Annotated in this window: 88 protein-coding genes and 1 tRNA gene; 34 read left to right on the forward strand and 55 right to left on the reverse strand. The window is 66.4% G+C overall.

The window, feature by feature from the left end; genetic code table 11:
- From B2R83_RS06915 to B2R83_RS06945, 7 genes are all read right to left on the reverse strand, one after another.
- Positions 1–816, reverse strand: an 816-nt coding sequence (locus B2R83_RS06915) for a sugar kinase (protein WP_292039538.1), incomplete at its 3' end; no start/stop codon positions are given.
- A 113-nt stretch (positions 817–929) separates the two neighbouring features.
- Positions 930–1,685 carry an SDR family NAD(P)-dependent oxidoreductase gene (locus B2R83_RS06920; protein WP_292039540.1) on the reverse strand — a complete coding sequence of 252 codons (756 nt, stop codon included), beginning with the start codon at positions 1,683–1,685 and terminating at the stop codon, positions 930–932.
- A 24-nt stretch (positions 1,686–1,709) separates the two neighbouring features.
- Positions 1,710–2,744, reverse strand: a complete 1,035-nt coding sequence (locus B2R83_RS06925) for a LacI family DNA-binding transcriptional regulator (RefSeq protein WP_292039541.1) — start codon at positions 2,742–2,744, stop codon at positions 1,710–1,712.
- 239 nt (positions 2,745–2,983) lie between these two features.
- On the reverse strand, positions 2,984–5,716 hold the full coding sequence (locus B2R83_RS06930; RefSeq protein WP_292039544.1) for a TonB-dependent receptor: 2,733 nt from the start codon (positions 5,714–5,716) through the stop codon (positions 2,984–2,986).
- Between the two features lie 79 nt (positions 5,717–5,795).
- The gene (locus B2R83_RS06935; RefSeq protein WP_292039546.1) at positions 5,796–6,590 is read right to left on the reverse strand and encodes a polysaccharide lyase family 7 protein; all 795 of its coding nucleotides are present in this window, start codon (positions 6,588–6,590) and stop codon (positions 5,796–5,798) included.
- A gap of 608 nt (positions 6,591–7,198) precedes the next feature.
- Complete coding sequence (locus B2R83_RS06940) at positions 7,199–8,200, reverse strand: gamma-glutamyl-gamma-aminobutyrate hydrolase family protein (RefSeq protein WP_027867888.1); 1,002 nt, start codon at positions 8,198–8,200, stop codon at positions 7,199–7,201.
- A gap of 145 nt (positions 8,201–8,345) precedes the next feature.
- Complete coding sequence (locus tag B2R83_RS06945) at positions 8,346–9,260, reverse strand: response regulator (RefSeq protein WP_292039552.1); 915 nt, start codon at positions 9,258–9,260, stop codon at positions 8,346–8,348.
- 154 nt (positions 9,261–9,414) lie between these two features.
- Between B2R83_RS06945 and B2R83_RS06950 the strand changes: the two genes are divergently transcribed.
- Together B2R83_RS06950 and parC are read left to right on the forward strand one after the other, a co-directional pair.
- Positions 9,415–11,412, forward strand: coding sequence for a DNA topoisomerase IV subunit B (locus tag B2R83_RS06950; protein ID WP_292039554.1), 1,998 nt, complete (start codon positions 9,415–9,417; stop codon positions 11,410–11,412).
- Positions 11,413–11,589: 177 nt separating this feature from the next.
- Positions 11,590–13,917, forward strand: coding sequence for a DNA topoisomerase IV subunit A (gene parC / locus B2R83_RS06955; RefSeq protein ID WP_292039556.1), 2,328 nt, complete (start codon positions 11,590–11,592; stop codon positions 13,915–13,917).
- A 260-nt stretch (positions 13,918–14,177) separates the two neighbouring features.
- Here the strand turns inward: parC and B2R83_RS06960 are convergent, their stop codons facing one another.
- Both B2R83_RS06960 and B2R83_RS06965 read right to left on the reverse strand, forming a co-directional pair.
- Entirely contained in the window at positions 14,178–14,666 is a 489-nt protein-coding gene (locus tag B2R83_RS06960) for a hypothetical protein (protein ID WP_292039558.1), read from the reverse strand.
- Positions 14,667–14,806: 140 nt separating this feature from the next.
- A complete protein-coding gene (locus tag B2R83_RS06965) occupies positions 14,807–16,225 on the reverse strand; it encodes an IgA Peptidase M64 (RefSeq protein ID WP_292039560.1) in 1,419 nt (472 codons plus the stop codon).
- A gap of 116 nt (positions 16,226–16,341) precedes the next feature.
- Here B2R83_RS06965 and B2R83_RS06970 point away from each other — a divergent pair, with 116 nt between their 5' ends.
- Positions 16,342–17,385, forward strand: a complete 1,044-nt coding sequence (locus tag B2R83_RS06970; RefSeq protein ID WP_292039562.1) for an alpha/beta fold hydrolase — start codon at positions 16,342–16,344, stop codon at positions 17,383–17,385.
- Positions 17,386–17,392: 7 nt separating this feature from the next.
- Here B2R83_RS06970 and B2R83_RS06975 read toward each other — a convergent pair whose 3' ends face one another.
- The 3 genes from B2R83_RS06975 to B2R83_RS06985 all read right to left on the reverse strand — a co-directional run bounded on the left by B2R83_RS06975 (position 17,393) and on the right by B2R83_RS06985 (position 19,873).
- Positions 17,393–18,685, reverse strand: a complete 1,293-nt coding sequence (locus B2R83_RS06975) for a cyanophycinase (protein ID WP_292039564.1) — start codon at positions 18,683–18,685, stop codon at positions 17,393–17,395.
- A 67-nt stretch (positions 18,686–18,752) separates the two neighbouring features.
- Entirely contained in the window at positions 18,753–19,190 is a 438-nt protein-coding gene (locus B2R83_RS06980; protein ID WP_209587377.1) for a GNAT family N-acetyltransferase, read from the reverse strand.
- An 86-nt stretch (positions 19,191–19,276) separates the two neighbouring features.
- Positions 19,277–19,873, reverse strand: a complete 597-nt coding sequence (locus B2R83_RS06985) for a hypothetical protein (protein ID WP_292039566.1) — start codon at positions 19,871–19,873, stop codon at positions 19,277–19,279.
- A gap of 120 nt (positions 19,874–19,993) precedes the next feature.
- Between B2R83_RS06985 and argH the strand changes: the two genes are divergently transcribed.
- Entirely contained in the window at positions 19,994–21,391 is a 1,398-nt protein-coding gene (gene argH, locus B2R83_RS06990; protein WP_292039568.1) for an argininosuccinate lyase, read from the forward strand.
- A 39-nt stretch (positions 21,392–21,430) separates the two neighbouring features.
- Here the strand turns inward: argH and rsgA are convergent, their stop codons facing one another.
- Positions 21,431–22,453 carry a ribosome small subunit-dependent GTPase A gene (gene rsgA / locus B2R83_RS06995; protein ID WP_292039570.1) on the reverse strand — a complete coding sequence of 341 codons (1,023 nt, stop codon included), beginning with the start codon at positions 22,451–22,453 and terminating at the stop codon, positions 21,431–21,433.
- 296 nt (positions 22,454–22,749) lie between these two features.
- Here rsgA and B2R83_RS07000 point away from each other — a divergent pair, with 296 nt between their 5' ends.
- Both B2R83_RS07000 and B2R83_RS07005 read left to right on the forward strand, forming a co-directional pair.
- A complete protein-coding gene (locus B2R83_RS07000) occupies positions 22,750–23,433 on the forward strand; it encodes an HAD-IA family hydrolase (protein WP_292039572.1) in 684 nt (227 codons plus the stop codon).
- A gap of 70 nt (positions 23,434–23,503) precedes the next feature.
- Positions 23,504–23,731 (forward strand): hypothetical protein, encoded by a 228-nt coding sequence (locus B2R83_RS07005; RefSeq protein ID WP_027865570.1) that lies wholly within the window; start codon positions 23,504–23,506, stop codon positions 23,729–23,731.
- 3 nt (positions 23,732–23,734) lie between these two features.
- On the opposite strand, the gene B2R83_RS07010 is transcribed toward B2R83_RS07005, so the two are convergent.
- From B2R83_RS07010 to paaA, 13 genes are all read right to left on the reverse strand, one after another.
- Positions 23,735–24,199 (reverse strand): cupin domain-containing protein, encoded by a 465-nt coding sequence (locus tag B2R83_RS07010; RefSeq protein ID WP_209587366.1) that lies wholly within the window; start codon positions 24,197–24,199, stop codon positions 23,735–23,737.
- Positions 24,200–24,242: 43 nt separating this feature from the next.
- On the reverse strand, positions 24,243–26,294 hold the full coding sequence (paaZ, locus tag B2R83_RS07015) for a phenylacetic acid degradation bifunctional protein PaaZ (protein ID WP_292039575.1): 2,052 nt from the start codon (positions 26,292–26,294) through the stop codon (positions 24,243–24,245).
- Positions 26,295–26,483: 189 nt separating this feature from the next.
- Entirely contained in the window at positions 26,484–27,083 is a 600-nt protein-coding gene (gene paaY / locus B2R83_RS07020) for a phenylacetic acid degradation protein PaaY (protein WP_292039578.1), read from the reverse strand.
- Between the two features lie 2 nt (positions 27,084–27,085).
- Complete coding sequence (gene pcaF / locus B2R83_RS07025) at positions 27,086–28,288, reverse strand: 3-oxoadipyl-CoA thiolase (protein ID WP_292039580.1); 1,203 nt, start codon at positions 28,286–28,288, stop codon at positions 27,086–27,088.
- 16 nt (positions 28,289–28,304) lie between these two features.
- Positions 28,305–29,618: a phenylacetate--CoA ligase PaaK gene (gene paaK / locus B2R83_RS07030; protein WP_292039581.1), complete on the reverse strand. Its 1,314-nt coding sequence runs from the start codon at positions 29,616–29,618 to the stop codon at positions 28,305–28,307.
- A 31-nt stretch (positions 29,619–29,649) separates the two neighbouring features.
- Positions 29,650–30,099, reverse strand: coding sequence for a hydroxyphenylacetyl-CoA thioesterase PaaI (paaI, locus tag B2R83_RS07035; RefSeq protein ID WP_292039584.1), 450 nt, complete (start codon positions 30,097–30,099; stop codon positions 29,650–29,652).
- Positions 30,092–31,630, reverse strand: coding sequence for a 3-hydroxyacyl-CoA dehydrogenase PaaH (gene paaH, locus B2R83_RS07040; protein WP_292039587.1), 1,539 nt, complete (start codon positions 31,628–31,630; stop codon positions 30,092–30,094). Before paaH ends, paaI begins: the two co-directional genes overlap by 8 nt.
- 1 nt (position 31,631) lies before the next feature.
- Complete coding sequence (gene paaG / locus B2R83_RS07045; RefSeq protein WP_209587359.1) at positions 31,632–32,423, reverse strand: 2-(1,2-epoxy-1,2-dihydrophenyl)acetyl-CoA isomerase PaaG; 792 nt, start codon at positions 32,421–32,423, stop codon at positions 31,632–31,634.
- A 133-nt stretch (positions 32,424–32,556) separates the two neighbouring features.
- Positions 32,557–33,633 (reverse strand): 1,2-phenylacetyl-CoA epoxidase subunit PaaE, encoded by a 1,077-nt coding sequence (paaE, locus tag B2R83_RS07050; protein WP_292039589.1) that lies wholly within the window; start codon positions 33,631–33,633, stop codon positions 32,557–32,559.
- A gap of 1 nt (position 33,634) precedes the next feature.
- The gene (gene paaD, locus B2R83_RS07055) at positions 33,635–34,147 is read right to left on the reverse strand and encodes a 1,2-phenylacetyl-CoA epoxidase subunit PaaD (protein ID WP_292039592.1); all 513 of its coding nucleotides are present in this window, start codon (positions 34,145–34,147) and stop codon (positions 33,635–33,637) included.
- Positions 34,147–34,899: a 1,2-phenylacetyl-CoA epoxidase subunit PaaC gene (gene paaC, locus B2R83_RS07060; protein WP_292039595.1), complete on the reverse strand. Its 753-nt coding sequence runs from the start codon at positions 34,897–34,899 to the stop codon at positions 34,147–34,149. The genes paaD and paaC overlap by 1 nt, the downstream gene beginning before the upstream one ends.
- A gap of 8 nt (positions 34,900–34,907) precedes the next feature.
- Positions 34,908–35,192 (reverse strand): 1,2-phenylacetyl-CoA epoxidase subunit PaaB, encoded by a 285-nt coding sequence (gene paaB, locus B2R83_RS07065; protein ID WP_027865558.1) that lies wholly within the window; start codon positions 35,190–35,192, stop codon positions 34,908–34,910.
- Between the two features lie 55 nt (positions 35,193–35,247).
- The gene (paaA, locus tag B2R83_RS07070) at positions 35,248–36,237 is read right to left on the reverse strand and encodes a 1,2-phenylacetyl-CoA epoxidase subunit PaaA (protein ID WP_292039597.1); all 990 of its coding nucleotides are present in this window, start codon (positions 36,235–36,237) and stop codon (positions 35,248–35,250) included.
- A gap of 91 nt (positions 36,238–36,328) precedes the next feature.
- Here paaA and B2R83_RS07075 point away from each other — a divergent pair, with 91 nt between their 5' ends.
- Genes B2R83_RS07075 through B2R83_RS07085 form a run of 3 tightly spaced genes read left to right on the forward strand, consistent with a single transcriptional unit; the run spans position 36,329 to position 38,685 of the window.
- A complete protein-coding gene (locus B2R83_RS07075; RefSeq protein WP_292039599.1) occupies positions 36,329–37,246 on the forward strand; it encodes a PaaX family transcriptional regulator C-terminal domain-containing protein in 918 nt (305 codons plus the stop codon).
- A 52-nt stretch (positions 37,247–37,298) separates the two neighbouring features.
- Complete coding sequence (locus B2R83_RS07080) at positions 37,299–38,438, forward strand: M14 family metallopeptidase (RefSeq protein ID WP_292039601.1); 1,140 nt, start codon at positions 37,299–37,301, stop codon at positions 38,436–38,438.
- A 10-nt stretch (positions 38,439–38,448) separates the two neighbouring features.
- On the forward strand, positions 38,449–38,685 hold the full coding sequence (locus tag B2R83_RS07085; protein WP_285374927.1) for a hypothetical protein: 237 nt from the start codon (positions 38,449–38,451) through the stop codon (positions 38,683–38,685).
- 54 nt (positions 38,686–38,739) lie between these two features.
- Here B2R83_RS07085 and B2R83_RS07090 read toward each other — a convergent pair whose 3' ends face one another.
- From B2R83_RS07090 to pmbA, 4 genes are read right to left on the reverse strand one after another with little or no spacing between them, the layout of a single operon-like run.
- Positions 38,740–39,156, reverse strand: coding sequence for a DUF1801 domain-containing protein (locus B2R83_RS07090; protein WP_292039606.1), 417 nt, complete (start codon positions 39,154–39,156; stop codon positions 38,740–38,742).
- On the reverse strand, positions 39,149–40,105 hold the full coding sequence (locus tag B2R83_RS07095) for a DUF4214 domain-containing protein (protein WP_292039608.1): 957 nt from the start codon (positions 40,103–40,105) through the stop codon (positions 39,149–39,151). Before B2R83_RS07095 ends, B2R83_RS07090 begins: the two co-directional genes overlap by 8 nt.
- 16 nt (positions 40,106–40,121) lie before the next feature.
- Positions 40,122–40,361, reverse strand: coding sequence for a hypothetical protein (locus tag B2R83_RS07100; protein ID WP_209587349.1), 240 nt, complete (start codon positions 40,359–40,361; stop codon positions 40,122–40,124).
- 16 nt (positions 40,362–40,377) lie between these two features.
- The gene (pmbA, locus tag B2R83_RS07105; RefSeq protein WP_292039612.1) at positions 40,378–41,742 is read right to left on the reverse strand and encodes a metalloprotease PmbA; all 1,365 of its coding nucleotides are present in this window, start codon (positions 41,740–41,742) and stop codon (positions 40,378–40,380) included.
- Between the two features lie 107 nt (positions 41,743–41,849).
- Between pmbA and yjgA the strand changes: the two genes are divergently transcribed.
- Genes yjgA through B2R83_RS07120 form a run of 3 tightly spaced genes read left to right on the forward strand, consistent with a single transcriptional unit; the run spans position 41,850 to position 43,750 of the window.
- Positions 41,850–42,455: a ribosome biogenesis factor YjgA gene (yjgA, locus tag B2R83_RS07110; RefSeq protein WP_292039614.1), complete on the forward strand. Its 606-nt coding sequence runs from the start codon at positions 41,850–41,852 to the stop codon at positions 42,453–42,455.
- On the forward strand, positions 42,433–43,068 hold the full coding sequence (gene mog / locus B2R83_RS07115; RefSeq protein WP_051306405.1) for a molybdopterin adenylyltransferase: 636 nt from the start codon (positions 42,433–42,435) through the stop codon (positions 43,066–43,068). Before yjgA ends, mog begins: the two co-directional genes overlap by 23 nt.
- 16 nt (positions 43,069–43,084) lie before the next feature.
- Positions 43,085–43,750, forward strand: coding sequence for an alpha/beta hydrolase (locus B2R83_RS07120; RefSeq protein ID WP_036214114.1), 666 nt, complete (start codon positions 43,085–43,087; stop codon positions 43,748–43,750).
- Positions 43,751–43,900: 150 nt separating this feature from the next.
- On the opposite strand, the gene B2R83_RS07125 is transcribed toward B2R83_RS07120, so the two are convergent.
- Positions 43,901–45,226 (reverse strand): aspartate aminotransferase family protein, encoded by a 1,326-nt coding sequence (locus B2R83_RS07125; protein ID WP_292039618.1) that lies wholly within the window; start codon positions 45,224–45,226, stop codon positions 43,901–43,903.
- A gap of 115 nt (positions 45,227–45,341) precedes the next feature.
- On the opposite strand from B2R83_RS07125, the gene B2R83_RS07130 reads away from it, so the two are divergent.
- Positions 45,342–45,896, forward strand: coding sequence for a carboxymuconolactone decarboxylase family protein (locus tag B2R83_RS07130; RefSeq protein ID WP_292039620.1), 555 nt, complete (start codon positions 45,342–45,344; stop codon positions 45,894–45,896).
- A 164-nt stretch (positions 45,897–46,060) separates the two neighbouring features.
- On the opposite strand, the gene B2R83_RS07135 is transcribed toward B2R83_RS07130, so the two are convergent.
- From B2R83_RS07135 to B2R83_RS07145, 3 genes are all read right to left on the reverse strand, one after another.
- Positions 46,061–46,909, reverse strand: coding sequence for a fumarylacetoacetate hydrolase family protein (locus B2R83_RS07135; RefSeq protein WP_036212949.1), 849 nt, complete (start codon positions 46,907–46,909; stop codon positions 46,061–46,063).
- An 81-nt stretch (positions 46,910–46,990) separates the two neighbouring features.
- Positions 46,991–47,350, reverse strand: a complete 360-nt coding sequence (locus tag B2R83_RS07140; protein ID WP_292039623.1) for a c-type cytochrome — start codon at positions 47,348–47,350, stop codon at positions 46,991–46,993.
- Positions 47,347–47,913 carry a c-type cytochrome gene (locus tag B2R83_RS07145; protein WP_292039625.1) on the reverse strand — a complete coding sequence of 189 codons (567 nt, stop codon included), beginning with the start codon at positions 47,911–47,913 and terminating at the stop codon, positions 47,347–47,349. Before B2R83_RS07145 ends, B2R83_RS07140 begins: the two co-directional genes overlap by 4 nt.
- Positions 47,914–48,073: 160 nt before the next feature.
- Here B2R83_RS07145 and B2R83_RS07150 point away from each other — a divergent pair, with 160 nt between their 5' ends.
- Genes B2R83_RS07150 through B2R83_RS07165 form a run of 4 tightly spaced genes read left to right on the forward strand, consistent with a single transcriptional unit; the run spans position 48,074 to position 52,196 of the window.
- Positions 48,074–48,406 (forward strand): c-type cytochrome, encoded by a 333-nt coding sequence (locus B2R83_RS07150; RefSeq protein ID WP_292039627.1) that lies wholly within the window; start codon positions 48,074–48,076, stop codon positions 48,404–48,406.
- 5 nt (positions 48,407–48,411) lie between these two features.
- The gene (coxB, locus tag B2R83_RS07155; protein WP_292039629.1) at positions 48,412–49,341 is read left to right on the forward strand and encodes a cytochrome c oxidase subunit II; all 930 of its coding nucleotides are present in this window, start codon (positions 48,412–48,414) and stop codon (positions 49,339–49,341) included.
- Positions 49,338–51,863: a cytochrome c oxidase subunit I gene (ctaD, locus tag B2R83_RS07160; protein ID WP_292039631.1), complete on the forward strand. Its 2,526-nt coding sequence runs from the start codon at positions 49,338–49,340 to the stop codon at positions 51,861–51,863. The genes coxB and ctaD overlap by 4 nt, the downstream gene beginning before the upstream one ends.
- 3 nt (positions 51,864–51,866) lie before the next feature.
- Complete coding sequence (locus B2R83_RS07165; protein WP_292039634.1) at positions 51,867–52,196, forward strand: hypothetical protein; 330 nt, start codon at positions 51,867–51,869, stop codon at positions 52,194–52,196.
- Here the strand turns inward: B2R83_RS07165 and B2R83_RS07170 are convergent, their stop codons facing one another.
- The 4 genes from B2R83_RS07170 to B2R83_RS07185 all read right to left on the reverse strand — a co-directional run bounded on the left by B2R83_RS07170 (position 52,197) and on the right by B2R83_RS07185 (position 58,494).
- Positions 52,197–53,513 (reverse strand): PQQ-dependent sugar dehydrogenase, encoded by a 1,317-nt coding sequence (locus B2R83_RS07170; RefSeq protein WP_292039636.1) that lies wholly within the window; start codon positions 53,511–53,513, stop codon positions 52,197–52,199.
- 82 nt (positions 53,514–53,595) lie between these two features.
- Complete coding sequence (locus B2R83_RS07175; protein ID WP_292039638.1) at positions 53,596–54,879, reverse strand: MFS transporter; 1,284 nt, start codon at positions 54,877–54,879, stop codon at positions 53,596–53,598.
- Between the two features lie 42 nt (positions 54,880–54,921).
- A complete protein-coding gene (locus B2R83_RS07180) occupies positions 54,922–56,319 on the reverse strand; it encodes a KamA family radical SAM protein (RefSeq protein ID WP_292039639.1) in 1,398 nt (465 codons plus the stop codon).
- A gap of 210 nt (positions 56,320–56,529) precedes the next feature.
- Entirely contained in the window at positions 56,530–58,494 is a 1,965-nt protein-coding gene (locus B2R83_RS07185; RefSeq protein WP_292039641.1) for an acyltransferase family protein, read from the reverse strand.
- A 265-nt stretch (positions 58,495–58,759) separates the two neighbouring features.
- Between B2R83_RS07185 and B2R83_RS07190 the strand changes: the two genes are divergently transcribed.
- Entirely contained in the window at positions 58,760–59,215 is a 456-nt protein-coding gene (locus tag B2R83_RS07190) for a cache domain-containing protein (RefSeq protein ID WP_027865534.1), read from the forward strand.
- 36 nt (positions 59,216–59,251) lie between these two features.
- On the forward strand, positions 59,252–60,982 hold the full coding sequence (locus tag B2R83_RS07195; RefSeq protein WP_292039645.1) for a methyl-accepting chemotaxis protein: 1,731 nt from the start codon (positions 59,252–59,254) through the stop codon (positions 60,980–60,982).
- 4 nt (positions 60,983–60,986) lie between these two features.
- On the opposite strand, the gene B2R83_RS07200 is transcribed toward B2R83_RS07195, so the two are convergent.
- Positions 60,987–61,556 (reverse strand): DNA-3-methyladenine glycosylase, encoded by a 570-nt coding sequence (locus tag B2R83_RS07200; RefSeq protein WP_292039646.1) that lies wholly within the window; start codon positions 61,554–61,556, stop codon positions 60,987–60,989.
- A 165-nt stretch (positions 61,557–61,721) separates the two neighbouring features.
- On the opposite strand from B2R83_RS07200, the gene B2R83_RS07205 reads away from it, so the two are divergent.
- Entirely contained in the window at positions 61,722–62,579 is an 858-nt protein-coding gene (locus tag B2R83_RS07205) for an HDOD domain-containing protein (RefSeq protein ID WP_036212969.1), read from the forward strand.
- A 65-nt stretch (positions 62,580–62,644) separates the two neighbouring features.
- Positions 62,645–63,820: a tetratricopeptide repeat protein gene (locus B2R83_RS07210; protein WP_292039650.1), complete on the forward strand. Its 1,176-nt coding sequence runs from the start codon at positions 62,645–62,647 to the stop codon at positions 63,818–63,820.
- 16 nt (positions 63,821–63,836) lie between these two features.
- Here the strand turns inward: B2R83_RS07210 and B2R83_RS07215 are convergent, their stop codons facing one another.
- The 6 genes from B2R83_RS07215 to B2R83_RS07240 form a co-directional block, all read right to left on the reverse strand.
- Positions 63,837–64,370 carry a DNA-deoxyinosine glycosylase gene (locus B2R83_RS07215; RefSeq protein ID WP_292039651.1) on the reverse strand — a complete coding sequence of 178 codons (534 nt, stop codon included), beginning with the start codon at positions 64,368–64,370 and terminating at the stop codon, positions 63,837–63,839.
- A gap of 90 nt (positions 64,371–64,460) precedes the next feature.
- Positions 64,461–65,951, reverse strand: coding sequence for an efflux transporter outer membrane subunit (locus B2R83_RS07220; protein WP_292039654.1), 1,491 nt, complete (start codon positions 65,949–65,951; stop codon positions 64,461–64,463).
- A 1-nt stretch (position 65,952) separates the two neighbouring features.
- On the reverse strand, positions 65,953–69,144 hold the full coding sequence (locus tag B2R83_RS07225) for an efflux RND transporter permease subunit (protein WP_292039656.1): 3,192 nt from the start codon (positions 69,142–69,144) through the stop codon (positions 65,953–65,955).
- Between the two features lie 4 nt (positions 69,145–69,148).
- A complete protein-coding gene (locus tag B2R83_RS07230; protein ID WP_292039657.1) occupies positions 69,149–70,342 on the reverse strand; it encodes an efflux RND transporter periplasmic adaptor subunit in 1,194 nt (397 codons plus the stop codon).
- Positions 70,343–70,671: 329 nt separating this feature from the next.
- Positions 70,672–71,514 (reverse strand): alpha/beta hydrolase, encoded by an 843-nt coding sequence (locus B2R83_RS07235; RefSeq protein WP_292039659.1) that lies wholly within the window; start codon positions 71,512–71,514, stop codon positions 70,672–70,674.
- The gene (locus B2R83_RS07240) at positions 71,511–71,726 is read right to left on the reverse strand and encodes a hypothetical protein (RefSeq protein ID WP_292039660.1); all 216 of its coding nucleotides are present in this window, start codon (positions 71,724–71,726) and stop codon (positions 71,511–71,513) included. The genes B2R83_RS07235 and B2R83_RS07240 overlap by 4 nt, the downstream gene beginning before the upstream one ends.
- A gap of 137 nt (positions 71,727–71,863) precedes the next feature.
- On the opposite strand from B2R83_RS07240, the gene B2R83_RS07245 reads away from it, so the two are divergent.
- Genes B2R83_RS07245 through B2R83_RS07260 form a run of 4 tightly spaced genes read left to right on the forward strand, consistent with a single transcriptional unit; the run spans position 71,864 to position 74,774 of the window.
- Positions 71,864–72,814, forward strand: a complete 951-nt coding sequence (locus tag B2R83_RS07245; RefSeq protein ID WP_292039661.1) for a LysR family transcriptional regulator — start codon at positions 71,864–71,866, stop codon at positions 72,812–72,814.
- Between the two features lie 35 nt (positions 72,815–72,849).
- Positions 72,850–73,296, forward strand: a complete 447-nt coding sequence (locus B2R83_RS07250) for a DUF962 domain-containing protein (protein ID WP_209587326.1) — start codon at positions 72,850–72,852, stop codon at positions 73,294–73,296.
- A 51-nt stretch (positions 73,297–73,347) separates the two neighbouring features.
- Entirely contained in the window at positions 73,348–74,286 is a 939-nt protein-coding gene (locus B2R83_RS07255) for a DMT family transporter (RefSeq protein ID WP_292039662.1), read from the forward strand.
- Complete coding sequence (locus tag B2R83_RS07260; RefSeq protein ID WP_292039664.1) at positions 74,283–74,774, forward strand: GNAT family N-acetyltransferase; 492 nt, start codon at positions 74,283–74,285, stop codon at positions 74,772–74,774. Before B2R83_RS07255 ends, B2R83_RS07260 begins: the two co-directional genes overlap by 4 nt.
- Positions 74,775–75,054: 280 nt before the next feature.
- Here the strand turns inward: B2R83_RS07260 and hutI are convergent, their stop codons facing one another.
- The 9 genes from hutI to ada form a co-directional block, all read right to left on the reverse strand.
- Positions 75,055–76,287 (reverse strand): imidazolonepropionase, encoded by a 1,233-nt coding sequence (hutI, locus tag B2R83_RS07265; protein ID WP_292039665.1) that lies wholly within the window; start codon positions 76,285–76,287, stop codon positions 75,055–75,057.
- Positions 76,280–76,885 (reverse strand): HutD family protein, encoded by a 606-nt coding sequence (locus B2R83_RS07270; RefSeq protein ID WP_292039667.1) that lies wholly within the window; start codon positions 76,883–76,885, stop codon positions 76,280–76,282. The genes hutI and B2R83_RS07270 overlap by 8 nt, the downstream gene beginning before the upstream one ends.
- Positions 76,882–78,249, reverse strand: coding sequence for a formimidoylglutamate deiminase (locus tag B2R83_RS07275; protein WP_292039669.1), 1,368 nt, complete (start codon positions 78,247–78,249; stop codon positions 76,882–76,884). Before B2R83_RS07275 ends, B2R83_RS07270 begins: the two co-directional genes overlap by 4 nt.
- Positions 78,246–79,034 carry an N-formylglutamate deformylase gene (gene hutG / locus B2R83_RS07280; RefSeq protein ID WP_292039670.1) on the reverse strand — a complete coding sequence of 263 codons (789 nt, stop codon included), beginning with the start codon at positions 79,032–79,034 and terminating at the stop codon, positions 78,246–78,248. Before hutG ends, B2R83_RS07275 begins: the two co-directional genes overlap by 4 nt.
- A gap of 21 nt (positions 79,035–79,055) precedes the next feature.
- Positions 79,056–80,603, reverse strand: coding sequence for a histidine ammonia-lyase (hutH, locus tag B2R83_RS07285; protein WP_292039672.1), 1,548 nt, complete (start codon positions 80,601–80,603; stop codon positions 79,056–79,058).
- An 11-nt stretch (positions 80,604–80,614) separates the two neighbouring features.
- The gene (gene hutU, locus B2R83_RS07290; RefSeq protein WP_292039674.1) at positions 80,615–82,318 is read right to left on the reverse strand and encodes a urocanate hydratase; all 1,704 of its coding nucleotides are present in this window, start codon (positions 82,316–82,318) and stop codon (positions 80,615–80,617) included.
- Positions 82,319–82,558: 240 nt separating this feature from the next.
- Complete coding sequence (locus B2R83_RS07295; protein ID WP_292039677.1) at positions 82,559–84,229, reverse strand: amidohydrolase; 1,671 nt, start codon at positions 84,227–84,229, stop codon at positions 82,559–82,561.
- 93 nt (positions 84,230–84,322) lie between these two features.
- The gene (locus B2R83_RS07300; protein WP_292039679.1) at positions 84,323–85,012 is read right to left on the reverse strand and encodes a 2OG-Fe(II) oxygenase; all 690 of its coding nucleotides are present in this window, start codon (positions 85,010–85,012) and stop codon (positions 84,323–84,325) included.
- A complete protein-coding gene (gene ada / locus B2R83_RS07305; protein ID WP_292039681.1) occupies positions 85,009–86,073 on the reverse strand; it encodes a bifunctional DNA-binding transcriptional regulator/O6-methylguanine-DNA methyltransferase Ada in 1,065 nt (354 codons plus the stop codon). Before ada ends, B2R83_RS07300 begins: the two co-directional genes overlap by 4 nt.
- Positions 86,074–86,184: 111 nt before the next feature.
- Here ada and hutC point away from each other — a divergent pair, with 111 nt between their 5' ends.
- From hutC to B2R83_RS07345, 8 genes are all read left to right on the forward strand, one after another.
- Positions 86,185–86,931: a histidine utilization repressor gene (hutC, locus tag B2R83_RS07310; protein ID WP_209587315.1), complete on the forward strand. Its 747-nt coding sequence runs from the start codon at positions 86,185–86,187 to the stop codon at positions 86,929–86,931.
- Between the two features lie 82 nt (positions 86,932–87,013).
- On the forward strand, positions 87,014–87,433 hold the full coding sequence (locus B2R83_RS07315) for a response regulator (RefSeq protein WP_292039683.1): 420 nt from the start codon (positions 87,014–87,016) through the stop codon (positions 87,431–87,433).
- A gap of 238 nt (positions 87,434–87,671) precedes the next feature.
- Positions 87,672–87,998 (forward strand): thioredoxin TrxA, encoded by a 327-nt coding sequence (gene trxA / locus B2R83_RS07320; RefSeq protein ID WP_027865507.1) that lies wholly within the window; start codon positions 87,672–87,674, stop codon positions 87,996–87,998.
- A gap of 142 nt (positions 87,999–88,140) precedes the next feature.
- Positions 88,141–89,403 (forward strand): transcription termination factor Rho, encoded by a 1,263-nt coding sequence (gene rho / locus B2R83_RS07325; protein WP_005665081.1) that lies wholly within the window; start codon positions 88,141–88,143, stop codon positions 89,401–89,403.
- Positions 89,404–89,586: 183 nt separating this feature from the next.
- On the forward strand, positions 89,587–89,856 hold the full coding sequence (locus tag B2R83_RS07330) for a type B 50S ribosomal protein L31 (RefSeq protein ID WP_036213036.1): 270 nt from the start codon (positions 89,587–89,589) through the stop codon (positions 89,854–89,856).
- A 127-nt stretch (positions 89,857–89,983) separates the two neighbouring features.
- Positions 89,984–91,705, forward strand: a complete 1,722-nt coding sequence (locus B2R83_RS07335) for an ArnT family glycosyltransferase (RefSeq protein WP_209587313.1) — start codon at positions 89,984–89,986, stop codon at positions 91,703–91,705.
- 247 nt (positions 91,706–91,952) lie between these two features.
- Positions 91,953–92,420 (forward strand): hypothetical protein, encoded by a 468-nt coding sequence (locus B2R83_RS07340; protein ID WP_292039688.1) that lies wholly within the window; start codon positions 91,953–91,955, stop codon positions 92,418–92,420.
- Between the two features lie 123 nt (positions 92,421–92,543).
- Positions 92,544–92,628 (forward strand) — tRNA-Leu (locus tag B2R83_RS07345).
- A 111-nt stretch (positions 92,629–92,739) separates the two neighbouring features.
- Here the strand turns inward: B2R83_RS07345 and B2R83_RS07350 are convergent.
- Positions 92,740–93,513 (reverse strand): substrate-binding periplasmic protein, encoded by a 774-nt coding sequence (locus B2R83_RS07350; RefSeq protein WP_292039690.1) that lies wholly within the window; start codon positions 93,511–93,513, stop codon positions 92,740–92,742.
- A gap of 263 nt (positions 93,514–93,776) precedes the next feature.
- Between B2R83_RS07350 and B2R83_RS07355 the strand changes: the two genes are divergently transcribed.
- The coding region (locus B2R83_RS07355) for an MHYT domain-containing protein (protein ID WP_292039692.1) at positions 93,777–96,793 on the forward strand (3,017 nt) is incomplete at its 3' end.

Below are 96,793 nucleotides of genomic sequence, written 5' to 3' on the forward strand. Positions count from 1 at the left end.
GTCGCCGGCGCCGACGGTGTCGACCACGCGCGCCACGCGCTGGCCGGGCGCAATGCCGCGCCCCTCGGCGCTGGCGTAGAAGGCGCCTTCCGGCCCCAGCTTGACGACCACCTGGCGCGCGCCGCGCGCCAGGTAGAAGTCGGCGATGCCTTCGGCATGCGCGCAGCCGGTCAGCAGGCGGCCCTCGGCCAGGCCGGGCAGCACCAGGTCGGCCTGCGCGGCCAGTTCATTGAGCGTCGTTACCATCGCGGCCTGGCTGCTCCACAGGCGCGGACGCAGGTTGGGGTCGAAGCTCACGAGGCGGCCGGCCCGGCGCGCCTGCGCCGCCAGGGCGAACACCAGGTCCCGGCAGCTGCCCGACAGCGCGGGCGAGATGCCTGTCAGGTGCAGCAGTCGGGCCTGCACCGCCAGGCCGGCCGGGATGTCGGCGCTCGACATGTGGCTGGCGGCGGAACCACGCCGGAAGTATTCGATCTCAGGGTCGCTGCCATCGACGGCCATCGACTTGAGCATGAAGCCGGTCGGATAGCGCCCGTCCACCCGCACATGGCGCAGGTCGATGTGCTCGGCCGCCATGAAGTCGAGCAGATGGCGTCCCAGGCTGTCGGCGCCCAGGCGGGACAGATAGCCGACCCGGAAACCCAACCTGGCCAGGCCGACCGCCACGTTGAGCTCGGCCCCGGCGCTGGCGCGCTCGAACTGGCTGACCTGGGCCAGCGGGAGCGCTTCGCGCGCCATCAGCAAGGCCATGGCTTCGCCGACGGTGAGCGCGTCCAGGCCGGCGCGCTCGGGTTCAGGGTGGACTGCTTGGTTCATGGCATACGCTTTTCTTCTCGTGCCGGCAAGGGACATGGCGACGACGCGGGCAATACGGGGCCGGCGGCGCCCAGCAGGGCGCCGTCCGCATTGCCGTCATGCTGGCGTGAAGCTCAGTAGAGCCCGAGGCCGCCGTTCACCTGGATGATTTCGCCGGCCAGGAAGGCGGCGCGCTCGGAGGCGAGGAACACCACGACGTTGGCCACATCGTCGGGCTGACCTTCGCGGCGGGCCGGGGTGCGCTCGGCGATGGCGAGGCGGTTGGCCGGGGTGTTGAAGGTGTCGTGGAAACGGGTCGCGATCAGGCCCGGCGCGACGCCGTTGACGCGCACCCCGCTGGGCCCGACCTCCTTGGCCAGCGCGCGGGTGAAGGTGGCCACGGCCGCCTTGGACGAGGCGTAGTGCGCCGAGCCGGGGCCGCCGCCGTCGAAGGCCGCCAGCGAAGACATGGTGACGATCACGCCCCCCTTGCGTGGCTCCATGCGCTTGAGCGCGGCCTGGCAGATCAGGAAGGTCGAGGTCAGGTTCAGGTTCATCGACTCGTTCCACAGCGACAGCGGCATCTCGGCCACGCGGCAGCGCTGGATCAGGCCGCCGATGTTGGCGAACAGGACGTCAATGTCGCCGATCGAGCCTTCGGCCTCGGCATAGACGCGCTCGGCGACCTCGGCGTCGGTCAGGTCGGCCTTGATCGCCTGGGCCCGACGCCCCATGGCGCGGATCTGCGCCACCACTTCGTTGGCTTCGTCGCTGCTGCTCCAGTAGGTCAGCACCACGTCGGCGCCGGCTTGCGCCAGCGCCAGCGAGGTGGCCTTGCCGATGCCCGATGCGCCGCCCATGACGAGTGCGCGTTTGCCGCTGAGTTCCATATCGTTCTTTCTAAAAAGTGTGTGTCAATGCTTGGGCGCCGCCGTCGATTGCCGGACGATCAGCTCCGGCGCGAACAGTTGCTCGGACGAGGCGGCGTGCGGCGCCAGGATGCGCTGGACCGCCGCATCGGCCATGGCCTGGATCGGCTGGCGCAGGGTGGTCAGCGGCGGATCGTGCGCCGCCGAGAAGAAGATGTCGTCGATGCCGATCAGCGAGAAATCTTCCGGTATGCGCTTGCCCAGCTGCTTCAGGCCGACCCCGATGCCGATCGCCATCATGTCGTTGATGGCGATCGCCGCCGTCGGTGCGCCGGGCGCGGCCAGGATGCGGGCCGCCGCCGCCCGGCCCATCTCGAACAGCTGGGTGTCGCCGTGCGGGTCGCTGGGCGCATCGGAAGGATCGGCCAGCACCACTTCGCCGTGGATGCCCGCGCGCGCGATCGCCTGCTGGAAGCCGCGCACCCGCTCCTGGCGGTTGAGCGTGAACGGCGGCGGCGTCACCAGGGCGATGCCGCGGTGCCCCAGCCCCGCCAGGTGCTCCACCGCCATCGCCGTGGCGGCGGCGTTGTCGACCGAGATCGTGCCGATGCCGGTATGCTGCTCGTCGGTCGGCTTGATGTCGAAGGCCACTACCCGGCAGCGCTCGGTGACCGAGGCGAGATGGCCGGTGTCGTTCAGGGCCGAGCCGGTGATGATGCCTTGCACGCCGTAGGACAGCAGGTCGGCCATCACCGCGCGCTCGCGCTGCGGGTCGCGAAAAGTACTGAAGGTCATGACATGGCATTGGTAGCGCGCCGCCGCTGCCTCCACCGCGCAGGCCAGCGAGCCGAAGAACTGGTTCGCCAGGGAGGGCACCAGCAGGCCGACCATGGCGGCGACGCCGGTCTTGAGCTGGCGCGCCGCGTTGTTGGGCCGGTAGCCCAGCTGCTTGATGGCTTGCGCGATCTTCTGCCGGGTGTCCGGCCGCATCTGTTCCATCCGGTTGTTCAGGAAATTCGAGATGCTGGAGGCCGATACTCCCGCCAGCCTTGCCACATCCTGAATCTTGGGTTCGCCCATGAAGTCCTCGTATCTTGCTATTGATATCGCTGCCGATATCGCCGTAGAAATGTGCTGAAAATCCGCACCCGCACGGACGATAAATGCTTTGCAGTTTCTTGTACATCGCGGACTGGCGGCAATGTCGTGACCAGCCAGGCCGGGATGAACTGCAACGATTTACTGAATCGATTTAGTCAGCTTACCTCATTTCACATCGAAGTCAACAGCAATTTACCTGGGTCATGAAAAGCGCCGGCTCAGAAGTTGTAGGTCACGCGGCCAGTCAAAGTGCGTCCCACCGGGCTGGCCATGCCGCTGGCGTAGCCTTCGTTGCGGTAGTTGGCCACCGGTGGATCGCGGTCGAACAGATTGTTGATGCCTGCTACGACCTTCAGGTTGCGAATGCCGGAATAGCTGAGCGACCAGTTATAGACCCGGTAGGAGTCGATGCGGTGATAGAACAGCGAGTTGGCATTGCGGTCCTCGAAACTCTGCTTGTACTGTTCGTTCAGGGTGGAGCTCCAGTCGCCCTTCGGGCTGGTCCATTTCACCGAGGCCCCGTACTTCCAGCGGAAATTCATCACGTTCGAGTCCAGCGGGCCGAACTTGTTGATGCTGGAGAGCCACGGGCTGCCGTCCTCGAGCTGGGTATCGAAGCGGTGCAGGTAGGTGCCGTCGAGCTGGACACCGAAGCGGCCCCAGGCGGTGCGCGGGAAGGTATAGGTGGCGGTGACGTCGACGCCGTCGGTGCGCAGCCCGCCCAGGTTGGTGCGGCGGTCATCCACCCACAGCAGGTTGTTGTTGGCGTCACGGATGAACAGGTCGGTGTAGGCCGGATTGGTGAACAGCGAAGCCTGGGACAGCTGGCCGATCGCGTCGCGCAGCTTGACACTGAAATAGTCGAGCGAGACCAGCAGGCTGCGGGTCGGGGTGAACACCACGCCGAGATTGACGGTGGTGGAACGCTCCGGGCCGACGTTCGGGTTGGCGCCGGTATTGATCGGCTGCTTCGAGGCGCACACCCGGCTCGGGTTGTAGCCGGGCAGCGCGGTGCCGCCGGTACTGCCGCCGGCCGGACCGCCAGGGCACAGCAGCGGATCGTTGTAGTTGTCGCTGGTCAGGCCGGTCGGACCGTTCGTCGCGCCGAAATAGCGCTCACTCAAGGTCGGGGCACGGAAGCCGGTCCCGATGGCGCCGCGCAGCATCACCATCTCGTTGGCCTTGTAGCGGAAGCTGAGCTTGGGGTTGGTGGTGGAGCCGAAATCGCTGTAGTGGTCGGTACGCACCGCCATGTTGACGTTCAGTGCCTTGCTGAACGGCAAGTCCAGTTCCGCATAGGCCGCGACCACGTTGCGCGACGCCCTTTCGTTGGCTGCCGCGGTGGTGCCGGTCTGGCCGCCCGATTGCACGACGGTATCGGGGATCGAATGGTAGGCCGCGTCGTGGTAGGCATTGGCGCCCAGCGCCAGCATCATCTTGCCGCCAGCCATGTCCATCAACTCGCGGCTGCCGCCGAGATCGATGCCGTGCAGGCGGTTCAAACTGGAATCGGCGGTCTGGCCATTGGTCGAGATGCTGTCCAAGTAGGCGCGGCCCTCCTCGTTCTGCAGGCCGAAGGGGTTCAGCTTGCCGTTGGCGACGCCGGCCAGCAAGCCATAGCTGTTGACGAAGCCGGAATGGAAGGTGGTATGGGTCCGGTACATGACGCTGTACAGGCCGGCACGGTAATCCCAGGCGCCCACGCGGCCGTCGGCTTCCAAGTTGATGCGCGCGGTGCGGGTGTCGTAGTTCAGCACCGTCGGGCCGAGATCGCCCATCAGCGACCAGGCCAGCGTCAGGGTCTGGTTGGTGATGCCCGGCATGGCCGGCGTGATGCCCTTGCCCGGATAGTAGGGGCTGGTCGGGCCGATGGTCAGGGCCGGGAAATTCGGGATCGAGGCGGCGATGCCGTAAGTGGGATTCTTCACCGGCCGGTTATAGATCGACGAATACAGCACCGATGCCGAGACCCGGTGGTCGGGGTTGACCTGGATGCTGCCCTTGCTGAACAAGGATGCCTGCCGGCCCTCCTTGGTCAGGGTCAGGTTGTTGGCGTTGTTCAGGGAATAGCAGGTGTTGCTGGTGCCCGGCACCGTATAGGGCGGCAGGCAGCCGCTCGCGTAATAGGGGTTGCCGGTGATGGTGAGGTTGCCGACCTTGGTCGAGCCATTGGCCAGCAGGACATTGGCGGGCACGGCATGGGTGCCGCGGGTGGCCCTGAAGGGCGTGAAGCCGGCGGCCTGGCGGCGCTCGTCCGTGGTCAGGTGGGGGCGGGCGTCCTGCGGCAGCGCATTCTGATGGTTCAGGTCGGCGGTGACGTAGACATTCCAGCCGTCCTTGGCCAGGTCGCCCTTGCCGGCGATGAAACTCAGGCCCTTGGATTGCCCGCCGCCGTTCCTGACCGGCGAAGTTCCCTTGACGGTGACCGAGGCCCCGGTGTGCGAGCGCTTGGTGACGAAATTGATCACGCCGCCGATCGCGTCGCTGCCGTAGATCGACGAGGCGCCGTCGCGCAGCACCTCGGTGCGGTCGAGCGCGCTGACCGGGATGACGTTCGGATTGATCGCGGCATCGTTGAGCCGCTTGCCATCGATCAGGACCAGGGTGCGCGCGTTGCCGATGCCGCGCATGTTGGCGCTGTTGCCGTTGCCGGCGGTGGTGTTCGGCTGGTAGGTGGAGGCGGTCGACATCGACATCAGGATGTCGTCGATGGTCAGCATGCCCTGGGCGATCCAGTCCTCGGCCTTGACGACCGTGACCGGTAGGGCCTGATCGGCCACCGCGCGCTTGAAGCTGGTGCCGGTGACCTCGACCTTGTTCATTTCCGGCTGCGCCGATATGGCCGGAGCCTGCTGGGCCTGGCTGTTGCCCGCCATCGCGAGCAGGGCAAGGGCGATGGCCGATACGATCGGGCGTGGGGCGTGAAATTGGTTCTCGTTACAGATGCTCACAGCGATAGTCTCCTAGAATATTTTTCTGTTGCAGATGCAAACCTGGATCCGGCGGGCGGCGCCCGGCCGTCGCAAGCGCTTAGTGGCGCTCGAACTTCGTTTCCTTGAAACTGATCAGGCTGTCTCCGATGCCATGGCGCTGGTAATACGCATCCCAGACCGCCGGCTTGCTCGTCATCGCCCCCGTGTCCGGCTCGCGTGCCTGCAGGTAGTCGCCGAACTTGAAATAGATCTTGCGGGTATCGCTCTTGACCCGGGTGCGCGGGGTTTGCAGCAGACCATGCTTGGCGGACTTGACCGCGACACTGGCCTCGCCGCCGTCGAAGCGGACGTCAAGGGCGAACTGTTCGCCCGACTTGACCGTCCCGAGGGCAGTGGGAACGTCCCTGCCGCTGGTGTCGCGGATGCGCGCGACGACATCGAACACGCCATTGCCCGCCTTGCCGTCGAGCGCCGGCTCGGCGATGTCCTGCACATAGACCTTGACGATGGTCTCGATGCCTACCACATGGTATTGCGCTACGATGGTCCGGGCGCCGGCCGGCAGAGTCGGCGTCACCAGGGCCGAGAAATGCTCGCGGGTTTGCTCGACAGGAAGACGATTGGCGTCGCTGATCTTCAACTCGTTGCGGTAGCCATGGCCGTTCGGCGTGACATGCTTCGACGCCATCGCGCTGAAGTTCAGGGTGCCGTCGTGGGGCATCGAATACGGCGTGCGCCCCTCCAGTTCGAACAGGCTGTCCAGGGCCTCCCGGGAAGTGAAGTTCTGGCCATCGGGCGTCCCGGGCACGCCTGCTGGAACGGCTTGGGCGACCGCCGCCAGCAAGCCGGCGCAAACGATCGACAGACCAAGGGTGCGTTGCGTGATGCTCATGGTAATCCTTATGGTGGGATGTCTAGGGAAGTGAGTGCCGTGCCCGGCTTCAGGGCCGGCAGGGAGACAAGGATGATGCAGAGCGCCACCCGAACGGGCGCGAGGCAGTCGCCATTAACGCGGCCGGTAAGCTGCGTTGGATGAATCGGCGCGATCCGGCGCCGGTCGGCGCGAGAGCGGCAAGCCAGTGCAAGCACTGCGGTAAGGTCATGCCAGAGTCTCCAGTTTCTTGTTTTATGACTAGTAAAGTCTTATTGCAAAAAGCGGTCGACCGGCCATGATCTCGATAAAATCCGGCATCGACAAAATCTGCAACGATTTACTGCAACGTTACAGAAAATAGCTCGATTTTTGCATTATTGCAACATGATAATAAAAATCGCTTTGTTCTCGTCCCGCAGAAGTCGCTGCTTCCCAGGGAATATCAACTATAACGATTTACTGCAACGATTTAGAAGGTTATCAGAAAAAGGATGTGAGTCAACAGTTTTTTATTTGATGTGGTCAGGAATCAACGCATGCTGCGCGACAGGCATGTAGCGACAAAGACCTACGAGAAGGCCCGGCATGCCCGGGCGGCGCTTGCCAAGGCAGTCATGGCGAGATGTTTACAACCTGGTCTCGCGCGCCGCGCGCAGGAATTCGTCCAGCACCGGCGTGCAGTCGAGCAGCTCGACGCCGCCGGCGCGATGGAATTCCGGGTGCCACTGCAGGCCCATGACGAAGTCGGCCCGCTCGTAGCGGATCGCCTCGACGATGCCGTCGGGCTCGGAATAGGCCTCGACACGGATGTCGCGCCCCAGTTCCTTGACCGCCTGGTGGTGGATCGAATTGACGATCGGCCGTTCGACACCGTGGAACATCTTGCCGAGCGAGGAACCGGCCGGGAAGCGGATCGCATGGCGGTGCGCATCGTAGATGTCCTGCACGTGGGCCAGGGCATCGGGCACGTTGGTGAGCACGTCCTGGTAGAGCGTGCCGCCGAAGGCGACGTTGATCAGCTGGCAGCCGCGGCACACGCCCAGCACGGGTTTACCCGCGTCGACGAATTCGTGCAGCAGCTCGAGCTCGTAGACGTCGCGTGCGCGGTCGCCGCTCCACTCGGGCCGGGTCGGCACCTCGGAATAGGTCTGCGGCGCCACGTCCGCCCCGCCCTGCAGCACCAGCCCGTCGAGGTGGCGCGCATAGTGGCGCAGGGTGATGTTGCTGGGATGGAGCAAGCCGTTCGTGTTCACGGTGGGGATCATGAACACCAGTACGTCGCGCGACATCACCCACTGGGCAATCGATTCTTCGAGGTATTGCAGGTTCTTGCTGAGCAGGCCCCGGGCGCCGGGTTCCGGATGGAAGATGCGCGCCGACACCCCGATATGCAGGGTACGGTGCATGAAATCGCGGTTGAAGCGTTCGCGCAGGGCGCGCCAGCGCGAGCCGATGACGCGCCCGGCCAGCGCCAGCGGTGTGTCGCCGTCGCGCTGGTACTTGGCATGCCCGCGCATGGTCTGCCCCTGGGTCGCGCGCCGGTCCGGCACCCGCACCGGGGCTTCGGGACGTTTCTCGATCGGGGGGCCGGGCACTTCCGGAGGTGGTGTCGGTTCGTCTTGCGCCATGACTAGCAATATAGCCGCGCCACGGCCGCGCACGATTTGAAGTTGTTACAAAAAGCTCATCGCGCCGCGTGGGCATGTTGCAAAACCGGCAGCTTGCGGGATTTCCCGTTTCGGTTGATACTGTATGCAATTACAGTAGTTTTTATTAAGGCTTATTGAGCGGCAAGGCTAGAAGCTTCTGGAAGGTAGCCAGCAGGTGGCGGTCGGCCACGGGTTTGTCGAGCAGTCCGCGTACGCCGGCATCGCGGGCGCGCAGGCTGTCGTACTTGAACGATTGCCCAACAAGAAACAGCACGGCGGTACGCCCTGCCCCTTCCTGCGACTTGATGGCGCTGCTCAGGCTGTACGGTTCGATGCCTGGAGCGCAGGTGTTGATCATGACCAGCGACACCGGCGTCTCGTCGCACAGGCGCACGGCGGCGCGGCTACTGTCGGTCCATTCGACCGGCCGGGCGGTAGTGCCCGGGGCGAGGCAGGAGGTGATGGTGGCGGGATTGCTGGACGTAGTGCTCAAGGGATTGACAAAGGTGTTGGCAACGACGCGCGCCACATGGTCACGGAAGGCGCCGCCCTTGTCGATGATGAGTACGGCGCCATCGGGCGGCCCCTGGCGCAGGCGCGTGTAATAATCCGGCGCCTCGGTGTCCGGCGCCAACCGCGGCCTTCGGCGCCGCTCCGGCAGGCAGCGTTCGCCGCGCGCGGCCAGGGCTGCCAGCGCCTGCACGCGGGTATCGAGCAGTTCGGCCAGGGCTTCGTACAGGCTGGCAGGGTCGACGGGACACGGCAGGGTGCGGCGCCCGTTCTCGCCAGTGGCGCCGTCGCCGCCGATCTGGAGGATGGGCTGCAGTGCGCCGGGCGGCAGGCAGGCCAGGCGCGCCAGGGCGGCCGGATTGGCGCCATCGGCGATGTACAGGTCGGGTTCTTGCAAACTGTCGTCGTGAAGGCAAAAATACGACGGCCCCGGCAGCGGGGCCTGCGCCAGCAGGCTCTCGAGCTGGGCGCATTCAGGGGGCGCAAAACCGACCAGGCGGACGGAAAACGGATATCTGCTTGCGGGCATCGCTTTTCAGCCTTTCCGTGGGCACTTCCGGGTCACATCGTTTTAATCTAGCACAATGGTGCAGACTAACAAGCACGTTTGGCATCTCAAAAATGGCCAACTTTCCGCGTGACAAGAGATAGAATGCGCAAGCATTGAATTTACACATACCAGCATGGCTTCCAAGAAACCCGCATCTGACTACAGCGAATCATCCATCCGCGTCCTCAAAGGACTCGAGCCCGTGAAACAGCGTCCGGGCATGTATACCCGGACCGAAAACCCGCTGCACATCATCCAGGAAGTGATCGACAACGCCTCCGACGAGGCGCTGGGCGGACACTGCAAGAACATCGCCGTCACCCTGAACACGGACGGCTCGGTCACGGTCGAAGACGATGGCCGCGGCATCCCGGTTGGACTGCACCCGGAAGAAAACGTGCCGACGGTCGAGATCGTCTTCACCCGCCTGCACGCGGGCGGCAAGTTCGACAAGGGCTCCGGCGGCGCCTATGCCTTCTCGGGCGGCCTGCACGGCGTCGGCGTGTCGGTCACCAATGCGCTGTCCACGCGCCTGGAAATCACCGTCTGGCGCAAGGACGATGAGGGCAATGGCGTCCACGAACTGGCCTTCGAGAACGGCGACCTGGTCGAGCCCCTGACTTCGCGCCCGCCTGAACGGGGCGGCAAGAAGAACGGCACCCGCGTCACCGCCCGTCCCGACCCGAAGTACTTCGATTCGCCGAACATTCCCCTTGGCGACATGCAGCGCCTGCTGCGCTCGAAGGCCGTGCTGCTGCCGGGCGTGACCGTCACGCTCACCAATGCCAAGACCGGCGACGTCCAGACCTGGCGCTATGACGAAGGCCTGCGCGGCTACCTGACCGAGGCGCTGGCCCAGGCCTCCAACGGCCAGACCCTGATCCCGCTGTTCGAGGGTGCGCAGTACGCCGCGCTCGGTGACGAAGGCTTCGCCGAAGGCGAAGGCGCGGCCTGGGTGGTGGCCTGGACCGAGGAAGGCAGCGTGGTGCGCGAGTCCTACGTCAACCTGATCCCGACCGTGAGCGGCGGCACCCACGAGTCCGGCCTGCGCGACGGCCTGTTCGGCGCCGTGAAGAGTTTTGTGGAGATGCACTCGCTGCTGCCGAAGGGCGTCAAGCTGCTGCCGGAAGACGTGTTCGCACGCGTCTCCTTCGTGCTGTCGGCAAAAGTGCTGGACCCGCAGTTCCAGGGCCAGACCAAGGAACGCCTGAACTCGCGAGACGCGGTCAAGCTGGTCTCGACCTTCACCCGCCCGCCGCTCGAGTTGTGGCTGAACCAGCACGTCGAATACGGCAAGAAGCTGGCCGAACTCGTCATCAAGCAGGCGCAATCGCGCCTGCGTTCGCTGCAGAAGGTCGAGAAGAAGAAGTCCTCGGGCGTGGCCGTGTTGCCGGGCAAGCTGACCGATTGCGAATCGACCGACATCACCCGCAACGAGCTGTTCCTGGTCGAGGGCGACTCGGCGGGCGGCTCGGCCAAGATGGGCCGCGACAAGGAATTCCAGGCCATCCTGCCGCTGCGCGGCAAGGTGCTGAACTCCTGGGAGACCGAGCGCGACCGCCTGTTCGCGAACAACGAGATCCACGACATCGCGGTGGCGATCGGCGTCGACCCGCACGGCGTCGACGACAATCCCGACCTGACCGGCCTGCGCTACGGGAAGATCTGCATCCTGTCCGATGCGGACGTGGACGGCTCGCACATCCAGGTACTGCTGCTGACGCTGTTCTTCAGGCACTTCCCTGCCCTGTTCCGCAACGGCCACATCTGCGTGGCGCGTCCGCCGCTGTATCGCGTCGACGTGCCGGCGCGCGGCAAGAAGCCGCTGCAGAAGCTCTACGCGCTGGACGACGGCGAGCTGCTGGCCATCGAGGACAAGCTGAAAAAAGAAGGCCTGAAGGAAGGCGTGTGGAGCATCTCACGCTTCAAGGGCCTGGGCGAGATGAATGCGGAACAGCTGTGGGAAACCACCATGAACCCGGACACCCGCCGCCTGTTGCCGGTCGCCTTCGGCCAGTACAGCCTGGCCGAGTCGGGCTCGCGCTTCAACATGCTGATGGGGAAAGGCGAAGCCGCCGCCCGCCGGGCGTGGCTGGAAGAACACGGCAACGAAACGGAAGCGGATATCTAAGCGAGATATGTGAGCAGTCTGCACGCAAAATTGGATCCCGGCCTGCGCCGGGATGACGTGCAAAAGTTAGTGGTCATAGCACCGTTAGCCTAAAGACCGTCGTTCCGGCGAAGGCCGGAACCCAAGTTTGCTTGAGCAGCCACCAGCACTAGCCGCCCAAGAAACGAACAAACAATCATGACGACGCAAGCAAGCCTCTTCGAACAACAAAACGCGCCTTCGGACGACACCGAGACGCTCACTCTATCCACCTTCGCCGAGCGCGCCTACCTCGACTACGCCGTCTCGGTGGTCAAGGGCCGCGCGCTGCCGGACGTCTCGGACGGCCAGAAGCCGGTCCAGCGCCGCATCCTGTACTCGATGCACGAACTGGGCCTGGGCCACACCGCCAAGCCGCGCAAATCGGCCACCGTGGTCGGCGACGTGCTCGGTAAACTGCACCCGCACGGCGACCAGTCGGTGTACGACGCGCTGGTGCGCATGGCCCAGGACTTCTCGCTGCGCTACCCGCTGATCGACGGCCAGGGCAACTTCGGCTCGCGCGACGGCGACGGCGCCGCGGCGATGCGCTATACCGAAGCGCGCCTGACGCCGGTGTCGCGCCTGCTGCTCGACGAACTCGACATGGGCACGGTGGACTTCCAGCCGAACTACGACGGCTCCACCACCGAGCCGCGCCAGCTGCCGGCGCGCCTGCCGATGGTGCTGCTCAACGGCGCCTCCGGCATCGCGGTCGGCATGGCCACCGAGATCCCCTCGCACAACCTGCGCGAAGTGGCGACCGCCGCCGTGGCCCTGATTCGCAACCCGAAGATGACCCATGCCGAGCTGATGACCCACATCACCGGTCCGGACTTCCCGGGCGGCGGCCAGATCATCACCCCGGCCTCGAACATCGCCGACATGTACGCGACCGGCCGCGGCTCGCTCAAGGTGCGCGCGCGCTGGAAGATCGAAGAACTGGCGCGCGGCCAGTGGCAGGCGGTGGTTACCGAGCTGCCGCCGGGCTGCTCGGCCCAGCGCGTGCTGGAAGAAATCGAGGAACTCACCAACCCGAAGGTCAAGGCCGGCAAGAAGGCCCTGCTGCCGGAGCAGCTGGCGCTGAAGCAGACCATCCTCGGCGCGCTCGACACCGTGCGCGACGAATCTGGCCGCGAAGCGGCGGTGCGCATCGTGTTCGAGCCGAAGTCGAAGAACCAGGACCAGAACGAGTTCATGCTGATGCTGCTCGCGCATACCTCGCTCGAGACCTCCAGCCCCATGAACCTGGTGATGATCGGCGGCGACGGTCGTCCGCGCCAGAAAGGCCTGACCGACATCCTGCAGGAATGGATCGACTTCCGCTTCGTCACCGTGCGTCGCCGTACCGAATTCAGGCTGGGCAAGGTCAACGACCGCATCCACATCCTGGAGGGCCGCGAGACCGTCCTGCTGAACATCGACGAAGTCATCGCCATCATCCGTAACTCGGATGAGCCGAAGGCCGCGCTGATCGAGCGCTTCCGCCTGTCGGAGCGCCAGGCCGAGGACATCCTCGAGATCCGCCTGCGCCAGCTGGCGCGCCTGGAAGCGATCAAGATCCAGCAGGAGCTGGCCGAGCTGCGCAGCGAAAAGGAAAAGCTGGAAGACATCCTGAATAATCCGTCCAGCATGAAGCGCCTGATCATCCGCGAGATCGAGCAGGACGCCAAGCAGTACGGCGACGAGCGCCGCACCCTGATCGAGGAAGCCGAGCGCGCCGTGGCCGAGCAGAAGGTCATCGACGAGCCGGTGACGGTGATCGTGTCCGAGAAAGGCTGGGTGCGCGCGCGCACCGGCATCGGCCACGACCCGGCGCAGTTCACCTTCAAGGCCGGCGACTCGCTGCTCCAGGCCTTCGAGTGCCGCACGGTCGATTCCCTGATCGGTATCGGCAGCAACGGCAAGTCCTTCTCGGTGCCGGTGGCCGCCCTGCCGGGAGCGCGCGGCGACGGCGTGCCGATCACCACCCTGGTCGACCTGTCGGGCGGCGTGCGCATCCTGCACTACTTCGCGGGCAACCCGGAGACGCGCCTGCTGCTGGCCTCGTCGAACGGCTTCGGCTTCATCGCCAAGGCCGGCGACATGATCAGCCGACTGAAGGGCGGCAAGTCCTTCATCACGCTCGACGAGGGCGCCGTGCCCCTGGCGCCGCGGATCGTGAGCGACACCGCCGGCGCGATCGCCTGCCTGTCCGAGAAGGGCCGCGTGCTGGTATTCGGCATCGACGAGATGAAGGTGCTGACCAACGGCGGCCGCGGCGTGACGTTGATGGAACTGGAGCCGAAGGAAACCCTGCTGGCGGCGCAGCCGATCAACCAGAAGGGCGTGAACGTGATCGGCACCTGGGCCGGCTCGAAGCCGCGCACGGTGGAGCTGTTTGCCTCGGGCCTGGAGCCGCACTTCGGCAAGCGCGCGCGCAAGGGCAAGCCGCTGTCGGCCAAGCTCAAGGCGCAGGACCTGGCGATGCGGGCGACCGACGCTTGATCGGTTTGAGCGGGTAGTGGAGAACGCCGGCTTCGAGCCGGCGTTTTATTGTGGTGTACGCTAACGTTCGCTATGTCCAGCGAACTTAGGTTCCGGCCTTCGCCGGAACGACGTGCATGAGCAGCCGCATAGAACGTTTTATCGTCAGCTCAAAGACCGTCATTCCGGCGAAGGCCGGAATCCAATTTTGCATGCGCACCACAAACGCAAACAAAAACGCCGGTTCAAAAGAACCGGCGCTTTTATGAGAGCAGCCTGGCTTAGTGCTTGGCAGCCGCCTTGTGCACGTCCGCGGTCGCTTCGGCGCGGGCCTGCTCGGTCTTGGCCGCGGCAGTGGCCTTGTCGGCCGCCGCATCGACCTGGGTCTTGAGCAGCTTCTCGTCCGCCTTGATCATCTTCTTGTCGGCCTTCAGGTTGGCATCGGCGATCTTCTCTTCGGCCTTGGCAACCGCCTTGGCGCGGTCTTCCGGATCGGCCTTCGCCACCTTTTCGACGGCGTTGGCATGCGCCTTCACGGCGTCGGCGTGGGCTTCGGCTTTCTTCTCGCCGGCCTTGGCGACTGCCTTGTTCACTTTCTCGTCGGCCTTGGCCGCGGTCTTCACTTCCTTGGCTTCCGCCTTGACGATGTCCTTCTCGGCCTTGGCTTCGGCCTTCACGACGGCGCTGTTGGCGGCCGGGGTGGTGGCGGTCTGGGCGTGGGCGGCGGTGGCGAACAGGCCGGCGATGAGGGTGGCGATCAGTTTGTTCATGGTGATTCCTTTCCGGTGAGTGGTCGCGCGGTGCAGCTTGCGCAAATAATTGTTGTGACGACGAGTCCAGAATACGGACTCTCCACTCGCCGGGTCTGTTAGCCAGCCCACTTAGACCCTTGACATTTTGTAAGCAATCTTTACTGTCGAGTTTTCCCCGCATACAGGTCGATGATGTCGCTAATCCCGTCCTGGCACACCGGGCAGAAGGCTTCGCTGCGGTCGAACATCAGGCACTGCATGGCCGGCCGGTAATAGCCTGTGGCTTCGTAATTCGCGCCCTCGAAGGCGCCCACGTCGTGGCGATGCGGTTTGCCCGCGAACAGCGCGTTGGTCGCCTTCAGGTCCTCCATGAACAGCGCATTCATCTCGCTCTCCGGCCGGTTCGCCGCGCGCAGCGCCGCGCGCTTCTTCTGGTAGGCGCGCGAGGCTTCCTCGTATTCAGCCTTGGGCCAGGGTGTCGGCAGCGGCGTGCCGGCTTTCACGTGGCGCTTCCACTTGATGTTGGCCGGGTCGCGCAGCGCGGTGACGTTCGGCTCCCAGGGTTCCATGCGCGTGCTGGCGGCCGCGTAGGCGACCGGCGAGGTGTAGTACTCATCGGCCAGGCCGGCGAAGTGGTGGCCGAATTCGTGCACGAACAGGTAGTTGGCCCAGCCGTTGCCGGCTGCCGCGGTGCTGAACTGGCCGAAGATGCCGCCGCCGCCGTAGGTCTCGTTGTTGACCAGGATCTCGATGAACTCGTAGGGCGCGTGCTGGGCGATGTCGCGCAGCGCGCGGTTGTCCAGGGTGAGCACGTAGCGCTCGCTGCCGAAGATGTCGTAGCGGGTGCCCAGCGGCGACGCATGATGCACGCCCGTGGATGGACGGCTGATGCCGGATTCGCTCGTGGGCAGCACCAGCGCCCAGACGTTGAAGTCCCTGGCGCGCTCCTTGAAGGGCGAGACCGAGAACAGGTACTGGGTCAGGCGCCGTGCGTCCGCCTCGAACTTCTTCAGTTCCGCGGCAGTGTAGCCGTCACCCATGATCAGGAGGTCGACCTTGTCGGCGGACGGACCGCTCACGTGCACCGGAATCGGCTTGGCGGCCAGGTCCGGCTGCTTCTTGACGACCTCCTGCGCGTCGGCGTCCACCTCGACGCTCCAGGCCACCGAGAACCCGTTGCGCTCGTCGCGCTCGAGGATGCGTACGCGCACCGGGCGGTCCGGCTTGGGAAAGCGTACCGATTCCTGGAAGCTGCGGCTGATCTTGTTGGCTTCATCCGTCGTGCGCCACTCGCCGAAGACGGTCGAGAAGCCGCGCGAGTACAGCAGGTCGCCGGTCTTCGCGTCCACCACCTCGACCCGGTTCTGGCCGCGGTTGGTCTCGTCGAGGTTGCGCGCCGTGTTGCCGGGCCAGGGCAGCGGTTCGATGACGACGCGTTCCAATGCATACTGGTCGGACAAGGCATTGCCGCTGTGGGTATAGTCGACGCGGACGGTGGCCGGCTGCGGCGCTGCGGTGGCGATACCGGCGACGAGCGCCAGCGCGGCGGCGAAGAATCGGAGTGGCAGGCGGAACATGGTGATCCTCATTCGGGGCGGAAGCTGCATTGTAAAACGGCCGCAGGCCTGTCGGAAATGACAGTTGCCCACATCAGGCCCGCAGCCTAGAATCGTCCGGATACATAGGAGACGACATGCACCTGTTCAAACACAGCACCTTGGCCGCGCTGGCCCTGGCATCGCCGCTGGCGCACGCGGCCCTGCCTGCCGCCTGCAAGCCGGGACAAGCCATCCACGACAGCGGTTACGTGAAGATCGGCGGCATCGAGCAGTGGATCTCGATCGACGGCGCCGATTGCGCCAAGCCGGCGCTCCTGCTGGTGCATGGCGGCCCGGGCAATCCGATCTCGATTTACGAAAACGATCCGTACGCGTCCTGGACCAGGGATTACGTCGTCATCCACTGGGACCAGCGCGCCGCCGGCCTGACCTGGTCGCGCAACGCCCCCAGCGAAGACACGCCCCTGCGCCTGGAGCGCATGCGCGACGACGGCATCGAACTGTCGCGCCAACTGCTCGAACGCCTGGGCAAGCGCAAGCTGGTCCTGCTGGGCAGCTCCTGGGGCTCGATCCTGGGCGGACACATGGCGGCACGCAGTCCGGAACTGTACTGCGCCTGGGTGCCGGTGGCGCAGGTCGTCAACAGCACCGAGACCATGCGCGCCTCGCGCGAGATCATCCTGGAGCGCGCCCGCGCGGCCGGAGACCAGGCCACCGTCGAGAAGATCGAGGCGCTCGGCACGCCGCCCTGGACCAACCCGCGCAACTTCGGCATCCTGCGCCGTGCGATCCGCAAGTATGAGGCCATGGTATCCGATCCGATCCCCGCCGCCTGGATGGAGTGGAAGGCGGCGCGCAGCACGCCTCAGGCGCGTGCCGACTACACGGCGGGCGAGGACTATTCGTACATCCAGTTCATCGGCATGAAGGGCGACGGCATCATCTCGACTGTCGACATGGAGCGCCAGGCGGCCAGCTTCAGGCTGCCGGTCTACATGGTGCATGGCGAGCAGGACCTGCTGGCACCCAAGGAAATCGCGCAACGCTACTTCGACCGGATCTCGGCCCCGCGCAAGCAGCTGGCGATCGTCCCGCGCGCCGGACACGATCCGAACCTTCCCCTGGTCGATGCCCAGGCGCGCATGCTGGCCAGCCAGCTGGGCGGCCGCTGCGAATGATCCGCTCCTACCTGGCGGCATCGACCCGGCCGGCGCCGGCACCGCCGTCCGCCACGGTCTCGAGCTGCCGGTACTGGTACAGCGGCCGCTGCACCACGATCGGCCGGATGTCGAGCCGCATGTTGTAGACCGAGTACTGCTCGGTGAACGAGGACTGGTAGCCCACGCTGTCGCCCGTGCGGGTGAGCTTGAACTCGAAGCCGAGGTCGGGCTGGATGCCGTGCGGGCTGTCGAGCGAGAGGCCGATGGCTTCCGGCTGGTCGCTGTCGATCAGCTTGGCCATCAGGTCGACCACCGTGCTGTTACCGAGGATGTCGGCCGAGAACAGCGGTTCGCGGTAATAGGGCCGGGCCGGGTCGATCCGGTTGTCCAGCTTGTCGGGCGCGGGCGTGAAGATCTGGCTGAGCAGGTTGAAGCGGTCGCCGTTGTCCAGGTAGCTCAGGCGCACGTTGCTGACGCTCAGCGGCCCTCCCTTCGGCCCGTCCTGCGGCGCCGCCTTCGACAGGTCGACCAGCAGCGCGCCGCGGTAGCCGATCACCTCGACGTCGCGGGCCGGGCCCACCACCATGGCGGTGTTCTCGTCGATGCCCAGGCCAAGCTTGTAGCCCTTCTTGAGCATGGCCGGCACCATGCGCGCGAACCGGCCGCGCACCAGCAGGTGCTGGTCGATGAAGACGTCGTCGCCGATGAAACCGAGGCCGGGCGCGATCTCCTTGTCCTCGTCGATGCCGAGCTTGAGCGTGGCCAGCACCGTCTTGGGACGGCCGAACATGGTGCTGCTCATGATGGCGGCTCCTGCGCTGGAGCCGGCGATCATGCCGCCGCGCCGGTACATGTCCCACAGGGCGTCGAGCATACGGGTATTGCCGCCGTCCTCGCGGCGCAGCGCGCGCGTGATGCGGCCCTGGTCGCCGCCGGCGAAATAGGCGCCGCCGGCCGCGCGCACCGCGCCGGCCAGCGCCGGATCCTCGGCGGCCGCCTGGTAGTCGATGCCGGACAGGCGCACGGCCACCGGCACGAAGAAGGCCCTGGCGCCATAGTGGTTGAAGCGCTCGACCAGGAACTTGCCGGCTTTTTCGGGGCTGGCCGAGGCCGAGGCGAACACGGCGATACGGGCGCCCTTGCCGCCCGCCAGCTGGACCATGCGTTCCCACACGGCGGCATTGTCGGCACGCAGTGCGCCGCCGATGATGACGAGCGAGCCTTTCGGCTCCTTCGGCTGCCCGGCGTCGGCCGCGGCAAGCGGCTGGTTTCCCAGCAAGGCAAACACCAGCAGAGCACGGACGACGGCGCGAAGCATGCGAATCCTCCCGGTTCAGACACATCGTAAGCCTGATTCCAGAAGGGGGACGCCGTGTTGAGTATGCTCAGGACAAATATATGTTCGGAAAGTACCGCTCCATGATCGTCTCGGGACGCTGGGGCGCGGTGAAACCGAAGCGCTCGTACAGGCTGTGCGAATCGCTGGTGTGGAGCGTGAAGCGGCGCAGTTTCTGCAGGCTGGGGTGGCGCAGTACCGCCCCGATCAGCTGCTTGCCGTAACCGCGGCCGCGGTACTCGGGCACCACGAACACGTCCACCAGGTTGGCGAAGGTCGCGAAGTCGGTGATGACGCGTGCAAAAGCGATCTGGCGCCCGTCGAGATAGCCGCCGAAACACAGCGAATTCTCGATGGCACGCTCGACGGTCGGACGCGAAATGCCAACTGCCCAGGTGGATTGCTCGCTCAGGAAGCGGTAGATCATCGGGATGTCCAGCCGCGTCTGGTCGGTACTGACCTGGAAGCTCGAATCGTTGGTAATCATGGAAGCGTTGAATGTGGCTTAAAAACCAATTCTAGCGCCGTTCTCTTGATGCATAAGTTTCAATTGGACGGCGCTCCCCGGGCAGCTCAGCCGTTGCGCAGGTAGCGCTCAGGCAGCTGCAGCTTGGCGTCCTCGGCCTGCCAGATCAGGTTCAGCACGTACCAGCGCTTGCCGTCATGGATGAGCTGGATGCTGTTGATCCCGCGCATGAAGGGCTTGGCCTCATCCTTGGCGTGGCGCGCCTCGTAGGTGCTGAACACGTGGGCGATCTGACCGAAGGTCTCGGTGGTGCGCGCCTTTTCGGTCTCGAAGAAACCCATGGTGGTGAAGGCCTTGGTGTTGCGGGCGATGTAGTCCTCCGGGCTCATGGCGCGCAGGACGTAGCTGCCGTCCGGACGCGCGACCATGGCGCCCATGCGGCCCTCGGGCGCGAACAGCGAACGCATGCGGTCCCAGTCGCGCGGGGCGCCGGCCGGGCCCGAGATCACGTCGTAGACGGCGGCGATGATGGCGTCGATCGAGGCGACGTCCGCCGCTTTTGCTGCCGGCATGCTTGCCGCCGCGGGCGCGGCTGGTGCGGCCACTGCGGTGGGCGTGGCCGGCGCGGCGGGGGCGGCCTGCTGCGCCAATGCTGCAGGTGCCGCAAACGCGAGTGCCAGGCCGAATTGGGCCAAACGATGCATGTCTCCCCCTTATTAGAATAGTAAGCACATCATTGCGCATTTACCGGCGCTTGTCATCCACCTCGGGTGAGGGGCGGGCACAGGCTTTATAATCGTGGGATACCTAACAGGGATCCCACCATGACCGATCAATTCTCCAAGAAAGCCGAAGCCTGGTCCGCGCGCTTCACCGAACCCGTCTCCGACCTCGTCAAGCGCTACACCGCCTCCGTGTTCTTCGACAAGCGCCTGGCGCCCTTCGATATCCAGGGCTCGCTCGCCCACGCCGAGATGCTGGCCGCGCAAGGCATCATCAGTGAACAGGACCGTGCGGAGATCGAGCGCGGCATGGCCCAGATCAAGGGCGAGATCGATGCCGGCAGCTTCGAGTGGCTGCTCGACCTGGAAGACGTGCACCTGAACATCGAGAAGCGCCTGACCGAACTGGTGGGCGACGCCGGCAAGCGCCTGCACACCGGCCGCTCCCGGAACGACCAGGTCGCGACCGACATCCGCCTGTACGTGCGTGCGGCGATCGACGACATCCTCGGCCTGCTCGCCAGCCTGCGCGCCGCCCTGCTCGATCTGGCCGAACGCCATGCGGACACCATCATGCCGGGCTTCACCCATTTGCAGGTGGCCCAACCCATCACGTTTGGACACCACATGCTGGCCTACGTCGAGATGTTCGGCCGCGACGCCGAGCGCATGCAGGATGCGCGCCGCCGCGTGAACCGCCTGCCGCTGGGCGCGGCCGCGCTGGCCGGCACCACCTTCCCGATCGACCGCCTGCGCGTGGCGAAAACCCTGGGCTTCGAGGACGTGTGCCACAACTCGCTGGACGCCGTGTCGGACCGCGATTTCGCGATCGAATTCACGGCTGCAAGCTCCCTGATCATGATGCACGTGTCGCGCTTCTCGGAAGAGCTGGTCATGTGGATGAGCCCGCGCATCGGCTTCATCGACATCGCCGACCGCTTCTGCACCGGCTCGTCGATCATGCCGCAAAAGAAAAACCCGGACGTGCCGGAACTGGCGCGCGGCAAGACCGGCCGCGTCTACGGCCACCTGAACGGCCTCTTGACCCTGATGAAAGGCCAGCCGCTGGCCTACAACAAGGACAACCAGGAAGACAAGGAACCGCTGTTCGACACCATCGACACCGTTACCGACACCCTGCGCATCTTCGCCGACATGGCGGGCGGCATCACCGTGAAGGCCGAGAACATGCGCGCGGCGGCGCTGCAGGGCTACGCCACTGCGACCGACCTGGCCGACTACCTGGTCAAGAAGGGCCTGCCCTTCCGCGACGCCCACGAAGCGGTGGCGCACGCGGTGCGCGCCTGCGACATCGCCAAGTGCGATTTGTCGGAGATGTCGCTGGAGCAGCTGCGCGAGTTCTCGCCGCTGATCGAGCAGGACGTGTTTGCCGTCTTGACCCTGGAAGGCTCGGTGGCGGCGCGGGATCACGTGGGCGGCACCGCGCCGAACCAGGTGCGGGCGGCGATCGCGCGCGTGCGCAAGCAGCTGGAAGAGTAATCCACCAATTGCCGCGGTAATTCAGGCCACTGGCCTGAATTACTCCCGGCCGCGCTGCTTCGCTTCCTTCATCAAGACCTTCCACTTCCCGCGCTCGGCGATGCGCTCCAGCGCCGTCTGCTCCGCCCGCCTTACCTCGCGCAACAGCTTGCGATAGTTCTGCAGGCGATCCGCATCCACCACGTCCCGCACCGCGCATCCCGGCTCGCTCGCATGGCGGCAGTCGCGGAACTGGCAGCCTTCCGCCAGCGCCGCGATGTCGTTGAAGGACAGCTCCAGCTCATCCTCGTCCGCGTCCGGCTGCCAGGCGCGCAGGCCGGGCGTATCGATGATGCAGGCCCCGCCCGGGCAGCGGTGCAGCGAGCGCGCCGTGGTGGTGTGGCGGCCGCGGTCGTCGCCGTGGCGGGTGCCGCCGGTGGCTTGCAGGCTGCCGCTCAAGGCATTGGTGAGCGTGGACTTGCCCACGCCCGAGGACCCGAGCAGCACCAGGGTCTGCCCTGCCCCCAGCCAGGGCGCCAGCACGCCGGTGTCAAGCTGCTCCGACGGAATCAGGTGCAGCAAGGGCACGTCATCGGGAATGCGCTGGCGCAGCTGCGCGATCCTGTGCGCGACCTCGCTGCCGATGTCCGGCTTGGTCAGGATCATGACCGGCGCCACGCCGCAGGCCCGCACCAGCGCGATATAGCGCTCCATGCGGCGTGGATTGAAATCGTTGTCCAGGCCCATCAGCAGCAGCGCGGTATCCACGTTGCTGGCCAGCACCTGACTGCCCGACGGGGTGCGCCGCGACAGCCGGCTGAAGGCGTCGAGCGTCCCGGCTATCCACCAGTCGCCCAGGCTGTGCGTGGCCAGTACCCAGTCGCCGACCACGGGCTGGCCACGCGCGTCGAAGCGCACGTTGCGCGCGGGGAAGGCCTCGCGCCCGTCGTCGAGCGTGAGCGCGTCGCGCTGGGCGGAAGTGACGCGGGCGAGGCGAGCTTGCGGCGATGCCGCCGCGAGTTGTGAGACGAAATGCTGCTTGAAGCCGATCCCGTGCAGGGTCGGGAAATCGATGTCGATCATGACGATGTGTTTTCCATTCAGTGGCGCAACAGGCGTGCGCGGGCAGCCGCACCAGTGGCGCGGCAAAGCAAGAAATGGAAGGTCGGCGCGCTGGCGCGCTTAAGACATCGTCGAGATGGACGAAGCGCTCAGGCGGCCGACCGGAGGACGGTATCAGGCTGGTTCATGCGACGCTCCTCGGATCGGTGAATGGGATGGCCAGTCTGGCAGCACGCCGCCCCGGCGTCAAGGGAGGCCAAGCCTTCAGGCCTTTTGCGCTATGCTGGATAATCCGATTCCACAACGAGAATGCATCCGTGACCCCGACCAACCCATCCGTCCTGCCCTCGCGCGAATACGCCGCCTTCCTGTTCGACATGGACGGCACCATCCTGACCTCGATCAAGTCCGCCGAGCGGGTCTGGAGCGCATGGGCGCTCCGGCATGGACTGGATCCGGTGACTTTCGTGCCGACCGTGCACGGCAAGCGTACCGAAGACACCATCCGCAAGCTCGGCCTGCCCGGTGTCGACCCGGTGGCGGAAGCGCTGGGCATTGCGCTGGCGGAAATCGAGGACGTCGGCGACATCGAGGAAATCGCCGGCGTGGGCCGCTTCCTGGCCAGCCTGCCGACGGACCGCTGGGCCATCGTCACCTCGGCCTCGCGTCCCCTGGCCACGGCGCGCATCGCCGCCGCCGGCCTGCCCCTGCCGCCGCTGCTGGTGTCGGCCGACGACGTCAAGCGCGGCAAGCCGAACCCCGATCCTTTCCTGCTGGGCGCCCAGAAACTGGGCGTGGCGCCGCAGGATTGCCTGGTGTTCGAGGACACGACGATCGGCCTCGCTGCAGCCGAGGCGGCAGGCATGGACAGCGTCGTCGTGACCGCCACGCACACGCATCCGGTCGAGACGCGCTCGGCCCCGGTGGCCGATTACATGGACCTTGTTGCCGTGCGTACAGAAAGTGGGCTGCTGAAGGTGCAGCGCAAGATCGGTCACTGAAGCGAGGCGTCTTGTCTTGAGGCGATCGACACCCACATGAGAGGTATCGACGACAAACATGGAGGTGCGCATGCACCGCTATCGCAACACGAGCGGCGAATCCGGCGTGGTCGCCTACGACATTGATACCGACTCGATCACCATCCAGTTCACCGGCGGTGACCGCTATCTGTATACCGAGCGCAGCGCTGGCGCCGAGAATATTGCCAGGATGCAGGAACTGGCGCGCGAAGGGCGCGGACTGTCGACCTTCGTGAGCCAGCACATCCGCAGCCGCTACGCGCGCAAGCTGAACTGACCCTCAGCCGCGTGGCGGATAAGGGCTGCCGTCCTTGTGCGAATACGTGTCGGTGGCGCCATCGTAGTGCAGGTCGATGTCCGGATACGTCGCCTGGTCTTCCTTGACGCGCGAGCCGACGCACAGGAAAACCCCCTGCCCCCAGCTGCGGTTGACGAGATGGTGCCCGTTCGGCTTTCCTGCCGGGAAGGCCGCGCAGTCGCCTGCGCGCATCAGGGTCTCGCCTTCGTCGGTGACCAGGACCAGCTCGCCCGACACCACCATCACGAATTCGTCCTCATGCGAATGCCAGTGGCGCTGCGAGGATGCGGCGCCCGGCTGCAGTTCGACCAGATTGACGCCGAACTGGGTCAGGCCGCCGGCGTCGCCCAGGGCCTGCTTGGTGCGTCCGTCCACCAGCTCGGCGTAGGCTTCGGGGTAACCCGTACCTTTCAGTACGGGAATGCTGCTCAGGTCCAGTCTCGACATGCGATAGGTCTCCTTGGTTGGCGGCGGACAGCGCCCTTGCGTCCTAGCCGCGTTTCTGTACCAGCGTCAGGATATCGTAACTCGCCACGAGTTCGTCGTGTTGATTCGTCACCTGCACATCCCACGCCACCACGCCCTGGCCGCGGCCCTGCTCATCGGTACGGTTGCGGTCGACCTTGCGCTTGCAGGTCAGGCGCGCGCGGATGGTGTCGCCGATCGCCACCGGCGCCACGAAGCGCAGGTTGTCCAGGCCGTAGTTGGCCAGCACCGGGCCCGGCGCCGGCGACACGAACAGGCCCGCCGCCGCCGACAGCACGAAGTAGCCGTGGGCGATGCGCTTGCCGAACTGGGTGTCCTTGGCCGCGATCTCGTCGAAGTGCATGTAGAAGTAGTCGCCCGAGACGCCGCCGAAGTTGACGATGTCGGCCTCGCTCACGGTGCGGCGGTGGGTCAGCAGCGAGTGGCCCACTTCCAGGTCTTCGAACCAGCGGCGGAACGGGTGGGTCTCGGTTTCCTTGACCGCGCCGCCACGCACGTATTCGCCGGTGACGGCGCCCAGCATGGTCGGCGAACCCTGCACCGCGGCGCGCTGCAGGAAGTGTTTCACCGCCCGGATGCCGCCCAGCTCTTCGCCGCCGCCGGCGCGACCCGGGCCGCCGTGCTTGAGTTGCGGCAGCGGCGAACCGTGGCCAGTGGAATCCACCGCCGACTCGCGCTCGAGGATGTGCACGCGGCCGTGCGAGGCGGCGGCGACCGGCACCGCGTGGGCGGCGATGGCCGGGTCCTTGGTCACCAGGGTGGTTACCAGGCTGCCCTTGCCGCGCGCAGCGAGGTGCAGGGCTTCGTCGATATCGCGGTAGGTCATCATCGTGCTGACCGGGCCGAAGGCTTCGATGTCGTGAACGGCGTCGTTACTCAATGCGTTACGGCACAGCAGCAGGGTCGGCGCGAAGAAGGCCCCGTTGGCTGCGCCCTCGCCCCTAGGGGCGAAACCGTCGCGGGCGCTGAACAGGACTTCGTTGCCGCGCGCGAGCATCTCGACGCGTTCCGAGACGTCGCGGTGCTGGTCCATCGAGGCCAGCGCCCCCATGCGCACGCCCTCGACCTTCGGGTTGCCGACCGTGATCTTGGCCAGGCGCTCGCGCAGGCGCGCGCCCACGGCGTCCGCGTGCTGCTCGGGCACGATGACGCGCCGGATCGCCGTGCACTTCTGGCCGGCCTTGCCGGTCATCTCGCGTGCGACTTCCTTCACGAACAGGTCGAATTCCGGGTCGTCCGGGCTGACGTCCGGCGCCAGGATGGCGCAGTTCAGCGAGTCGGCTTCGGCGGTGAACGGGACCGATGCGCGGATCAGGTTCTGGTTGGCCTTCAGCTTGGCGGCGGTGTCGGCCGAACCGGTGAAGGTGACGGCGTCGAAGCCGCCCAGGCGGTCGAGCAAGTCGCCGGTGGAGCCGATGACGAGCTGCAGCGCGCCTTCCGGCAGCAGGCCGGAGTCCATCATCATCTTGACGGTGGCGTGGGTCAGGTAGCTGGTGGCGGTGGCCGGCTTGACGATGCAGGGCATCGCGGCCAGGAAGCTCGGCGCGAATTTTTCCAGCATGCCCCAGATCGGGAAGTTGAAGGCATTGATGTGCACCGCCAGGCCGCCGCGCGGCACCAGGATGTGGGTGCCGGCGAAGCCGCCGCGCTTGCCCAGGGCGATGGCCGGGCCTTCATGCAGGACATTCGACGAAGGCAGTTCGCGCGAGCCCATGCTGGCGTAGGCGAACAGGGTGCCGATGCCGCCTTCCACGTCGACCCAGCTGTCCGGACGGGTGGCGCCGGTCAGGTGCGAGATCTCGTACAGCTCTTCCTTGCGCTCCATCATGTAGAGGGCCAGGGCTTTCAGGACCTGGGCGCGCTTCTGGAAGTCGAGCCGCATCAGGGCGGGGATGCCGGTCTTGCGGCCGTAGGTGACGGCTTCGTCGAAATCGATCTTCTCGGCGTGGGTGTGATAGATCAGTTCGTTGTTCAGCGCGCTGTGCAGCGCGGTAGCCGCCTCGGCACCGTGCCAGCGGCCGGCGATCAGGCTTTGCAGGGTTGCGATGTTGCCCATGTTGTTGTCTCCAGTCAGGTATCTCTTCAGGAATCAGGTACTTCACACCAACGCAGCTCTTATCAACGTCATTCCCGCGAAGGCGGGAATCCAAGTTCGCTCCGCAGCCACCAGCTCAAGCTAACGCTGCTCAGACAAAATTGGGTTCCCGCCTACGCGGGAACGACGGTGCAGGGGGTGGTGGTGCAATCAAACTCTCGGTTTATGTCTGCCATCGGGATCGAACGCGATGCCCTTGCGATCCGGCTCGGGTTCAAGCAAGGCCTCGACTTCGCGCATCGTCTGCAGCGAGCGCAGGTTCAGTTCGTGGTACTGGCGCGTCCCGAAGCTCTTCCACTTCACGTCTTCATCGGTGAGCTCGCGCATGATCTTCGCGGGCGTGCCCATCACCATGCTGCGCGGCGGGATGATCATCCCGGCCTTCACGAAGCTCATCGCGGCCACGATCGATTCCTCGCCCACGACCGCCTTGTCCATCACCACCGCATTCATGCCCACCATGGCGTTGCGCTTGACGCGGCAGCCGTGCAGTACCGCGCCGTGTCCGATATGGCCGTCGACTTCGACGACCGTGTCCTCGCCCGGGAAGCCGTGCATCACGCAGGTATCCTGCAGGTTGGCGCCTTCTTCCAGGATCAGGCGACCGAAGTCGCCGCGCAGCGAGGCCAGCGGGCCGATGTAGCAGCGCGGGCCGACGATCACATCGCCGATCAGCACCGCACTCGGGTGCACGTAGGCGCTGGGATGGACCACCGGCCGCACGCCGTCGATCTCGTAGACCTTGACCATGCCTACACCCGCTCGACGATGATCGCGATGCCCTGGCCCACGCCGATACACATGGTGCACAGGGCGTAGCGGCCCTTGATGCGGTGCAGCTGGTTGACGGCGGTGGTCACCAGGCGCGCGCCGGAGGCGCCCAGCGGGTGGCCGAGGGCGATGGCGCCGCCGTTCGGGTTCACGTGGGCAGCGTCGTCGGGCAGGCCGAAGTCGCGCATGACGGCCAGGCCTTGTGCCGCGAAGGCTTCGTTCAGCTCGATCACGTCCATCTGGTCGAGGCGCAGGCCGGTTTGTGCCAGCAGCTTCTTCACGGCCGGCGACGGACCGAAGCCCATGATGCGCGGCGCCAGCCCGGCGGTGGCCATGCCGACCACGCGCGCGCGCGGTGTCAGGCCGTTGCGTGCGGCGGTTGTTTCGGCAGCCAGCAGCAGCGCGCAGGCGCCGTCGTTCAGGCTCGACGCGTTGCCGGCGCTGACGGTCCCGTCGGGCAGCACCACACCCTTCAGTTTCGCCAGTGCTTCCATGCTGGTCTCGCGCGGCTGCTCGTCGGTGTCGAATACACGCGACTCGCCTTTCTTTCCATGGATCGTGACCGGGACGATCTCGTCCTTGAAGAAACCCTCGGCATGGGCACGGGCCCAGCGCTGCTGGCTGCGCAGGGCAAAAGCGTCCTGGTCGGCGCGATTGATGTTGAATTCCACCGCCACGTTCTCGGCGGTCTCCGGCATCGAGTCGATGCCGTACTTCGCTTTCATCAGCGGATTCACGAAGCGCCAGCCGAGGGTAGTGTCCTCGATCCTGGCGGCGCGCGAGTAGGCGCTGTCGGCCTTGGCCATGACGAAGGGCGCGCGGGTCATGCTCTCGACGCCGCCGGCGATGATCAGGTTGGCCTCGCCGGCCTTGATCGCACGCGCGGCGCTGCCGATGGCGTCCATGCCGGAGCCGCACAGGCGGTTGATGGTGTTGGCCGGCACCGATGAAGGCAGGCCAGCGAGCAGCGCGGCCATGCGGCCGACGTTGCGGTTGTCTTCGCCGGCCTGGTTGGCGCAGCCGTAGAACAGGTCGTCCACCGCGGCCCAGTCCACGTCCTTGTTGCGGGCAATGAGCGCGGCGATGGGCAGCGCGCCCAGGTCGTCGGCGCGCACGCTCGAGAGCGCGCCGCCGTAGCGGCCGAAGGGGGTGCGGATGGCGTCGCAGATGAATGCGTCGGTCATGGTGTCTCCTCGTTATCTAGTTTTTTGGACGCTTGTCGACCACGCGCCGGGCCTTGCCGGTCAGCGTGCGTTCGATCCCGCCGGGCGGCATCAAGCACACGCGCGTGCTCACGCCCACATGGGTCTTGATGCAGTGCTGGAGTTCGCGGCAGAGCGCATCCACGTCGCCTGCTGCGAGCGAAGCGTCGCGCAGCTCGCCCAGCACTTCCAGCGTGTCGAGGTGGCCGTCGCGTGCAACCACCAGCTGGTACTGCGGCGCCAGCGCCGGCATCTTCAGGATGATTTCTTCGATCTGGCTCGGGAACACGTTCACGCCGCGGATGATCAGCATGTCGTCCGAGCGCCCCGTGATGCGGCCCATCCGGCGCATCGAGCGCGAGGTGGGCGGCAGGAGCCTCGTCAGGTCGCGCGTGCGGTAGCGGATGATCGGCAGCGCTTCCTTGCTCAGCGACGTGAATACCAGCTCGCCCTCCGCGCCGTCGGGCAGCACTTCGCCGGTCTCGGGGTCGATGATCTCGGGGTAGAAATGGTCTTCCCAGATGGTCGGGCCGTCCTTGCTCTCGATGCACTCGCTCGCCACGCCCGGGCCCATCACCTCCGACAAGCCATAGATGTCGACCGCGTCGATGCCGGCGCGCGCCTCGATCTCGCGGCGCATGGCGTCGGTCCAGGGCTCGGCCCCGAAGATGCCGACTTTCAAGGACGACGTCGCCGGGTCGATCCCCTGGCGCGTGAACTCCTCGACGATGTTCAGCATGTACGAAGGCGTGACCATGATGATCGAGGGCTTGAAATCCTGGATCAGCTGCACCTGCTTCTCGGTCTGGCCGCCGGACATCGGGATCACCGTGCAGCCGAGCTTTTCGGCGCCGTAGTGCGCACCCAGGCCGCCAGTGAACAGGCCGTAGCCGTAGGAGATGTGCACCATGTCCCCTGGACGGCCGCCAGCCGCGCGGATCGAGCGCGCCACCACGCCAGCCCAGGTGTCGATGTCGCGCTGGGTGTAGCCGACCACGGTCGCCTTGCCGGTGGTGCCGCTGGAGGCGTGGATGCGCACCACCTGTTCACGCGGCACCGCGAACAGGCCGAAGGGGTAGTTGTCGCGCAGGGTTTTCTTGTCCGTAAACGGGAACTTGGCCAGGTCGGAGAGCGACTTCAGGTCTTCCGGGTGCACGCCGGCGGCATCGAAGGCGGCGCGGTAGTGCGGCACGTTCTCGTAGGCGTGGCGCAGCGACCACTTCAGGCGCTCCAGCTGCAGGGCCTGCAGCTCGTCGCGGCTCGCGCGTTCGATCGGTTCCAGCTCGTTCGGCGCTGGATTACGTTGGACCATCTTCGACCTCCTCGTCGTCTTGCAAAATACTTTACTGCCCAACCTCTGCCACCATGCCGCTGACGCGGTGCGACTTCCCGCGGAACAGCGCCACGGTGCGCCCGTCCTGGTTGGTGACCTTGATGTCGTACACGCCGGTCTTGCCCTGCAGGGCCTGCTCCACCGCCTCGGCCACCAGCACGTCGCCCTCAAAGCCGGGCGCCAGGTAATCGATGCTGCAGCCGGCGCCCACGGTATTGAAGTTGTGCGAGTTGCAGGCAAAGGCGAAGGCGCTGTCGGCCAGCATGAAGATGTAGCCGCCGTGGCAGGTGGCGTGCCCGTTGAGCATGTCGCCGCGCACGCGCATCGACATGCGCGCGTAACCGGGGCGGATCTCGTCGAGCGTCATGCCCAGGGCCTGGCTGGCCGGGTCGCGCTCGTACATGGTCTTGCCGGCCAGTTCGGCCAGGGCTTGTGGCTCCACGTTCCGATCGCTATGCATGGAACTTCGCTCCGTGCGGATTGGCGGCGATCTTGCGGCGCAGCAGCGGCGAGACGCGATAGCGGTCTTCGCCATAGGTCGCGGCGAGGTTGGACAGCACCGCCACGATGTGCTCCAGCCCGACGCTGTCGGCCCAGGCCAGCGGGCCGCGCGGGTAGTTGACGCCCTTCTGCATCGCGATGTCGACGGCCTGCGCGCTGCACACGCCCTGGTTGACGGCGTCGGCGGCCTCGTTGGCCAGCATGGCGACGGTGCGCATCACGGCCATGCCGGGCACGTCGTCCAGGCGCGTGACGGCAAAGCCGGCGGCCTGGAACATGCCGACCACCGCGTGATACGCGGCCTCGCTGCACTGGTCCGCGCGCGCCAGCGCGATGCGGGTGGCGCCGGATGGGTCCAGCAGCAGGTCGTAGACGACGGTGTCGTCATGCCAGCTCTCGGCGGCACGCTCGGTGGCGCTGCGGCCATCGGTGAGATAGACCGCGGCGCCATTGCACACGAAGCCGGGGGACGCGTCCAGGGTCTCCTCGCGCGGCAGCGCGTAACCGGCAGCGGCCAGGCGCGCGGCCAGCGCTGCGATCGCGTCGGATTCGTTGCCGACGATCGCCACCGACTCCGGTCTCGCTTGCGGCGCCTCCAGCTGCACGGCAGGCTTTTCGACACCCTCGCCGTAACGGTAGAAGCCGCGGCCGGTCTTGCGGCCCAGGAAGCCGGCGTTGACCAGTTCCTGCTGCAGGATCGAGGGCGTGAAGCGCGGGTCGCCGAAGTAGGCGTTGTAGACCGAATTCGTCACCGAGAAGTTGACGTCGTGGCCGATCAGGTCCATCAGCTCGAAGGGGCCCATACGGAAGCCGCCGCAGTCGCGCAGCACGGCATCGATGGTGGCCGGCTCGGCGGCCTGCTCCAGCAGCAGGCGCAGGCTTTCCGCATAATATGGACGGGCGACGCGGTTGACGATGAAGCCCGGCGTCGATTTCGCGTGCACCGGGTTCTTGCCCCAGGCTTCGGCAGTGGCGTAGGTGGTGTCGGCCACCGCCTTGTCGGTGGCGATGCCGCTGATGACTTCGACCAGCGCCATCAAGGGCACCGGATTGAAGAAGTGCATGCCGACCAGGCGTTCCGGGCGGCGCAGCTTTGCTGCAATCGCGGTGACCGAGATCGAGGAGGTATTGGTGGCCAGGATGCAATCGTCCGCCACGATGCCTTCCAGCTCGGCGAACAGGGCGCGCTTGGCGTCCAGGTTCTCGACGATGGCTTCGACCACCAGCGCGGCCTGGTGCGCTTCCTGGAGTGTGCCGATGCGCTTCAGGCGCGCGCGTGCCTCATCGGCCGCGGTGGCGTCCATGCGGCCCTTCTCGACCAGCTTGGCGTAGGTCTTGCCGATGTCCGCGATGGCCTTGTCGGCGGCGTCGGTCCGGGTGTCGAACAGCAGGACCTGGTGGCCGGCGCTGGCCGCCACCTGGGCGATGCCGCTGCCCATGGCGCCGCTGCCGACCACGGCGACGATGCTGTCTTTCGGGAGAGCCGTCATCTCATTCCCCCTTGAAGTGCGCCGGGCGCTTGGCGATGAAGGCGGCGACGCCTTCGCGGTAGTCGTGGCTGTAGCCCAGCTCGCGCATCATCTCGCCTTCCAGCTTCAGCTGCTCCGGCAGGGTGTTCGACCAGCTGGCCTGCAGGGCTTTCTTGGTGAAAGCCAGGCCCTTCGTCGGCGCCGCGGCGAAGTGCTCGGCCATGGCCATGGCCTGGTCCATCAGGGCTTCATCCGGCACGCAGGCCCAGATCAGGCCCCATTGCTCGGCCTTCTCGGCGCTGAGTTTGTCGCCCAGCATGGCAAGGCCGGTGGCGCGTGCCTGGCCGATCAGGCGCGGCAGGTGCCAGGTGCCGCCGGTGTCGGGGATCAGGCCCAGCTTGCAGAAAGCTTCGATGAAGCTGGCCGATTTCGCGGCCAGCACGATGTCGCAGGCCAGGGCCAGGTTGGCGCCGGCGCCGGCGGCCACGCCGTTGACGGCGCAGATGACCGGCATCGGGAGCGACTTCAGGGTCATGACCAGCGGGGCGTAGAACTTCTCGACCGATTCGCCCAGGTCGACGCCGGGGGCGCCGGGTTCGACGGCGCGGTCGGACAGGTCCTGGCCGGCGCAGAAGCCGCGGCCGGCGCCGGTGAGGACCAGCACGCGCACGGACTTGTCGGCCTGGAGTGTGTCCAGGGCGTCGCGCACCTCGAGGTGCATGGCCTGGGTGAAGCTGTTCAGGCGATCGGGGCGGTTCAGGGTCAGGAGGGCGATGCCGTTTTCGATCTTGAACTGGATGGATTCGTAGCTCATGGTTGTCTCCGTTTTTATTGTTGTCCTTCGCACGTCGTCCCGGCGCAGGCCGGGACCCAAGTTCGCTGCTATGCCACGAACGTCAAATTGGGTTCCGGCCTTCGCCGGAACGACGGTCTCTCTGCTAGTAGGCCTATTCGGCGATATCGAAATCGACGACTACCTTGTCCGTGATGGGAAAACTCTGGCAGCTCAATACGAAGCCGCGCGCCACCTCGTAGTCTTCCAGCGCGTAGTTCACGTCCATCTCCACCTGGCCATCGAGCACCTTGCAGCGGCAGGTCGAGCACACGCCGCCCTTGCACGAATAGCGCATGTCGATGCCCGCGCGCAGGCCGGCGTCCAGGATGGATTCCTTGTCCTTGTCCATCGTGAAGCTGGCCGCGTTGCCGTCCATGATGACGGTGACTTCGGTCAGGTGCTGCGCCCCTGCCTCGATTCTGCGCGGCTTGTGCTCGTGCTTGGGGATGCTGGCGGCGAACAGCTCGATGCGGATCTTTTCCTTCGCCAGCCCGGCCGCCTGCAGCGAACGCGACACGCCGTGCATCATGTCTTCCGGCCCGCAGATGAAGGCGACGTCGATGTCGTCGATAGCGATCCAGTGTTTCAGGAACAGGCCGCACTTCTCTTCCGTGATGCGCCCGTTGAAGAGTTCGATGTCCTGCTGCTCGCGGCTCATCACATACACCAGCTTGAGCCGGTCCATGTACGTGTCCTTGAGGTCGGTCAGTTCATCGCGGAAGATCACGCTCGACGAGGCGCGGTTGCCGTAGACGATGGTGAAGCGGCTCTTCGGCTCGGCCTGCAGGGTGGTCTTCACGATCGACAGGATCGGCGTGATGCCGCTGCCGGCGGCGAAGGCCAGGTAGTGGCGCTCGCTCGCCGGGTCGAGCGGCACGTTGAAGTGGCCCATCGGCGGCATCACTTCGAGGATGGCGCCCGGTTTCAGGTGTTCGTTGGCCCAGCTCGAGAACTGGCCGCCGGACACCCGCTTGATCGCCACGCGCAGTTGTTCGTCCTGCACCGCCGAGCAGATCGAGTAGGAACGGCGCACGTCCTCGCCGTCGATCATCGCGCGCAGGGTCAGGTGCTGGCCCTGCTGGTAGGCGAATTGGGCTTTTAGCTCGGCCGGGACGTCGAAGGTGACGGCGATGGCGTCGCGGGTCTCCTGCTTCACTTTCGCCACGGTCAGTGGATAGAATTTGCTCATCTTAGTGGCACTTGAAATAGTCGAAAGGCTCGCGGCAGTCGAGGCACTTGTACAGCGCCTTGCAGGGCGTCGAGCCGAACTCGCTGGTCAGCTGGGTATGCGGCGAACCGCAGTTGGGGCAGGCCACCTCGGGCGCGGCGCGGCGGCGGATGCCTGCGTGCAGGCCGCTGATGTCGATCGCCTGCTGGCTAGGTGGCGCGATGCCGTAGCCCTTCAGGGCGGCCTTGCCGGCTTCGCTCATCCAGTCGGTGGTCCAGGCGGGCGCCAGGCGGCTGACGATGCGTACCTGTTCCAGGCCATGCGCCTGCAGGGCTTCCTTCACCGCGTCCGCGATGACCTGCATGGCCGGGCAGCCCGAGTAGGTTGGCGTAATGGTGACCACGCAGGCGTCGCCCTCGAAAGCGACCTCGCGCACGATGCCGAGGTCCACCACCGAAATGACGGGAATCTCCGGATCGGCGACCTCGCCGAGCCAGCTCCAGACCAGTTCGATGGTGACGCCGACGAGGTTCATTACCACTGCGCTCCCGGATAGGCGCGCTGCAGGAACTGCATCTCGGCCAGGATGTAGCCCAGGCGCTCGCTGTGCCGGCCCTGCTTGCCGCCGCGCTGCATCCAGGCGCTAGGGTCCGGCATGATCAAGGTGGCTTCGTTCAGCACGTCGGCCAGGTGGTCGAGGTAGTTCTTGCGCAGTCCCTCGACCGCGGGAGCCACCCCCTGCTCCACCATCGCATTGTCGACGGCGTCGTAGAGGAACACCTCGCCGCTGTACATCCACAGCTCGTCCAGCGCGGTCTGCATCCTGGCGTGGCTGACATCGGTGCCGTCGCCCAGGCGCACCACCAGGTCGCCCGAGCGGCGCAGGTGGTAAGTGACTTCCTTGATCGACTTCTGCGCGATCTCGGCGATGCGCGCATCGCTCGAGCGGGTCAGGCCGTCCATCAGGAAGTAGTGCCAGGTGTCGAACAGGAACTGGCGCGTCATGACCTCGGCATAGCTGCCGTTGGGCTGCTCGACCAGCAGGCAGTTGCGGTAGTCGTGGGCGTCGCGCAGGAAGGCCAGGCGGTCTTCGTCGCGGCCCTTGCCCTCCAGCTCGCCGGCATAGCTCAGCCACATGCGGGTCTGGCCCAGCAGGTCGAGCGCGACGTTCGACAGCGCCATGTCTTCTTCCAGCGCCGGTCCCTTGCCGCACAGCTGGCACAGCTGCTGCGACAGGATCAGGGCGTTGTCGCCTTGACGAAGCAGATACTCGATCTTTGCGTCCACGGCCGACCTCACAGGTTCTTGACTTCTTCCGGCATCGGGAAGAAGGTCGGGTGGCGGTAGACCTTGCTGTTGGCCGGCTCGAACAGGGCTTCCTTGTCGTTCGGGCTGCTGGCCACGATGTCCTGGGCGCGCACCACCCAGATGGACACGCCTTCGTTGCGGCGGGTGTAGACGTCGCGCGCGTTGTTGATCGCCATCTCGGCGTCAGGCGCGTGCAGGCTGCCCACGTGCTTGTGGGCCAGGCCGTGCTGGCTGCGGATGAAGACTTCCCACAGCGGCCATTCTTTGCTCATCTCTGTATCTCCAAGGGGTTGCATGCGGCGGTGTCACCGCCCCATCGTTCTCATCTTATGCCGCAGCCTTGCGGGCCGCTTTCTTCTCGGCGTGGGCGACCAGGGCATCGCGGAACCATTCGCCGTCCTCATAGGCTTTCACGCGGGTGCGCAGGCGCTCGCGATTGCAGGGGCCGTTGCCCTTCAGGACGTTGTGGAATTCGCTCCAGTCGATCTCGCCGAAATCGTAGTGGCCGCGCTCCTCGTTCCATTTCAGGTCCGGGTCGGGAATGGTCAGGCCCAGGTATTCGGCCTGCGGCACGGTCTGGTCGACCATGCGCTGGCGCAGCTCGTCGTTGGAGAACAGCTTGATGCGCCAGGCGGTCGACTGCGCGCTGTTCACCGACTCGGCATCCGAGGGGCCGAACATCATGAGCGAAGGCCACCACCAGCGGTTCAGCGCATCCTGGGCCATCGCCTTCTGCTCGGGCGTGCCCTTGGCCAGCGCCATCATGATGTCGTAGCCCTGGCGCGCGTGGAAGGACTCTTCCTTGCAGACGCGGATCATGGCGCGCGCGTACGGTCCGTACGAGCAGCGGCACAGCGGGATCTGGTTGATGATGGCCGAGCCGTCCACCAGCCAGCCGATGGCGCCCATGTCGGCCCAGCTCAGGGTCGGGTAGTTGAAGATGCTCGAGTACTTGGCCTTGCCCGCATGCAGGGCCTGCAGCAGCTCGTCGCGCGATACGCCGAGCGTCTCGGCGGCGCTGTACAGGTACAGGCCGTGGCCGGCCTCGTCCTGGATCTTGGCCAGCAGGACCGACTTGCGCTGCAGTGTCGGCGCGCGCGTGACCCAGTTCCCTTCCGGGAGCTGGCCGACGATCTCGCTGTGCGCGTGCTGCGAGATCTGGCGGATCAGGGTCTTGCGGTAGGCCTCGGGCATCCAGTCCTTCGGCTCGATCTTGATGCCGGCGTCAATGCGCGCCTGGAACGCCGCTTCTTCAAGGCTCATGTCTTCTTCGGTTCGGACTTTCTTGAGTCCGGTCTCCACCATTTGTGCGTACATGCTGGTCTCCGTTGCGAAACTCTCCAAACCATAATACGATACAAAAAATTGGATGTACACCAAAATTTTGAATCATATCGAGGCGTTATCAATGGCACAACTCACCAGCGCGGAATGGATAGACCGCTTTCTGACGAACGACCCGCCGCGCCATAAATCGCTGGTGATGACCCTGTGCGGCGACGCCATCGCCCCGCATGGCGGCGCCTTCTGGCTGGGCAGCATGATCGACCTGCTGGGTCCCCTGGGCGTGTCGGACCGGCTGGTGCGCACCAGCGTGTTCCGCCTGGTGCAGGAAGGCTGGCTGACCGCCAGCCGCGAGGGCCGGCGCAGCCGTTATGCGCTGGAGCCGAAGGCGCTGCCGCGCTTCGAGCGCGCCAATCGCCGCATCTATTCGCCGCCGGGACTGGACTGGGATGGCCGCTGGACCATCGTGCTGGCCCCCAACGGCAGTATCGACGGCGACCTGCGCGCGCTGCTGCGCAAGGAACTGGAGTGGGAAGGCTTCGCGATGCTGGCCACCGGGGTGATGACGCACCCGGCGCCGGATCGCGACACCCTGCGCGAGATCCTGGTGCGTGCCGGCGCGGAAGGGAAGGTATTCGTGTGCGATGCGGCCGAACTGCCCGGCGTCGGCGCGCGCCCGCTACCCGAGCTGGTGGGCGACGCCTGGGATCTGTCGGGCGTGATGGCCGGCTATCGCGGCTTCATCGAGACCTTCACACCGCTACTGGACATGGACGCGGACATCGCCCCGCAGGACGCGTTCGCCATCCGCAGCCTCCTGATCCACGCCTACCGCCGCGTGCAGCTGCACGACCCGATGCTGCCGCTCGGTCTGCTGCCGGCCCCGTGGCCGGGCAGCGACGCCTATGAACTCGCCGGGCGCATCTACCGTCTCACCTATGCCCGGGCCGAGGAACACATCATGACGATGCTGCGCAAGGAAGATGAATCCACGCCGGAAGCGGACCAGGACTTCCATGAGCGATTCGGCGGCCTCGCCTGATTCGTGCAGTATTATTAGCGTTTTACCCAACACCGATAATCCAGGACACACCATGTCTATCAAGATCAGCAGCCAGTTCGACGCTGGCGCCATCGAAGTCGTCAACGCCACAAGCGCGAACGCCATCGACCTGAACATCCGCAAGGATTCGCACGCCGACATCGTGCAATGGTTCTACTTCCGCCTGCAGGGCGCGCAAGGCCAGGCCTGCACCATCCGCTTCCTGAATGCGGCCCAGGCCGCCTATCCGGCCGGCTGGGAAGGCTACCAGGCGATGGCGAGCTACGACCGCGTCAACTGGTTCCGCGTGCCGACCTCCTACGACGGCAAGGTGATGACGATCGAGCACACCCCGGGCATGGACAGCGTCTACTACGCCTACTTCGAGCCCTACTCGTGGGAACGCCACCTGGAGCTGCTCGACCGCGCCCAGATGGCCGAGAACGTGCGCATGCTGGACCTCGGCTCCACCGTCGACGGCCGCGACCTGAACATGCTGGTCATCGGCGAACCCTCGCCTGAAAAGAAAAAGGTCTGGGTGATCGCACGCCAGCACCCGGGCGAGACCATGGCCGAGTGGTTCGTCGAAGGCATGCTCGACGCCCTGCTCGACCCGGCCCACCCGTTCGGCCGCCAGCTCCTGAAGGAATCGGTGTTCTACGTGGTGCCGAACATGAATCCGGACGGCTCGGTGCGCGGCAACCTGCGCACCAACGCGGCCGGCGCCAACCTGAACCGCGAGTGGATGAACCCGTCGATGGAGCGCAGCCCGGAAGTGTTCCTGGTGCTGAAGAAGATGCACGAGACGGGCGTCGACCTGTGCCTGGACGTGCACGGCGACGAGGGCCTCCCCTACGTGTTCGTAGCCGGCAGCGAGTCGCTCCCGACCTGGACCGAAGCCCAGGCCGCGCAGCAGCAGCGCTTCATCGAAGACTTCAAGATCGCCAGCCCGGACTTCCAGGACGTGCACGGCTACGGCAAGACCCCGTTCACCGACGAGACCCTCACCATGGGCTCCTCGCACATCACCCACGCCTTCGGCTGTCTGTCGCTGACCCTGGAACTGCCGTTCAAGGACAACGCCAACGACCCGGACCCGCAGGTGGGCTGGGACGGCGCCCGCAGCACGCGCCTGGGCGCGGCGGTGCTGCAGCCGGTGCTGAACGCAGTCCGCGCGCTGGGCACGAAGTAAGGAGCGGGCGATGAGCGTGTTCTCCGCCCCCGTGTTCGACGCCACCGTCGTGTTCGAAGGCCAGGAGCTGTTCAAGGGCCGCGGCGCGGCCCAGACCTGGGCCGAGAAAGTGGCGAAGGAAGTCGAGGCCGAGGTGACGGTCGAGAAGATCGGCACCGGCTGGGCCCTCAAGGCCACGGTCGATGGCGAGCCGGTCACCTGGGGCATCTATGGTCAGCGCCTCAGCCGCATCGAGCAGGCCGGCTGAGCATCGCCAGCCTCGGCAAAGCCCACTCGACCATGCGGTCCGGTGGGCTTTTTATCAGCCGTAGCGCGCCCGCGTCGCGGCGGCGGCCTCGGCCACCAGTTGCTCCAGCACGTGCGCGTCGACGTCCTCCAGCCGGCGCACGTAGAGGCAGGCCTTGCCCATCTTGTGCCGGCCCAGGCGCTCGCGCAGCGCGTCCGTCGGCGGCAGCTCGCAGGACAGATAGATGCTGATGTCGCCCTTGCGCGACGAGAAGCCGGCGAGCGGGGCATCGCCTTCGCGGCCGCTGGCATACTTGTAGTGGTAGCTGTCGAAGCCGACGATGCTGCCGCCCCACATGACGGGAGGCGCTCCCGTCACCCTGCTCATCATCGCCACGATCGCTTCGCAATCCTGGCGGCGCGCAGCGTCGGGAATCGCATCCAGGTAGGCGCGCACGCTGGCGTCATTGGCCCTGGTCTTGTTCTCAGCCATAGGGGGTGTAGGCAAAGCCGTTGGCGATCAGCGCCGCCGAGCCGTCGATGTTTTCCGGACTCTCGCTGATCCCGGCCAGCACGTCGGCGCGCGCCACGCCGCTGTCGAGTTTCTGCACCCAGAAGTCCAGGCCCGCCTGCTCCGGCGCGCGGTCGAGGATGTTGGTGTAGTAACGCGTGACCAGCTCGCGGTGCGTCATGGCGGAGCCGTAGGCCTCGCGGTATTCCTGCGAGTCGATGAAGCCCTGCGCCACCGCCGTCACCGACACGCCCGCATCGAGCTTGCCGATCCAGAAGCCGACGCCCGCCGCGTCCGGCGTACGGTTGAAGGCGGCCTCGTACAGGCGGTAGGCGCGCCCGCCCGTTTCGCCGGCGCCGACGTCGAGCGCCACGTTGGTGTCGGCAAAGACCAGGCGTTCGATGCCCTCCAGGCTGTCCCTCCCCTCCACGCCGGTGCTGTCGGCCACGGTGAAGCCGGTGGCCGTGCGGGTGACGCTGTAGGCGGCGCGGTTGCCCGCGTACAGGGCGAAATCGAAGCCGGCGCCGCCCGAGATCCAGTCGTCCCCGCCGCCACCGCGGATGCGGTCGTTGCCGGCAAAGCCCATCAGGCCGTCGGCGCCAGCGCTGCCCTCGATCGTATCGTCCCCGGCCAGGAAAGGCTCGTACAGACCGCGCAGGTCGCCCTTGCGCTCGACGTAGGGCGCCAGCAGGCTGGCGGCATGGTCGAGACCGCTGATGGTGTAGACCAGCGCATCCTTGATGGAAAAGGAGGTGCTGGCGATTTTGCCGTTCAGGCTGCTGTCCGAGGCCAGCGGGAAGTCGCCGAGGAAGGTCTGGCGGTAGGTGGTGTCCGCAATCGAGATGCGGTTGAAGTTGGTTTCCCGCAGCATCCAGGTCCAGTCCTGGGCGCTGCGGAAATCGAAGGCTTGCGACAGGACGAGCTTGGCCATGACGCCTCCGCTTGTCTTAGAGCTCGACGCCCAGGTGCTTCTGGACCCAGGTATTGGCGTCCGCGAGCGCGTCGAAATGCAGGGTGGCGATGGTGGTCTTGTCGGGGGCCAGGAAGCTCACGTAGGCCTTGCGCGCCTCGTTGCCCGAGCTGAGCAGGTCGGAGGGCTGGGACAGCTCGACGGTGGCTACCAGGTCGAGGTTGAGCAGGACGCTCTTCTGGCTGTTTTCTTTGTCAATGCGAACGAACTTGCTCATTTTTTATTCTCCAGTTTCAACTACCGGCCACGACCATCTTTTCGATGAGGATCGAACCGGTCGATTTATTTCCACGATGAAGAACATCGTTGCCGATCGCCACGATTTGCTGGAACATTTCGCGCATATTGCCCGCGATGGTGATCTCTTCCACCGGATACTGGATCACGCCGTTCTCGACCCAGTAGCCGGACGCGCCGCGCGAATAGTCGCCGGTGACGTAGTTGACGCCCTGGCCCATCAGTTCCGTGACCAGCAGTCCCGTGCCCATCTTGCGCAGCATGCCTTCGAAATCGTCGGCGCGGCGCGTAGCCGTGGACACGATGTCGAGGTTGTGCGAGCCGCCGGCATTGCCGGTGGTCTGCATGCCCAGCTTGCGCGCCGAGTACGAGGACAGGAAGTAGCCCTGCAGTACGCCATTCTCCACCACCTTGCGGCGAGTGGTGCGCACGCCTTCCTCGTCGAAGGGCGCGGAGCCAACCGCGCCGATCAGGTGCGGGTCTTCGACGATATTGATGTGCTCCGGGAAGACCTGCTTGCCCAGCGAATCGAGCAGAAAGCTCGACTTGCGGTACAGCGCACCGCCCGAGACGGCCTGCACGAAGGCGCCGAGCAGGCCAGCGGCCAGCGGGGCCTCGAACAGCACCGGGCAGGTTCGGGTGTCCAGCTTGCGCGCGTTCAGGCGTGCCAGCGCGCGCTCGGCGGCGTAGCGCCCCACGGCTTCCGGCCTGGCCAGTTTCTTGGGGTCGCGCGCCGAGGTGTACCAGTCGTCGCGCTGCATCCTGTTGCCCTTGCCGGCAATCGGCGCGACCGAGATCGTGTGGCGCGAGAACGGGTAGCCGCCGATGAAGCCGCGCGAGTTGGCGCCGACGAAGTGCGACTGCTGTACGTAGACGCTGGCGCCCTCGCTGTTGCTGATGCGCGGGTCGACTTCGAAAGCCGCGTTTTCGCAGCGCTGGGCGAGTTCGACGGCTTCCTCGGTACTGATCTGCCAGGGGTAGAACAGGCGCAGGTCGCGCGGGTTCGTTTCCAGCAGCTCGGCATCGGGCAGGCCGGCGCAGTCGTCTTCGGCGGTGAAGCGGGCGATGTTCCAGGCCGCTTCCACGGTGTCCTTCAGGGACTTGGTGGAGAAGTCGGAAGTGTTGGCATTGCCGCGCCGCTGGCCGTAGTAGACGGTGACGCCGATGCCCTTGTCCTTGTTCTGCTCGATGGTCTCGATCTTGCCTTTACGCACGGAAACCGACAGGCCGCTGCCTTCGCTGATCTCGACCGAAGCATCGGTGGCGCCCTGCTCTTTCGCGAAGGCCAACACGTCGCGGGCGAGCTGTTTCAGCTGGTCCTGGGTATGGGTAAACGTAGAAGTGATCGCGGAGTCGTTCATGTCGTGTTTTTCGTGGCTCGCCCTAAAACAGTTATCATAGCAGCCGTTTACTATTTTCACTGACCGGCTCTACGCCAATCGGATCGATCCGGGTCAATCCATAGATCATGCCTAATCCAAACCGCGGCTCCGTTGGCTTCCAGTCCAACGAGTTCGAACAAGAATACGAACGTCCTTCCAAGTCCGAAGCCAAGCGCCAGTCGAACGAGCTGCAGAAGCTCGGCGAACAGCTGGTGGAGGCGCCGCGCGACCGCGTCAAGCGCGTCGAGATGCCGGAAGACGTCAAGGAAGCCATCCTCACCTGCCAGAGCATCACCAACCACGAAGGCCGCCGCCGCGCCCTGCAGTTCGTGGGCAAGAAGATGCGCACGCTGGACGAGGAAGAAGTCGAGGTCATCAAGCGCACCATCGAGGGCTGGAAAGGCGCCTCGAAGGCCGAGACCGCCGCGCTGCACGCCCTCGAGCGCCGCCGCGAAAAGCTGCTCGCCGACGACAAGGCCCTGACCCAGCTGCTGGAAGAAAATCCGGAACTGGACGTGCAGCACCTGCGCACCCTGATCCGCAACGCGCGCAAGGAACAGGCGGAGAACAAGCCGCCCAAGGCCTACCGCGAGATCTTCCAGATCCTGAAGGACCTGGGCAAGAAGCAGAAACAGAAGGCGGCAGCAGACGACCAGGAAGAAGCCGGCGATGACGAGTCCGACGACGAGTAATCCTGAACTGGCGCATCAAGAGCTGATCATCGGCCTGGTGTCGGTCTCGGACCGCGCCAGCGGCGGCGTCTATGAAGACAAGGGCATCCCGGCCCTGCACGAGTGGCTGGCGCAGGCGATCACCACGCCGTTTCGGGTCGAAACCCGCCTGATCCCCGACGAACGCGCGGAGATCGAGCGCACCCTGGTCGACCTGGTCGACAATGCGCGCTGCCACCTGGTGCTCACCACCGGCGGCACCGGCCCGGCGCGGCGCGACGTGACGCCCGAGGCGACGCTGGCCGTGGCGACGAAAGAGATGCCGGGTTTCGGCGAGCAGATGCGCCAGATCAGCCTGCGCTTCGTGCCGACCGCGATCCTGTCGCGCCAGACCGCGGTGATCCGCGAGACGGCGGACCATGCGGCCCTGATCATGAACCTGCCGGGCCAGCCCAAGTCGATCAAGGAAACGCTGGAAGGCCTGAAGGACGATGCCGGCAACACGGTCGTCGGCGGGATCTTTGCCGCCGTCCCCTACTGCATCGACCTCATCAAGGGTCCCTACATCGAAACCAATCCGTCCATCAGCAAGACCTTCCGCCCGAAGTCGGCGCTGCGTCCTCCTGCTGCCTGAACGAACAAAGGAAGCCATGGAACTGCTGCAAAACATCGAGATCGAAACCGCGCCGAACCCGCAAGTGGCGGTCATCTGGCTGCACGGCCTGGGCGCCGACGGCAACGACTTCGTCCCGCTCGTGAACGAACTGGACCTCGCGGGACTGCCGGGGATCCGCTTCGTATTCCCGCATGCCAAGACCATGCCGGTGACGATCAACGGCGGCTACGTGATGCGCGCCTGGTACGACATCACCGGCGCCGAGCTGACCCGCCGCGAGGACGAAGGCGGCCTGCGCGCCTCGCAACGCGACGTGGAAGCCCTGATCGCGCGTGAAAAGGCGCGCGGCATCCCGGCTTCGCGCATCATCCTGGCCGGCTTCTCGCAGGGCTGCGCGATGACGCTGCAGACCGGCATGCGCCACCCGGAAAAGCTGGCGGGCATGCTGTGCCTGTCGGGCTACCTGCCGCTGGCCAACGTGGTCATCGATGAACGCACCCAGGAAAGCCTGTCCACGCCGATCTTCATGGCCCACGGCACCCACGACAACGTGGTGCCCTTCGCGCGTGCGCGCGAATCGAAGGATGTGCTGGTGTCGCTGGGTTACCAGGTCGAGTGGCACGAGTACATGATGCAGCACTCGCTGTGCCTGGAAGAGGTGCAGGATATTTCGAAGTGGATCAGGAAGGTGCTGGCCTGAGCGGCTAGTCGTCCTTTTTCTCTGCGTTAGCTTATAAACCGTCATTCCCGCGCAGGCGGGAATCCAAGTGCGTTGCGTCGCCTTCGCGGGAATGACGTTTTTGAGCCTGCTGTAATGGGCAGCTGTGTCAGCGTTTCACGTCGACCTGGCCTACTGCTTCAACGCCGCCTCCACCGCATCGGCCAGCCGCGACACGATCTCCGACAGATCCGCCGCCGTCGCAATGAAAGGCGGCGCCAGCAGCACGTGGTCGCCGTACTGCCCGTCGATGGTCCCGCCCATCGGGTAGACCATCAGCCCGTTTTCCATCGCCTTGGCCTTGATCGCCGCGTGCAGCTTGCGCTCCGGCGCGAACGGCCGCTTGTCGGCCCGGTCCTGCACGAATTCCAGCGCCAGGAACATGCCGCGCCCGCGGATGTCGCCCACGTGCTCGTGGGTGCCGAACACGTCGCCCAGCATGCGCCGCAGCGTGGCGCCTCGGCTGCGCACCCGCCCCAGCAGGTCGTCGCGCTCGATCACCTTCTGCACTTCCAGCGCCGCCGCGGCCGCCACCGGGTGCCCGATGTAGGTGTGCCCGTGCTGGAACATGCCGCTGCCGTTACGCAGGCAGTCGACGATGGTCTGGTGCGCCAGCACCGCGCCGATCGGCTGGTAGCCCGCGCCCAGGCCCTTGGCGATCGCGATGATGTCCGGCGCCACGCCGTCCTGCTCGATCGCATACATGGTGCCGGTGCGCCCCATCCCGCACATCACCTCGTCGGCGATGAACAGGATGCGGTAGCGGTCGCAGATGTCGCGCACGCCCTGGAAGTAGCCCGGCGTCGGGGGGATCGCGCCGCCGGTGGCGCCCACCACCGGCTCGGCGACGAAAGCGATGATGTTCTCCGGCCCGGCCTTGAGGATGTTGGTTTCCAGCTCGTCGAGCAGGCCGGCGGTGTAGTCGTCCACGCTCTGGTGCGCCGCGCGGCCGCGGTATTCGTAGCAGGCGCTGACCCGCACGGTGTCCATCAGCAGCGGTGCGAAGGCCTTGCGGCGCCACTCGTTGCCGCCCACCGCCAGCGCGCCCAGGGTGTTGCCGTGGTAGCTCTGGCGCCGCGCCATGAACAGGCGGCGCTGCGGCTCGCCCGCCTCCACCCAGTACTGGCGCGCCAGCTTGAGCGCCGTCTCCATCGCTTCCGAGCCGCCCGAGACCAGGTAGACGCCGCCGATGTCCTGCGGCGCCCCGGCAATGAGCCGGTCGGCCAGTTCCTCGGCCGCGTCGGTGGTGAAGAAGGCGGTGTGGGCATAGGCGCAGCGGTCGATCTGGCGGTGCATGGCGGCGATCACGTCGGGATGCCCGTGGCCGAGCGAGGAAACGGCAGCCCCGCCGCTGGCGTCGATGTAGATCCGGCCGGCCTTGTCGCGCATGCGGATGCCGTCGGCGGACACCGCGGTCGGCGGCACCTGGCGCAGGTTGCGGTGGAGGATATGGCTCATTGCGACTCCCTTGGTCAGAACAAGAGTTTGACAATAAGCGTGCCGTGCACCGGTTCTTTTGATTTTTAGAGAACGCTGTGCAATTATTTTCCAATTACAACAGACCACCCAGCCCATGACCGACCGACTCGGACCGATCGCCCTGGAGGACATGACCCCGGCCCAGCGCGCCGCGGCGCAGGCCATCATCGATGGGCCGCGCGGGGCGGTGTACGGCCCCTTCGTGCCCTTGCTGCGCAGTCCGGAGCTGATGGAATACGCCCAGCGCATGGGCGAGTACCTGCGCTACCGCAGCGCGATCGGGGTACGGCTGTCGGAACTGGCGATCCTGGTCACCGCGCGCCAGTGGAACCAGCAGGTGGAATGGGCGATCCACGCGCCGATCGCGGCCCAGGTGGGCATCCCGGCCTCGGTGATCCAGGCGATCGCCGAGCGGCGCAGACCGAGCGACATGCTGGTCGACGAAGCGGTGGTGCACGACTTCTGCGTCGAGCTGCACGAGGCCAAATCGGTGTCGGACCGGGTGTATGCCGATGCGCTCGCGCTGTTCGGCGAGCACGGCGTGGTCGATCTCATGGGGATCAACGGGTATTACACCTTCCTGGCCATGGTGATGAACACGGCCAGGACGGCGGTGCCGGCAGGCTGCGAGGCGCGGCTGCCGGACTAGCGTTTGCGCGCTGGTAGCTGCGGCACGAACTTGGATCCCGGCCTGCGCCGGGATGACGGTTTTCAGGCCTGCGGCTTTAACGGATTCCGATTCCAGCGAACTGGAACAACGTCGTCCCGGCGCAGGCCGGGACCCAAGTTTGCTAGCGCGCCACTACCGTCATCTTACTTAGGAAACGCCACCACTTCCTGCTGCTGTTCCCCCAGGCCGGCGATGCCGAGCCTCAGCTTGTCACCCTTCTTCAGGAAGCGCTGCGGCGAACGCCCCATGCCCACACCCGGCGGCGTGCCGGTGGTGATGATGTCGCCCGGTTCCAGCGTCATGAAGCGCGACACGTAGCTGACGATCTGCGCCACCGTGAAGATCATGTTCGCGGTGTTCCCGGTCTGCATGCGCTTGCCGTTCAGCTCCAGGTAGAGATCCAGGTCCTGTACGTCGTAGATTTCGTCGCGCGTCACCAGGAAGGGGCCGACCGGACCGAAGGTGTCGCAGCCCTTGCCCTTGTCCCACTGCGAGCCCATCTCGAACTGGAAGGCGCGCTCGGACACGTCGTTGACCACGCAGTAACCGGCCACGTACTTGAGCGCCTCGTCTTCGCTGACGTACTGCGCGCGGGTGCCGATCACCACGCCCAGTTCGACTTCCCAGTCGGTCTTCTTCGAGCCCTTCGGCAGCTGGACCGGATCGTCCGGGCCGGACAGGCTGCTGATCGCCTTGGTGAAGAAGATCGGCTCCTTCGGCACCTCGGCGCCAGTTTCCGCCGCATGGTCGGCATAGTTCATGCCGATCCCGATGAACTTGCCGACGCCCTTGACCGGCACGCCCAGGCGCGGATTGCCGCGCACCAGCGGCAGCGTCTTCCACTCAAGCTTCGCCAGCTTGCGCAGCGCCTTGTCCGAGAGTTGCGACGCGTCGATGTCGTCGATGATCCCGGACAGGTCGCGCAGGCGGCCCTCTTCGTCGAACAGGCCCGGCTTTTCCTTGCCCGGGCGGCCATAGCGCACCAATCTCATTCTTGTCTTCCTTGTATATCAAACGCCGAACACGCCCAGCATGGGCCAGCGGGCGATGATACCAAGGATCGGACAGCCAGGTTATTGGCTCAGCAGATATGCGCTGATATCGAGCGCATCGCGTTCGCTCACGCCCATGTTCGGCATGGCGGTATTCGGGTCGATCGATTGCGGATCGCGGATCCAGCGCACCAGGCCGGCCTGGTCGTTCGGCACCGCCCCCGCCAGCACCTTGCGCTCGGCCATGCCTTCGAGCGGCCGGCCGACATAGACCTTCGAGCCGGGTACGCCGGGGATCAGGTGGCAGGACTGGCAGGCGTACTGCGTCACGGCGATCTTGCCGCGTTCCGGGTCGCCCTGCACGCCGACCGGCGGCCGCTTGGGCGAGCAGGCGGCCAGGCTGGCCAGCGCCAGCACCGCCGCGATGCGCAGCAAGCTCATTTCGCTCCTCCCTGCGCCAGCGCCGGCGCATCCGGCTGCGCCGTCCTGGCGCGGAAATCCTGGGCGCTCATCGCCGGCATGGCCCTCACGAAGGCCACTACCGCCCAGATCTCGTTCTCGCCCAGGTGGTATTCCCAGGCCGGCATGCCGCTCATCTTGATGCCGTTCTTCGTGATCCAGTACAGCTCGCGCGCTTCCCAGTGCTGGGTGGCGTCCACCAGCGGCCCCGGAATCGGCTGCATGCTCATGCCGATGGTGGACTGGGCCACGCCCGGGCCGCCGTGGCATTGCAGGCACTTGTCGCGGTAGACCGCGGCGCCGAGGCGCAACTGCTGCTCGCCCCCGAGGCGCGGCACCTGCACGTCGCGTGCGTGGTGGCGCACCGAGTTCGCCATGCCCTTTTCCAGCACCGTGTACACGTAGGGGAAATGCTGGGCGGTGGCGCCGATGTTGTACCAGCCGCCATACAGGACCGCGAGGCCGGCCGCACCCGCGATGGCACCCGCCGCGAGCAGCGTCAATACAGCGGTCTTCACGATCAGCCGTTGGCGGTTGGAGAGCATGTCGGGGTGCGTCCGATTGGATTCGTTAAAAAAAATGCATTATTGTTTGTGTATTATAAAAGCCACTTCACAATGTCGAATTTCAAACGTGCGCCCCCGTCTTTACCGTGATTCTCTCCGCACCGCCACACAGGCCGCATTGACACTGGCTTGTGCCGTATTGCTCGTCGGGTGCAAGGACGACGCACGCTCGGCCGTCCCCGGCGGCGACGTGCAGCTTGGATTGCGGCTGGTCACCCAGTACCAGTGCGGCGCCTGCCACGTGATCCCGGGCGTGCAGGGCGCGGACGGCAAGTCGGAAGGCGCCGGCCCTTCGCTCGAATACATCGGCCGCCTGAGCTACATCGCCGGCGGCATCCCCAACCAGCCCGCCAACATGGTGCAATGGCTGCGCGTGCCGCATGCCGTCAAACCCGGCACCGAAATGCCGCCCATGGGCCTGACGGAACAGGAGGCGCGCCACATGGCCGCCTTCCTGTACACCCTGAGGTGAGCGCCATGACCGGAACCCTGCACTCGGTCCTGCAGCCGGCCGGCTGGGACGCCGCCATCATCAGCCAGTTCGCCTGGGTCATGTTCGGCGCCGGCGCCCTGATCTTCCTCGCCGTGATGGCGCTGCTGTTCCTCAGCTTGCGGCGCCGCGAACGGCCGGCGCGCGCGCTGCTGTGGATCGGGGGCGGCGGCATCGCCTTTCCGGTCGTGGTGCTCACCGCGCTCCTGGGGTGGAGCACCTGGCGCAGCGCGCAACTGGCGCCGCAGACTTCGCGCGATGCGCTCACCATCTCGGTCACCGCCAAGATGTGGTGGTGGGAAGTGCGCTACCACGACCCGGCGAGCGGACGCGAGATCGTCACCGCCAACGAGATCCACATCCCGGTCGGCCGCAATGTCTACCTCGGCCTGAATTCGGCCGACGTGATCCACAGCCTGTGGGTGCCCTCGCTGGCCGGCAAGCGCGACATGGTCCCGGGCCGCGTCACCGGCCTGACCCTGCGCGCCGACAAGCCGGGCATCTACCGCGGCCAGTGCGCCGAATACTGCGGCGCCCAGCATGCGAAGATGGCGCTGCACGTGGTGGCCCTGGCGCCGCAGGAATTCGAGGCCTGGCTGGCGCGCCAGGCGCAGCCTGCCCTGCCCGCGGACAACGCGATCCTCGAACGCGGCCGCGCCGCCTTCCTGGAACAACGCTGCCAGGCCTGCCACACGATCCGCGGCGTGGCCGAAGGGTCGCGCCTGGGCCCGGACCTGACCCACGTCGGCAGCCGCATGCACATCGGCGCGGGCACCCTGCGCAATCACCGTGACACGCTGGACGGCTGGATCGCCGACCCGCAAGCCGCCAAGCCCGGCGTCTTCATGCCCGGCTCGCAAGACCTCGACCGCGACGCGCTGCGCGCGCTGGCCACCTACCTCGAGCACCTGAAATGACGCAGCCGCTGCCCACGCATTTGCCTAATTCATTGCCCCGCCCGGACGGCGAATTCGAGCGCCTGAAGGAAGTCTGGCGCACGCCCACCGGCTGGCGCTTCTTCACCTCGGTGAACAACACCAGCATCGGCCTGCTCTACATCGGCACCGCCCTGCTGTTCTTCGTCCTGGCCGGCATCCTGGCCCTGGTCATGCGGGTGCAGCTGGCGGTGCCCGACAACACCCTGCTCAGCCCCGACACCTACAACCAGGTCTTCACCATGCACGGCACGGTGATGATGTTCCTGTTCGCGATCCCGATCGTCGAGGCATTGGCCGTCTACCTGCTGCCCAACATGCTGGGCGCGCGCGACCTGCCCTTCCCGCGCCTGTCCGCCTATGCCTACTGGGCCTATGCCTTCGGCGGCCTGGCCTTCTTCTGCACCATCTTCGTCGGCCTGGCGCCGGACGGCGGCTGGTTCATGTACCCGCCCTATACCGGCAACACCTATTCGCCGGGCCTGAACGCCGACTTCTGGCTGCTGGGGATCGGCTTCATCGAGATCTCGGCGATCGCCGGCGCGATCGAGCTGATCGTCGGCATCCTGTTCACGCGCGCGCCGGGCATGACGCTGCGCCGCATGCCGGTGTACGCCTGGGCCATGCTGGTGGTGGCGGTGATGATCGTGTTCGCCTTCCCGGCGGTGATCGCCGGCACCGCCCTGCTGGAACTGGAGCGCGCCTTCGACTGGCCCTTCTTCATCGCCGAGCGCGGCGGCGACCCGATCCTGTGGCAGCACCTGTTCTGGTTCTTCGGCCACCCCGAGGTCTACATCATCTTCCTGCCGGCCGCCGGCATGGTCTCGACCATGATCCCGACCATCGCCGGCACCCCGCTGGTGGGGCGGCGCGCCATCATCGTGGCCCTGGTCGGCGTCGGCTTCTTCAGCTTCGGGCTGTGGGCTCACCACATGTTCACCGCCGGCCTGGGCGTGCTGGAGATGAGCTTTATCTCGGCCGCCAGCATGGCGGTGGCGATCCCGACCGGCATCCAGGTATTCGCCTGGATCGCCACCTTGTGGAACGGACGCGTGCGCATGACGTCTCCGGCGCTGTTCCTGATGGGCTTCATGTTCATCTTCGTGCTGGGCGGCCTGACCGGGGTGATGGTGGCCGTGATCCCGTTCGACTGGCAGGCCCACGACACTTACTTCATCGTCGCCCACCTGCACTACGTCCTGATCGGCGGCATGGTGTTCCCGGTGTTCGCCGGGATGTATTACTGGCTGCCGCTGGTCAAGGGCCAGCCCCTGTCCGAGAAGCTGGGGCGCTGGGTGTTCTGGATGATGTTCGGCGGCTTCAACCTGGCCTTCTTCCCGATGCACATCACGGGCCTGTACGGCATGCCGCGCCGGGTCTACACCTATGATGCGCACCTCGGCTGGAACCTGCTGAACATGCTGTCCACGGTCGGCGCCTTCATCTTCGCCTTCGGCGTGCTGCTGTTCATCGTCGACGCCGTGCGCGCGCTGCGCCGGCCGGAAAAGGAAGTGGGCAATCCGTGGAATGCGCCGACCCTCGAATGGCTGCCGTCGGAATCCTACGGCAACCGCAGCATCCCACGCATCCACTCGACCAATCCGCTGTGGGACCAGCCGACCCTGCCGGAAGAGGTCGAGCGCGGCCAGCACTACCTGCCCGGCACCGCCACCGGCCTGCGCGAAACCATCGCCACCAGCCCGGTCAAGGCCGAGCCGCGCTACCTGATGGTGCTGCCGACCGACAGCTGGCTGCCGGTCATCGCCGCCCTCGGCACGGCCGGCTTCTTCCTGCTGCTGACGGTCAAGGCGATCCTGCCGGCCTTTATCTTCGGCTTGATGGCGGTGGGCGGCACCATCGCCTGGCTGTGGGAATCGGACCGCAAGCCGCCGATCGACCAGGCACGCGTCGCGGAAGACCTGGTGCTGCCGGTGAATGCGAAGACCACGGCCTCGCAGTCGTGGTGGGGCACGATGGTGATGCTGATCGTCGACGCCTGCATCTTCGCGTCCTTCGGCTACGCCTACGTCCACGTGTCGATGCGCCTGCAAGTCTGCCCGCCGCCCGGCGCCGCCCTGCCGGAACTGTCGTCGCAGCTGGTCTCGGCCGGCCTTTTGGTGGCTAGTTCGGTGCTGATGCTGCTGGCCGTGCGCGCGCTCGGCAAGCGCCGCCTGCCCTGGCTGGTGCTGCTGGCGCTGGGCTGCACCACGGCTTCCTTCCTGCTCGATCTGCGCGGCCACCAGTTCGCCGGCCTCGACCCGACGGCCAGCGCCTGGGGCGCCGCGATCGGCGGGCTGCTCGGCTACCAGGGCCTGCACGTGGTGGTGCTGGCGATCGCGGGTCCCTACCTGGTTCTCCGGTCCTGGCGCGGTCACCTGGGCGAGCGCAGCCGCGCGACGCTCGACAACGTCGCCCTGCTCTGGCACTACACGACGCTGCAGGGCCTGGCCGGCATGGCGCTGGTGCATGGCCTGCCGGCGCTGATGCCGTGGCTGATGGAGTAGACCATGCAAGACCACTTCTTCCGGCAACTGATGCGCGGCACCCTGCCCCTGCTGGTATGGGCGGCGCACTTCACCTTCTGCTACCTGCTGGCGGCGGCGCAGTGCACGCCGGCGGTAATGCGCACGGGCGGGCCGGACCGCTTGCTGCTGGGGAGCGCGACCGTGGCGGCGCTGGCCATCTGCCTGTGGCTGGCCTGGCGCGAGCGCGGCATCCTGCGCAACGCCACGGAAGCGGCGCTGCTCGACTGGGCGGCGGCGCTGGGCGCCGTGCTGGCCTTCGTGGGGATACTGTGGACCGGGATGCCGATCCTGCTGGTGAGCGGGTGCGCCTGATTACCGAGCGGCGGGCGTCACGCGCCAGACCACGTTGCCGACATCGTCCGCCACCAGGATCGCACCCTTCCCGTCCACCGCGACGCCGACCGGACGCCCCTGCGCCTCGCCGTCCTTGTTGAGAAAGCCGCTGAGCAGCTCGACCGGTTTCCCGGCCGGCTTGCCTTCCCTGAACGGCACATACACCACGTTGTAGCCCGACAGCGGCTTGCGGTTCCAGGAACCGTGCTGGCCGATGATGGCGCCGTTGGTGAACTGGGGCAGCAGCGCGCCGGTATAGAAGGCCAGCCCCAGCGCCGCCACGTGGGCGCCCAGCGCATAGTCCGGCACGATCGCCCTGGCCACCAGGTCGGGGCGCTGCGGCTTGACGCGTTCGTCCACGTGCCTGCCATACCAGCTGTAGGGCCAGCCGTAGAAGCCGCCCTCCTTCACCGAGGTCAGGTAGTCCGGCACCAGGTCGCTGCCGATCTCGTCGCGTTCGTTCACCACCGTCCACAGCACGCCGGTTTCAGGATTCCAGGCCAGGCCGTTCGGGTTGCGCAGGCCGGCGGCGAAGAGGCGGGTCTTGCCGGTGGCGATGTCCACTTCGAGGATCGCGGCGCGGTCGACCTCCTGGTCGATGCCGTTTTCGGCCACGTTGCTGTTCGAACCCGTGGTGGCGTACAGCTTGTGCCCGTCCTGGCTGGCGATGATGTTCTTGGTCCAGTGATGGTTCAGCGGCCCGCCCGGCAGCGGCGCTACCGGTTGTGCTGGGGCGGTGATCGCGGTATCGCCCGCGCGGTAGGGGAAGCGCACGATGCCGTCGGTGTTCGCCACGTACAGCGTGTCGCCGACCAGCGCCATGCCGAAGGGCGAGTTCAGGCCCTTCAGGAACTCGGTCTTCAGTTCCGCCACGCCGTCGCCGTCGGCATCGCGCAGCAGCGTGATGCGGTTCGCGCTGGGCACGCCCGCGCCCGCCCTTTCCATCACCTTTTTCTGGACGTAAGCCTTGATGCCCTTCTTGGCCGGCTGTTGCGGCGCATTGCTCTCGGCGACCAGCACGTCGCCATTGGGCAGCACGTGGAGCCAGCGCGGATGGTCGAGGCCGGAAGCGTAGGCCTGCACCGCCAGCCCCGCTGCCGCGAGCGGCTTGCCGCCCGGTGGCCAGCCCCTGGCGGGGGCGATGTCCACGGTCGGGATCAGGGAGCGGACCGGCGACACCAGGGTCGGATGCGAGCCGACGTCGGCGCCGGGAGACAGCGTGGAGCGGTCGCCGCAGGCGGCCAGCAGCAGGAGCATGGCGCCGCTGGACAGGCGAAGCAGGAAGTGGTCGCGCATGGTGTTCTCTCGGTGGGGGCGGACAGCACGATACTAGCCAATCCGGCCATATCGCGCCATCCTTTCCAGCGAGAGAAGCGGTTCAGGTGGGAACCGGCTGGACCTCCTCGACATCCTCGGCCACCGCCGCGCTCTGGCGCCGGCGCCGCCGCACGAATCCGACCAGGCCCGGCAACTGCACCAGCACCAGCACGGCAAAGGCCATGCGGTAGGCCATGGCGGGAGTCTGGCCGGCGTCGTCGAGGGGCCACAGCCCGACCAGCAGGCCGAAGCCCGCCTGCACCACGAAGGCGCCGATGAAGATCAGGAGGTTCAGGCAGGTCGCCGCGCGTCCGGTCAGCTCGCGCGGCATCGACTGCGCGATGATGGCGTACTCGATTCCCGTAATGGTCCCGACCAGCGTGAACAGCACCGACAGCAGCTGGAAGCTCGGCTTGTAGTTGAGCACGAAGGCAGCCTGCACCAGCAGGAAGACGGCGATGCCGGCGGCGGCGACGTCCAGCGGGGCGATGCCGCGCCGGCCGGCCCACTCGGTGATCATGCCCACCCCGATGGCGCCGAAGATCACCGACGCCATCCCCATGTAGAGCAGGTAGGCGACCGCGTCGTCGGGAAAGCGCGCGACGTCCGACAGCCAGCGTCCGATCCACAGCCCCTGGATGCCGAAGAACACCGCATGCGGGATCAGGACCAGCGAGGCCGTGTTGCGGAACACCGGCGCCCGGAACACCTCGCGCAGCGCCTGCCCCAGCGGTCCGCGCTTGGGCTGCGGTCCCTTGTCACGGGGGTACACGAGCGCGATCAGCAGGCCGGAACATGCGGTCAGCCCGGCCAGGATGGCGAACAGGCCGCGCCAGTCGGTATAGTCGAGCACCAGCCGCACCGGCATGGTCGCGCTGGCGGCGCCCAGCCCCCCCACTGCGATCAGGTAGCCGTGCACCGAAGGCAGCTTGCTCGGGGTGATCCAGGTGGACACCGCCTTCACCGCCGCCATGAAGCAGCCGCCCAGGCCCAGGCCCATCACGGCGCGCGCCACCAGCAGCTGCCCGAAGCCGGTGCCGCGCGCGAACAGCAGCGCGCCGAGCGCGCCGACCAGCATCATCGACAGCTGTACCCTGCGCGGCCCCCAGCGGTCGAGGGCGATCCCGACCGGCAGCTGGACCAGCGCGAAGGCGAAGAAGAAGGCGCTGGTGAGCAGCCCCAGCTCGCCCGGGGTGAGCGCGAGCGCCCCCATCAGGTCGGGGGCCAGCACCGCGTTCACGTTGCGCAGCAGCGTCGACAGATAGTGTCCCAGCGCGAACGGCAGGAACACGTAGAAAAAAACCGCCACGCCGGTCAGGCGTGGCGCGGTGGCGGTATCCTGCATGGGCCAGGTCCCGGTCGGGGTCGGGTGGATGCGCGTCCGGAGTCAGGCCGCGTCCTGGGTAGCGCCGCCACGCGGCTGGCCCGCCGGCACCAGCGGGATGACACGCCCGCCGGGTCCGCGCAGCGGGCCTTCGCTCTCCTGTTCGAAGAAGAACTTGTCGCGCCCGAAGGCCGGCTTGAGGTGGTCGAGCCAGGTGGCTTCCGGATCGTACTTGGCGAAGAAGGGACGGCGCACCCATTCCGGATTGCGGGCCTGCAGGAACTGCAGCGCGAACAGTTTCTCGCCATTGATCGTGACCACGCCGTCGATCACTACCTTGCCCGGGAAGGCGCTCATCGAGGGACCGCGCACGGTGCGCGACAGGCCCGACACCATCGAGTAGGCCTCCTGGAAAATCTGGTGCGCGCGCGCCAGCGGCAGCGAGAAGTAGTCGCGCGGGCCGGTGTCGCGCTCGACGAACATGTAGTACGGAATGGCGCCCAGGCGCACGCCGGTGGTCCACAGCTCGGCCCAGCTCTTCGGGTCTTCGTTGATGTGGCGGATCAGGGGCCCCTGCATGCGCAGCGTGGCGCCGGTGCCGACGATGCGCTTGACCGCCTGCTGGGCAATCGGGTGGCGCAGCTCGACCGCATGGTTGTAGTGGCCCATGATCGCGAGGTTCTTGCCCGACCTGACCACCTTCTCGAACAGGCGCATCAGGTCGTCGCTGTCCTTGTCCGACACGAAGCGCTGCGGCCAGTAGGCCACCGACTTGGTGCCGATGCGGATGTTCTGGATGTGGGCCAGGTTCGGTTCGAGCAGCGGCTCGAGGAACTCGGCCAGCGAACGCGTGTTCATGATCATCGGGTCGCCGCCGGTTATCAGGACGTCGGTGACGTCTTTATGCGTCTCGAGGTAGGACACCAGCTCCTTGCATTCGCGCGCATCGAACTTCATGTCGTCCATGCCGACGAACTGCGGCCAGCGGAAGCAGAAGGTGCAGTAGGCGTGGCAGGTCTGGCCCGAGCTCGGGAAGAACAGCACGGTTTCCTTGTACTTGTGCTGCAGGCCCTTGAGCGGCGCGTCGTTGACGCGTGGGACGTTGTGCGTCATCTGGCCGGCCGGGTGCGGGTTCATGCGCATGCGGATGCCGTGCACCAGCTTGGCGGTGGCCGCCTCGTCCTTCTTGTACAGCACCAGGTCGCGCAGTTGTTCGTATTCGCTGGCGGGCAGCATGTCGCGGTGCGGGAAGGTGAGCCGGTAGATCGGATCGTCCGGCACCTTGTCCCAGTCGATCAGCTCCTCCAGCACGTAGGCGTTCACGCGGAACGGCAACACATGGGACACCACCTGCACGGCTTCCTGCAGCTCCGGCGTCAGCCATTGCCATTGGCGTGCCGTGTGGATCGTCTGGCGGGTATAGGGCTTGAACTTGGAGGGCGTCGATTCGGTCGTGATCACGGAAATTCTCCAGGAAACGAGGGATGAATTAGTCGGCGTGGGTAAAACGTTGCCGGTAAGAATTCATCTTACGTTGCGGAAAGCCTCCAGAAATTGCCGCCAATCAATCAGACTGTTCCTACGGTGGGGGTTAAAACAAGAGAGAGGCAAAACGGGACAAATACTGGGCAGGACGGCCCGGAGCGCATTCTCCGGGCCGTCCGTGCAGGCTTATTTCGGCGCTTGCCGGCGCATCCATTCGGCGAAGTGCCTGCCCACCAGCAGGTCGCCGTCATAGCTCAGGTGGTTGGTGTCGCGGTACATCAGGCGTCCGTCGATCATGGCGTGGCAGCTGCTGTCGTCGCACAAGGCCGTGGACGAATCGAACCAGGCCATCTGCGGGAACTCGCGGGCGAAGGCGCCCAGGACCTCGCGGTGCTGCACCACCTGCTGCTCCCATTCGGCGCGCGTGATCGCGCAGGGCACGCGGGTGGCCGACGAGGCCACGCCGGCGCGCTTGATGCAGGAACGCGGATCGAAGCTGATGATGGGCACGTCGTTCATGAAGATCACCTGCTTGCCGGCCGCGGTGAAGCGGCGGAAGGTCTCGCGCGCCGCATCCACCCACATGCGGTGCTCGGGCGCGCTGCCGAAGCGCAGGTGGGTCGAGAACACGACGGTCTTCACCGAAGGCATGCCGAGGGCCAGTTCCAGCATCGGCTGGGTCGCCTGCTGGTAGGGATCGCCCTGCGGGTCCAGGCCCCAGTATGGATGGCGGGTGCCCAGCATCAGGAGGTTCTCGCCGACGCTGCTGTAGTACTTCGTCAGGCCGGCCACCACGTGGTAGGCATGGCTGTCGCCCACCAGCACCACGGTCGGGTCCCTGGCGGCGTCGGCCTGCAGGCAGTACTCGTAGGTCGAGTCGAAACCGTAGCGCTTCTTGCAGGCCTCGGCATTGGCCTTGTCCTCGACCAGCACCAGCGCCTTCTGGTTGGCCAGGTTGTCCTGGACCGGCTTGCGCGTCGGCAGGCCGTCGTTCAGGTAGATATAGCTTCCGGCGGCGGCGCAGGCAAGCATCAGTGCGCTCAGCGCCGCGACCTTGCCGCGCCCGCTGCCGCCGCGCAGCGGGCGTTCCACCACGCGGTAGGTCAGCCAGGCCAGCAGGACGGCCAGCAGCACCGCCCCGGCGCGGATGGCCGGCGCCGGGGTGCGCGATTCGACGATCTGGGCAAAGGACAGCAGCGGCCAGTGCCACAGGTAGAGCGGATAGCTCACCAGCCCGATCCAGACCATGATGCGGTTCGACAGCAGCACGCGGTTGAGCCAGGCCTGCGGCCCGGCGCCGATGAGCAGGAGCGCGCCGAGTGCGGGCAGCAGCGCGCGCCAGCCGGGGAAGGGGTCTTCCCGCGTAATCAGGGCCAGGCCCGCGGCCAGCAGGGCGGCGCCAAGCCAGGAGAGCAGGTTCGGCGCCACGGCAAGGCGCGAAGCGGCGGCGCCGGGGCGCGCATGCAGGCAGGCCAGGCCGGCCCCCAGCAGCAGCTCCCAGGCGCGGCTGGCCGGGGAATAGAAGGTGGCGGTCGGGTGATCGGCGATGCCGCCCAGGTTGACGGCGAACGAGGCCAGCGCCAGCACGGCGGCCACCGCCAGCAGGTTCATGCGCAGCCGCCACCCAAGCAGGAGGACGACCGGCCACAGGATATAGAACTGCTCCTCGATGCCGAGCGACCACAGGTGCAGCAGCGGCTTGGTGTCGGCCGCGGTGTCGAAGTAGCCGACCTGGGCCCAGTAGAAGAAGTTGGCCGCGAAGCCGGCGCCGCCGACCACGTGCTTGCCGAGCTGCTGGTATTCGTCAGGGAACAGGGCCAGCCAGCCGAAGGCCAGGCAGGAACCGAGCACCAGCACCAGCGCCGGGAAGATGCGCCGCACGCGGCGCGCGTAGAAGCCAGCGAAGCTGAAACTGCCCGCCTCCAGCTCGCGCAGCAGGATGCTGGTGATCAGGAAGCCGGAGATGACGAAGAAGATGTCGACGCCGATGAAACCGCCCCGCAGCACCGCCGGGAAGGCATGGAACAGCACCACCGACAGCACGGCGACGGCGCGCAGGCCATCGATGTCACGGCGGTAGGCCAGGTGCCCCGGTGCGTCGGCTGGTTTTCCCAGCGGGTCCCCGATCGGAATCTGTGTCTCTCGCTTCATGCCGGCTCATCAATAAAAGCTGACGATTCTACATGAGCTGTTTACATCGCAACAACGAACTCTGCCTCAAAACAACATCAGGATTGATTTGCATGCAGGGTGGATGACAGAAGCTGCTCAGCATCCACTGACACGAATGCGCAACGTTCCTACCCCGTCTCCGCGTTGCGATTGCGCGATCGCAATTCCTGCTCATCCCAGCCCGGTACATTTGCCAATGCACTTTAGCAATATTGATCCCAGAACATTCACTCAAGGAGTCAACATGAAACTGTTCGCCACCACCGCCGCCCTGTGCCTGGCCATCGCCGCCACCCCTGCCCTTGCCAATGGCCCGACCGAAAAGGACGCCATCGCGATGGTCGAACGCGGCGTTGCCCTGGTCAAGGCCAAGGGCAAGGACGAGATGATGAAGAAGATCAACGCGAAGGATGCGGAATACGTCCAGGGCGAGCTCTACATGGACATCCGCGACCTGAAGACCGGCATCGTGCTGGCCCACCCCTATAACCCCTCGATCGTCGGCAAGGACCTGACCGACGTGCCGGATGCGAACGGCAAGAAGTACCGCCGCGAGATCATCGAACTGGCCGCTGCCAAGGGCAAGGGCTGGGTCGACTACCAGTACAAGAATCCGACCAGCGGCAAGATCGAGCCGAAGACGACCTTCATCCAGCGCGTCGACGACGTGGTGCTGGAAGTCGGCATCTACAAGAAGTAAAGCGCCCCGCCCTTTCGTCCACGCCCGGAGTCAAGCATGCTGAACAAACTGAGGATCGGCCCGAAACTCCTGCTGGCCCCGGGCCTGGTGCTGGTGCTGCTGACGATGCTGTCGGCAGCCGCCTATTACGGCATGGTGCGCCAGAACGCCTCGCTCGAGCACATGGTGCAGGTGCGCGCCGCGCGGCTGCAGGCCGTGGCCGACGTGGCGGGCGAAGCGCGCTTCGCGCATGCCAACATCTACCAGCTGCTGGCCTGGGTGAACGGCAGCTTCGCGAAGAACCGCCTGGACGCCCTGACCGCCGACATCCACAAGAAGCATGCCGCGATTGCAGCCAGGCTGGGCGAACTGTCGAAGGGCGCCGCACCGGGCGAGCGCACGCCGATCGAGAGCGCGCTGGCAGGGCTGGCGAGCTACCGCAAGATGGTGGCCGAGACCATCGAGCTGGCCCAGGTCGACCAGTCGATCGCCACCAACTCGATGCAGAAGGCCGAGAAGCAGTTCGTCGCCCTCGACAGCGGCCTGCAGAACCTGGCGGCGCTGGAAAAGAAGCTGAGCGTGGAAGCGCACGCCGCCGCCAAGGCCGAGTTCCGCACCCTCGGCATGACCATGGCGGGCATGGTGCTGCTGTCGATCGCTTTGTCCCTGATGGTGACGATGCTGGTGCGGCGCGCCATGCTGGCCGATATCCATTCCATCGCCACGGTGGTGAACGACCTGGCCGAGGGCCGCCTGCGTCCGTCCGGCACGCCCGGCGCCGGGCGCGACGAGATCGCCGACACCTCGCGCGCGCTCGACCACTCGATCTCGCGCCTGAACGGCGCCCTGAACAGCATATTGCACTCGGTGCGCTCGATCGACACCGCTTCGAAGGAAATCGCCACCGGCAACCTGGACCTGTCGACCCGCACCGAGCTGCAGGCCGGCTCGCTCGAACAGACCGCCAGCACCATGGAAGAACTGACCACGGCAGTGAAGGAAAACGCCAACAACGCGCGCCTGGCGTCGGATCTTGCGGCCGAGGCGGCGCAGCTGGCCTCGAACGGCGGCCAGGCGGTGGGCCGCGCGGTGGCGACCATGGAATCGATCCAGGCCAGCTCGCGCAAGATCGTCGAGATCACCAGCGTCATCGACGGCATCTCGTTCCAGACAAACCTGCTGGCCCTGAACGCCGCGGTGGAAGCGGCGCGCGCCGGCGAGCAGGGGCGCGGCTTCGCGGTGGTGGCGGCCGAAGTGCGCACGCTGGCCCAGCGCTCGGCGGCGGCGGCGCGCGAGATCAAGGGCCTGATCGCCGATTCGGTGAAGAGCATCGAGGACGGCAGCGCTTCGGTGAGCGAGGCCGGCGCCAGCATGGGCGACATCGTCGCCTCGGTGCGCCAGGTGAACGACATCATCGGCCGCATCAGCATCGCCAGCACCGAGCAGGCCGACGGCATCGCCGAAGTGAACAAGGCGGTCGGCCAGATGGACGGCATGACCCAGCAGAACGCGGCCCTGGTCGAACAGGCCGCGGCCGCGGCCGAAAGCCTGCACGAGCAGACCGTCAACCTGGCCAAGGCGGTGTCGATCTTCAAGTTCGAGGGTGACGACGGTGCGGACATCGCCGCGGTGCAGTCCGAGGACGAGGCGATCGCGGAAGAGGAAGGCGACGAAGGCTTCCACGGCCTGCACGAGCGCCGTTCTCCCGGCAGCGCGATGCGCGGACGTGCGGTGGCGGCGCTGCCTGCCGCGACCACCAAGGGAACGCAGCGCCGGCGCAGCGCCTGACGGCTTAGCGGAAGGGCCGGCTAACGAAGCGTGAACCCGCCAGCCCGAAACGCCAGGGCACGTCCATCGCCTTGGAGATCCCGATGCGCGGTCCGGTCACGACCTCCAGGCCTGGCGGCGCGGGCAGGATCTCGAACGGCGGCTGCGATATGGCCATGCCGTTGAGGGCGCGGGTCACGCCCAGGGCTTGGCACAGCTTGCCTGGGCCGGAGCACAGCAGCCACTCATCAATCGCATCGCGGCGCACGCGCATCTGGTCCAGGCCGGCGAGCGGCTCCAGCGCGCGGATCAGGACCCCGGCGCCGTGGCCCGCTTCGCGGCACACGAAATTCAGGCACCAATGGATTCCGTAAGAACGATAGACATAGGCATGGGCAGGCGGCCCGAACATCGAGGCATTGCGCTCGGTAGGACCGGAAAAGGCGTGCGAGGCCGGGTCTTCGCGGTCATAGGCTTCGGTCTCGACGATCCGTCCGCCGACGCCATCCACCAGCACCGTCACGCCGATCAGCTGGCGCGCGACGATCTCCGCGGGCTGGGAAAAATCGATACCTGCTATTGTCGAAATGGCCATGGCGGGATTCTAACCCGGCCTGTCCAGGGGTGTCGCTTTGGTTAAATTGACACAAAATATGATTTTAATGATAAGCATTTTGCATTGCTTTGCTGCAATAAAATAAGTGCTGGGGTATAGTGGCACGGTTGGTCGCTTCCCTTCCGCACTTCCTCCTGTCCGCCCATGAATACCCTCGCCGATCCCGTTCCGCACCTCGACCAGGTCGATGCCCTGATCAAATCGATCCGCATCCCACCCCGGCCGAGCCTGCTTGCCGACATGCAGCGCGAACTGGCATCGGAAGACCCGTCGCCGGAGGCGATCGGCAAGATTGTGGCGAGCGACGTCGGCATGTCCGGTGCGCTGCTCAAGCTGGCCAATTCGGCGATCTACGGCGGCCGGCGCAAGGCCAAGTCGATCGAGCAGGCGATCCTGTTCCTGGGCATTAACCAGGTGGCGGCCCTGATGACCGGCCTGCTGGCGCGCCAGGCGATTCCCGCCAACAGCGCCGCGCTGGCCAGCTTCTGGGATATCAGTACCCGGCGCGCCCAGGCGATGGTGTTCCTGTCGCGCCGCCTGCGCATCGGGGAGGCGGACGTGGCCCACACCTTCGGCCTGTTCTGCGACACCGGCGTGCCGCTGCTGATGGAGCGCTTCCCGGACTACGCCGCGACCTATGCCGCCGCCTCGCTGGAAACGCAGCGCGCATTCACCGTGCTCGAGGACGAGCGCCATAGCACCAATCACGCGGCGCTCGGCTGCTTGCTGGCGCGCAACTGGGGTCTGTCGGGCGACGTCGGCTGGGCCATCCTGCACCACCATGATTTCGCCGTGCTCGACGACGCTGCGAGCGCCGCCGCGGTGCGCTCGCTGGTCGCCCTGTCGGTGCTGGCGGAGAGCGCGATCTGCCGCTACCAGGGCCATGCCGAATCGCTCGAATGGAACAAGGGCGGCGCCGCCGCCTGCGCCTACCTCGGGCTGTCGGACGAGGAAACCGCCGAGCTGCTGGACGAGCTGGTGGAAGCCTTCCACGAGCAGTAGATACATATCTTTACATCACTCCTGTACAGGCGGATACTTCCTGTAAGTACACCCGGGAGTGAGTCATGAAGTTCCTCGCCATCCTGCTGTCGCTGTCCCTTTCCCTGCTGGCGGGCTGTGCCAGCGTGCAGCCCCCGAGCGCGCCCCTCCCTCCCTTCGCCGACGCACGCTTTGCGCCACCAAGCGAGCCGGTCGGCGCCAACGACCTGTTCACCCTCAGTCCGGCGATGCTGTCCTACCTGAACAGCCCGGCTTTCAACAGGTACCTGCGCCAGAGCGGCTCGCGCCGCGGCCTGGTCGAAGCGCTGTACAGCAAGACCGACCTGAAACTCGAATACGAATCCTCGAAGACCCGCACTGCCGCGGAAACCTACGCGGACCGCTCCGGCAACTGCCTGTCGCTCGTGATCATGACGGCGGCCTTCGCCAAGGAACTGCGCATGCCGGTGCGCTTTCGCAGCGTCGACGTCGGCAATGACTGGAGCCGCAAGGCGGACCTGTACCTGGGCAGCGCCCACGTCAACGTCGCGGTCGGCGAACCGGTCGATAGCGGCTTTCGCGGCAATGGCCTGAACGAATTCCTGGTGGTCGACTTCATCCCGCAGGAGGAAGCCGAACGCCTGCGCGCACGCGAACTGGACGAAGACGACATCGTCGCGCTCTACATGAACAACCGCGCGGCCGAGATGCTGGTGCAGGACCGTATCGACGACGCCTACTGGTGGGCGCGCGCCGCGGTGGACAAGCGCCCTGGCCTGATCGCGGCGCTCAACACCCTGGCCGTGATCTACAACCGGCACGGCGATCTGGCGATGGCCGAACAGACCTACCGCGCGGCCTTGCTGCGCGAGCCGGAGAACGTGATGGTCATGCGCAACCTGCAGCCGGTGCTGGCCACGCTGGGCAAGCACGCCGAGGCCCAGGTGCTGGCGCAGCGCATCGCCAGCATCGAGCCCTTCCCGCCCTATTACCACTTCGACCAGGGCATGCTGGCGCTACGCGCGGGCGACTTCGACAAGGCGCGGCGCCTGTTCGAACGTGAGCTCAAGCGCGCCCCCTACAACGACGAGTTCCTGTTCTGGCTAGGCGTGACCCACCTGCGCCTGGGCGACGTCCAGCATGCGCGCGAGCAGATCGCCAAGGCGGTCGACAACAGCACGCGGCAGGAGATGCGGCAGTTGTATTCGGCCAAGCTGGCGATGCTTCGGAGGGTGAGTGCGACCGGGACGCATATCCGTTGAGCGGCCAGCGATAAATTTAGAACAACGGCGACTGCGCCGGCAGCGCTGTGTTCCCTTCCAACTCGGCGAGTCTACGCCACACCTCCAGCTTCTGCTCGAACGTCATCGCCATGTGCGCCGGTGAACTCGACGGCAGCACGACGGTACGGTAACCGGCGGCGGCAAACTGCGGCGCGAACTTGCCCGACACCTGGCCATTGAAGCCGACCGTCTCCAGCTCCGGACAGAGCGCCCGCAAGCGTTCGAAATCGTTAGCGGCCGGGTTGCGGATCGCGGAATCGAGGCTGCCTTCCCGTTCGCAGCCGGCCAGCACGTCCCACAGGCCGAAGCGGTGCGCCAGCAGGCGCGGCAAGCGCTCTTCATACGGCAGGCTTGCCAGGTCCTCCTTGAGCACCGCCGAGATCAGGGGCCAGAACTGGTTCCTTGGATGAGCGTAGTAGCGCCCTGCGGCCAGCGAGGCGGCGCCGGGAAAGCTGCCGAGGACGAGCACGCGGGTGTCCGGCGCGAGTACAGGCGCAAGGCCAGTCAAGGAGGGAGTTCGATTCACCATGCTCCGATTGTAGCCGGACGAAAAAAAGCGGCGAGCACTCACGTACCCGCCGCAAAGGGCAAACCGTCGGGAGACGAAACGACGGCAGGACTACTTCATGGCGACGGCATTGCCATCGACGCGGGCGGCATCCCAGCCGCCGCCCAGGGAACGAATCAGGGCCACCGTCGTCACCGCCCGGTTGCCGCGCAGCTGGACGGCCGTGCGTTCGACCGCCGCCAGGTTGCGCTGCGCATCGAGCAGCTCGAGGTAGCTGGAACGGCCTGCGTCGTACAGCTTCTGCGCCAGGTCGGCCGAGCGGCGCGCCGACAGCAGCGCCGCATCGATCTGCTCGGACTGGCCGGCCAGGATGCGCAGGCCGGCCAGGTTGTCCTCGACCTCGGCAAAGGCGGTCAGCACGCTCTGGCGGTAAGTCCCCACCGACTCTTCCAACACCGCTTCGCTGCGTTCGACGTTGGCGCGGTTACGGCCGCCGTCGATGATCGGCATCGACGTGAGCAGGCCCAGCACCCACGATCGGCTGCTCCACTTGAACACTTCCGACATGGCGCCGCCAACGCCTCCTCCGGCCGCGCTGATGGTGAGCGCCGGGAACATCGCGCCGCGCGCCACGCCGATGCGGGCGTTCGAGGCTTCCATCGCGCGCTGGGCGGCATTGATATCGGGACGGCGTTCCAGCAGCGAGGACGGCAGGCCGGCCGGTATCGCGGGCAGCGCGGTGGCGCCAAGTAGCGGGCTCTTGCCGGCGACGTAGTGCGATGCCGGCTTGCCCAGCAGGACCGCCAGCGCGTGCTCGGCGGTGGCGCGCTGGCGCTGCAGGCCGATCGCCTCGGCGCGCGCCGTCGCCAGTTCGGTGCGGGCCCGCGACAGGTCGAATTCGCCGATGTCGCCCAGGTCGAAGCGGCGCTGCGTCACCTTCACGCTTTCCTCACGCAGGCGCACGGTCTGCGCCACCGTGTCCAGTTCGGCATCCAGCGCGCGCAGGCGGAAGTAGGTCTGCGCCACGTCCGCCTGCAGCGCCAGCAGCACCGAGCGGTAATTGGCTTCCGAGGTCGCCGCATCGCTGCGCGCCGCCGACACACCGGCCGCCACGCGGCCGAACAGGTCGACCTCGTAGCTGGCGGTGAGGTTCGCCGTGTAGCTCGTCACCGGTTGGGTCGGCGTGCCTTGCGGCAGGCCGCTTTCCAGCGCCGACGGGCGGGCGCGCTGGGCGCCGATGCCGACGCCGACCTGCGGCACCCTATCCGCTTGCGCGATACCGGCGATCGCCCTCGCCTGCTTGACGCGGCTTGCCGCCACCGCCAGGTTGGCGTTGTTGGTGCCGGCTTCCTCGATCAGGGAGGTCAACGCCGGATCCTTGAAGGCCAGCCACCACTGGCCGCGTGGCTGCTGCTCGGCAGGCTGGGCGGGTTTCCAGCGCGAGCCTTCAATGCCTTCCACTTCGACGGCGCTCGGCACTTGCGATTCACGGAACGCGGTCGGCGTCTCGATGGCCGGCTGCCTGAATTCCGGGGTGGCGCAGGCGGTCAGCAGCAGGGCTGCCAGCAGCGGGGCCACGCCCCTTGCAATCATGCTTTTCATCTCAATGCACTCCTTCCAGGTCCAGGACCGGGGTTTTGGCTGGCGCCACCGGCGCTTTTTTCTCGAAGCGTTTGGCCAGCGTGCGCAGCAGGACGTAGAACACCGGCGTCAGGAACAGGCCGAAGAAAGTCACGCCCAGCATGCCGGCGAACACCGCCACACCCATCGCATGGCGCATCTCGGCACCGGCGCCGCTCGAGAACACCAGCGGCACCACGCCCATGATGAAGGCGATCGAGGTCATCAGGATCGGACGCAGGCGCAGGCGCGAAGCTTCCAGCGCGGCGTCCACGATGCTGCGGCCATGGTCTTCCAGTTCGCGGGCGAACTCCACGATCAGGATCGCGTTCTTCGAGGCCAATCCCACCAGCACGAACAGGGCGATCTGGGTGAAGATGTTGTTGTCGCCGCCGGAAAGCTTGACGCCCACCAGCGCGCACAGGATCGACATCGGCACGATCAGGATCACCGCCAGCGGCAGGGTCCAGCTTTCGTACTGGGCGGCCAGCACCAGGAACACCAGCAGCACGCACAGCGGGAAGACGTAGACCATGGTGTTACCGGCCAGTTCTTCCTGGTAGGTCAGCTCGGTCCACTCGTAGGCGATCCCCTTCGGCAGCGTTTCCTTGGCCAGCTGCTCCATGATGGCCTGGGCCTGGCCCGAGGACACGCCCGGCGCCGGACCGCCGTTGATGTCGGCCGCCACGTAGTTGTTGTAGCGCTGGACGCGGTCCGGGCCGTAGCTGTCCTTCAGCTGCATCAGGGACGACAGCGGGATCATCTCGCCCTTGTCGTTACGCACCTTCAGCTGGGCGATCTGCTCCGGCTGCGAGCGGAACTGCGCATCGGCCTGCACCCGCACCTGGTAGGTGCGGCCGAACTGGTTGAAGTCGTTCACGTACAGCGAGCCCAGGTTCACCTGCAGGGTCTGGTAGATGGTCGACAGCGGCACGCCGAGCTGCTTGGCCTTGACGCGGTCGACGTCCGCGAACAGCTGCGGCACGTTGATCTGGTAGCTCGAGAACACGCCTGCCAGTTCCGGCGTGCCCCAGGCCTTGGCCTGCAGCGCCTGCGTGGCCTTGTACAGTTCGTCGTGGCCGAGGTTGCCGCGGTCTTCCAGCATCAGCTTGAAGCCGCCGATGGTGCCCAGGCCGTTCACCGGAGGCGGCGGCAGCACCATCACGAAGGCATCCTGTACGCTGCCCATGCGCTTGTTGATTTCAAAGGCGATGGCTTCGGCCGACTGCTCCGGCTTGCCCTTGCGCTCGCTGAACGGCTTCAGCCCCGTGAACACGATGCCGGCGTTCGGCGCATTGGTGAATCCGTTGATCGACAGGCCCGGGAAGGCGATCGAGGATTCCACGCCCGGGATTTCCTTGGCGATGGCCGACATCTTGCGGATCACTTCATCGGTGCGGTCCAGCGAGGCGGCGTCCGGGAGCTGGGCGAAACCGATCAGGTAGCCCTTGTCCTGGGCCGGCACGAAGCCCGGCGGCACGACCTTGAACATGAACACCGCAGCAATACCCAGCGCCAGGTAGACGCCCAGCGTCGCGGCTTTACGGCGCAGGACGGTCTTCACGCCGCCTTCGTAGCTGTGCGAGGCACGGCCGAAGAAGCGGTTGAAGGCGGCGAAGAAGCGGCCCAGCACCTTGTCCATGACGCGGGTCAGGCGATCCTTCGGCGCATTGTGGGCTTTCAAGAGCGCGGCCGACATGGCCGGCGCCAGCGTCAAGGAAACGAAGGCCGAGATCACGGTCGAGATGGCGATGGTCAGGGCGAACTGGCGGTAGAACTGGCCGGTCAGGCCGGAGACGAAAGCGATCGGCACGAACACGGCGCACAGCACCAGGGCGATGGCGATGATCGGGCCCGACACTTCCTTCATGGCCTGGATGGTCGCGTCATGCGGCGACAGGCCGTTGCCGATATTGCGCTCGACGTTTTCCACCACCACGATGGCGTCGTCGACCACGATACCGATGGCCAGCACCAGCCCGAACAGCGACAGCGTGTTGATCGAGAAGCCGAACATCAGCATCACGGCAAAGGTGCCGACCACCGACACCGGCACCGCCAGCAGCGGGATGATCGAGGCGCGCCAGGTCTGCAGGAACACGATCACGACCAGGGCCACCAGCACCACGGCTTCGAGCAGGGTCTTGATCACCGAGTCGATCGACTCGCGCACGAACTGGGTCGGGTCATACACGATGCTGTACTCGACGCCTTCCGGGAAGTCCTTCGAAAGCGCTTCCATCGTGGCACGCACATCCTGGGACAGCTGCAGCGCATTGGCATTCGGCGCCTCGAAGATCGGGATCGCCACCGCCGACTTGTTGTTCAACAGAGAGCGCAGCGCGTAGGAGCTGGAACCCATCTCGAGGCGCGCCACATCCTTCAGGCGCGTGACCGCGCCGTCCTCGCCGGCCTTGACCACGATGTCGCCGAATTCCTCGGCGCTCGACAGGCGGCCCTGGGTGTTGACGGTCAGCTGGAAGTCCGCATCCTTGCTCGGCCCCTGGCCCACCACGCCGGCCGCGACCTGCACGTTCTGCTCGCGGATGCTGGCCACCACGTCGCCGGCGGTCAGGTTGCGCGCCGCGACTTTCTGCGGGTCGAGCCAGACGCGCATGGCGTAGTCGCCCGAGCCGAACAGCTGGACTTCGCCCATGCCGTTCAGGCGCGCCAGCTGGTCCTTGATGTTCAGCACCGCGTAGTTGCGCAGGTACAGGTCGTCGTAGCGGCCGTCCGGCGAGTTCAGGTGCACCACCATGGTCAGGTTGGGCGAACTCTTCACCGTGGTGACGCCGATCTGGCGCACCTCCTCGGGCAGGCGCGGCAGCGCGCGCTGCACCCGGTTCTGCACCTGGCTCTCGGCGCGGTCGATGTCGGTGCCGATCGCGAAGGTCAGGGTCAGGGCCAGGGCGCCGTCCGAGGTGTTCTGGGAGCTCATGTAGAGCATGTCCTCGATGCCGTTGATCTGCTCTTCCAGCGGCGCGGCCACGGTTTCGGCGATCACCTTCGGGTTCGCGCCCGGATACTGGGCGCGCACCACCACCGACGGCGGCACCACCTCGGGATACTCGGACACGGGCAGCTGGAAGATCGAAATCAGGCCGCCCACGAAGACGATCACCGACAGCACGACCGCGAAGATCGGCTTGTCGACGAAGAAGCGGGAGAAGTTCATGGTCTTACTCCTTGGCGGTATTCAGGGCCAGCTTCGCGCCGTCCCTGGCGGCGATAGCGGCATCCATCGGCACGATCTGCGGCGCCACCGGCGCGCCGGGGCGCACGCGCTGCAGGCCATTGACGACGATCTTCTCGCCGGCCTTCAGGCCCGAACGCACCACGCGCATGCCGTCGACCACCGGGCCGAGGGTCACCGGGCGGTACTCGGCCTTGCCGTCTGCGCCCACCACGACCACGAACTTGCGGCTCTGGTCGGTGCCGACGGCGCGGTCGTTGATCACGATGGCCTTGCCGGCCTCGCCGCTGCCCACCTGCACGCGGGCGAACAGGCCGGGCGCCAGGGCGCTGTCCTTGTTGGCCAGGGTAGCGCGCATGCGCACGCTGCCGGTGCGGGCGTCGAGCTGGTTGTCGACGAATTCGAGCTTGCCCTCGTGCGGGAAGCCCTCTTCGTTGGCCAGTCCGACCTTCACCACCGCTTCCTTGTCGCGCTGGGCGCCGACGCGCAGGTAGGTCTGTTCGTCGCCGTCGAAGCTGGCGTAGATGCGCTCCAGCGAAACCACCGAGGTCAGCACGGCGCTGGCATCGACCAGGTTGCCGAGGGTGATCTCGGCCTTCGACACGCGGCCGTCGATCGGCGCCGTGACGCGGGTGTACGCCAGGTTCAGGCGCGCCGCTTCATACTGCGCCTGGGCAGCCCTGGCGTTGGCGTCGAGTTCCTTCTGAGCGGCGGCCTTTTCGTCGAACTCGCGCTGGGCGATCGCCTTATCGAGCAGCAGGCGCTCGGCGCGCTGCAGTTCCAGGCGCGCCAGGTCGGCTCTGGCGCGGGCCGCGCTGGCGGCAGCGCCTGCGCGGTCGGCTTCGGCCTGGTAGGGGCGCGGATCGATCACGAACAGCACCTCGCCCTTCTTCACTTCGGCGCCCGGCTTGAAATTGACGGCGGTGATGTAGCCGCTGACGCGCGAACGGATCTCGACCTCTTCTACGGCTTCCAGGCGGCCCGAGAATTCCTGGGTTTCAAGCACCGGCTTTTCGATAACGACCGCGGCGGAAACCGGCGGCGCGGCGGGCGCCGCGGCGGCTGCGCCGTCCTTGCTGTTGGCGTCGGCGCAACCGGTGAGCACTGCGCCTGCCAGGCCTGCAGCTGCGAGCAGCCCGACGAGTGTCCTTACTTTGCCCATGTGTCGTTGGTTAGTCATGATCAACCTTTCTTATTGAAGAGACAAAAACTTCCCTGTCCGCAGCCGGGTACGAGCCGGATGCGGGGAAAAAGAGGGCCTGTCCACGCCCGCAGGCGTGGATGCCGCATTCCTTACTGGTATGGAGGCCGCGCGCTCAGCGCGGAAGAAGCACTGGCGTCAACAGCGCACGGTGCGCAGGTGGTGCATGTTCATGGCTCACCTCTTTCGTTAGACGGTTCCCTCACGTCGCCGGAGCGACGAATTTTTGGGAAAAAACGGGCCTCCCTCGTGCTCGCGGCACGTGGTTTTTTGGGAAGGCAGTGATGGTTAGCTCTGGCGCTGACTGGTCAGCGGTCCAGTCCCGCAAGGAAGGTGGCGATCTCGGCGAGCGCGTGCACCTTGCATGCACATTCATTGCGCCCGTCGGGCTCCTGCAGGGGCGCCGGCGGCATGCGCCGCACCGTGGTGCGGACGCCGGCGTTGATCAGTTTGGCGCCGTATTGTTCGGCCTCGTCGCACAATGGGTCGTCCTCGGCGGAGAGGATCAAGGCAGGCGGCAGGTTCTTCAATCGGGTCGAACGCAGCGGCGAGGCATACGGATGCGCGCGGTCGGCGGCGTGCGGCAGGTAGCCGCGGTAGGCGGCGGCGCAGTCGCTGGTGACTTTTTCGCGGTCGGGGCACTGGTTCATCTGGCGCATCGAGCCGGTGGACAGGCCGGGATCGAGCATCGGCATGATCAGGATCTGGCCGGCCAGCTTGGGGGCGGCGCGGTCGCGCGCCATCAGGGCGCAGACGGCGGCCAGGTTGGCGCCTGCCTCGATGCCCATCACCACCAGCTTCTTGCCGGACCAGCCGAGCTTTGCCTTGTGTTTGGTGGTCCAGAGCAGCACGGCGTGCGCATCTTCCACCGCGGCCGGGAAGGGGCTCACCGTTGCCAGGGTGTAGTTCGAGGCGAGCACCGCGCGCTCTTCGTTGCATTGGGCCATATGGCGCAGGAATTCGTCCGCCTCCTGCAGGTCGCCCGAGACGAAGCCGCCGCCATGAAAGAACACGACGAGCGTATCGCGCTTGGCGGGCGTGCCGGCGGTGTACAGGCGCGCGGCAAGCGCTCCCTGTGCGCCGGCCACTTCCAGCTCGCGCACGTCCACGCTTGCCGTGGCGGCTACTTCGCGTTCGAGTACCGCGCTCATTGGCGGCCTCCTTCCGGCGCCGCGGCCCAGCGGCTGGATTCGCCTTCCGGGCATGCGTCGCAATCCAGTTCCAGCTGGATCGAGAGTGCCTTCAGGCCGCGCGCTTCCGCGCCGGCAGCCTGCGAATAGGCGTCGGTCCCCAGCAGGCCTGCCAGCGCTACCCCGCTCAGGGTCACTGCTACCGTGGTGAAGATTCCGTCCCGCATGCTCATGACCAGCTCCGTTTATGTTTACATTTTGTTGCGATGCACACACTATAGTCTTCAACTACAATCGGATAAAGATGTCAATAACGAATTGATTGTTCAGATTGCCGAACAATCGGCCAAATCGGGAAGGTGAGATCCTCATGAACAAGCTCCAGGCCATGGAAGTTTTCATCCAGGTGGTCGACTGCGGCAGCTTCACCAAGGCGGCCGAAATGCTGAACCTGCCCAAGGCGACGGTCTCGACGCTGGTACAGACGCTGGAATCGACCTTGTCGGTCAAGCTGCTGCACCGCACGACGCGCCAGGTGATGATCACTTCGGACGGCGCGGCCTACTACGAACGCTGCGTGCAGATCCTGTCGGATGTGCGCGACGCCGAGGAATCGCTGTCGCGCCACCGCCTGAGCCCGAGCGGGCGGCTGCGCATCGATACGCCCACCGGCCTGGCCTCGGAAATCCTGATCCCCGCCCTGCCCGCCTTCTTCGAGCGCTACCCGGACATCACGCTCGAACTGGGCAGCACCGACCGTCCGGTCGACCTGGTCGAGGAAGGGGTGGACTGCGCCGTGCGCGGCGGCGAGCTGGTGGACCCAAACCTGATCGCGCGCCGCATCGGCGTGATCAACTTCGTCACCGCCGCCTCGCCTGCCTACATCGAACGCTACGGCATGCCGGAACATCCGCGCGACCTGGACCGCCACCGCTGCGTCAACTACTTCTCGGCCAAGACCGGCAAGATCTCGAAATGGGACTTCACTCGCGACGGCGAGCGCATCGAAGTGGCGCTGCCCGGCTCGATCGCCCTGAACGACTCGAACGCCTATGTGCATGCGGGATTGGCGGGACTGGGCGTCATCATGATGACGGACTACCTGCTGGCGCAGCACATCGCGGCGGGGCGCATGGTGCAGGTGCTGCCCGAGTGGAGCAGCGACGCGCTGCCGGTGCACGTGGTCTACCCGCAGAATCGCCACCTGTCGGCCAAGGTGCGCGTGTTCGTCGAATGGATTTCCGAGCTGTTCGCGGCCCACCCGAACCTGCGCCTGCAGGCGCCGCGGCCCAGCGTTCAACAGGAGCTGGAGACGGTGTAGAATCGGCCGAAACAACAGAGCACACGGAGACAAGCATGGACCACAGCGCATCCCCCCGCAACATCGACGTCCTGCTGGCGCGCTACGCCGAAAGCCACCGCAACCACACCAACGAGATCATCCACTTCGTGTGCATCCCGCTGATCGTCCTGAGTTTGCTCGGCATCCTGTGGGCGATCCACCCGGTGGTGGCGATCGCGGCGACGCTCGCCTCGCTCTACTACTACACCAAGCTGTCGCGCGGGTTCGCCCTCGGCATGGGCGTCATGAGCGCGGTGATGCTAGGCTTACTCGCGCTGATGCCGGACATGACGGTGCTGCCGGTGTCGATCGCGATCTTCGTGGTGGCCTGGATCGGGCAGTTCATCGGCCACAAGATCGAGGGCAAGAAGCCGTCCTTCTTCGAGGACCTGCGCTTCCTGCTGATTGGGCCGCTGTTCGTGCTGTCCTTCCTGTATCGCCGCATGAATCTCGCGTACTAAGGCGTATTCATTCAACCTGCAAGAACGCGCGGGAGCACGTATACTCGCGCGATGCCTTCTTCCGTCCTCTTCACCGTCGCCTCCCTGATCTGGGGCTCGACCTTCTTCGCCATCACCCTGCAGCTGGGCGAAGCGCCGCCCGCCGTCTCGGTAGCCTACCGATTCTTCCTGGCCGCGGCCACCCTGTTCCTCATCTGCCTGGTGCGCCGCGACAGCCTGCGCCTGCCGCTGCGCACCCACGGCTGGATGGCGCTGCAGGGCGTGCTCACCTTCTGCATCTCCTACCTGTGCACCTATCAATCCGAGCAGTACGTGGTGTCGGGCCTGGTGGCGGTGGTGTTCGCGCTGATGGTGTTCTGGACGCCGCTGCTGAGCAGCCTGTTCTTCGGCACTGGCATCAGCCGCCGCACCGTGGCCTGCGGCGTGGTCGCGATCGCCGGCGTCGCCCTGCTGTTCTGGCATTCGATCGGCACCGCCTGGCGCGATTTCCAGGCCGGCGGCAGCCCCGCCTTCATCGCCGGCGTGATCCTCGCCCTGGCTGCCACCATCGCCAGTTCGGCCGGCAGCATCGTCGTCACCAAGGTGAAGGAACAATGCGAAAACCTGCCCCTGACCATGGCCTGGTCGATGCTGTGGGGCGCGTCGCTGGTGACCGTGTGGTCGCTGGCGCATGGCGACCGCTTCGTCATCCCGAGCAGCCCGACCTACTGGGCCGGCCTGGTCTACCTGTCGATCTTCGGCTCGGTCATCGCCTTCTTCGCCTACTTCACCCTGATCGGGCGCATCGGCGCGCAGAAGACCGTCTACATCGGCGTGATCACGCCGGTGCTGTCGGTCCTGCTGTCGATCAAGCTCGAAGGCTACCGTCCCGGCCCCGTCGAATTCGCCGGCATGGTCCTGTGCCTGGCCAGCGTGGCCTGGGCCCTGCGCGCACCCGCGGCCAAACCCGTGCAATCCGCAAACCTGAACAATCCACTCGAAACGCCATGAGCACCACTTTCTCCATCCGTCCCGCCCAACCCACCGACGTTACCCACATCCATTCCATGATCGTGGAGCTGGCCGTGTTCGAGAAACTCGAACACCTGGTGGTCGCCACCGAAGACCTGCTGCACGAGGGCCTGTTCGGCAGCCGCCCGTCCTGCGAAGCCATCATCGGCGAGGAGAACGGCGAAGTGGTCTGCTTCGCGCTGTTCTTCCATAACTTCTCGACCTTCCTGACCAAAAAGGGGCTGTACCTGGAAGACCTGTACGTGCGCCAGTCGCACCGCGGCAAGGGCTATGGCACCAGGATGCTGACGCGCCTCGCGCAAATCGCGGTCGAGCGCAACTGCGGCCGCTTCGAATGGTCGGTGCTGGACTGGAACGCGCCGGCGATCGGGTTCTACCAGCAGATGGGCGCCGACATCCTGCCCGACTGGCGCATCTGCCGGCTCACCGGCGACACCCTCACCGCATTAGCGGAACGCCGCGTATAAAGAAAAACCCACGGGGCCGTGAGGCGCCGTGGGCGAACCCATTTTGTCAAATGGGGAGGGGAGATGGTGAATCACACGCTATTACTATAAGTGTGGATTCTTAATATTCAATTAGGCCTTACATCCGGTTACCCTTGTTACCAAACCGGTTTTTTGCTGCCGTTGAACTGATAATTCCCGAGCTGGAAATTGGTGGTTTGATGAAGGTCAAGCACACCCTATTCAAGAGGGCGTTGCTTGTGCATGCGTAACGGATAAGGCTTGCCCTGTCTCCGTATGTTCACACGCTGATGTGCGCAGCACGCAAGACACCGCCGTTGACGACGCTGCGGCAAGGATTCGATCCCATGGCATAGGCCAGGTCGGCCGGGCGGGCAATGTCCCACAGGGCCAGGTCGGCCCGCTTCCCCACTTCCAGCGATCCGATATCCTCGTGCAGGCCGAGGGCGCGTGCGGCGTGGATGGTGGCGCCCAGCAAGGCTTCCTGCGGCGTCAGGCGCCACAGGGTGCAGGCCATGTTCATGGCCAGCAGCAGGGAGGTCATCGGCGAGGTGCCGGGGTTGCAGTCGGTGGCGACCGCCATCGCCACCTTCGCTTCGCGCAGCGCCGCGGTCGGCGGCTGCCTGGTCTCGCGCAAGAAGTAGTAGGCGCCCGGCAGCAGCACCGCCACCGTGCCCGCGCGCGCCATTGCGTCGATGCCGGCCTGGCTCAGGTATTCGAGGTGGTCGGCCGACAAGCCTCCATGGCGCGCCACCAGCTCGGCGCCCTGCTGGTCGGACAGCTGTTCGGCATGCAGCTTGACCGGCAAACCGAGTGCCCGCGCAGCGAGGAAGATGCGCTCGGTCTGCGCATGGGTAAAGCCGATCCGTTCACAGAAGGCGTCCACCGCGTCGACCAGCCCTTCCTGCGCCAGTTGCGGCAGCATGCGTTCGCATACTTCAGTCACGTAATCGTCGGCCCGGCCCGCGAATTCCGGCGGCAGCGCATGGGCGCCGAGGAAGGTGGTGGCCACCCGCACCGGCAGTCGCCCGGCCACTTCGCGCGCGGCGCGCAGCATGCGCGCCTCGGCGTCCAGCGCCAGGCCGTAGCCCGACTTGATCTCGAGCGTCGTCACACCCTCGGACAGCAGCCTGGCCACGCGCGGCAGGCTTTGCGCCAGCAGCGCCTCGACGTCGGCGTCGCGCGTGGCGCGCACGGTGGACATGATGCCGCCGCCCTGGCGCGCGATGTCCTCGTAGCTGGCGCCGTTCAGGCGCGCCTCCCATTCCTTGCTGCGGTTACCGGCGTGGACGACGTGGGTGTGGCAGTCGACCAGGCCCGGCGTCATCCAGGCGCCGCCGCAGTCGTGTTCCGCGCTGGCCGGCGGCGCATCGCGGCGCGCGCCGAGCCAGGCGATGCGGCCATCCTTCACGGCCAGCGCGGCGTCAGGCATCTCGCCGTAGCCGTCCACGGCGGTAGGCACCATCGTGGCCAGATTCACGTTGGTGAACAGCAGGTCCACAGCCTCACTCATAGCTTTCTTCGTCTTCTTCCTCGTGGTACCAGACGTCCACGATGTAGATCATGCCCTGCCCCGCTTCGAGACGCCAAGTCGAGCCGGGCTCCAGCACAACCGCGTCGTAGCGCACCATGCCGATACGCTCCTTTTCGTTGCGCAGCTCGAGGGCGTCGCCCTCCGCCAGGAACAGCACGGTCACGTCGGCGCGCGCCACGAATGTGGACGAATCGCCCGACAGCCGGCGCCGGCCGAAGGTGTGGTAGCAGCGTTCGCTGCGCGTCATGGCATTGAAGTCGGTGCTGCCGCCGCGGCTGAGTTTCGCGATGACCTGCGAGCTGCCGTCGAAAGCCACTACCGGCTCGGTATCGGTCACCAGGGTCGGCTCGCCGTCGATTTCCAGCGTCATGCCGTGGCCCTCGACCAGGGCCAGCGTCCGGTCCACGCCGGGGAAGGCAGAGAAGGCGCCATCCTTCTCGATGGTGGCCAGGCTCACGCGCCAGTCGAAGTCCTCGAAGCCGGAGTCCGGCGGCCCGATGGCGATTTCGGTCGTGCTGCCGCCGCCGTTCTTCCACGGCACCGGCGACAGTCCCGCGAATGGGATCAGTACGGTCATTGGCTCACCTCGCGCAATTCATTCATGGCCTGGCGGTAGCGCTGCGTGACCGCCTCCTGCGCCACGTGGCGTCCGCCCTGCACCACCCAGCGCCCGCCGCACAGCACGTCGCGCACCAGGTTGTCGTTACCACAGAACAGGAAACGGCCGAGCACGTCCTCGTCGCCCACGCCGTCCAGGTTCGGATGGCTCCCGTCCAGCACCAGGAGGTCGGCGCGCAGGCCTTGCGCGAGCGCGCCCACCTTGCGGCCGGCCGCCTGGGCGCCGCCGCGCAAGGCAGTCTGCCACAAGTACTGGCCGACGTCGCGCTGTTGACGTGTGAACGCAATATTGCGGCGCTGGTGGACCAGGCGCTGGCCGTATTCCAGCCAGCGCAGCTCCTCGACCGGACTTTGCGATACGTGGCTGTCGCTGCCGATGCCGAAGCGGCCGCCCAGCTCGATGTAGGCCTGCAGCGGGAACAGGCCGTCGCCGAGGTTGGCTTCGGTGGTCGGGCACAGGCCGGCGACGGCGCCGCTCTGCGCGATCGCCGCCACCTCGGCATCGTTCAGGTGGGTCGCATGCACCAGGCACCAGCGTTCGTCGAGCCCGATCTGCTCCACCAGGTACTCGACCGGACGCCGGCCGCTGAAGGCGATGCTCTGCTCGACCTCGGGCATCTGCTCGGCGATATGGATGTGCAGCGGACGTCCATCCGGCAGGCCGGCCGCCAGCTCGCGCACCTGCGCGATGCTGGCCGCGCGCAGCGAATGCGGCGCGGCGCCGACTTCCAGCTGGCCGCCGCGCAGGGGCTGGAGCGCCTCGACGATCCCGAGGATATCGTCGACGCCGGTGCGGAAGCGCCGCTGCTCCGGACGCAGTGGCTGCTCGCCGAAGCCGGCATGGCTGTACAGCACCGGCAGCAGGGTCAGGCCCATGCCGGTGGCCTGGCCGGCGGCAGCCACACGCTCGGCGGTTTCGGCCGGTCGTGCATAGGCTTCGCCATCCGGCCCCCGCTGCAGGTAGTGGAACTCGCACAGCGAGGTATAGCCATGGCGCAGGCATTCCACGAACAGCTGGGCGGCGATGGCCTCGATCTGCTCGGGCGTGATGCGGGCGGCGAAGCGGTACATCAGGTCGCGCCAGGTCCAGAAGCTGTCCGGACCCTCGCCGGCACGCTCGGTGAGGCCGCCCAGCGCACGCTGGAAGGCGTGCGAGTGCAGGTTGACCATGCTCGGCAAGACGTAGTCGGCCCGCGCCACGCCCAGGGGCGGGGCGGCCTGCGCGTCGACGCGGGTCAGGTCGCCCTGCGCATCCCATTCGAGCAGCACGTCGCGCCGCCAGCCATCCGGCAGCAGCGCATGGCGGGCGAACAGGGCTCTCATGCGCGCACCCACGCTAGCCCCGCGCCGATCATGTCCTGCAACAGCGGCTGAACTTGCGCCGCCACCTCAGGGCGATATTCGAACGGGGCTTGTTCGTTCATGTACAGGCACTGGCACATCTCGAGCTGGATCGCGTGCACGCCCTGCTCCGGCTGGCCGTACTTGCGGGTGATGTGGCCGCCCTTGAAGCGGCCGTTGACCGCGATGCTGAAGCGGTCCTGGGCGCGGGCGACGCCCACCACCGCCTGTTCCAGTCCGGGAGCGCAGGACGTACCGTCGGCGGTGCCGAAATTCAAGTCAGGCAGGCGGCCTTCGAAGAAGCGCGGCACGATCGATGCGATCGAATGTGCGTCCCACAGCACCACGCTGCCGAATTCACGTGTCAAGCGGTCCAGCTCCGCGCGCAGCTGCTCGTGGTAGGGCATCCAGTAGCGCTCCAGGCGGCGCCGCACCTCGGCCTCGTCCGGCGTCTTGCCCGGCAGGTAGAGGCTCTCGCGGCCGAAGGTGTCGACCGGGCACAGCCCCGTGGTGTCCATCCCGGGATACAGGTTGGTGTTCTCGGGGGGGCGGTTCAGGTCGATCAGGTAGCGCGACCAGCGCGCCGAGATGGTCGACACTTTCAACTCTTCCAGGAAGCCGTAGAGTTCCGGCAGGTGCCAGTCGGTGTCCGCGCGCGCCGTGGCGCAGGGCGCCATGTTGGCTGCGACCTCGTCCGGGATGTCGGTGCCCGCATGGGGCATCGACACGAGCATGGGGAGCCTGCCTGCCTTGAACCGGAAATCCATTGCCTCTCCTGGGTGAAATGATTAAGGGTGCAGAACCGTGAACAGTTCCTTGATTGATGCCGACAGTTCGCCGTTCACGACCATCAGGCGCGCGGCCTCGATGTCCGGGGCGAAGAAGCGGTCCGCATCGTACGGGGCGACACGCGCGCGCAGCTGGGCGTGCACGTGCTCGAGGTGCTCGGAGCTCTTCAAGGGGCGGTGAAACTCGATGCCCTGCGCCGCCGCCAGCAGCTCGATGCCCACGATCACGGAGGTATTGTGCGCCATCTGGTCCAAGCGGCGCGCCGCGAAGGTGGCCATGCTGACGTGGTCTTCCTGGTTGGCCGAGGTCGGCAGGCTGTCGACGCTGGCCGGATGGGCCAGCGACTTGTTTTCCGATGCCAGCGCGGCGGCGGTGACGTGGGCGATCATGAAGCCCGAGTTCAGACCCGGTTCCTTCACCAGGAAGGCCGGCAGGCCGGACAGGTTGGCGTCGATCAGCAGCGCGATGCGGCGTTCCGACAGCGCGCCGACTTCGGCGATGGCCAGCGCCAGCGTGTCGGCGGCAAAGGCCACCGGCTCGGCATGGAAGTTACCGCCTGAAATGATCGCCCCGTCGTCGGGGAACAGCAGCGGGTTGTCGGTGACGGCGTTCGCTTCGATCAGCAGGGTGCGGCCGGCATTGGCGATCAGGTCCATCGCCGCCCCCATCACCTGCGGCTGGCAGCGCAGGCTGTACGGGTCCTGCACGCGCTCGTCGCCCACCAGGTGCGAGGCGCGGATGGCGCTGCCCGCCACCAGCTCGCGGTAGATGGCGGCTGCCGCGATCTGGCCCGGCTGGCCGCGCACCGCGTGGATGCGTGGGTCGAAGGGCGCGTCGCTACCGCGTGCGGCGTCGACCGAGAGGGCGCCGGCCACCATGCCCGCTTCCAGCACGCGCTCGGCCATGAACAGGCCGTGCAGGGCCAGCGCGGTCGAGACCTGGGTGCCGTTGATCAGGGCCAGGCCCTCTTTCGCCGCCAGGGTCACCGGCTCGATGCCGGCGGCGCCCAGCGCCTGCCTGGCGTCCATCAGTTCGCCTTTATAGCGCACAGGGCCGACGCCCAGCATGGCGAGGGTCATGTGCGCCAGCGGCGCCAGGTCGCCCGAGGCGCCGACCGAGCCCTGCGAGGGAATCGCCGGCATGATGCCTGCGTTGTACAGGGCGATCAGGGTCTCGATGATCAGGGGGCGCACGCCGGAATAGCCGCGCGCCAGGCTGCCGATCTTGGTGAGCACGATCAGGCGCACGATGTTGTCGGCGATGAGTTCGCCGGTGCCGACCGCGTGCGACAGGATCAGGTTGCGCTGCAGCGCTTCCAGCTGGTCGTTCGGGATGTGGGCCTTGGCCAGGATGCCGAAACCGGTGTTGATGCCGTAGGCCGGGTCGCCCTTGGCAGTGATTTGCTGGACCAGGGCGCAGGAGGCGTTGACGGCCTGCCACGCTTCGGGCGCGAGGCTCAATGGCACGTGGGCGGCCCAGACGGCGCGCAGGTCGCTGAGCGTCAGTTCGCCCGGTTGCAGGGTCAGGTGGTGGTGCGAGTCGTTCATGGTGTACTGCCTTACTTGATCATTGGGAGATTCAGGCCATTGCGCTTGGCCGTCTCGATTGCACTTTCATAGCCGGCGTCGGCGTGACGCATCACGCCCGAGCCGCTGTCGTTGACCAGCACGCGCGCCAGTCGCTTGGCTGCCGCCTCGGTACCGTCGGCCACGATGACCACGCCCGAGTGTTGCGAATAGCCCATGCCCACGCCGCCGCCGTGGTGCAGAGAGACCCAGGTCGCGCCGCCGGCCGTGTTCAGCAGGGCGTTCAGCAGCGGCCAATCGGACACCGCATCGGTGCCGTCGCGCATGGCTTCGGTCTCGCGGTTCGGGCTCGCCACCGAGCCGGTGTCGAGGTGGTCGCGGCCGATCACGATCGGCGCCTTCAGTTCGCCCGTGCGCACCATCTCGTTGAAGGCCAGGCCGGCCAGGTGGCGCTCGCCCAGGCCGAGCCAGCAGATGCGCGCCGGCAGGCCCTGGAAGGCGATGCGTTCGCGCGCCATGTCGAGCCAGCGGTGCACGCGTGCGTGCTGCGGGAACAGTTCCTTGATCTTGGCGTCGGTTTTATGGATGTCTTCCGGGTCGCCCGACAGCGCCACCCAGCGGAACGGGCCGCGGCCTTCGCAGAACTGGGGACGGATGTAGGCCGGCACGAAGCCCGGGAAATCGAAGGCATTCTCGACGCCTTCGTCCTTGGCCACCTGGCGGATGTTGTTGCCGTAGTCGACGGCATACGAACCCATGGCCTTGAAGTCGAGGATGGCGCGCACGTGCACGGCGCACGAGCCTGCTGCCGCCGCCTTCAGGCGCGCGTGCTGGGCCGGGTCCTGTTGGGCGGCCTTCCACTCTTCCACGGTCCAGCCGGACGGCAGGTAGCCGTTGATCAGGTCGTGGGCCGAGGTCTGGTCCGTGACCAGATCCGGCACCAGGCCGCCCGCGCGTGCACGCCGCACCAGTTCCGGCAACACGTCGGCCGCATTGCCGAGCAGGCCGATGGAGACGGCTTCGCGCTTCGCGGTGTATTCCTTGATCATCGCCAGCGCCTCGTCGATATCGCGCGCCTGCTTGTCGAGGTAGCGGGTGCGCAGGCGGAAATCGATGCTGCTCTGCTGGCATTCGATGTTGAGCGAGACCGCACCGGCAAAGGTGGCGGCCAGCGGCTGGGCGCCGCCCATGCCGCCCAGGCCGGCCGTCAGGATCCAGCGGCCCGCCATGTCGCCGCCGAAGTGCTGGCGCCCGGCTTCGGCGAAGGTCTCGTAGGTGCCCTGCACGATGCCCTGGGTGCCGATGTAGATCCAGCTGCCGGCGGTCATCTGGCCGTACATGAACAGGCCCTTGCGGTCCAGTTCATTGAAGTGTTCCCAGTTGGCCCATTTCGGCACCAGGTTGGAGTTCGCCAGCAGCACGCGCGGGGCGTCCGCATGAGTGCGGAACACGCCGACCGGCTTGCCGGACTGGATCAGCAGGGTCTGGTCGTCTTCCAGTTCGCGCAGCGAGGCGAGGATCTGGTCGTAGCATTCCCAGTTGCGCGCGGCGCGCCCGATGCCGCCGTAGACCACCAGTGCCTGCGGGTTCTCGGCCACCTCATTGTCGAGGTTGTTCTGGATCATGCGGTAGGCGGCTTCGGTCAGCCAGCTCTTGCAGGAGAGTTCGCTGCCGCGCGGGGCGCGGATGACGCGGGTGGGATCGAAGCGGGGGTCGTGGGGCATCGGTGAGTTCATGGCGGCTCCTGGGTTGGAAACTGCAATGAGTCTAAGTTGTCTATACAACCAAGTCAATTCATTTTGTCGACCGCTTTGATGCCTCTGTAGGGTGGGCAGGTTTCCTGCCCACGCGGCGATAGTAAACGGCTCCGCTTGCGCGCCGGATGATCTCACTGCTCACTATCGCCGCGTGGGGTAATCCGGGCCAGTGGCCCGGATTACGAGCCGCCCACCCTACGGTTACCTCATTTTTCCGGCTTACTTTTTGAACACCTGTTTGCCACCCACCCAGGTCTCCAGCACGCCGGTCTTGAAGATGTCGTAGGTCGGCATGCGGAACAGGTCGCGGTCGATCACGATGAAGTCGGCGTGCTTGCCCGGCTCCAGCGAACCCAGGCTGTTTTCCTGGTGTCCGGCATAGGCCGCATCCAGGGTGAAGCAGCGGAAGGCTTCTTTCAGCGACATGGCCTGGTTCGGATACCAGCCGGCCACCGGCTGGCCGGCGTGGTCCATGCGGGTGACGGCGGCGTGGATGCCGAAGAATGGGTTCGGCGATTCGACCGGGAAGTCCGAGCCGCAGGCGATGCGCGAGCCCTGGTGCAGGAAGCTGCGCCAGGCGTAGGCGCCCTTGATGCGTTCCGGGCCGACACGGGTCTCGGCCATGTTCTTGTCCGAGGTGGCGTGGGTCGGCTGCATCGACGGGATGATGCCGAGCGACTTGAAGCGCGGGATGTCGTCCAGGGTCACGACCTGGGCGTGCTCGATGCGGTGGCGCTGCCCTGCACTCTTGGTGGCGGCCAGCTCCTTCTTGTAGATGTCGAGGATCTGCTTGTTGCCGGCGTCGCCGATGGCGTGCACGTTGACCTGGTAGCCCTTGCGCATGGCCTTGGTCATCATGGCGTCCATCTGCGCGGCCTTGAAGAACAGCAGGCCGTGCGAATGCGGCTCGTCGCTGTAGGGCTTGAGCAGGGCGGCGCCGCGGCTGCCCAGCGCGCCGTCCGAATACAGCTTGACCGAGCGCAGCGCGTACATGCCGTCGGCGTAGTCCTTCAGCGGGCCATTTTTTGCCAATTGGTCAAAATCCTCGCCGGTGCCGCCGATCATGGCGTACACGCGCGCGGTCAGCTTCTTCCTGTCCGCGTAGTCGCGGTACAGGCGGTCTTCCGCCACGCCGATGCCGGCGTCGTGCACGGTGCTCAAGCCCATGCGCGCGATCTCCTGCAGCGATTTATCCAGCATGACGCGCCCTTCCGCCTCGGTCTGGGCCGGCATGACCTTGGTCACCAGTTCCTGCGCCGCGTCCACCAGCACGCCGGTGGCTTCGCCGTTCGCGTCGCGCATGATCTTGCCGCCGGCCGGATCCGGCGTCGATTTCGTGATGCCGGCCAGCGCCAGCGTGCGGCTGTTGGCCCAGCCGGCGTGGCCGTCCACGCGCTCCAGCCAGACCGGGCGATCGGACACCACGGCGTCGAGTTCGGCGGCGGTCGGGAAGCGGCCCAGCTTCCAGTTTTCCTGGTTCCAGCCGCGGCCGCGGATCCAGGCATGGTTCGCATTTGCCTTGGCATAGCCGGCGATGGCCTTGATGGCGCCGTCCAGCGACGTGGTGCTGGACAAGTCGAGCTGGGTCAGCTGCTGGCCCAGGCCGAACACGTGGCCGTGGGCGTCGATCAGGCCCGGCAGCACGGTGCGGCCCTGCATGTCCACCTGGCGCGCATTCTTCGCCTTGGCGCTCACCTCGGCATTGCTGCCGACGGCAAGGATGCGTCCGCGATCGTCGAAAGCCAGCGCGCTGAACTGCACCAGCTCGCCCTTGGCGTTCAGGGTGTAGCCGTTGGCGTTGGTGATGACGGTGTCGGCGTGGGCCGACCCGAGGACGCCGAGGCCGGCAAGGACGATCAGGGAAGACAGGGGGATCTGGCGCGCGCGCATGCTTATCAATTCTCCGTTTTTGTATGGGTGACCGCGCCTTATGGGCACGGCACGGAGAAGTGTATAGAAAATCAAGGCCAGGGCATAGCCGCCCTACCCGGCGTCATGAAAGATGATCCCCAAGGTGTGCCGCATGCCGCGCCGCAGCCGGCTGACGCCATGCCGCATCGCCACCCGGTACACGCCGCGCGTGCCCTGCACCGGCCGTTGGTTGACCGCAAACACGACCGCATCGCCCTGCGCGAGGGGCACCACCTCGGCGCGCGACTGCATGCGCGGGCGCTGCTCCGTCAATACGAACTCGCCGCCCTCGAAGTCGACGCCAGGCCGCGACAGCAGCACCGCCACCTGCAGCGGGAACACCAGCTCGCCGTACAGGTCCTGGTGCAGGCAGTTGTAGTCGCCTTCGCGGTAGCGCAGCAGCAGCGGCGTGGGTTTGCCCTGGCCGGCTGCGTGGCAGCGCGCCAGGTAGTCCGCATGCTCAGGCGGAAAGCGGGTCTCGATGCCCAAGCTCTGGTGCCAGCGGTTGGCGATGCCGGCCAGCGGCGGATACAGGGCGCCGCGCAAGGCCTCGAGCGGCGCCGGCAGCGGATACGCGAAATACTGGTACTCGCCGCGCCCGAAGCCGTGCTGCTGCATCACGACGCGGCTGCGAAACAGCGCCGGCCGCTCGTACAAGGCGGCAGCGGCCTCGCAGTCCCGCGGCGCCAGCAGCCCGGGAATCACGGCGCAGCCGAAGGCGTCCAGCTCTCCGGCCACGCGATCCCAATCGATCTCCTTCACTGGCCCGCCTCGCGGTCGAGCAGCGTGCGCTTGCGCTCGATCCCCCAGCGGTAGCCGGACAGGGCTCCGTCGGTACGCACCACGCGGTGGCAGGGAATCGCCACCGCCACCGGGTTGGCCGCGCAAGCCCCCGCGACGGCGCGGGCCGCCGTCGGCATCCCGAGGCGTTCGGCCAGTTCGCTGTAGCTGACCGTGGAGCCGGCGGGAACGGCGAGCAGCGCTTCCCACACGCGGCGCTGGAAGGCGGTGCCGCGCACATCGAGCGGCAGGTCGAGGCCAAGGCGGGGCGCCTCGACGAAGCCGATCACCTGGGCCACCGTGCGTTCGAACTCGGCTTCCGCGCCCCTGAGTTCGGCCTGCGGGAAGCGCGCCTCGAGGTCGCGCACCAGCGGTTCCGGCTCGTCGCCGATCAGGATCGCGCAGATGCCGCGCTCCGTACTGGCCACCAGGATGGCGCCGAGCGAGCATTGCGCGACGGCGAAGCGGATGGTCTCGCCCTGCCCGCCCGCGCGGTAGCGGCCGGGGGTCATGCCCAGCAGCCCGGTGCTGGCGTCGTAGAAGCGTCCGCTCGAGCCGAAACCGGCTTCGTACAGCGCCTCCGTCACGCTGGGCGCCGCCCCCAGGCCCTGCTGCAGGCGTGCGCCGCGCCGCGCCGCCGCATAGGCTTTCGGCGTCACGCCGGTATGCGCCTTGAAGACGCGGTGGAAGTGGAAGCGGCTCATGCCCACCGCCTGCGCCAGGCTGTCGAGGTCGGGGGCGTCTTGCGCTTCGTCGATCAGGCGGCAGGCCTGCGCCACCGCGGCCGCCTGGCGCTGCGCCAGCGGCGGCTGGTCCGGCCGGCAGCGCAGGCAGGCCCGGAAGCCCGCGGCCTCGGCCTCGAGCGGGCTGACGTGGAAGGCGACGTTGGTGCGCAGCGCGCCGCGCGAGGGGCAGGAAGGCCGGCAGTACACCCCGGTGCTGCGCACGGAATAATAGAACTGGCCGTCCGCGTCGCGGTCACGGCGCTGCACGGCGGCCCAGCGCGCCTCGTCGGTATCAAAGATGCTGGTCATGGCGGTCATGATGAAATCCCGGTTCGGTAAGTATAAGTACAGCCTAGCCGCCTGGCGGCCACGGGGCACTCCGGGTATTGCTTTCGAATTGCGATGCTAGAATTTGGTGTCGGCGGCTGCATGCCGCTTCAAACCTTCCCGGAGAGTAGTTTGGAAGAACCGATCACGCAAGACAGCACCCCCATTTTCCAGCGCATCAAGGATTACCTGGTCGGCGAGATCGCCTCGGGCCGCTGGAAGGAAGGCGACCTGGTGCCCTCCGAGCAGGCGCTGGTGCGCCAGTTCGGCGTCTCGCGCATGACCGTCAACCGCGCGGTGCGCGAGCTCACCGCCGAGCAGGTGCTGACCCGGCGCCAGGGGTCCGGTACCTATGTGGCGCCGCAGAAGTACCAGGCCACCCTGGTCGAGATCCGCAACATCGCCGACGAGATCCGCGCGCGCGGCCGCGCCCACCGCAGCCACCTGCGCCTGCTGCGCGCCGAGATCGCCACCGACGAGCTGGCGGCCGAATTCGAGCTGGCGCCCGGCGCTACGCTCTACCATTCGATCATCGTCCACTTCGAGAACGACGTGCCGATCCAGGTCGAAGACCGCTGGGTCAACCCGGAATGCGCGCCGCGCTACCTGGACCAGGACTTCAGCGCCATCACCCCGAACGAGCACCTGATGGCCGCTGCGCCGCTGCAGGGCGCGAGCTACACCATCGAAGCCCAGCCGGCGCCGGGCGAGGTGGCGCCGATGCTGGCGATCGGCGAAGGCCAGCCCTGCCTGTTGCTGCACCGCCGTACCACGTCGGGCGGACGGGTCGCCTCGGTGGCCACGATGTGGCATCCTGGCCACTTGGCGCGCTTTACCGGCAGCGTTTGAGGCGGAAGCTGTTCAATATCTGCACGGGGCCGGAAAAATTCGCCATAATGGCTCCCTTCCGAACGCCGCCCATCTTCCCCGCATGAAGCCGCCCTCTTCTCCCGCACCGCATGCCGCACCACGCCGCGTGCTGCTGCTCGACGACGACCGCTTCATGCTCGACGTGCTGCGCGAGATGCTCGACATGGTCGACGAGGCTGGCGCCAGCGGCCGCTTCGACGTCCATGCCGAGTGCGACGCGCGGCGCGCGCTGGCGGTCCTGCCGCGCCATGCGCCGGATTTCCTGATCTGCGACCTGGCGATGCCGGAAATGGACGGCATCGAGTTCCTGCAGGCCGCGGCCGGCCAAGGATTCAGCGGGCGGGTGATCCTGGTGTCGGCGCTGGAAGACGGCGTGCGCGACGCCGCCACCGAGCTGGCGCGCGCCCTCGGGCTGCGAGTGGCGGGGGCCCTCCCCAAGCCGCTGGCGATAGAGCAGTTGCGCCTCGCGGTGCAATGTTGAGATTTTGTACAAGGCGACCCACACTTTTCGAAAAAATGGGGTATTATTCGGCACATCCCCGCCTGACACCCCCTGCCGTTTTTCCATATTGAATTTTGCACACAGTGCCTCCACCATTGTGTAGCAGCTAATTATTTGATGAGAAGCGCGATGAGCAGTACGCGCAGGCCGGCGGGACCACGCCGGATCGGCACAGGCCGCCAGGCGTAACTTGATCCTTACCTCTTTTGAGGAACATATGAGCGAAAACATTAAACACATCACCGATGCAAACTTCGATGCTGAAGTGCTCAAGTCCGAGCAACCGGTCCTGGTCGACTTCTGGGCCGAGTGGTGCGGCCCGTGCAAGATGATTGCACCGATCCTGGAAGAAGTCGCCCAGCAGTACGCTGGCAAGCTGGTGGTGGCCAAGGTCGACGTCGACGCCAACCAGGCCGTACCGGCCCAGTTCGGCATCCGCGGCATCCCAACCCTGATCCTGTTCAAGAACGGCGAAGCGGCTGCGCAAAAAGTCGGCGCCATGGCCAAGGGCCAGCTGGTTCAGTTTATCGACAGCAACATCTGATACTGCTACCATAGCGGCGGCAGCGCGCCCGCGCTGCCGTCATTGTCGGGAAGCTGACCGGCTCCGGTGCTTCCCAGCTTAAATAACCCACGTAGTTCCCTCCCCTACCTTTACTTTCCCGTCACGGGACACCCACACAAACATGCATTTATCTGAACTGAAGGCAATGCACGTCTCCGCGCTGCTGGAGATGGCAATCGGCCTCGACATCGACAACGCAGCCCGCCTGCGCAAACAGGAACTGATGTTCGCGATCCTGAAGAAGCGCGCCAAGCAGGGCGAACAGATCTTCGGCGACGGCGCCCTCGAAGTCCTGCCGGACGGCTTCGGCTTCCTGCGCTCGCCGGACGCCAGCTACATGGCCTCGACCGACGACATCTACATCTCGCCGTCGCAGATCCGCCGGTTCAACTTGCATACGGGTGACTCGATCGAAGGCGAAGTGCGTACGCCGAAGGACGGCGAGCGCTACTTCGCACTGGTGAAGGTGGACAAGGTCAACGGCGAATCGCCGGAAGCCTCGAAGCACCGCATCCTGTTCGAAAACCTGACCCCGCTGCACCCGAACGAGCCGCTGCGCCTCGAGCGCGACATGAACGGCGCCGAGAACATCACCGGCCGCATCGTCGACCTGATCTCGCCGATCGGCAAGGGCCAACGCGGCCTGCTGGTCGCTTCGCCGAAGTCGGGCAAGTCGGTCATGCTGCAGCATATCGCCCACGCGATTACCGCGAATCACCCGGACGTGACCCTGATCGTCCTCTTGATCGACGAACGTCCGGAAGAAGTGACCGAGATGCAGCGTTCGGTGCGCGGCGAAGTGGTCGCCTCGACCTTCGACGAACCGGCCACCCGCCACGTGCAGGTCGCCGAGATGGTGCTGGAAAAGGCCAAGCGCCTGGTCGAGATGAAGAAGGACGTCGTGATCCTGCTGGACTCGATCACCCGCCTGGCGCGCGCCTACAACACCGTGATCCCGGCCTCGGGCAAGGTGCTGACCGGTGGTGTCGACGCCAACGCCCTGCAGCGTCCGAAGCGCTTCTTCGGCGCGGCGCGTAACGTCGAGGAAGGCGGCTCGCTGACCATCGTCGCCACCGCCCTGATCGAGACCGGCTCGCGCATGGACGACGTCATCTACGAAGAATTCAAGGGCACCGGCAACATGGAAGTGCACCTCGAGCGCCGCCTGGCCGAGAAGCGCGTCTACCCGGCCATCAACCTGAACAAGTCGGGCACCCGCCGCGAGGAACTCTTGATCAAGCCGGACCAGCTGCAAAAAATCTGGATCCTGCGCAAGCTGCTGTACTCGATGGACGAGATCGAGGCGATGGAGTTCATCCTCGACAAGATGCGCGCGACGAAGAACAATGTCGAGTTCTTCGACATGATGCGCCGCGGCGGTTAAATCCCGTAGCACATCGCGCGACAAGGGGCGGCCTGCGGGCCGCCCTTTTTCTTGCCCGGAGCGCCGAAGCGGCTTATAATCGCCGGTTCAGTCCAACCCCTGGCAAGTGATCGGCAATCGGGTCAAGAAGCAGGACGACCGACGAAGTGCCGTTTGGCTACCAACCATAGAGAAAGCAACATCATGAAGACCGATACCCATCCGGATTACCGCGAAGTCCTGTTCCACGACGTGTCCTGCGACTTCAAGTTCATCACCCGTTCGACCATCAACACCCGCGAAACCGCTACCTACGAAGGTAAGGAATACCCGCTGGTCAAGATCGAAGTCTCGGCTGAATCGCACCCGTTCTACACCGGCAAGCACAAGATCGTCGACACCGCTGGCCGCGTCGAGAAGTTCCGCCAGAAGTTCGGTTCGGTCGGTTCGAAGACCGCAGTCGCCAACGGCTAATCTGCCCGGGCACCACGCAAGCTCCGGGTCCGCAGGGCCCGAAGTTGCCAGAAAAGAAGCCGGTATCCCCGGCTTCTTTTTTTTCGCGGCTATACTACGCGACTATTCTTTCCCGCTGCACTGAACGATGAAACCCGTCCGCCTTCCCGCTGCCGCCACACTGGCACTGCCCCGCTGGGCCCTGCTCGCGCTGGGCATGCTGTACATCCTGCCGGGCCTGATCGGCCGCCACCCGTGGAAGGAAGACGCCGGCCCCTTCGGCATCATGTGGACGATGGCGCACGGCGGCATCGACGACTGGCTATACCCGAACATCGCCGGCCTGGCAGCCGCCCAGGAAGGCCCGCTGGCCTTCTGGCTCGGCGCGCTGTGCATCAAGCTGTTCGGCTGGATCCTGGGCGACGTGCTGGCCGCGCGCGTCTCCACCATCGGCATCTTCGTCACCGGCGCCATGTCGCTCTGGTACACCGCCTTCCACCTGGGCCGCCGCGCCGAAGCACAGCCGCTGCGCCTGGCCTTCGGCGGCCAGCCCGAGCCCGACGACTACGGCCGCACGCTGGGCGACACCGCGGTGCTGATCTACCTCGGCTGCCTGGGCCTGCTGGTGCAGAGCCACCTGACCCTGGCCGCCACCCTGCAGGGCGCCCTGCTCGCCTATTTCCTGTACCGCGCGGTGCGCTACGTCGAGACCTCCTCGACCCGCAATGCCGTGCTGGTCGGCCTGTCGCTGGGCGCACTGGCCCTCACGCGCGGCATCGTGGTGCCGGCGGTGCTGGTGCTGGCGCTGTATGCCTGCACCCGCTACCTGAAGCTGGCGACCCGCGACAGCCTGCGCCACCTGGCCATCGCGGCAGGTGTCGGATTTCTTATCACCCTGGCCTGGATCGTGCCGGCAGCAACGGTCCAGCCCTACGGCCTGTCGCCGGTCGGCGAGTGGCTGGACTGGAATGCCGGCCAGCTCGCGCTGCCCAGCCTGGCCTCGCTGAAGGGCTTCTTCCGCATCGGCGTCTGGTTCTTCTGGCCGGCCTGGCCGTTCGCCCTGTGGGCGATCTGGGCCTGGCGCCGCCAGCAGCACCTGCTGCACATCGTGATGCCGGTGATGTTCTTCGTCGCCCTCGCGCTGCTGCTGCTGTGCGACCCGGAGCCGGAAAACAGCGACTTCCTCAAGATGCTGGCGCCCCTGGCGCTGATGGCCGCCTTCGGCTTGCCGACCATGAAGCGCGGCGCGATCAATGCGATCGACTGGTTCTCGGTGATGGTGCTGACCATGCTGGGCGCGCTGGTGTGGCTGTTCTGGATCGCGAAGCTCACCGGCTGGCCGGCCCAGCTGGCCAAGAACGCGCTCAAGCTGGTGCCGGGCTTCAAGCCGGAAGTCGGCATCATCGCCTTCCTGGTGGCCGCCGCGACCAGCGTCGGCTGGATCATGCTGGTCCACTGGCGCCTGTCGCGCCAGCCCTCGGTGCTGTGGCGTGCGGTGGTGCTGTCCTCGGGCGGCCTGATCCTGCTGTGGGTGCTCCTGATGACCCTGTTCCTGCCGGACCTCAACTACAGCAAGAGCTACGCCGGCGTGGCCCAGCAGATCGCGGCAACCCTGCCGCATGACGCGGACTGCATCGAAACCAATGTGAATCCGGCCCAGCGCGCCTCCCTGGCCTATTTCGGCCGCCTGCCCTTCACCACCCTGGCGGGCGGCGCTTGCCGCTATGTCCTGCTCCAGGACAGCATCAAGAACCGCGACGACGACAAGCTGGCGCGCCGCTACGGCGTGCGCGGCAGCACCGTGCTGTGGGAAGGCCGGCGCGCCTCCGACCGCGACGAACGCTTCCGGCTGTTCCAGCGCAGCCGCTGATCCTCCTTCCTGACTGTTTCCTTGCGGGCCGCCGGCATCCCAGCCGGCGGCCTTTTTCGTTCTGGCACGATTCCTGCATCTTTTTCACCGGTGCGCAGCACACCAGCCTGATGTGAGAACCTATGTATGCAAGATAGCGCGCTTGAGCGGAGTCAACTGCCCCGTAAGCTAGACCGGCACAATAAAACAGGTCGTTTTTTGTTGCCATACGGGCGCAACCGATCGAGCAGCGCTGCGAGGAGATACCATGAAAAGCGTTACCTTTTCGGAAATTGTTCGTATTCGCGAGCGGCCTTTCTTCCTGCGTTGCCCCGCTACCTGGCGGCAGCTGTTCCCATGGGTCCTTACCATGGCCGTCGGCCTGCCGCTGCTGATGCTGGTACTGCACCTCATCGACCCGGAAACCCCGCTGCCCTTCATCGTGCTGCCGGCCCTGGTCGGCGGGCTGATGCCGGTGGCCATGATGGGCCCGGGAAGCTTCGAGATGCGCACCCGCTTCGACGCCCATCACATGATCAGCACGCTCGACGAAGCGCTGGTGTCGCTGGGCTACCGGCGCACCAGGTCCGATGCCGACCGCATCAGCTACTTCCGCCCGCTGCCCTGGCTGCGCGGCCGCGAAGGCTCGATCGAAGTGGCGGTGCAGCCGCACACGCTGCAGGTGGTGGGCCCGGTAGGCAGCCTGAGGCTGCTGCAGCAGCGCATCGCCTGCTGATTGTGTAGGCAGCGGCGTCGCTACGGGCCGCTTCCGGCCCGTAACAGGGTTCGTCGCCGCAATACTTTCGCCGGTGCTGGTCATCCGTGCAATCGATGTGCTAAGATGCGCGCCTGCTATTGGGCCTCTGTGGCGGAATTGGTAGACGCACTTGACTCAAAATCAAGCGCCGAAAGGCGTGCCGGTTCGATTCCGGCCGGAGGCACCACCCACCAGCATGGCAGTGACATTGACCTGCCCCTCGATTCGTCCGACATTTCCGTCGGAATAATTTACACATCAAAAAACTCTGCCACTGGCCAAGCCATGCGGGCGAGCATCACGGCTGCCTGAGCGGTCCACCCCAGTTCTCGTAACTGCGCTCGATCCGCCGCGCCGTGCCGTCGCGCGCCATGGCTTCGAAGGCCGCGTTCAGGCGCCCCACGACGGCATCGGGCACCCCGGGATTGCAGGCCAGGTAGAGCTCGATCCGGTTGAATACCAGCAGTGGCACGATCTTCTTGTCGTAGCCGTAGCGGGACAGGATGGTGGTGCCGGTGCGCAGGCTGGCGGCCCACAGGTCGATGCGGTCGAGCAGCAGCTTGCCGGCATTGGCAAGGTCCTCATTGGCGGCGTCGACCCGGAAGCCGCGCGCCCGCAGGTAGGCATCGCGGGCGTCGCCGTTGTAGGTGCCGATGCGCAGGCCGCGCGCATCCTCGAGGCTGCGTAGTAGCAGCTTGCTGTCGGCGCGCGCCAGCATCACCCACTGGCCGACGTCGGTCGGCCCCACCCATTTGAACAGGTTTTCCCGCTCCGGCGTACGCGAGGTCGAGTACACGCAGGCATCCGGGCGTTGCTGCGCAGCCAGGTAGGCGCGCTTCCAGGGCAGCAGCTCGATGCTGTAGTCGACGCCGGCGCGCTGCATCGCTTCGCGCACCTTGTCGGTGGCGATGCCGGTCACGCGCGTGCCCTCCAGCATGCTCGACGGCGCCGATGTTTCGGTCGTGATATAGAGCCGAGGCCGGGCGGCAGGCGCCGTCCCGGCGGCGGCATTGGCGGCGCTGGCGGCAGCGCCGGCTACCGCGAATGCTATCGCGAGAATTCGAGTAAGCAAGGTTTTTCCCTGGCTGGATCGCCTGCGCATTGCGCTATCCACACGCGCTTGTATTGATTTATCAATGCAGAGTAGCACTACAGGGAATTTTTCCGCAATGCATGTCGGTACAGCGGCTGGCGAGGGTGGCGCCTGCGCGACAAAAACACGGGTCAAACTCGCATGATTCCTGCCTTCAACGAGACTTTCCTCTACGAAAATGAGATACTGCTGAGACCTTTCCCGGGCGCTTTTCACTGCCCAATCACCGCAAAAGCCGCCCCATGCTGCAATTATTTTCAGTTCCGGACGATCCGTCGCTGCTCACCTTTGGCGTCTATGAACCGCGCTTTGTCCTGCTGTCGGTCCTGATTGCCATTTTCTCGTCCTGGATGGGCCTGCAGATCGCCGGCCAGGCGGCCGCCAGCCGCAGCCACCGCGCGCTCGTGCTCGGCAGCGGCAGCCTCGCCCTCGGCGCCGGCGTCTGGGCCATGCACTTCATCGGCATGCTGGCGTTCAACCTGTGCACGCCGATCACCTATGACCCGATGACCACCATCCTGTCGGCGCTGCCCAGCATCGGCGCCTCGGCGGTGGCCTTGTCGCTGATTTCGCGCCAGCGCCTGGGCCCGGTCGGCCTGCTGGTCGGCGGCGTGCTGGTCGGCGCCGGCATCGGCGCCATGCATTATTCCGGCATGGCCGGCATGCAGATGCGCCTGCAGCTGCGCTATGACCCGGCCATGTTCGCCCTGTCGATCGTGGTGGCAGTGGTGCTGGCCACGCTGGCGCTGGGCGTGCGCTTCGGCCTGAAGCGCTTCCGCTCGCTGAGCGAATCGCGCCGCCTGCTGCTGGCGGCCATCGTGATGGGCTGCGCCATCGCCGGCATGCATTACACCGGCATGGCCGCCGCGCGCTTCGTCGGCCAGGCCGACCCTGGCGGCACCGGCTCCTCGAACAGCGACTTCCTGGCCCTGGTCATCTCGCTTATCACCATGGTCTTCACCGGCCTGGTGGTCGCGGCCAACGGCCTGCTGCGCTACCGCATGATGTTCCTGGAGCTGCGCCGCAGCGAAGCCTGGATGCGCGCCCTGCTCACCACCACGGTGGACGGCGTGATCACGATCGCGCGCGACGGCACCATCACCGAATTCAACGCCTCGGCCGAACGCATCTTCGGCTGGCGGCGCGAGGAGATCGTCGGCCGCAGCGCCAGCCTGCTGGTCGCCGATGACGACGCGGCCACGCACGACGGCCTGCTGGGCCTAATCACCGAAGGCTACACCCCGGCGATGTCGGGCAGCAGCGAAATCATGGGCAAGCGCAAGGATGGCAGCCTGGTGCCGATCCGCCGCGCCATCGGCCATGCGCGCCTGGACAAGCAGGACCTGTTCGTCTGCTTCATCACCGACATCAGCGAGCGCCGCGCGATCATGCAGGCGCTGCATGCCAGCGAAGCGCAGTTCCGCTCCCTGATCGCCAACATCCCCGGCATTTCCTTCCGCTGCACGCTGGACGGCCTATGGCCGATGGTCTTTATCAGCGACGCGGTCGAACGCGTCACCGGCTACCCGGCCGCCGACTTCCTGGGCGACCATCCGCGCCGCCTGTTCGGCACCCTGATCCACGCGACCGACCGCGTGCGCGTGAACGAAGAGCTGGAAGCCGCGCTGCGCGAAGACCGCCCCTACCTGGTCGAATACCGCCTGCTGCACAAGGACGGCAGCGTGCGCTGGCTGTGGGAGAACGGCAGCGGCGTGCGCGACGACGAAGGCACGGTCACCTGGCTCGACGGGGTCATCCTCGACATCACCGAGCGCCGCCAGATGGAAGACGCGCTGCGCGACGCCAAGGACAAGGCCGAGCAGGCCGCCGCCGCGCGCGCCACCTTTGTCGCCAACATGAGCCACGAGATCCGCACGCCGATGAATTCGATCCTCGGCTTCACCGACGTCCTGCTCGACGGTGAGCTGAACAAGGAACAGCGGCGCCACCTCGACACCATCCGCAGCGCCGGCCGCGCGCTGCTGCGCCTGCTCAACGAGATCCTCGACACCGCCAAGCTGGAAAAGGGCGCGGTGGAGCTGGAGCAGAACGACTACAACCTGCTGTCCCTGATCGACGAGCTGTCGTCCACGCTGGCCGCGAATGCGCGCGCCAAGGGCCTGCACCTCGACATCCACTACGATCCGGCGCTGCCGACCGGCCTGCGCGGCGATGAGCTGCGGGTGCGCCAGGTGCTCACCAACCTGCTCGACAACGCGATCAAGTTCACCGAGAAAGGCACCGTGACCCTGCGCGTGCGTGCCGAGGGCGACCAGCTGTGCATCATCGTCAGCGACACCGGCATCGGCATCGCGCCGGAACGCCTGCAGGCGATCTTCGATCCGTTCACCCAGGCCGACGCTTCGATGACGCGCCGCTTCGGCGGCACCGGCCTGGGCACCACCATCAGCAAGCAGCTGGTCGAGCTGATGGGCGGGAAGATCTGGGCCGAGAGCGAACTCGGCAAGGGAACCAGCTTCCACGTGCATCTGCCGCTGGTGCTGGCGCGCTTCGCGCAGCAGGCGCCGCGCGTGCGCAGCGCCGCGGTGCTGCCGCCGCTGCGCGTGCTGGCCGCCGACGACGTGCCGCAGAACCTGGAGCTGCTGCAGCTCCTGATGGCGCGCCGCGGCCACACGCTCACCGCCGTGGCGGATGGCGCCGCGGTGCTGGAGCAGGCCAAGGAAGGCGACTTCGACCTGGTGCTGATGGACTTCCAGATGCCGACCCTCGACGGATTGAGCGCCACGCGCGCGATCCGCGCCCACGAGGCGGCCACGGGCAAGCGCCGTACGCCGGTGATCGCGATGACCGCCAGCGTGCTGGCCGAGCACCGCCGCGCCAGCGTCGAAGTCGGCATGGACGGCTTCGCCACCAAGCCGGTCGACTGGTTCACGCTGTCGCACGAGATCGCGCGCGTGCTGGGCCTCGACCAGCAGCAGGCGGACAAGGACGCGCTTGCGCTGCCTGCCGCGGCGCGCGAGGTGCTGAACCGCCGCGCCGGCCTGCACCGCTGGGCTGACAAGGCCGACGTGTATGCCGAGGCGCTCGATCACTTCGGCCGCCAGTACGCCGACCTGGCCACCACGCTGAAGATGCATGCGGCGGGCGGCTCGCACCAGCAGCTGCGCATGCTGGCGCACAAGGTGCGCGGCGTGGCCGCCAACGTCGGCCTGGAACAGCTGTCCGACGCGCTGTCCCGGCTCGAGCAGGCCACCAACACCGTCCCGACCGACGAGCGCGAGGCCGCCCAGGCGCTGGA

Source organism: Massilia sp. UBA6681 (assembly GCF_002454935.1).
In the GTDB taxonomy this organism is placed as follows: Bacteria; Pseudomonadota; Gammaproteobacteria; order Burkholderiales; family Burkholderiaceae_D; genus Telluria; species Telluria varians.

What these genes read in the sequence shown, in the direction of transcription:
- B2R83_RS07220 (WP_292039654.1), bottom strand. Translation starts at nt 65,951, where the DNA reads ATGAAAAGCATGATTGCAAGGGGCGTGGCCCCGCTGCTGGCAGCCCTG.
- B2R83_RS06920 (WP_292039540.1), bottom strand. Translation starts at nt 1,685, where the DNA reads ATGGAACTCAGCGGCAAACGCGCACTCGTCATGGGCGGCGCATCGGGC.
- B2R83_RS07210 (WP_292039650.1), top strand. Translation starts at nt 62,645, where the DNA reads ATGAAGTTCCTCGCCATCCTGCTGTCGCTGTCCCTTTCCCTGCTGGCG.
- paaY (WP_292039578.1), bottom strand. Translation starts at nt 27,083, where the DNA reads ATGGTCAAGGTCTACGAGATCGACGGCGTGCGGCCGGTGGTCCATCCC.
- B2R83_RS07260 (WP_292039664.1), top strand. Translation starts at nt 74,283, where the DNA reads ATGAGCACCACTTTCTCCATCCGTCCCGCCCAACCCACCGACGTTACC.
- B2R83_RS07315 (WP_292039683.1), top strand. Translation starts at nt 87,014, where the DNA reads ATGAAGCCGCCCTCTTCTCCCGCACCGCATGCCGCACCACGCCGCGTG.
- ada (WP_292039681.1), bottom strand. Translation starts at nt 86,073, where the DNA reads ATGACCGCCATGACCAGCATCTTTGATACCGACGAGGCGCGCTGGGCC.
- B2R83_RS07335 (WP_209587313.1), top strand. Translation starts at nt 89,984, where the DNA reads ATGAAACCCGTCCGCCTTCCCGCTGCCGCCACACTGGCACTGCCCCGC.
- B2R83_RS07205 (WP_036212969.1), top strand. Translation starts at nt 61,722, where the DNA reads ATGAATACCCTCGCCGATCCCGTTCCGCACCTCGACCAGGTCGATGCC.
- paaZ (WP_292039575.1), bottom strand. Translation starts at nt 26,294, where the DNA reads ATGGGCAACATCGCAACCCTGCAAAGCCTGATCGCCGGCCGCTGGCAC.
- B2R83_RS07175 (WP_292039638.1), bottom strand. Translation starts at nt 54,879, where the DNA reads ATGCAGGATACCGCCACCGCGCCACGCCTGACCGGCGTGGCGGTTTTT.
- B2R83_RS07120 (WP_036214114.1), top strand. Translation starts at nt 43,085, where the DNA reads ATGGAACTGCTGCAAAACATCGAGATCGAAACCGCGCCGAACCCGCAA.
- B2R83_RS07090 (WP_292039606.1), bottom strand. Translation starts at nt 39,156, where the DNA reads ATGGCTGAGAACAAGACCAGGGCCAATGACGCCAGCGTGCGCGCCTAC.
- B2R83_RS07340 (WP_292039688.1), top strand. Translation starts at nt 91,953, where the DNA reads ATGAAAAGCGTTACCTTTTCGGAAATTGTTCGTATTCGCGAGCGGCCT.
- paaI (WP_292039584.1), bottom strand. Translation starts at nt 30,099, where the DNA reads ATGCATAGCGATCGGAACGTGGAGCCACAAGCCCTGGCCGAACTGGCC.
- B2R83_RS06935 (WP_292039546.1), bottom strand. Translation starts at nt 6,590, where the DNA reads ATGAGCATCACGCAACGCACCCTTGGTCTGTCGATCGTTTGCGCCGGC.
- B2R83_RS06925 (WP_292039541.1), bottom strand. Translation starts at nt 2,744, where the DNA reads ATGGGCGAACCCAAGATTCAGGATGTGGCAAGGCTGGCGGGAGTATCG.
- B2R83_RS07255 (WP_292039662.1), top strand. Translation starts at nt 73,348, where the DNA reads ATGCCTTCTTCCGTCCTCTTCACCGTCGCCTCCCTGATCTGGGGCTCG.
- paaA (WP_292039597.1), bottom strand. Translation starts at nt 36,237, where the DNA reads ATGTACGCACAAATGGTGGAGACCGGACTCAAGAAAGTCCGAACCGAA.
- B2R83_RS06960 (WP_292039558.1), bottom strand. Translation starts at nt 14,666, where the DNA reads ATGAACAAACTGATCGCCACCCTCATCGCCGGCCTGTTCGCCACCGCC.
- B2R83_RS06965 (WP_292039560.1), bottom strand. Translation starts at nt 16,225, where the DNA reads ATGTTCCGCCTGCCACTCCGATTCTTCGCCGCCGCGCTGGCGCTCGTC.
- pcaF (WP_292039580.1), bottom strand. Translation starts at nt 28,288, where the DNA reads ATGACCGACGCATTCATCTGCGACGCCATCCGCACCCCCTTCGGCCGC.
- B2R83_RS07235 (WP_292039659.1), bottom strand. Translation starts at nt 71,514, where the DNA reads ATGAGCGCGGTACTCGAACGCGAAGTAGCCGCCACGGCAAGCGTGGAC.
- B2R83_RS06985 (WP_292039566.1), bottom strand. Translation starts at nt 19,873, where the DNA reads ATGCATCGTTTGGCCCAATTCGGCCTGGCACTCGCGTTTGCGGCACCT.
- B2R83_RS07270 (WP_292039667.1), bottom strand. Translation starts at nt 76,885, where the DNA reads ATGACCGTACTGATCCCATTCGCGGGACTGTCGCCGGTGCCGTGGAAG.
- paaD (WP_292039592.1), bottom strand. Translation starts at nt 34,147, where the DNA reads ATGAACCTCGTCGGCGTCACCATCGAACTGGTCTGGAGCTGGCTCGGC.
- B2R83_RS07100 (WP_209587349.1), bottom strand. Translation starts at nt 40,361, where the DNA reads ATGAGCAAGTTCGTTCGCATTGACAAAGAAAACAGCCAGAAGAGCGTC.
- B2R83_RS07010 (WP_209587366.1), bottom strand. Translation starts at nt 24,199, where the DNA reads ATGTCGAGACTGGACCTGAGCAGCATTCCCGTACTGAAAGGTACGGGT.
- B2R83_RS07245 (WP_292039661.1), top strand. Translation starts at nt 71,864, where the DNA reads ATGAACAAGCTCCAGGCCATGGAAGTTTTCATCCAGGTGGTCGACTGC.
- B2R83_RS07005 (WP_027865570.1), top strand. Translation starts at nt 23,504, where the DNA reads ATGCACCGCTATCGCAACACGAGCGGCGAATCCGGCGTGGTCGCCTAC.
- B2R83_RS07130 (WP_292039620.1), top strand. Translation starts at nt 45,342, where the DNA reads ATGACCGACCGACTCGGACCGATCGCCCTGGAGGACATGACCCCGGCC.
- parC (WP_292039556.1), top strand. Translation starts at nt 11,590, where the DNA reads ATGACGACGCAAGCAAGCCTCTTCGAACAACAAAACGCGCCTTCGGAC.
- B2R83_RS07250 (WP_209587326.1), top strand. Translation starts at nt 72,850, where the DNA reads ATGGACCACAGCGCATCCCCCCGCAACATCGACGTCCTGCTGGCGCGC.
- paaE (WP_292039589.1), bottom strand. Translation starts at nt 33,633, where the DNA reads ATGAGCAAATTCTATCCACTGACCGTGGCGAAAGTGAAGCAGGAGACC.
- mog (WP_051306405.1), top strand. Translation starts at nt 42,433, where the DNA reads ATGACGAGTCCGACGACGAGTAATCCTGAACTGGCGCATCAAGAGCTG.
- B2R83_RS07330 (WP_036213036.1), top strand. Translation starts at nt 89,587, where the DNA reads ATGAAGACCGATACCCATCCGGATTACCGCGAAGTCCTGTTCCACGAC.
- hutH (WP_292039672.1), bottom strand. Translation starts at nt 80,603, where the DNA reads ATGAACGACTCGCACCACCACCTGACCCTGCAACCGGGCGAACTGACG.
- B2R83_RS07215 (WP_292039651.1), bottom strand. Translation starts at nt 64,370, where the DNA reads ATGGTGAATCGAACTCCCTCCTTGACTGGCCTTGCGCCTGTACTCGCG.
- paaG (WP_209587359.1), bottom strand. Translation starts at nt 32,423, where the DNA reads ATGAGCTACGAATCCATCCAGTTCAAGATCGAAAACGGCATCGCCCTC.
- B2R83_RS07225 (WP_292039656.1), bottom strand. Translation starts at nt 69,144, where the DNA reads ATGAACTTCTCCCGCTTCTTCGTCGACAAGCCGATCTTCGCGGTCGTG.
- B2R83_RS06945 (WP_292039552.1), bottom strand. Translation starts at nt 9,260, where the DNA reads ATGCCCGCAAGCAGATATCCGTTTTCCGTCCGCCTGGTCGGTTTTGCG.
- argH (WP_292039568.1), top strand. Translation starts at nt 19,994, where the DNA reads ATGACCGATCAATTCTCCAAGAAAGCCGAAGCCTGGTCCGCGCGCTTC.
- hutG (WP_292039670.1), bottom strand. Translation starts at nt 79,034, where the DNA reads ATGGATTTCCGGTTCAAGGCAGGCAGGCTCCCCATGCTCGTGTCGATG.
- B2R83_RS07190 (WP_027865534.1), top strand. Translation starts at nt 58,760, where the DNA reads ATGAAACTGTTCGCCACCACCGCCGCCCTGTGCCTGGCCATCGCCGCC.
- trxA (WP_027865507.1), top strand. Translation starts at nt 87,672, where the DNA reads ATGAGCGAAAACATTAAACACATCACCGATGCAAACTTCGATGCTGAA.
- B2R83_RS07075 (WP_292039599.1), top strand. Translation starts at nt 36,329, where the DNA reads ATGGCACAACTCACCAGCGCGGAATGGATAGACCGCTTTCTGACGAAC.
- rho (WP_005665081.1), top strand. Translation starts at nt 88,141, where the DNA reads ATGCATTTATCTGAACTGAAGGCAATGCACGTCTCCGCGCTGCTGGAG.
- pmbA (WP_292039612.1), bottom strand. Translation starts at nt 41,742, where the DNA reads ATGAACGACTCCGCGATCACTTCTACGTTTACCCATACCCAGGACCAG.
- hutC (WP_209587315.1), top strand. Translation starts at nt 86,185, where the DNA reads ATGCCGCTTCAAACCTTCCCGGAGAGTAGTTTGGAAGAACCGATCACG.
- B2R83_RS07135 (WP_036212949.1), bottom strand. Translation starts at nt 46,909, where the DNA reads ATGAGATTGGTGCGCTATGGCCGCCCGGGCAAGGAAAAGCCGGGCCTG.
- B2R83_RS06980 (WP_209587377.1), bottom strand. Translation starts at nt 19,190, where the DNA reads ATGATTACCAACGATTCGAGCTTCCAGGTCAGTACCGACCAGACGCGG.
- B2R83_RS07230 (WP_292039657.1), bottom strand. Translation starts at nt 70,342, where the DNA reads ATGACTAACCAACGACACATGGGCAAAGTAAGGACACTCGTCGGGCTG.
- B2R83_RS07145 (WP_292039625.1), bottom strand. Translation starts at nt 47,913, where the DNA reads ATGCTCTCCAACCGCCAACGGCTGATCGTGAAGACCGCTGTATTGACG.
- paaB (WP_027865558.1), bottom strand. Translation starts at nt 35,192, where the DNA reads ATGAGCAAAGAATGGCCGCTGTGGGAAGTCTTCATCCGCAGCCAGCAC.
- B2R83_RS07125 (WP_292039618.1), bottom strand. Translation starts at nt 45,226, where the DNA reads ATGAGCCATATCCTCCACCGCAACCTGCGCCAGGTGCCGCCGACCGCG.
- ctaD (WP_292039631.1), top strand. Translation starts at nt 49,338, where the DNA reads ATGACGCAGCCGCTGCCCACGCATTTGCCTAATTCATTGCCCCGCCCG.
- paaH (WP_292039587.1), bottom strand. Translation starts at nt 31,630, where the DNA reads ATGACGGCTCTCCCGAAAGACAGCATCGTCGCCGTGGTCGGCAGCGGC.
- B2R83_RS07085 (WP_285374927.1), top strand. Translation starts at nt 38,449, where the DNA reads ATGAGCGTGTTCTCCGCCCCCGTGTTCGACGCCACCGTCGTGTTCGAA.
- B2R83_RS07240 (WP_292039660.1), bottom strand. Translation starts at nt 71,726, where the DNA reads ATGAGCATGCGGGACGGAATCTTCACCACGGTAGCAGTGACCCTGAGC.
- paaK (WP_292039581.1), bottom strand. Translation starts at nt 29,618, where the DNA reads ATGGTCCAACGTAATCCAGCGCCGAACGAGCTGGAACCGATCGAACGC.
- B2R83_RS07080 (WP_292039601.1), top strand. Translation starts at nt 37,299, where the DNA reads ATGTCTATCAAGATCAGCAGCCAGTTCGACGCTGGCGCCATCGAAGTC.
- coxB (WP_292039629.1), top strand. Translation starts at nt 48,412, where the DNA reads ATGACCGGAACCCTGCACTCGGTCCTGCAGCCGGCCGGCTGGGACGCC.
- B2R83_RS06975 (WP_292039564.1), bottom strand. Translation starts at nt 18,685, where the DNA reads ATGCTTCGCGCCGTCGTCCGTGCTCTGCTGGTGTTTGCCTTGCTGGGA.
- B2R83_RS07185 (WP_292039641.1), bottom strand. Translation starts at nt 58,494, where the DNA reads ATGAAGCGAGAGACACAGATTCCGATCGGGGACCCGCTGGGAAAACCA.
- B2R83_RS06970 (WP_292039562.1), top strand. Translation starts at nt 16,342, where the DNA reads ATGCACCTGTTCAAACACAGCACCTTGGCCGCGCTGGCCCTGGCATCG.
- B2R83_RS07170 (WP_292039636.1), bottom strand. Translation starts at nt 53,513, where the DNA reads ATGCGCGACCACTTCCTGCTTCGCCTGTCCAGCGGCGCCATGCTCCTG.
- yjgA (WP_292039614.1), top strand. Translation starts at nt 41,850, where the DNA reads ATGCCTAATCCAAACCGCGGCTCCGTTGGCTTCCAGTCCAACGAGTTC.
- hutI (WP_292039665.1), bottom strand. Translation starts at nt 76,287, where the DNA reads ATGAGTGAGGCTGTGGACCTGCTGTTCACCAACGTGAATCTGGCCACG.
- B2R83_RS07275 (WP_292039669.1), bottom strand. Translation starts at nt 78,249, where the DNA reads ATGAGAGCCCTGTTCGCCCGCCATGCGCTGCTGCCGGATGGCTGGCGG.
- rsgA (WP_292039570.1), bottom strand. Translation starts at nt 22,453, where the DNA reads ATGATCGACATCGATTTCCCGACCCTGCACGGGATCGGCTTCAAGCAG.
- B2R83_RS06940 (WP_027867888.1), bottom strand. Translation starts at nt 8,200, where the DNA reads ATGGCGCAAGACGAACCGACACCACCTCCGGAAGTGCCCGGCCCCCCG.
- B2R83_RS07195 (WP_292039645.1), top strand. Translation starts at nt 59,252, where the DNA reads ATGCTGAACAAACTGAGGATCGGCCCGAAACTCCTGCTGGCCCCGGGC.
- B2R83_RS06950 (WP_292039554.1), top strand. Translation starts at nt 9,415, where the DNA reads ATGGCTTCCAAGAAACCCGCATCTGACTACAGCGAATCATCCATCCGC.
- B2R83_RS07095 (WP_292039608.1), bottom strand. Translation starts at nt 40,105, where the DNA reads ATGGCCAAGCTCGTCCTGTCGCAAGCCTTCGATTTCCGCAGCGCCCAG.
- B2R83_RS07165 (WP_292039634.1), top strand. Translation starts at nt 51,867, where the DNA reads ATGCAAGACCACTTCTTCCGGCAACTGATGCGCGGCACCCTGCCCCTG.
- B2R83_RS07295 (WP_292039677.1), bottom strand. Translation starts at nt 84,229, where the DNA reads ATGCGCGCGCGCCAGATCCCCCTGTCTTCCCTGATCGTCCTTGCCGGC.
- B2R83_RS07200 (WP_292039646.1), bottom strand. Translation starts at nt 61,556, where the DNA reads ATGGCCATTTCGACAATAGCAGGTATCGATTTTTCCCAGCCCGCGGAG.
- hutU (WP_292039674.1), bottom strand. Translation starts at nt 82,318, where the DNA reads ATGAACTCACCGATGCCCCACGACCCCCGCTTCGATCCCACCCGCGTC.
- B2R83_RS07140 (WP_292039623.1), bottom strand. Translation starts at nt 47,350, where the DNA reads ATGAGCTTGCTGCGCATCGCGGCGGTGCTGGCGCTGGCCAGCCTGGCC.